This is a genomic window from Pseudoalteromonas lipolytica (genome assembly GCF_003515105.1).
Classification (GTDB): Bacteria; Pseudomonadota; Gammaproteobacteria; order Enterobacterales; family Alteromonadaceae; genus Pseudoalteromonas; species Pseudoalteromonas lipolytica.
In genome coordinates this window covers 634,386-749,728 of record NZ_CP032091.1, presented here as the reverse complement: position 1 = coordinate 749,728, position 115,343 = coordinate 634,386, and the positions used below count along the sequence as shown (strand labels likewise).

Annotated in this window: 96 protein-coding genes and 2 pseudogenes (1 of these 98 only partly in view); 42 read left to right on the top strand and 56 right to left on the bottom strand. The window is 40.7% G+C overall.

Annotation, left to right across the window (positions count from 1 at the left end):
• A protein-coding gene (gtfA, locus tag D0907_RS19510; protein ID WP_074988711.1) for a sucrose phosphorylase crosses the window boundary here: on the bottom strand, positions 1-1,211 show its 5' portion. The gene continues 262 nt to the left of window position 1, outside the view; 1,211 of the gene's 1,473 nt are visible here — the first part of the coding sequence; the start codon lies at positions 1,209-1,211; the stop codon falls past the left edge of the window.
• A 138-nt stretch (positions 1,212-1,349) separates the two neighbouring features.
• Between gtfA and D0907_RS19505 the strand changes: the two genes are divergently transcribed.
• Both D0907_RS19505 and D0907_RS19500 read left to right on the top strand, forming a co-directional pair.
• The gene (locus tag D0907_RS19505; RefSeq protein ID WP_075593199.1) at positions 1,350-2,570 is read left to right on the top strand and encodes an MFS transporter; all 1,221 of its coding nucleotides are present in this window, start codon (positions 1,350-1,352) and stop codon (positions 2,568-2,570) included.
• 152 nt (positions 2,571-2,722) lie between these two features.
• On the top strand, positions 2,723-5,122 hold the full coding sequence (locus D0907_RS19500; RefSeq protein ID WP_118845188.1) for a TonB-dependent receptor: 2,400 nt from the start codon (positions 2,723-2,725) through the stop codon (positions 5,120-5,122).
• Positions 5,123-5,187: 65 nt separating this feature from the next.
• Here D0907_RS19500 and D0907_RS19495 read toward each other — a convergent pair whose 3' ends face one another.
• From D0907_RS19495 to D0907_RS19480, 4 genes are all read right to left on the bottom strand, one after another.
• Positions 5,188-6,393 (bottom strand): sugar efflux transporter, encoded by a 1,206-nt coding sequence (locus D0907_RS19495; protein WP_244223160.1) that lies wholly within the window; start codon positions 6,391-6,393, stop codon positions 5,188-5,190.
• 218 nt (positions 6,394-6,611) lie between these two features.
• Positions 6,612-8,120, bottom strand: a complete 1,509-nt coding sequence (locus D0907_RS19490; protein ID WP_118845186.1) for a trehalase family glycosidase — start codon at positions 8,118-8,120, stop codon at positions 6,612-6,614.
• 9 nt (positions 8,121-8,129) lie between these two features.
• The gene (locus D0907_RS19485) at positions 8,130-9,380 is read right to left on the bottom strand and encodes an MFS transporter (protein WP_118845183.1); all 1,251 of its coding nucleotides are present in this window, start codon (positions 9,378-9,380) and stop codon (positions 8,130-8,132) included.
• A 103-nt stretch (positions 9,381-9,483) separates the two neighbouring features.
• Positions 9,484-10,491: a LacI family DNA-binding transcriptional regulator gene (locus tag D0907_RS19480; protein ID WP_065978945.1), complete on the bottom strand. Its 1,008-nt coding sequence runs from the start codon at positions 10,489-10,491 to the stop codon at positions 9,484-9,486.
• A 260-nt stretch (positions 10,492-10,751) separates the two neighbouring features.
• On the opposite strand from D0907_RS19480, the gene D0907_RS19475 reads away from it, so the two are divergent.
• Positions 10,752-13,010 carry a TonB-dependent receptor gene (locus D0907_RS19475; protein ID WP_118845181.1) on the top strand — a complete coding sequence of 753 codons (2,259 nt, stop codon included), beginning with the start codon at positions 10,752-10,754 and terminating at the stop codon, positions 13,008-13,010.
• A gap of 54 nt (positions 13,011-13,064) precedes the next feature.
• Here D0907_RS19475 and D0907_RS19470 read toward each other — a convergent pair whose 3' ends face one another.
• Genes D0907_RS19470 through D0907_RS19460 form a run of 3 tightly spaced genes read right to left on the bottom strand, consistent with a single transcriptional unit; the run spans position 13,065 to position 14,722 of the window.
• Entirely contained in the window at positions 13,065-13,685 is a 621-nt protein-coding gene (locus D0907_RS19470; RefSeq protein WP_118845179.1) for a GDSL-type esterase/lipase family protein, read from the bottom strand.
• Positions 13,685-14,209 (bottom strand): DsrE family protein, encoded by a 525-nt coding sequence (locus tag D0907_RS19465; protein ID WP_036972326.1) that lies wholly within the window; start codon positions 14,207-14,209, stop codon positions 13,685-13,687. Before D0907_RS19465 ends, D0907_RS19470 begins: the two co-directional genes overlap by 1 nt.
• 48 nt (positions 14,210-14,257) lie before the next feature.
• A complete protein-coding gene (locus D0907_RS19460) occupies positions 14,258-14,722 on the bottom strand; it encodes a flavodoxin family protein (protein ID WP_118845177.1) in 465 nt (154 codons plus the stop codon).
• 77 nt (positions 14,723-14,799) lie between these two features.
• On the opposite strand from D0907_RS19460, the gene soxR reads away from it, so the two are divergent.
• The gene (soxR, locus tag D0907_RS19455) at positions 14,800-15,261 is read left to right on the top strand and encodes a redox-sensitive transcriptional activator SoxR (protein WP_036972328.1); all 462 of its coding nucleotides are present in this window, start codon (positions 14,800-14,802) and stop codon (positions 15,259-15,261) included.
• 38 nt (positions 15,262-15,299) lie between these two features.
• On the opposite strand, the gene D0907_RS19450 is transcribed toward soxR, so the two are convergent.
• Positions 15,300-15,659, bottom strand: coding sequence for a DUF1294 domain-containing protein (locus tag D0907_RS19450; RefSeq protein ID WP_036972329.1), 360 nt, complete (start codon positions 15,657-15,659; stop codon positions 15,300-15,302).
• A 51-nt stretch (positions 15,660-15,710) separates the two neighbouring features.
• On the opposite strand from D0907_RS19450, the gene D0907_RS19445 reads away from it, so the two are divergent.
• A complete protein-coding gene (locus tag D0907_RS19445; protein ID WP_065978941.1) occupies positions 15,711-16,235 on the top strand; it encodes a hypothetical protein in 525 nt (174 codons plus the stop codon).
• 54 nt (positions 16,236-16,289) lie between these two features.
• On the opposite strand, the gene D0907_RS19440 is transcribed toward D0907_RS19445, so the two are convergent.
• The 6 genes from D0907_RS19440 to D0907_RS19415 all read right to left on the bottom strand — a co-directional run bounded on the left by D0907_RS19440 (position 16,290) and on the right by D0907_RS19415 (position 24,062).
• The gene (locus D0907_RS19440; RefSeq protein WP_036972331.1) at positions 16,290-17,807 is read right to left on the bottom strand and encodes a DUF3360 family protein; all 1,518 of its coding nucleotides are present in this window, start codon (positions 17,805-17,807) and stop codon (positions 16,290-16,292) included.
• 351 nt (positions 17,808-18,158) lie between these two features.
• A complete protein-coding gene (locus D0907_RS19435) occupies positions 18,159-20,282 on the bottom strand; it encodes a methyl-accepting chemotaxis protein (protein WP_065978940.1) in 2,124 nt (707 codons plus the stop codon).
• Between the two features lie 89 nt (positions 20,283-20,371).
• Positions 20,372-21,589, bottom strand: a complete 1,218-nt coding sequence (gene arsJ, locus D0907_RS19430) for an organoarsenical effux MFS transporter ArsJ (RefSeq protein ID WP_118845175.1) — start codon at positions 21,587-21,589, stop codon at positions 20,372-20,374.
• Between the two features lie 9 nt (positions 21,590-21,598).
• A complete protein-coding gene (locus D0907_RS19425) occupies positions 21,599-22,600 on the bottom strand; it encodes an ArsJ-associated glyceraldehyde-3-phosphate dehydrogenase (RefSeq protein ID WP_118845173.1) in 1,002 nt (333 codons plus the stop codon).
• Positions 22,601-22,613: 13 nt separating this feature from the next.
• Positions 22,614-22,967, bottom strand: a complete 354-nt coding sequence (locus tag D0907_RS19420) for a metalloregulator ArsR/SmtB family transcription factor (protein ID WP_036972337.1) — start codon at positions 22,965-22,967, stop codon at positions 22,614-22,616.
• Between the two features lie 84 nt (positions 22,968-23,051).
• Entirely contained in the window at positions 23,052-24,062 is a 1,011-nt protein-coding gene (locus tag D0907_RS19415; protein WP_036972338.1) for an AraC family transcriptional regulator, read from the bottom strand.
• Between the two features lie 106 nt (positions 24,063-24,168).
• Here D0907_RS19415 and D0907_RS19410 point away from each other — a divergent pair, with 106 nt between their 5' ends.
• The 3 genes and pseudogenes from D0907_RS19410 to D0907_RS19395 all read left to right on the top strand — a co-directional run bounded on the left by D0907_RS19410 (position 24,169) and on the right by D0907_RS19395 (position 29,342).
• Positions 24,169-25,602, top strand: coding sequence for a coniferyl aldehyde dehydrogenase (locus tag D0907_RS19410; RefSeq protein WP_118845170.1), 1,434 nt, complete (start codon positions 24,169-24,171; stop codon positions 25,600-25,602).
• Between the two features lie 25 nt (positions 25,603-25,627).
• Entirely contained in the window at positions 25,628-27,346 is a 1,719-nt protein-coding gene (locus tag D0907_RS19405; RefSeq protein ID WP_118845168.1) for a GMC family oxidoreductase, read from the top strand.
• Between the two features lie 25 nt (positions 27,347-27,371).
• Positions 27,372-29,342, top strand: a pseudogene (locus D0907_RS19395) (alkyl/aryl-sulfatase).
• A 38-nt stretch (positions 29,343-29,380) separates the two neighbouring features.
• Here the strand turns inward: D0907_RS19395 and D0907_RS19390 are convergent.
• Positions 29,381-29,809 carry an organic hydroperoxide resistance protein gene (locus D0907_RS19390; protein ID WP_118845160.1) on the bottom strand — a complete coding sequence of 143 codons (429 nt, stop codon included), beginning with the start codon at positions 29,807-29,809 and terminating at the stop codon, positions 29,381-29,383.
• 121 nt (positions 29,810-29,930) lie between these two features.
• Between D0907_RS19390 and D0907_RS19385 the strand changes: the two genes are divergently transcribed.
• The 7 genes from D0907_RS19385 to D0907_RS19350 all read left to right on the top strand — a co-directional run bounded on the left by D0907_RS19385 (position 29,931) and on the right by D0907_RS19350 (position 37,063).
• The gene (locus D0907_RS19385; RefSeq protein ID WP_036972343.1) at positions 29,931-30,362 is read left to right on the top strand and encodes a MarR family winged helix-turn-helix transcriptional regulator; all 432 of its coding nucleotides are present in this window, start codon (positions 29,931-29,933) and stop codon (positions 30,360-30,362) included.
• A 93-nt stretch (positions 30,363-30,455) separates the two neighbouring features.
• Entirely contained in the window at positions 30,456-31,466 is a 1,011-nt protein-coding gene (locus D0907_RS19380; protein WP_036972344.1) for a zinc-binding alcohol dehydrogenase family protein, read from the top strand.
• A gap of 401 nt (positions 31,467-31,867) precedes the next feature.
• Complete coding sequence (locus D0907_RS19375) at positions 31,868-32,098, top strand: helix-turn-helix domain-containing protein (protein WP_036972346.1); 231 nt, start codon at positions 31,868-31,870, stop codon at positions 32,096-32,098.
• 49 nt (positions 32,099-32,147) lie between these two features.
• Positions 32,148-33,491 (top strand): N-succinylarginine dihydrolase, encoded by a 1,344-nt coding sequence (astB, locus tag D0907_RS19370; RefSeq protein ID WP_036972347.1) that lies wholly within the window; start codon positions 32,148-32,150, stop codon positions 33,489-33,491.
• 4 nt (positions 33,492-33,495) lie between these two features.
• A complete protein-coding gene (locus D0907_RS19365; protein ID WP_118845158.1) occupies positions 33,496-34,011 on the top strand; it encodes a GNAT family N-acetyltransferase in 516 nt (171 codons plus the stop codon).
• A gap of 281 nt (positions 34,012-34,292) precedes the next feature.
• Positions 34,293-35,288 carry a DUF4382 domain-containing protein gene (locus tag D0907_RS19355; RefSeq protein WP_036972350.1) on the top strand — a complete coding sequence of 332 codons (996 nt, stop codon included), beginning with the start codon at positions 34,293-34,295 and terminating at the stop codon, positions 35,286-35,288.
• A gap of 179 nt (positions 35,289-35,467) precedes the next feature.
• A complete protein-coding gene (locus tag D0907_RS19350; RefSeq protein ID WP_118845153.1) occupies positions 35,468-37,063 on the top strand; it encodes a carboxylesterase/lipase family protein in 1,596 nt (531 codons plus the stop codon).
• 40 nt (positions 37,064-37,103) lie between these two features.
• Here the strand turns inward: D0907_RS19350 and D0907_RS19345 are convergent, their stop codons facing one another.
• The 3 genes from D0907_RS19345 to D0907_RS19335 form a co-directional block, all read right to left on the bottom strand.
• The gene (locus tag D0907_RS19345; RefSeq protein WP_118845151.1) at positions 37,104-37,823 is read right to left on the bottom strand and encodes an SIR2 family NAD-dependent protein deacylase; all 720 of its coding nucleotides are present in this window, start codon (positions 37,821-37,823) and stop codon (positions 37,104-37,106) included.
• Entirely contained in the window at positions 37,820-38,842 is a 1,023-nt protein-coding gene (locus D0907_RS19340) for a Kelch repeat-containing protein (protein ID WP_118845149.1), read from the bottom strand. Before D0907_RS19340 ends, D0907_RS19345 begins: the two co-directional genes overlap by 4 nt.
• 62 nt (positions 38,843-38,904) lie before the next feature.
• Positions 38,905-39,534, bottom strand: a complete 630-nt coding sequence (locus D0907_RS19335; protein WP_118845147.1) for an NAD(P)-dependent oxidoreductase — start codon at positions 39,532-39,534, stop codon at positions 38,905-38,907.
• A 102-nt stretch (positions 39,535-39,636) separates the two neighbouring features.
• On the opposite strand from D0907_RS19335, the gene D0907_RS19330 reads away from it, so the two are divergent.
• Positions 39,637-40,521, top strand: coding sequence for a LysR family transcriptional regulator (locus tag D0907_RS19330; protein WP_118845144.1), 885 nt, complete (start codon positions 39,637-39,639; stop codon positions 40,519-40,521).
• 45 nt (positions 40,522-40,566) lie between these two features.
• Positions 40,567-40,818, top strand: a complete 252-nt coding sequence (locus D0907_RS19325) for a TIGR03643 family protein (RefSeq protein WP_036972356.1) — start codon at positions 40,567-40,569, stop codon at positions 40,816-40,818.
• A 64-nt stretch (positions 40,819-40,882) separates the two neighbouring features.
• Here D0907_RS19325 and D0907_RS19320 read toward each other — a convergent pair whose 3' ends face one another.
• Entirely contained in the window at positions 40,883-41,137 is a 255-nt protein-coding gene (locus D0907_RS19320) for a YfhL family 4Fe-4S dicluster ferredoxin (protein WP_065978819.1), read from the bottom strand.
• A 381-nt stretch (positions 41,138-41,518) separates the two neighbouring features.
• Here D0907_RS19320 and D0907_RS19315 point away from each other — a divergent pair, with 381 nt between their 5' ends.
• A complete protein-coding gene (locus tag D0907_RS19315) occupies positions 41,519-41,881 on the top strand; it encodes a hypothetical protein (RefSeq protein WP_118845142.1) in 363 nt (120 codons plus the stop codon).
• 71 nt (positions 41,882-41,952) lie between these two features.
• On the opposite strand, the gene D0907_RS19310 is transcribed toward D0907_RS19315, so the two are convergent.
• From D0907_RS19310 to D0907_RS19250, 12 genes are all read right to left on the bottom strand, one after another.
• On the bottom strand, positions 41,953-43,053 hold the full coding sequence (locus tag D0907_RS19310) for a cell division protein FtsZ (RefSeq protein ID WP_118845140.1): 1,101 nt from the start codon (positions 43,051-43,053) through the stop codon (positions 41,953-41,955).
• Positions 43,054-43,116: 63 nt separating this feature from the next.
• Positions 43,117-44,091 (bottom strand): helix-turn-helix transcriptional regulator, encoded by a 975-nt coding sequence (locus tag D0907_RS19305; RefSeq protein WP_118845138.1) that lies wholly within the window; start codon positions 44,089-44,091, stop codon positions 43,117-43,119.
• 79 nt (positions 44,092-44,170) lie between these two features.
• Positions 44,171-46,687, bottom strand: coding sequence for a hypothetical protein (locus tag D0907_RS19300; protein ID WP_118845136.1), 2,517 nt, complete (start codon positions 46,685-46,687; stop codon positions 44,171-44,173).
• Positions 46,688-47,219: 532 nt separating this feature from the next.
• Complete coding sequence (locus D0907_RS19290) at positions 47,220-48,518, bottom strand: McrC family protein (RefSeq protein ID WP_118845134.1); 1,299 nt, start codon at positions 48,516-48,518, stop codon at positions 47,220-47,222.
• Complete coding sequence (locus D0907_RS19285; protein WP_118845132.1) at positions 48,518-50,641, bottom strand: AAA family ATPase; 2,124 nt, start codon at positions 50,639-50,641, stop codon at positions 48,518-48,520. The genes D0907_RS19290 and D0907_RS19285 overlap by 1 nt, the downstream gene beginning before the upstream one ends.
• A 193-nt stretch (positions 50,642-50,834) precedes the next feature.
• Entirely contained in the window at positions 50,835-51,110 is a 276-nt protein-coding gene (locus D0907_RS19280; RefSeq protein WP_118845130.1) for a CRISPR-associated ring nuclease, read from the bottom strand.
• A gap of 512 nt (positions 51,111-51,622) precedes the next feature.
• Complete coding sequence (locus tag D0907_RS19275) at positions 51,623-54,568, bottom strand: TonB-dependent receptor (RefSeq protein ID WP_118845128.1); 2,946 nt, start codon at positions 54,566-54,568, stop codon at positions 51,623-51,625.
• Between the two features lie 4 nt (positions 54,569-54,572).
• Complete coding sequence (locus tag D0907_RS19270; protein WP_118845126.1) at positions 54,573-55,520, bottom strand: FecR family protein; 948 nt, start codon at positions 55,518-55,520, stop codon at positions 54,573-54,575.
• Positions 55,521-56,090 (bottom strand): RNA polymerase sigma factor, encoded by a 570-nt coding sequence (locus D0907_RS19265; RefSeq protein WP_118845123.1) that lies wholly within the window; start codon positions 56,088-56,090, stop codon positions 55,521-55,523.
• Positions 56,091-56,093: 3 nt separating this feature from the next.
• The gene (locus D0907_RS19260) at positions 56,094-57,536 is read right to left on the bottom strand and encodes a CehA/McbA family metallohydrolase domain-containing protein (RefSeq protein ID WP_208706594.1); all 1,443 of its coding nucleotides are present in this window, start codon (positions 57,534-57,536) and stop codon (positions 56,094-56,096) included.
• 54 nt (positions 57,537-57,590) lie between these two features.
• The gene (locus D0907_RS19255; protein WP_074988541.1) at positions 57,591-60,269 is read right to left on the bottom strand and encodes a TonB-dependent receptor; all 2,679 of its coding nucleotides are present in this window, start codon (positions 60,267-60,269) and stop codon (positions 57,591-57,593) included.
• A gap of 530 nt (positions 60,270-60,799) precedes the next feature.
• A complete protein-coding gene (locus tag D0907_RS19250; protein WP_118845121.1) occupies positions 60,800-62,098 on the bottom strand; it encodes a methyl-accepting chemotaxis protein in 1,299 nt (432 codons plus the stop codon).
• A gap of 376 nt (positions 62,099-62,474) precedes the next feature.
• On the opposite strand from D0907_RS19250, the gene D0907_RS19245 reads away from it, so the two are divergent.
• The 7 genes and pseudogenes from D0907_RS19245 to D0907_RS19215 all read left to right on the top strand — a co-directional run bounded on the left by D0907_RS19245 (position 62,475) and on the right by D0907_RS19215 (position 68,468).
• On the top strand, positions 62,475-64,718 hold the full coding sequence (locus D0907_RS19245) for a heavy metal translocating P-type ATPase (RefSeq protein WP_118845119.1): 2,244 nt from the start codon (positions 62,475-62,477) through the stop codon (positions 64,716-64,718).
• Between the two features lie 11 nt (positions 64,719-64,729).
• A complete protein-coding gene (locus D0907_RS19240; protein ID WP_118845117.1) occupies positions 64,730-65,086 on the top strand; it encodes a cupredoxin domain-containing protein in 357 nt (118 codons plus the stop codon).
• 39 nt (positions 65,087-65,125) lie between these two features.
• A pseudogene (locus D0907_RS19235) lies at positions 65,126-65,514 on the top strand (cation transporter).
• A 302-nt stretch (positions 65,515-65,816) separates the two neighbouring features.
• Positions 65,817-66,518 carry a helix-turn-helix transcriptional regulator gene (locus D0907_RS19230; RefSeq protein WP_118845115.1) on the top strand — a complete coding sequence of 234 codons (702 nt, stop codon included), beginning with the start codon at positions 65,817-65,819 and terminating at the stop codon, positions 66,516-66,518.
• 63 nt (positions 66,519-66,581) lie between these two features.
• A complete protein-coding gene (locus tag D0907_RS19225) occupies positions 66,582-66,941 on the top strand; it encodes a VOC family protein (protein WP_118845113.1) in 360 nt (119 codons plus the stop codon).
• A gap of 296 nt (positions 66,942-67,237) precedes the next feature.
• Positions 67,238-67,603 carry a hypothetical protein gene (locus D0907_RS19220; protein ID WP_162898076.1) on the top strand — a complete coding sequence of 122 codons (366 nt, stop codon included), beginning with the start codon at positions 67,238-67,240 and terminating at the stop codon, positions 67,601-67,603.
• 127 nt (positions 67,604-67,730) lie between these two features.
• The gene (locus tag D0907_RS19215) at positions 67,731-68,468 is read left to right on the top strand and encodes a hypothetical protein (RefSeq protein ID WP_118845108.1); all 738 of its coding nucleotides are present in this window, start codon (positions 67,731-67,733) and stop codon (positions 68,466-68,468) included.
• Positions 68,469-69,046: 578 nt separating this feature from the next.
• On the opposite strand, the gene D0907_RS19210 is transcribed toward D0907_RS19215, so the two are convergent.
• The 3 genes from D0907_RS19210 to D0907_RS19200 are packed head-to-tail and all read right to left on the bottom strand — an operon-like array spanning position 69,047 to position 70,681.
• Positions 69,047-69,382, bottom strand: coding sequence for a DUF6488 family protein (locus tag D0907_RS19210; protein WP_118845106.1), 336 nt, complete (start codon positions 69,380-69,382; stop codon positions 69,047-69,049).
• A gap of 52 nt (positions 69,383-69,434) precedes the next feature.
• On the bottom strand, positions 69,435-69,965 hold the full coding sequence (locus D0907_RS19205) for a hypothetical protein (RefSeq protein WP_118845104.1): 531 nt from the start codon (positions 69,963-69,965) through the stop codon (positions 69,435-69,437).
• 20 nt (positions 69,966-69,985) lie between these two features.
• Positions 69,986-70,681, bottom strand: coding sequence for a HupE/UreJ family protein (locus tag D0907_RS19200; protein WP_036972393.1), 696 nt, complete (start codon positions 70,679-70,681; stop codon positions 69,986-69,988).
• Positions 70,682-71,045: 364 nt separating this feature from the next.
• Here D0907_RS19200 and D0907_RS19195 point away from each other — a divergent pair, with 364 nt between their 5' ends.
• The 3 genes from D0907_RS19195 to D0907_RS19185 are packed head-to-tail and all read left to right on the top strand — an operon-like array spanning position 71,046 to position 74,737.
• Positions 71,046-72,875 carry a DUF3604 domain-containing protein gene (locus tag D0907_RS19195; protein WP_118845101.1) on the top strand — a complete coding sequence of 610 codons (1,830 nt, stop codon included), beginning with the start codon at positions 71,046-71,048 and terminating at the stop codon, positions 72,873-72,875.
• Between the two features lie 9 nt (positions 72,876-72,884).
• On the top strand, positions 72,885-73,754 hold the full coding sequence (locus D0907_RS19190) for a peptidyl-prolyl cis-trans isomerase (protein ID WP_118845099.1): 870 nt from the start codon (positions 72,885-72,887) through the stop codon (positions 73,752-73,754).
• Entirely contained in the window at positions 73,751-74,737 is a 987-nt protein-coding gene (locus tag D0907_RS19185; RefSeq protein ID WP_244223159.1) for a HupE/UreJ family protein, read from the top strand. Before D0907_RS19190 ends, D0907_RS19185 begins: the two co-directional genes overlap by 4 nt.
• Before the next feature lie 79 nt (positions 74,738-74,816).
• On the opposite strand, the gene D0907_RS19180 is transcribed toward D0907_RS19185, so the two are convergent.
• The 11 genes from D0907_RS19180 to D0907_RS19130 form a co-directional block, all read right to left on the bottom strand.
• Positions 74,817-77,696, bottom strand: a complete 2,880-nt coding sequence (locus D0907_RS19180) for an EAL domain-containing protein (RefSeq protein WP_083422858.1) — start codon at positions 77,694-77,696, stop codon at positions 74,817-74,819.
• Positions 77,697-77,699: 3 nt separating this feature from the next.
• A complete protein-coding gene (locus D0907_RS19175; RefSeq protein ID WP_118845094.1) occupies positions 77,700-77,984 on the bottom strand; it encodes a hypothetical protein in 285 nt (94 codons plus the stop codon).
• A gap of 126 nt (positions 77,985-78,110) precedes the next feature.
• Entirely contained in the window at positions 78,111-79,067 is a 957-nt protein-coding gene (locus D0907_RS19170) for an HD-GYP domain-containing protein (protein WP_118845092.1), read from the bottom strand.
• Positions 79,068-79,399: 332 nt separating this feature from the next.
• On the bottom strand, positions 79,400-82,708 hold the full coding sequence (locus D0907_RS19165; protein ID WP_118845090.1) for a bifunctional diguanylate cyclase/phosphodiesterase: 3,309 nt from the start codon (positions 82,706-82,708) through the stop codon (positions 79,400-79,402).
• Positions 82,709-82,834: 126 nt separating this feature from the next.
• Positions 82,835-84,220: a prephenate-dependent tRNA uridine(34) hydroxylase TrhP gene (gene trhP, locus D0907_RS19160; RefSeq protein ID WP_065979595.1), complete on the bottom strand. Its 1,386-nt coding sequence runs from the start codon at positions 84,218-84,220 to the stop codon at positions 82,835-82,837.
• Between the two features lie 224 nt (positions 84,221-84,444).
• Positions 84,445-85,989, bottom strand: a complete 1,545-nt coding sequence (locus D0907_RS19155; protein ID WP_118845087.1) for a S8 family serine peptidase — start codon at positions 85,987-85,989, stop codon at positions 84,445-84,447.
• A gap of 14 nt (positions 85,990-86,003) precedes the next feature.
• Entirely contained in the window at positions 86,004-86,585 is a 582-nt protein-coding gene (locus D0907_RS19150; protein ID WP_036972400.1) for a hypothetical protein, read from the bottom strand.
• Between the two features lie 488 nt (positions 86,586-87,073).
• Positions 87,074-87,553 carry a hypothetical protein gene (locus D0907_RS19145; RefSeq protein ID WP_118845085.1) on the bottom strand — a complete coding sequence of 160 codons (480 nt, stop codon included), beginning with the start codon at positions 87,551-87,553 and terminating at the stop codon, positions 87,074-87,076.
• Positions 87,554-87,623: 70 nt separating this feature from the next.
• The gene (locus D0907_RS19140) at positions 87,624-90,257 is read right to left on the bottom strand and encodes a WD40 repeat domain-containing protein (RefSeq protein ID WP_036972402.1); all 2,634 of its coding nucleotides are present in this window, start codon (positions 90,255-90,257) and stop codon (positions 87,624-87,626) included.
• Positions 90,257-90,868 carry a hypothetical protein gene (locus tag D0907_RS19135; RefSeq protein WP_036972403.1) on the bottom strand — a complete coding sequence of 204 codons (612 nt, stop codon included), beginning with the start codon at positions 90,866-90,868 and terminating at the stop codon, positions 90,257-90,259. Before D0907_RS19135 ends, D0907_RS19140 begins: the two co-directional genes overlap by 1 nt.
• A 398-nt stretch (positions 90,869-91,266) precedes the next feature.
• Positions 91,267-91,863 (bottom strand): hypothetical protein, encoded by a 597-nt coding sequence (locus tag D0907_RS19130; RefSeq protein WP_118845082.1) that lies wholly within the window; start codon positions 91,861-91,863, stop codon positions 91,267-91,269.
• A gap of 242 nt (positions 91,864-92,105) precedes the next feature.
• On the opposite strand from D0907_RS19130, the gene ndk reads away from it, so the two are divergent.
• The 10 genes from ndk to D0907_RS19080 all read left to right on the top strand — a co-directional run bounded on the left by ndk (position 92,106) and on the right by D0907_RS19080 (position 103,106).
• Positions 92,106-92,537 carry a nucleoside-diphosphate kinase gene (gene ndk, locus D0907_RS19125; RefSeq protein WP_036972405.1) on the top strand — a complete coding sequence of 144 codons (432 nt, stop codon included), beginning with the start codon at positions 92,106-92,108 and terminating at the stop codon, positions 92,535-92,537.
• A gap of 172 nt (positions 92,538-92,709) precedes the next feature.
• Positions 92,710-93,840, top strand: coding sequence for a dual-specificity RNA methyltransferase RlmN (gene rlmN, locus D0907_RS19120; RefSeq protein WP_036972406.1), 1,131 nt, complete (start codon positions 92,710-92,712; stop codon positions 93,838-93,840).
• Between the two features lie 113 nt (positions 93,841-93,953).
• Complete coding sequence (gene pilW / locus D0907_RS19115) at positions 93,954-95,846, top strand: type IV pilus biogenesis/stability protein PilW (protein WP_118845080.1); 1,893 nt, start codon at positions 93,954-93,956, stop codon at positions 95,844-95,846.
• Positions 95,843-96,700 (top strand): RodZ domain-containing protein, encoded by an 858-nt coding sequence (locus D0907_RS19110; RefSeq protein WP_075593185.1) that lies wholly within the window; start codon positions 95,843-95,845, stop codon positions 96,698-96,700. The genes pilW and D0907_RS19110 overlap by 4 nt, the downstream gene beginning before the upstream one ends.
• Positions 96,701-96,705: 5 nt before the next feature.
• Complete coding sequence (gene ispG / locus D0907_RS19105) at positions 96,706-97,824, top strand: flavodoxin-dependent (E)-4-hydroxy-3-methylbut-2-enyl-diphosphate synthase (protein WP_036972409.1); 1,119 nt, start codon at positions 96,706-96,708, stop codon at positions 97,822-97,824.
• Positions 97,825-97,956: 132 nt separating this feature from the next.
• Positions 97,957-99,231, top strand: a complete 1,275-nt coding sequence (hisS, locus tag D0907_RS19100; protein ID WP_036972410.1) for a histidine--tRNA ligase — start codon at positions 97,957-97,959, stop codon at positions 99,229-99,231.
• A gap of 24 nt (positions 99,232-99,255) precedes the next feature.
• On the top strand, positions 99,256-99,876 hold the full coding sequence (locus tag D0907_RS19095; protein WP_036972411.1) for a YfgM family protein: 621 nt from the start codon (positions 99,256-99,258) through the stop codon (positions 99,874-99,876).
• 9 nt (positions 99,877-99,885) lie between these two features.
• Positions 99,886-101,064 (top strand): outer membrane protein assembly factor BamB, encoded by a 1,179-nt coding sequence (gene bamB, locus D0907_RS19090; RefSeq protein WP_036972412.1) that lies wholly within the window; start codon positions 99,886-99,888, stop codon positions 101,062-101,064.
• A 75-nt stretch (positions 101,065-101,139) separates the two neighbouring features.
• Positions 101,140-102,609, top strand: coding sequence for a ribosome biogenesis GTPase Der (gene der, locus D0907_RS19085; protein ID WP_036972413.1), 1,470 nt, complete (start codon positions 101,140-101,142; stop codon positions 102,607-102,609).
• Between the two features lie 116 nt (positions 102,610-102,725).
• Complete coding sequence (locus tag D0907_RS19080) at positions 102,726-103,106, top strand: VOC family protein (protein WP_036972420.1); 381 nt, start codon at positions 102,726-102,728, stop codon at positions 103,104-103,106.
• Here the strand turns inward: D0907_RS19080 and D0907_RS19075 are convergent.
• Positions 103,103-103,528 carry a MarR family winged helix-turn-helix transcriptional regulator gene (locus tag D0907_RS19075; RefSeq protein WP_036972421.1) on the bottom strand — a complete coding sequence of 142 codons (426 nt, stop codon included), beginning with the start codon at positions 103,526-103,528 and terminating at the stop codon, positions 103,103-103,105. The genes D0907_RS19080 and D0907_RS19075 overlap by 4 nt on opposite strands.
• A gap of 195 nt (positions 103,529-103,723) precedes the next feature.
• Between D0907_RS19075 and D0907_RS19070 the strand changes: the two genes are divergently transcribed.
• A complete protein-coding gene (locus D0907_RS19070; RefSeq protein WP_118845078.1) occupies positions 103,724-104,722 on the top strand; it encodes an NADP-dependent oxidoreductase in 999 nt (332 codons plus the stop codon).
• Positions 104,723-104,936: 214 nt separating this feature from the next.
• Here the strand turns inward: D0907_RS19070 and D0907_RS19060 are convergent, their stop codons facing one another.
• Together D0907_RS19060 and D0907_RS19055 are read right to left on the bottom strand one after the other, a co-directional pair.
• Positions 104,937-105,452, bottom strand: a complete 516-nt coding sequence (locus D0907_RS19060; protein ID WP_118845074.1) for a TFIIB-type zinc ribbon-containing protein — start codon at positions 105,450-105,452, stop codon at positions 104,937-104,939.
• 21 nt (positions 105,453-105,473) lie between these two features.
• Positions 105,474-106,061 (bottom strand): DUF4202 domain-containing protein, encoded by a 588-nt coding sequence (locus D0907_RS19055; RefSeq protein ID WP_036972426.1) that lies wholly within the window; start codon positions 106,059-106,061, stop codon positions 105,474-105,476.
• A gap of 174 nt (positions 106,062-106,235) precedes the next feature.
• On the opposite strand from D0907_RS19055, the gene D0907_RS19050 reads away from it, so the two are divergent.
• Positions 106,236-108,746, top strand: coding sequence for a bifunctional diguanylate cyclase/phosphodiesterase (locus D0907_RS19050; protein ID WP_162898075.1), 2,511 nt, complete (start codon positions 106,236-106,238; stop codon positions 108,744-108,746).
• Here the strand turns inward: D0907_RS19050 and D0907_RS19045 are convergent.
• A complete protein-coding gene (locus D0907_RS19045) occupies positions 108,721-109,185 on the bottom strand; it encodes a TlpA family protein disulfide reductase (RefSeq protein WP_036972428.1) in 465 nt (154 codons plus the stop codon). The genes D0907_RS19050 and D0907_RS19045 overlap by 26 nt on opposite strands.
• 227 nt (positions 109,186-109,412) lie before the next feature.
• Between D0907_RS19045 and D0907_RS19040 the strand changes: the two genes are divergently transcribed.
• Both D0907_RS19040 and D0907_RS19035 read left to right on the top strand, forming a co-directional pair.
• Positions 109,413-109,982, top strand: coding sequence for a Tll0287-like domain-containing protein (locus D0907_RS19040; RefSeq protein WP_162898074.1), 570 nt, complete (start codon positions 109,413-109,415; stop codon positions 109,980-109,982).
• A 99-nt stretch (positions 109,983-110,081) separates the two neighbouring features.
• A complete protein-coding gene (locus D0907_RS19035) occupies positions 110,082-110,417 on the top strand; it encodes a zinc ribbon domain-containing protein YjdM (protein WP_118845067.1) in 336 nt (111 codons plus the stop codon).
• Here D0907_RS19035 and D0907_RS19030 read toward each other — a convergent pair.
• From D0907_RS19030 to D0907_RS19005, 6 genes are all read right to left on the bottom strand, one after another.
• The gene (locus D0907_RS19030; RefSeq protein WP_118845065.1) at positions 110,414-111,214 is read right to left on the bottom strand and encodes an alpha/beta hydrolase; all 801 of its coding nucleotides are present in this window, start codon (positions 111,212-111,214) and stop codon (positions 110,414-110,416) included. The genes D0907_RS19035 and D0907_RS19030 overlap by 4 nt on opposite strands.
• A 189-nt stretch (positions 111,215-111,403) precedes the next feature.
• A complete protein-coding gene (locus D0907_RS19025) occupies positions 111,404-112,249 on the bottom strand; it encodes a mechanosensitive ion channel family protein (protein ID WP_036972433.1) in 846 nt (281 codons plus the stop codon).
• Between the two features lie 41 nt (positions 112,250-112,290).
• Positions 112,291-113,262, bottom strand: a complete 972-nt coding sequence (locus D0907_RS19020) for a calcium/sodium antiporter (protein WP_118845063.1) — start codon at positions 113,260-113,262, stop codon at positions 112,291-112,293.
• Between the two features lie 344 nt (positions 113,263-113,606).
• Positions 113,607-114,011, bottom strand: coding sequence for a hypothetical protein (locus tag D0907_RS19015; protein WP_036972435.1), 405 nt, complete (start codon positions 114,009-114,011; stop codon positions 113,607-113,609).
• Between the two features lie 21 nt (positions 114,012-114,032).
• On the bottom strand, positions 114,033-114,260 hold the full coding sequence (locus D0907_RS19010; RefSeq protein ID WP_075593433.1) for a hypothetical protein: 228 nt from the start codon (positions 114,258-114,260) through the stop codon (positions 114,033-114,035).
• 218 nt (positions 114,261-114,478) lie between these two features.
• Entirely contained in the window at positions 114,479-115,288 is an 810-nt protein-coding gene (locus tag D0907_RS19005) for a sulfite exporter TauE/SafE family protein (RefSeq protein WP_036972438.1), read from the bottom strand.
• Positions 115,289-115,343 lie beyond the last annotated feature (55 nt).

Here is a 115,343-nt window from a genome sequence, read left to right as displayed (position 1 = left end):
TATGGGCGATTAATATCACGGCCTACATTGGTGTTAGCCAATAAATCCATGTCATTTTCACACGCAAATAATCCGCCATAGTAAACCTGTGGAATACCCGGCGCAAAAAACTGTATGGCACGTGCGAGTAAATAATCAAAATCGTCTGCGCCAAGTGCGTTGTAATAAGTACAATTCACTTGATACAAGTCAACATTACTTGCAGCCGCACCGGTTGCTAAGCGACTTTGACCCTTGCTTTTTTCATGTATCGTTTCAACAAGATTATCAATTTGTTCAGCATCTAATAGCCCTGGCTTTTCACCCATTGGACCCGCATCAATAATGCCAATACCGTCATGTGTATCAAGCACGGTTAAACAATTACGCGGTGAAATAGCCAACCAGTCTACGAGTGCATCAGCGTTGTTACTGAATAAACTATGTAAAATCAAAGGTGGAAGAGCAAAGTCATATACCATATTGACACGTTTAGCGACTTCAACCTGTGTTTGATAATGGCTGTGGATTTCAGCAATGGTTTCCATGCCTAAATCATTTGCCTGAGCAGACAACTTGTCTAAATAAGCAAACGTTTCATCGAGCATAAAGCAGTTTGTGCCAGCTTGTTTAATTGCATAGCCTGCAGCGTCTAAACGAATGATATTGACGTTGTTTTCTGAAAACTTAGTTAATACATTATTTAAGTATTCAATACCTGCTAATGACTTAACATTTATATCAATTTGGTTATCGGTAAACGTGGTCCAAAAGTCATACGTATTACCGTCACCACACTTAATAGGTGTGAAACAGCTACCAGGGCGTGGACGATAAATGGCTTTTTGTTCTGTTTCAGACATTCCATTTGGGAAAACATCGTCTTTGGTTAAGAACAAATCCCAAAATTCAGACTCTTTGCCTTTCGCTAATACATCTTTAAATTGATATGACTGAGCAGACACATGATTGACGATTAGGTCAGCCATTAAGTCATAATTTGCACCTAATGCTTGAATGTCTTGCCAACTGCCAAGGCGTGAATCCACTTCACTATGATCAATGGGATCAAAACCAGCATCACTGCCGTCAATCGGGTTATAAAATGGCAATAAGTGTACACCTGCAAACACATCTTTAAGTGGGCCATTTAATAAATTACTTAATTCATCAATACCTTGACCAGTAATCCGGTCTGCGTAGGTGATTAATTGCACTTTATTGTTGATCATAATTGTTAATACCAAGTTGAAACTTAATCGATTAAGTTATATCTTTAACCACGACAGCAAATTATTCAAGCAGTTTTTATAACTTTTATACACTAAGATACATAGTAAAGGCGCAAGCCTTCATGTGAGGATACAACCATGAATAGAACACACGATCCTTTGCAAACGATTAGATGGCTGACATATATGATGTTTTTTATGTTTGCTATGACATCAGATGCCGTCGGTATGATCATTCCAGAGCTTATTAAAGAATTTGATCTCAGTATGACGCAAGCCAGTGCTTTTCATTATGCACCGATGGCTTTAATTGCGTTTAGCGGACTGTTTTTAGGTTTTCTTGCCGACAGTTTAGGCCGTAAACAAACAATTATGCTAGGACTGGGTTTGTTTACAATTAGCTGCTTTTTATTTGCAGTGAGCAGTAGTTTCATGGTGTTTGTCCTGTTGTTAAGCTGTATTGGCCTTGCTATAGGCTTATTTAAAACAGGTGCACTGGCTTTATTAGGTGATATTTCTAAAAATAATTTAGAACACACCAAAACAATGAATTTAGTCGAAGGTTTCTTTGGTGTTGGCGCCATTGTCGGCCCTGCGTTAGTTAGCTTTTTAATCACCCAGAAAGTCAGTTGGACCTATCTATACCTTATCGCGGGTATAATGTGCTTAATACTCACTATTACCGCTTGGCGAGCTGACTACCCTAAACCTAAAAAGCAAGACAAGCATGCAAAGCCAGCCTCACTTTCGACAACCATGGAAATGATGAAAAACCCATACGCACTAGGATTTTCGCTAGCGATTGCACTTTATGTTGCAACCGAGGTGGCGATTTACGTTTGGATGCCGACACTTTTAGGTGACTATCAGGGTCCATGGCAATTGTTAGCGACCTATGCACTTACATTGTTCTTTATTTTGCGTGCCGCAGGGCGCTTTATGGCAGTGTGGTTATTAAATCATTTTAGCTGGCAAGCAGTAATGCTGTACTTAAGCTTAGGAATAGCACTGTGTTACATAGGGCTAATTTTAGGCGGCGTTGAGTGGGCTGTGTTTTTATTACCACTATCAGGCCTGTTTATGTCAATGATCTACCCTACTTTAAACTCTAAGGGAATTTCATGTTTTGCAGTGCAGCAGCATGGAGCTGTGGCTGGCGTTATTTTATTCTTTACCGCCCTATCAGCCGCCGCAGCCCCCCTTTTAATGGGCATGATCAGTGATTACTTCGGGCATATCCGCTATGGCTTTTACTTAGCGACAGGGTTCGCATGTTTACTATTTTTAGCCATGCTCTATAACTATTTACGCAACCCTGCAGAGCACGCTTTAACTCAACACAGCGCGTTGAGCCATTAAAAAGTTATTTAAAATCAACGTTTGAATAGAAAACGTGCAACTTTTTGTTTAAAAATACTTGCACTATGTAAATTAATTGCTATCTTAACTTAATCGATTAAGATTAAATTTTAAGACAACAAAGTCACCTTTGGATTGAGATGAGGCACATTATGACAACACACAAACACGCCCTATACACTCTAAGCGCCTTAGCGCTTGCTATCAGCCACAATCTGTATGCTGAAGAGCAACAAGCACCGCAGGAAGCAAAAAAAACAGGCCTTGAAACAATTGTTGTGACGGGTGTACCCCGCCGCACAACCATCATGGCATCTAGCTCTTCGGTCAGCAGTGTTTCATTGGCTGAAATTGAAGTATCAACACCTCGCTCAACAGCAGAAGCATTTAGAACCATTCCGGGTGTGCGCTCTGAATCAACGGGTGGCGAAGGTAATGCAAATATCGCAGTTCGCGGCTTACCTGTCGCATCGGGGGGTGCTAAGTTCTTACAACTACAAGAAGATGGCTTACCCGTTATGCAGTTTGGCGATATTGCCTTTGGTAACGCAGACATTTTCATGCGCTTAGATTCTACCGTACAAAGCGTTGAATCTATCCGTGGTGGCTCAGCCTCTACCGCTGCAAGTGACGCCCCTGGCGGTATTATTAACTTTATTTCTAAAACAGGTGAAAATGAGTCAGGCAGCGTGTCAACGACAGTGGGCCTTGATTACGACTCTATTCGCACAGACTTTGAATACGGTACTTATCTAAGTGACAGTGTTCGCTATCATATTGGTGGTTTTATTCGCCAAGGTGAAGGTCCGCGAGAAACTGGCTACACATCAAACAAAGGCGGTCAAATCAAGGCTAACCTAACCAAAGAGTTTGATACAGGGTACGTGCGTGTATACTTTAAGCACTTAGATGATAAAAGCGTGGGTTACCTGCCAATGCCAATGTATTCAAATGGCGACTCAATTCCAGGCTTTGACGCACAATCAGACACACCACATTCAGCATTATTTACACAAACCTTGCGCCTAAATGGTGATAACCAAATTAGCACCGGTGACATGACAAATGGTATGAACCCTGAAGTAACATCGCTAGGGTTTGAAGCTGCATTCGATTTAGAAAACGATTGGCGTATTGAAAATCGCTTTAGAAAATCATCTGTTAGCGGTAACTTTATTTCTCTTATTCCTGCCGAAGTTGCCAGCGCAAGCTCAATCGCTTCAAGCATTGCAGGCGACGGTGCATCACTGATTTATGCTAATGGTGGCTCAGCTGGTCAAAACTATGGTGATAATCTGGCCATGCGTATCCACACATTTGATGTAACGCTTAACGACATGGGCTCTATCGTTAATGACCTAAAACTAACGAAGTCATTCTCTGATGACACCAGTGTTACTTTTGGTTACTTTGCATCTAGCCAGTCAATTGACATGTCGTGGCTTTGGAACTCATATGTTATGGAGCTTAAAGGCGATAATGCAGCCCTGCTTGATGTGGTAGCAGCCAATGGCGACAATTACTCAGAAAACGGGTTATACGCATACGGGACACCCTATTGGGGAAATTGCTGCCAACGTAATTACGATACCGAGTACGAAACACGTGCTCCTTATATAAACGTTGCTACCAAATTCGGTGATTTAAGTATTGACGCAAGCGCTCGTTATGACAGCGGTGAAGCTCGTGGTAACTATGCCGGCGCTGTAACATCTACTGTCGATATGAATAATGACGGCGTTATTTCGATTCCAGAACAAAATGTAGCGGGTATCGATAACGCAAACCCAGGCATCGTTAACTATGACTGGAATTACAGCTCATATTCTGTCGGTGCGAACTATCAAATTGATCCAAGTTTTGCGACTTTTGCCCGCCTGAGCAAAGGCGGACGTGCGAATGCTGACCGTCTACTATTTGGTAAGGTTCAAGCTGATGGTTCAGTTGCAAAAGAAGACGCGATTGATGAAGTAAACCAGTTCGAAATCGGTGTTAAAAAACGTTTTGATTCACTGTCAATCTTTGCAACTGCTTTCTATGCTGAAACTGAAGAGCAAAACTTTGAAGCAACATCACAAAAGTTCTTTGACCGCGAATACGAGGCTAAAGGGATTGAGATTGAATCGACTTACTTTATCGATGCATGGGATTTCCGTGGTAATTTAACTTGGACTGATGCCGAAATTGCAAAAGACGCGCTTTCGCCAGAACTTGTTGGTAATACACCGCGTCGCCAAGCAGATCTAATTTACTCTTTAATGGCGCGTTATAACTTTGATAAAGGTTCTGCTGGCTTAAGCTTTATCGGCACAACGGATGCGTACGCACAAGATAATAACGACCTGAAGTTTGATGGATACACGCAAGTAAATGGCTTTGTAAGCTATGACTTATCTGAAAACTTAAACTTATCGCTAAATGTAAATAACCTATTTGATACAGTGGGTATTACCGAAGCAGAAGAAGGGTCAGTGCCTGATAACGACATTATTCGTGCTCGTACAATCAATGGCCGTACAACATCACTAACATTAAAATATTTATTTAATTAATAAACACTCCCTTGTTTTAGCCCAGTATTTACTGGGCTTTTTCAGTTTAATACCATGACGCTTAACTAAATTGCTGAGTGTTCAACAAACCGCTTTTCGGTCTGCGCTTCTTTTTGTTTCAGCAACCTAAAAAGCGCTAGGCATAACATAGCAAACAATGCGGTTGTAATGGAGCCAAGTGTTGCAAACCGGAAGCTATAAAACTGTGCAATAATACCTGTAGCACCCGCCCCGCACATTACCCCGAGCTTAATTGCATTGGTATAAAATGCAGATGTAAAGCCAATACGATCTGGTAATTGGTCTTGTAAAACCGTTAAACCAATCCCCGCAAAAATACCGTAAAACACACCATTTAACAGTTGCAAAGCGATTAAGTGCCATACTTCAAAGGCAAAAAATACACCGACATAAAACACGATCGCACAGCAAAAAGCCCCTGCAAGCAATGTTATTTTATTGTGTGTTCTAGCAAGTTTAGCGCTATACAACATAATTGGAATTTCTAAAAAAGCCACCACCCCCATAAATATGCCTGGTGTGTGCTGTGCAAAACCCAGTTCATTAATACTGTAAAGAGGCAGCGCTGAGGAATACATTATGTTGCCTGTAGAACCCAACATAATGGCTAAACCTAAACACCAAAACGAACTGGGGGTCACTGGTGCTTGCTCACCAAGGCCGGTGCGCTTTTTGTTGTTGTAGTCTGGAATAAATAGAAAAGCAAAAATGAGTGCGAGTAATGCACACCCAGCAGCAAAATAAAAAGACAAACTAAATTGCCCACCCGACGCTAACAAATAACCTAGGGGCGGCCCACCGACCCAAGCAAATGAAATGGCAGCACGCAGACGCGAATTAAAGCTTGTTATATCAATGTTATCTTGTCGAGCTGCCCATTGCCTAGCGACTGTCATCATTTGCGGTATTGCAGCATTACCCATTGCTAAAAACAGCACTCCAGCAAGCATTACTTGCCAAAATGCAGTTGCATTGGCAAATGTAATGAGCGCACACACCATTCCTGAAACAGCCACCATAAACAGTGAACGTGCGCTTGTGCCTTTATCAGCCAAACCGCCCAGCCATTGGCTAATCACTATACCCGTTAAGGTAACCGCAACCATGTAAACACCTAAATATATAGGGGGCGAATTAAGGCCTTCAACAATAAACAAACTCATTAATGGGTTTACAAACGCGCCCATTAAGCCTGTTAACATACTGAGAAGAATAAAAATAACACCATGCTGCTTGAGCAACGTTTTCACGAAAAGACCCCATATAATGAAAAACCCACTATGACGTTACACAAGCCAAAGAGGTTATTTAAAGGGCGCAAATTATACATGGCTTTTAGGTGAATTTCATTTTGTATTACAAATAAATTAAGAACCTTATAGCCACATTATTGAATAAAGAACGACTGTTACTAAAGAGCACGCTCACGAAATTACTACATAACCATCGTTTCGTTAAGCCCCTTGTATTACGTATTATTAGCTAACAAAGTGTAAAATCGAGACGTTACTCCATTTGTCCAACCAAAGCCTTGCTGTACGGAGTATTCCCCGCCACCAGCACGGCTTACTAAATCACACACATTGTACTTTTCGAGCAAACATTTATCTTCAGCAAAGCGCATTTCAATCATGTTTAACCACTGTTTCATTATTGTTTGAGCGTCGTTGTGGTAGCCATAATCAATCAGTCCTTTTACTGCAAACCACTGCAACGGTGCCCAGCCATTTGGGCTATCCCACTGCTGTGATGTTGTACATAACGTGGTAACTAAACCACCCGATTTTAAAAACTCATTCATCAATTTTTGCTTTACATGTGCGGCTTGCTGTTTAGATGCAGCACCAACAAATAAAGGCACAGCCATCGCTAAAGAGTCCACTTGGTTTTGGCGTTTTAATCGAATATTAAAATCTCTGTATACGCCTGCTGACTCATTCCAACAATACTCATTTATCGCATTTAAACGTCGCGCTGCAAAATCAATATAATATTCACTCTGTTGATGTTGCCCTAATAAGTCATGATAATGCGCAAGCGTCTTCTCCAAATTATACAGTAAGCTATTCAAATCAACGGGGAGAATATTGCTCGTTTCTATACTTGTTAAATCATCACCGTGTTTAAGCCAACGACTGCTAAAATCCCAGCCCGATTCACAGGCTGCTCGAATATGTTGAAAGTAGTTTCGCTGCTGATTAGAACCAAGCGTTTTAGCGTCATGTAAATCTTCTTTTAATGACTCAGGGCGAGGAGTGGCAGCGCTATCCCAATAGCGATTCAAATAAGCACCATTAGGCATTCGCACCACACGCTTAGAAACCAAATGTTCTGATGAAAGCTTGTCACGATCACGCATCCAAAACTGATACTCTAATTCAAGTGCGGTCACCCCCTTTGCTAACCAAACAAAATCAGCATTTTGTCGGTACTTTGCTTGCCACAGCATATGTATCATTAACGCTAGAACCGGTGGTTGAGAGCGAGAACTGTAGTAACTTCTATTGCCATTGGGAATACAACCAATGCGATTTTGCAAATCAATAAAGTTATTTACCATTGCTTCAATTGTAGCTAAGTCACCAATATCTTCTAAGCCAAGCGCTGTAAAGTAACTATCCCAATAGTAAATTTCCTGAAAACGCCCGCCCGGGACAATGTAGTCATAGTTAAGCGGTAACAATGAACTTGATTCATTAGTATCTGCAGCACGGTGTAAGTGGGGCCAAAGATCTGCAATATACTGCTTCACTGAAAGAGAATCTAACTTAGCAGATGGCAGAGTTTGGTCGGCGAACGTAAAATGTGTCATTACAAACGCATGTAATTCCTCACCTTTTAATGGGCCTATCTGTTGATAACGATCACAAGCAACTTGCCATGATTGATACGGTATAGCATCGGCGAACATCTTTGAATCAGCAAACACTTCTGCCAGCTGAACATCATTAAATAATTGGCTGTTTACAAAGCTCATAATCATCCTTTAGCAGGCGTTAGACGCTGCTAGATACTGCGGTTTTAACGTTAATTTTTTGAAAATTGCGACACTGACTAGTAATAAAGCAATAGGAACAAGAGTTAGGTAGAAGGCGTGCTGGCCGCTAAATTTATCAAACACAAAGCCTGTAATAATCGAGCCAGTTGTCCCCCCAAGTGCTGAGAAAACAACAATTAACCCTGTCATTGCTGCATGCTGGTGTTTAGCTAATGAACTTAACATCACAGAATTAAGTAATGGGTAGATAGGCGCCATAAAAAAGCCAATCAAGGGCAACATATACGCGGCAAAAGGCACATCAAACACACTGCTTATTTTACTGCCATCAACATCGTGTGTTAGCGGTAAAATCAATAACACCAGTACCGCCATAGCAATTAAACAACTCAGTAATAATTTAAACCAACCAATAAAACGCAATAATTGCCCAGCGACTAACCTACCGAGTGCTAAGGCGGCGGCAAATAAACTGGCAAGCTGAATACTGACATCAACAGGGAGTTTTAACACTTGATTATTAAAAGTGGGTAGCCAGGTTCCAACCCCCTGCTCAACTAAAACATATAAAAAAGCACTCACAATGAAAATAAGCACCAAAGGCTGATAAGTGAGCTGTAGCATGTCAATAAATGCGTGCACTTGAGACTGCGATTGATTACGACGTGGCGGCGATTTTATGGGGGCTGTGGCTACGGCTAACACTGCAATAGCAATAATAAGTGCTAGCAGATAATACACATTTAACCAGTGACTACTTTGCGGGTTATTAGCATCAATAAAGAGAGCAAAAATCCAGTAACCCGATAACACCCCCAGCATAAAAATACCTTCGATAGTGTTTAGTAACGCTGAATGTTTATTTGCAGTGTCTGTTACTTGACCAATAACAGAGTAAACAGCAATTTTCATTACTGCAAAACTACACCCAATCGCTGCAAATAGTGCTTTTAAAGCCCAAAACTCTGCAATGCTCGGTACAATTAAACAGAGCATAGCCACTAATATTAACGCACCTAGCATCGCGACTTTGTAGCCTAATCGTGGAATGAATGACGCCACAACAAAAGACACAATCGCGATTGTGAGATCCTTGTATCCTTCTAAAACTGATGCGTTTGTTTTACTGACATCTAAACTGTTTATTGCCTGTAAAATAACAGTGCCGACACTATTGAGCATAATAGCAAACACAAAATAGCTGCATGCCAATGCAATCGTTATTCTTATTGGGGTCATTCGCTCTAGCCTGTGATTATTTTTATTCAGTCTAGTTTAGTGCAAAATAAAATGCAAACGTTTGCAAAATCAAAATAAAGCGATATATAAGTATAAAAGTTGGCTAACGTTGGCTTGATTGCCTATTAATTAATTCAATTTCAATAACTTGAGATTCTACTTTTTGACCAGCGAGCTGTGCTAATAATTTTTCAACCAAGATAACAGAGGCTCGTTGCGTGTTTTGTTTAACACTAGAAAGCGAAGGGTGGCTAATATCTGCCATTGCAATATCGTCAAAACCAACGAGGGCAACATCGGTAGGAATACTAATATAACGCTCTTTTAGTGCTTTCATTGCACCTAATGCCACCATATCACTACACGCCATAATGCCATCAAAGCATAGCCCTTTTTCAACCAATAATTGGTTTATCCCTTTGTAAGCTGCACTACTCGTAATATCAATAGAAACCACGTGCGGTATTGCTTTAGCAGCATTAAGTGCATCCATATAACCCCGATATCGCTCACCTATTTCGGCATGATCAGGATCCCCTAAGAATAAGATGTTCTTAGCCCCCTTTTCGAGCAAGTGTTCCGTAGCAAGACGCCCGCCCAAGTAGTTATCGCTGCCCACTATAGGGTAATTACTGGGTGTTTTTGGGTCACCCCAAACAACTAGAGGCACACCAGCTCGTGCTGCAGCTTCAATGTTTACTTGGCTTTTACCTTGTCCTACAACAATAATTCCATCAGCACGACGACTATTAATGAAATAATTAGCCCAATCATCATTAGCCATAAATGAATTTGATAGCAACAATTCTAAGCCGTGATTATTAAGTGCAAGATTAATCTCGCCGACAACTTTTAGTAAAAAAGGGTCATTGATAGATTGTTCGGTATCGCCATCAAGGTTGATTATGACTGCAACAACATTCGTTTTTTGCGTACGTAAACGACTAGCGGCAGTATTTAAACTAAAGTTATGCTTTTTAGCTAGTTGCTGAAGCTTGTCACGAGTTTCCTTTTTAATCAAAGGGTTATCATTTAACGCACGGGATACTGTCGACGTAGATACACCCGCTAACTTAGCAAGATCAGCTAACTTTAATTTTCTATCGTTCATGATGTTAAAACACTGCCTTCCTTATTACTTGAGTGTTCAATATATCATTATTTAGCATAAATCGCTGCGCGGCTATAGATAATATTTTTTCAATAGATACATCAACAAACAGACTCTGTGTTCAAAAATAAAGCAAAACTTGCAAAAAATAATTGCAAACGTTTGCATAACATTCTAAGGTTTAAAAAAGCATCGCATTAACATTTCCATAAATACTGTTAGTGCTGTGGATTCAACAATACAAAAAATGGGAACACACAATGACAACAACACACACTCGCAGTGCAGTTGCCTGCGCTATACTGTTTGCAATTAGTGGCCAAACTGCAATGGCTGCGGAACAAACTGAAAAACAAACAAAAGAAAAAGTAGAACGCATTGTTGTATCAGGCACACCTGCGGGTGTAGGCGTACGTAAAATTGATGCTGGCTATGCAGTTACAAATATTGATGCAGAGCAAATAATTAAACTATCACCAAAAAGCACGGCAGATTTATTTAAAGCAGTACCTGGTGTGTGGGTAGAAAGCTCGGGTGGTGAGTCTGGTGCAAACGTATTTGTGCGTGGTTTTCCTGGAGGGGGTGATGCGCCATTTTTAACCTTAAGCCTTGGTGGTTCACCTATTTACCCAGCTCCAACCTTGTCATTCCTTGAGAACTCGTCGTTATTTCGTATCGACGAAACCATTGAAACAATGGAGGCATTGCGTGGCGGTCCAAACCCTGTTGTATCGAATGGACAGCCTGGCCTAACCACTAACTTTCGTCTTAAGCGAGGTCATGAAGATACCGAAGGTATGTTCAAATACACAACATCAGACTACGATTTACAAAGAGTTGATGCAGTCATAAGTGGTGAAATTTCTGATGATTTATATTTCATGGTGGGTGGTTATGTAAAAAGCTCGCCAGGTATTCGTGACGCAGGTTTTACTTCAGAAAAAGGTAACCAATTCACTATTAACATCACAAAAGTGCTGGAAAAAGGCGAAATCAATGTATATACACGCCAAACTGATGACCACGGTGCATGGTACTTACCAACACCTCTTAATGTTGATGGCATTGACGCCAAATACACGCAGCTAGGCACTCTTAATCGCCAAGCGATTATATACACAGGACCCAATAACGAAGCACATCAAGTAGATATTGGTGATGGTCGGGGTTGGAAAGGTCATGTATCGGGCGGTAGCATCAAACTTGAATTTGACAACGGCTGGAACTTCACAGATCGCTTTAATATCACCAAAGGTGATGCAAACACCTACGGTTTAGTACCGAGTGGCTCGGCAACAACTGTTGCTGACGTTGCCGATAATGGTGAATTTGCAACGGGAGCGGCAACAGGCACGGTGTATGACGCAGACACCCCTATACAACAACTCGGTCGCTGGGTCGTTTTAAAAGAGATTAGCTCATTTACTAATGACTTAGCTTTTTCTAAAAAGTTTGGTGATCTTTCTACTGCATTTGGCTACTACACAGCAAATACTTCAGCCAATGATTGGTGGAGCTTGGGTAATACTGCTTATCATGTGCTTGAAGCTGGCGGCGAAATGCTAGATGGAATAGCGTGTAATGCAAGTGTTGAAGGTTGTGATTTTAATTACGACATAAACTCAACAGGTGATGCACGCACCAATGCTTTCTACACCACTGCTCAGTTTACACTTAATGAAGCATTTACACTTGATGCGGGTATTCGCTTTGAAAACCATGAAGTTGAATACAGTGTTGATGAGGGGCTAGATGGTGTGATCAACAAAACCGTGCAATATGACGAAAGCAAAACGTCATGGACAACTGGCATAAATTACTCAATTAACGACGATATGGGTGTATTTGCGCGCGTGAACCGTGGTTACAAAATGCCTTACTTCGATGATTTTCGTGATAACTTTGGAGCTTACGAGGGAGGAGAAAAGTTAATAAAAGAGGTAACCCAAGCAGAGTTCGGTTATAAGTTACTGACTGATAGCACTGATTTCTATGCAACTCTTTTCACCAATGAAGTAAAAGGTGACACGTTTGTTCGTCGCCCAGGTGTTCCCGCTGAAATCTTAACGAACGAAGCATACGGTATTGAGCTTGATTACAACTATAACCACGAGTCTGGTTTCTCAGTCAACTTAAACTCTACTCTTCAAGAAACTGAGATCACTGAAAGCCCCAGCAATGAAGGTAACGAGAGCCAGCGTCAGCCCAAATGGCAAGTGCGTGTAACACCAAGCTATGACTTTGAAGTAAGTGGCATGTATGCAACGCTATACGGCACAATATCAGCAGTTGATGACCGCTTCGGCAACAACGAAAATACCGTTGTGTTAGAAGGCTACGAAAAAGTTGACCTAGGTTTAATTGTAGAGCCGATGGAAGGTATAAAAATACAATTAGCCGTAGATAATTTAACAGATGAACAAGGCATCACTGAGGGGGATCCCCGCAATGCTGATGCACCAAATGGTCGTTACATTATGCCTCGCACTACACGTTTAAGCGTAAGTTACGCATTTTAAAATAACCTCCCAAACCCTTGATTAAAAGGTTAAAGCCCAAGCCACAGTGTTTCATTACCTGTGGCTTTTTTGCTCACAAAGCAAATAATGTAATTTATGTGCCAATTGTTTATGAGACTCATCGGTTAAATGTAACCCCTCTTTCTTACATGGCGCTATATTCTCAGTAATATCTAAAAACACACAACCGTGATGCCCACATACTTTAGAAAAAGCATCTAACAATACGGGTATTTTAGCACTCGCCCCTGCATAAATAGACTGATAAGCCCCTACCTCGTAAATCTTTGGCGGACTCAACACCATAATTTTTGGCAATTCACGGTGCAGATAGTGATTTTTTATTTCGATAATTAGCGTGTCGAGTGCGTTTGCAATATCAGCAACCGACAATGCAAATCGGCGCTTTAAATCGTTCGTACCTAGTTGAATAATAAGCGTATCAACATGATAGGCTCGTAGGTAAGGTTCTAAATATTTCACACCTAATTTATCACCACTAAACGGGGGCTCATTGGTCAGTGTACGGTTAGGTTGTCCGGCTTCGATAACCTGATACCCCGCCCCTAATTTAATGCCCAGCAAACTTGGCCAGCGCTCATTATCGTTGAAACGCTTGCCATCTACAGGCGAGATCCCATACGTATTTGAGTCACCAAAACAGAGAATATTCATTAGAATGGATTCAGGGTATAACCCTGTTGCTGTAAGAGTGCATGCGCTGTCATGGCTGATAGTGCCATTTGTACACCGGGGATCAGCTGCTCTTGTTTAACTTTCATATGGGTTGCCGACTGGCCGCATACATAGACAACCGTATTATGCGCTAATAATTGTGAAATCAATTGCTGGTTTTTGTTGTCGCTATTAAAACGCTGCTTGTAAAAACTGTTCTCGAGTAAATCGACACTTGCCCCGCCATGTACAACTAAAGCCAGTTGAATATTTTCAGGTTTTACACCATGGGCAATATGCATATTAATAAAGCGTGCTAACGAGTTAATACTATTATTTTGCTTACCCTTTTGTGCAGCATCAGCCACATCAAACACGACTTTGAAGGTCGCTTGCTCTGCGATAGGCGCATGATTTGGTACATCATAATAAAAACCAAAACCTTCAATTGCAGGCTTAGTTTGCTCGGCATGGCTAAACGTGGTTAACAAGGTAAGCGATAAGCCTAATAGCGTTGATTTCATAAAGAATCCTGTTACTTTTTTACTCTAGCCTACCCTGTTTATCTGCGTTTAACTAGCCTCAATATGTTGATGTGCTTTAAAGCTCATGCCTAAATAATTAAAGGTGTTTTTAAACATGTCAATAAACGCATTCGGCGCTTTGGCAGAGCCTGCATTTGATAACAGTGAAAACTGTTTTTCACGCAGTGTTCTTAGTTTTGGTCTGAGTGTTTCGTCATCCATATAATCGGTTATGCGGTCTAAAAATGCTTTGAACTGGGGTGTCGTGTTATACCAGTAAACAGGCGATGCAAGTACCCAATGCTCGTACCCTAATAACGCCTCGAACACCGCATAAAAATCATCATTTTTGTACTGCTTGTCATAGCGATATGGCGAGATACTATAATCATCAAGGCAAACCACATCGCCACCATATTGTGTTTTATAATCATTTACTTGCAAACTTGTATTACCTTGTTTTCGGGCACTTGAATAGATAATTACCGTGTTTGTAGTCGGTTTTTGTTGCATTACTGTCACTCCTTTTTTTATGATGGGCGCAGCGTAAAACCTCAAGCTAACTTTAGGTCAATACTTAGGAGTAAAATATGTCAGGGTGTGAGAAAAAACTTGTTGAAGCGAACCTATCCGTTGGCTTTGTAGCAAAACGCAGCGGTGTAAAAGTATCGACTTTGCATTTTTATGAATCAAAAGGACTTATTCGCAGCTGGCGAAATAATGGAAATCAACGCCGCTATAAGCCCGATGTACTGCGCCGAATTGCGGTTATTAAAGCAGCGCAAACCATGGGGATTACTCTTGAAGACATCAAGCAAACATTAAGCACTCTACCTGAACAACGCACGCCAACGAAGCAAGATTGGGCAGCACTTTCTAAAGTCTGGCAAACTCAATTAGATGAAAAAATTCAATACATGCAGCGATTACGCGAACGCGTTAATGGCTGCATCGGCTGTGGCTGTTTATCAATGGCCAAATGCCCTATCTACAACAAAGACGATTATTTAGGCGAAGAGCACAGCGGCGCTGTGCTGTTAGAAAGAGATTAAAGTTTTTAACGCCAATGGTCTTTCTCTACGCTGACTATTTAAATTAACTGTAAATAATACAGTGAAAACAGCGCACTACAGTTAACGATAATAGTTAACCACAGTACGGCGATAAAGCTGCGCTTTTTTGATTTATGCCTGAACCATTGTTGCGCAATTAATGATCCAGGCCAGCCGCCAAACACACCTAAGAGGTGTAATGTGCGTTCAGGTACACGGATCACATCTTCACCATGTTGCACTGCTAATCGTTTATCCCAGCCATACACTAAAAAGCTAATTAAGCTTATACCGCTGTAAATCCCAGCGATAAGGTATGGCATATTTAACAGCCAACAGGCGAGCCATAACAAAGCTAAAAACAACAATGAAAATGTAATTAATGTTTTCTTAATCAATGAACTATCGCCTATACTCAGCTAAACGAACGAAATTTATTAGGCTGTATTATGGCATATATAAAATCATTTTTACTATCACTGTGCTTTTGCTCTTTAACAGCACTTGCAACAGAGCAACCTCTCGATGAAAAACTAAAAGTATTTGAGCCTTACTTAGGCACTTGGCAATCAGACTTCAACGTAACAGCTGGCAAACCAGCAGTACAAGATGTAAGTACGTGGCAACGTGCACTAAATGGCACCGCCATTAAAACACTTCACTCAATTAACGAAGGTGAATACGGTGGCGAATCGATGATTTTCTGGGATAGCAAGAAACAATCGCTGGTTTTTTATTACTTCACCACCGCAGGTTTTTACACGCAAGGTACGATGAATGTTTTGAGCCCGACACAGTTTGTTGCCTACGAGAATGTGACAGGCAATAAAGAGGGAATTACAAAAGTTAAATCAACCAGCGAATTTAAAGATAACCAGTTTGTGGTGTCGACATCGTATCTTAAGAAAGGGCAATGGACTAAACCTGAAACACGCACTTATACCCGTAGCAATAAACAGGTGGTATTTAAGTAACGCGTATTTAAAAGAAACTAGGGTAAGGCGACTTAGCCTTACCCCGTAAATCAGTTAGTGTCTAAAATCAGCCATTAATGCAGGGATCCCAGGCAACATTCCTACAAGAGCCATAACCCCCGTTAAAATAATAAACATCACTAATGGAATAATCCAACGACTCATTTGGCTTAATTCAGCGCTTCGTTCTTTACAACCAATTAAACCTAAATTATCGAGCAACATCGTTAATGACCAGCCAAATGCTGGATTAACCAAGGTTGATGAAAACACCACTATGGCTGCTGATTGCGTGGTTTTACCTTCTCGGGTCATTTCCATGCCTGCTTCAAGTAAGGGAATAAATACCCCAACAATCAAGGCTACACACAATACGGGTTGCCAAATAGCTAAATCCATTGGGTAACCCCAAATACTGGCAATAATACAAAATAATGCAGTTAAAACTGCACCCGCTGGGATTGGGCGTTTCGCAATGGCTGCTGGCACAATATAGGTGCCCCATGAGGAGGTAAAGTTTGAACCACCGAGAAGTGAGCCAAACGTTTGACGAATTGACGCACTGAACATTGTGTCGTCAATGTTCATTTGTACTTTTTCAGTACGTTCTGGGTAACTAATTTTTTGGAACACTTGATGACCTAAAAAGTCGGGAGACCACATCGCCACAGCCAGTACAGCAAATGGCAATACCACCACAAAACTTTCGAGTGTGGGTAGGCCTAACATCCAGCCTGTATTTTCACCCCACCAATACATTGGGTTCATATTCGGCAAGCCCGGCGCTGTTTTAAATTCAAAAGGTGCGCCAAGTGAAAAGGCAAGTAACCCCCCTAATAAACAGCTTAATGGCACAGCAAGCCAACGCTTTTTATAATGCTCAAGTAATGCATAAAGCACAATGGTTGATAAGATCACGATAAATGCGATATGAGTCATATCAATGCCTTCGGCCCACGCAAACAGCTTTTTAACCTGTGAAATAGTGCCAATAAAACCAAGGTAAAGAAGCAAACCACCACACACACCGCGACTGGTTAACCCAGCAAGTAAACTCCCCCCTTTACTGAGCGCTAATAGCAAGCCAAACGCCCCAATTAGTAAACCAAATGCCATGGGATGACCTCCCGCAGCAACAACAATTGGAATTAAAGGAATAAGTGGTCCATGCGTTCCAGCTAAGTTTGCCGTTGGTAAAAAGAATCCTGAAAACAATAAAATAAAGATGGATACAATTAATAGCTCGTAGCGCACATTTTCTAATATAAAACCTTCGCCAAGACCAAGTGGTGCTGCAAACGTAGCTGCAATGGCTCCAACCATCACTACTTTACCGATTGTACCGGCCATTGCTGGAATTGAATCTTCGAGCTCAAAGCGATAATCCCTAAAGGGTAAGTTAGGACGCCAACGCTTTGGCTGCATAATTTGTAGTTCGTGTTCTAGGTATTCATCGCGACTTGAAAATTCACTGCTGGGTTTATGAAGTGCTTGATAGCTTTTTTGTCCACTAAGCGTCTCTGATTCCTGATCAGCAGGCGTTTTTGACGCTTCATGCTGCCTCATATTCATGACTTCTCCTACTACTTATCTTGAAAAATTGTGTGAGTATTTATTTTGTACTTAGGGTAAAGCAGCAAGACACAAAACACGATTAGGCAAAAGGTAGGGTATGAATTTTGAAAAACACCTTTCAAGCAAAAAGCGCAGCAGTCACATACATTTTAAATAATTGATTTTAAATGAATTAAATTAATATGGGACAGTGTTTTTTAATTTTAATACCCAGTAAAAAAGTCAGAATTGAACGCATTAACTATTAGTCTAATAAATTGCCTAAATAGTAAACGCTAAAGTACGGTATAAAAACAAAAGCCGTCAGTTACTCAGTAATCTGACGGCTTGAAGTGTGCGACTCAACCGCTATTTGGTTTTAAGTTTATTAAGCTCATCATCCTGCTGTGCCACGAGCGCATTGAGCGTTTGACTACCGTCGCCGGCTTGAGTCGAGAGCTCGGCTAGTTGCGATGCAGCATCTGAGATTAGGGTTAGATTACGGTTAATCTCCTCGGTTACTGAGCTTTGCTCTTCAGCTGCTGTCGCAATGTGGGTGATCTGTTGCGTAATTTCATCCACTTTAACAACCACTTCATGCAGCGCATCAAATGCAACAGACGTTTCGTCTACCGCAGTTTGAGCACGCACAACCCCTTGCTCAATGACTTTTGACGCATTGCCGACCTCTAGCTGTAAGCTGTCGATTAAACCACTGATATCGTCAGTTGATGCGCGTGTTTTTGACGCAAGTGCACGCACTTCATCCGCAACAACAGCAAAGCCTCGACCTTGCTCACCCGCTCTAGCAGCCTCAATTGCGGCATTGAGCGCTAATAAGTTGGTTTGCTCTGCAATGGTTCTGATCACATCAAGTATTTGTGTAATGTCATTACTTCGCGCAGCCACTTTTTCAACGGCTTGGTTCGCTTGTTTAATCTCACTCGACATCGTTTTAACTTGAGTCACCGCCGACGATAAGCTCGACTCACTGTTTACAACAAGGCTATTAATTTCGTCTGCTTGCAGTGCCGATTGCTCAGAAGCTCGTGCCACTTCAAGGGCAGTCGCACTCATTTCGTTCATGGCTGTAACCACGCTTTCAATCTCTTGGAACTGTGATTGAACATTGTGTTTTGTATCTACCGACACATGCGTCGCTAATTCAGCTTGTTGTTTTGTCTGCGCAGAAACATTTTTCAGTTCACAGATAAGATCTCTTAATTTAGCTAAGAAAGCATTAAACCCTGTTGCCAACGCAATCAACTCTTCATGGGTATCAACATGCAATGTTTGTGTTAAATCGCCCTCTGAACTTGCCAAATTATCAACCCGTTGCTGTATCTGCTGAAGAGGAGCGACGATCGTACGGATCACCAGCAACATGATCACAAAAGCAGCGCCTGCGATAATAATTCCGGTGACTAAAATCAATCCTCCAAGCGTATTAGCATTTTCGCTCATGCTGTCAGCTAATGCTTGCGGCCCTTCAAGAGCAAGTTCAGTCGGCACTTCGATTAATAAATTCCACTGCTTTTTAGCAAGCTTAATGGTGATGGGGTAGTTAACTAAATACTCGTCCTCGACCTTAAAAATTCCGTTTTGTTTTTTTAATCTGTTGTAGTTATCAAGCATATTCTTAGGCACGACTTCTTTAAGTGGTCGGCCTAATTTATCTTTGTAATGACTGCTCCCTACAACCAAATCAAGCGAGCTTAATAAGGTTACGCGCGCTTTTCCGTTATACAGCTCTTTTGACAGTTTTTCTGTCATTGTTTGGAACACGGGTAACGTTAAATCAACCCCTGCAACACCAATGAACTCACTGTTTCTAATAATAGGCACCGTAAGTGAGGTCATCATTTCTGAATAACCTGGCGAAATTTCGTATAGATACGGCTCCATAATGCACGGGACTTTCGTGTCTTTTGCACAAAGGTACCATTCGGCTTCTCGTTGACCGAATTCGCTCAGTTTATCTACATATTTTTCTTCTACGTCTTCAACCACTTGCTGCTCAATAGCACCATCACGATTACGCGTAAAATAAATTTCTAGGGTACCTGCCCCTGCAACTGAATGATCATAACCACTTATAAAATTCGCATCACGGCCATCAAAACCATTGCGTTCGAATTGGGTATAGATAGATGAAAGGAGTGTATTTTTTTCTAATAATGCGCGGTTTAATTCAACCACAGCATCACGCGTAATGGCATTTGCAGCTTGTTCATCACCGAGGATAGCTGCAAATGAATAAGGCACACGGTAAGCTTCATTTATAAAGCCAGCGACTTGTTCGCCATATGCTGCCGCATTGGAAGAAAGTTTATCTTCAACCTCGGCAACAATTAATTTTTCAGACTGCCCAGCAAGTTGCTCATTACTTTGTGAAAGCTGCCACCAGAGCACACTAGAAAGTACAAACACTGTAATAAAAATGCTTCCTACGGTAAGCCATAAAAGCTTTTTTGCTAATGCTAACTGCCGCATTGAATATTCCCGTTTTTATTGTTTATTTGATAATAGTTTAGACTATCTTGCTAAACTAACAGCAACAAACATAAAAAAAGTATGAGTTTTTACTTTTTATTCAACGACCAGGTCGTAACAGATGCCATTGCTAATAAAGCCACACTCACCCATAAACACGCAACCAGCCCGAACACCTGAAACACCCAGCCAGAGAGCACCGTTCCCACTAGTCGTCCTAACGCATTTGCCATGTAATAAAAGCCCACGTCGAGCGACACGCCATCGTTGTCTGCGAAACTAACAATTAAGTAGCTATGCAACGATGAATTGACCGCAAAAATGAAGCCAAAAATCAATAAACCAATCAATAAGCTTAGTTGCATAAACACGTTTAATGTCAGTGCTGTAGCCAACAAACAAGTGAATAGTGTTAATGCCGTTACCCACATTGCAGCTTGGCGTGTTGGCAAAAAACCTACTTTTTTATGGCCTGTGATACGCGGTGCCTGAGTTTGCACTAAACCGTAGCCAATTACCCAACACGCTAAAAAGCCACTCACCCACCAGTGTTGCCAACCAAACTGCGTTGCCAAATACACAGGCAGTGCCACTACAAACCACACATCTCGCGAAGCAAATAAGCACATTCGGGCAAAGCTGAGTAAATTAATTGCCCGCGATTTTGAGAATAATGTTTTGAATTTTGGCTTATTCTTAGCTTTTCCGATGTCAGCATTAAGCGTAAGCAGGCTTAAAATCCAAACCACTCCCAGCATCACTAACATGGCAAAAATAGCGCCTGTGAAACCAAATAATGTGAGTAACACGCCGCCTAAAAAGAAGCCGAGCCCTTTCAACGCATTTTTAGATCCAGTTAGAATAGCAACCCATTTATACAGGGTTGACTCTCCCTCATGGCCTTTAGGTACCAAATACTTTATCGCACTTTTAGCACTCATTTTATTCAAGTCTTTAGCAATACCACTCAGCGCTTGTGCAGTCATGACAAATCCGACCGTTAACCAGTGACTGGGCGCACACAACATGGCGAGCGCAACAAGTTGCAACAATAATCCCAAATTCATGGTTTTATTGAGTCCCAAACGTGCCCCGAGCCAGCCACCGACTAAGTTGGTAATTACACCAAATACTTCATAAAACAAAAACAGCATGGCAATTGCTAATGCTTCATACCCAAGCTGATGAAAATACAGCACTACCAGCATTCTGAGCGCCCCATCGGTGAGGGTAAACGCCCAGTAGTTACCGGTTATTATTAGGTATTGTTTTAATTCGTTTGGCAAAGCAGCCAATTGTTCACGCATCAAAATACCTTAAGACAATGCCACTTTACGAACCAGCTCAGCAGTGCGATTTGCATAACCCCACTCGTTGTCGTACCAAACGTAAAGCTTTAATTGGGTATCGTTAACAACCATTGTTGAGAGCGCATCGATAATGCCACTGCGAGGATCGGTTTTATAATCAATAGACACTAATGGCTTTTCTTCGTAACCTAAAATGCCTTTTAACTCACCGTCAGCGGCTTCTTTAAACCACGCATTGACTTGTTTTTCAGTCACGCTTTCTTTTAATTCAAACACACAGTCGGTGATTGACGCATTGGTCAGTGGCACTCGCACTGCATGACCATTTAATTTTCCTTTTAATTCAGGGAAAATATGGGTGATTGCAGTAGCGCTGCCTGTTGTGGTGGGGATCAAACTTGTGCCGCAAGAACGCGCACGACGCAAGTCTTTATGAGGCGCATCAATAATGGTTTGCGTGTTGGTTATGTCATGAATGGTGGTCATTGAGCCGTGCTTAATACCAACCTTTTCCTGTAGTACTTTTACAACAGGCGCTAAACAGTTAGTAGTACACGACGCCGCTGTAACAAGTTGATGCTGTTGTGGGTTATAAAGATGATCGTTCACCCCCATCACAATATTTAACACGCCGTCTTCTTTAACCGGCGCAGTGACAACCACTCGCTTTACACCTTGCACTAAGTATTCATCGAGTAAGGCTTTGGTTTTCATTTTACCGCTGGCTTCAATCACGATATCGCAGTTTGACCAGTCAGTTTCTGCGATGGTTTTGTTGTTAGACACAGCAATTGTATGATGAGCAACACGAATGGTATCGTGCTCCACCGTGACAGGCGTCTGTAATCGGCCGTGCACCGAATCAAACTCAAATAAATGAGCATGGGTAATTGCATCACCGGCAGGGTCGTTAATTTGAACGCATTCAAGTTCAGGCCAATTCAGTGCTGCTCTAAGTGTTAAGCGTCCCATGCGGCCAAAACCATTAATACCTATTTTAATTGTCATTGTGCTGTCCTCTTTAACAACAGTGCGCTTGACGTTCGGGGCGATTCCCCATCGTTTCAAGTCGGGTTAAGTCAGTGTCGATTAGCTGAAAATTTGAGTCTAACGTCGCTTTTAGAATTTGCTGCGTCCAGTTAGGTAAATCTGAGTTTAGTTGGTAGTAAACCCACTGGCTTTGTTTTCTATCTGATAATAGCCCTGACTTTCGAAGTAGTGCCAAATGGCGAGAGATCTTCGGTTGGCTCAATGCCAAAGCCGCCACTAATTCACACACACACAATTCTTGCTGATGCATGATCAGCAACAACGTTTTTAAGCGTGTTTCATCTGCTAAGCATTTAAAAAAAGCCGTAGGTTCTAAGTTATTCATAGCATCACCTTCGTTAGATAACGCTACTATATATGGAAAAACGAATATAAAAAACTCATATATGAAAAAACATATATTAAAGTTTTATGACACCCCGTGCTGTGTTTGCCACTGTGTTGGTGATACCCCAAACCAGGCCTTAAAACGACGACTAAAAATAGACAATTCTGCATAACCTAACCGCAAGGCTAAATCGGTCATACTTACATTACCGTGTTGAAGTAGTCGAACGGCTTCTGACTTTCTAACATCATCAAGCAGTTGTCGATAAGTCGTTTCATGCATAGTTAAAATACGCTGTAACTTTTTAGGGTGAACACCCATACTTAATGCTGTGTTTTCTTTACTACAGTCCCCTGTTGCCAATAGCATTTTCATGGCGCTTTCAATATGCAGCATTTCATCTGGGAGCTTATTTATACGCTGCATCTCAAGCTGATCTGCAATGAGGGTATCGAGAATGGCATCATTGAGTTTTGGTTTATACGTTAAAAACGCACTCGAAAAATAAATAGCATCAGTATCAGCATTAAATTCAACCTCACAGCCAAGCACCTTGGCAAACAAGGCCGTGTGTTCACTCACTGGCGACTGCCGAAGGCATACTTTATCGGCTCGCCACTTGGGACCCACCAGCTCTTTCATTACTTTATTGACTAAACACACAGCCAGTTGCGCTTTTTGAACAAATTCCTGCTTTTCATCAGACAAACGGACAAATCGTACTTCGCAGCTATTTTGCCCATATAAAGCAAGGTTAAGCACAATGCCCTCTGCATGTAGATAAATATATTTTTGAGCTACGTTTAACGCATCAAGAATCGTTGGCTGGCGCGACATATACGCCCCAATAAGGCCCACGGTGCTCATACTTTGTTGACTCCCTAATTTTAAGCCAAAGCATGGTTCGTCGCAGGCTGCTGCAGCGAGTTCTAAAAGCTGTAAATAGTGGCTATAAACAACAAAGCTGTCGGGGTCACGTAATTGTGCAGGTAAAATGCCCGCGTGTTCCAATAGCGTATTCGGGTTTACCCCGTAACGCCTGACTAAACCTTCAAAGCCCGCCAAGCTTGATGAGCGTATTAAACTTTCCACAAAAATACCATATGTCCCAAAGAGTCATTTCAGTGTCCTAAAAAGTCAAATTAACTGCAAGTATTTTATTTAAGCTATCAGTTACCTTTGCTATTAGAGCACCGACATGAACATTGCAAAACATCCAGTCATCATCAACGACATTCTGCACACCACACTTGCAAAGCAACGCGCATTTGCAAAAGCCCAAGGGATAGAAAGCTATGAACAACGTCGTGAACACTTACTTGCTTTAAAAGCCTTAATTACCAATAACCAAGAACGTATTATTAAGGCTATTAATCTCGACTATGGTAATCGTTCACGCCACGAAACGCTGCTTGCAGAGATCATCAATGCCTGTGCCGATATTAACAGTACACTCAAGCAACTAAATAAGTGGATGAAAGTACAAAAACGTCATGTAGATCATCGCATGTACTTTGGAGCTAAAAACCGAGTGATACCACAGCCACTAGGGGTGGTTGGGTTGATCATTCCGTGGAACTTCCCAATAAATTTGGCATTTAGTCAGTTGGCAGCTGCCTTTGCCGCGGGTAATAAAGCCATGGTTAAAATGTCAGAGAATTCCCGTCATTTAAGTGCCCTACTCGCTGAGCTTGTTGGTCATTATTTCAAACCTGAAAAATTAGCCTTTTTTTGTGAAACAGGTGAAGTAGGGATTGCCTTTTCAAAGTTGCCATTTGATCACTTAATGTTTACCGGTTCCGGCGAAACGGGTAAAAAAGTAATGGCAGCGGCGGCAAAGAACTTGACCCCAGTTACCTTAGAGTTAGGTGGTAAGTCGCCTGCTGTCATCGCAAAAGATTACCCAATGCAAAAGGCTGTAGAACGAATAATGTATGTTAAACAGCTTAATGCAGGGCAAATTTGCACTAATGTTGATTATGTATTCGTGCATCAATCGCAATGTGAGCACTTTATAGAAACAGCGACCCATTGGGCAAAAAAACACCTACCCGATATTCACAGTGAAGACTACACAGCCATTATTGATGACCGCGCATTTAAGCGTTTAGTTGATTGCGTTGCTGACGCTCAGCAACTCGGTGCCAAAGTAATCACACTGGGTAAACAAGCTGCCGATGCAAAAACACGAAAGTTCCCGCTCACGATCATTATGCATAGTAATGACAATATGCACATTGATACTCGCGAAACTTTCGGCCCTATTTTAATGCTCAAAACTTACCACTCTCCCCAACAGGTGGTTGATTACGTCAGCGAACGAGATAGACCGCTGGCCTTTTACCCGTTTAGCTACGACAAGTCATTAATCAACTACTATATTGATAACATTATGTCTGGTGGTGTTAGCGTCAACGACGCGTTATTTCATGTTGGGCAACATGACTTACCTTTTGGGGGAGTCGGTGCCAGTGGTATGGGGCATTATCATGGCTACGAAGGGTTTTTAACGTTCTCAAAATTACGCCCGGTGTTTTATCAAGCCAGATTTACTAGCATTAAGTTTTTAGCACCTCCGTACGGTAAATTTGCTGACCGGCTATTAGCCTTTTTAACCCGAATAAACTCATAACAATAAACCCCAACAGGTGACAACAATGCAGCAAGATAATTTTGATTTTGACCAAATAGTTATTGGTTCAGGCTTTGGTGGCTCTGTGAGTGCCTTGCGTTTAAGTGAAAAAGGCAATCGGGTTTTAGTACTCGAAAAAGGCCTACGCCGAGATGATAAAGCGTTCCCAAAAACCAATTTAGATATTAAAAACTACATGTGGCAACCCGAAATTGGTTTAAAAGGCTGTATTCAATTTTCGTTTACCAATAAAGTCACTGTGTTACACGGTGTGGGTGTCGGGGGAGGTTCGCAAATTTATGCTAATGTGCATTTAATACCGGATGACGAAGTATTTCAATCTCCCGCATGGACACGTATAAAGCCAGACTGGAAAGAAAGCTTAATGCCCTATTATGGGCTTGCTCAGCGCATGCTTGGCAGTGCCAAAAACACCTACACCAATGTCGCCGATGACACACTCAAACATGTGGCAGAAGAAATGGGCCAAGGCAGCTCATTTAAAACCGTCAATACGGGAGTGCTATTTGCCAAGCCCGGTGAAGCGTACAATAAAGAAGTACCCGATCCTTACTTTAATGGCGATGGCCCACGTCGTCACACCTGCAACTACTGTGGCAGTTGTATGATTGGCTGTCGTAACAATGCCAAAAATACGCTAATGAAAAACTACCTCTTTTTTGCACAGCGAAACGGGGTTGAAATTAGACCTAGCTCCGAAGTCATTAAAATCACGCCTCTTAATGACGATGGCAGTGCAGGCTATAAAATTAAAATAAAAGATACGAGCCATAAAAACAGCCATATCTACACCCTAAAAACCCGCGGAGTAGTGCTAAGTGCAGGTGTAATGGGCACAGTACCGTTGCTATTGAAAATGCGCGACCAAGATAAAACACTTCCCCATATTTCGCCATGGCTAGGGCAACAAATTCGCACTAACTCAGAAACGCTCACAACCGCAAACAATACAACTAAAAAAGTGGATGACGGCGTTGCAATCAGTTCATTTATTTCTGTAGATAAAGACACCAATATTGAGATTTGTCGTTTTCGAGAAGGCTCAGATGGTACCTGGCTCTATTTGCCTTACGTGCCAATGGTGACAGGCACAGGAGTTAAACGTATTGCAAAATTTTTACTAAACACAGTACGCCATCCAATTAAAACCGCCAAAGTACTCAGGCCGAAGGGAAAAGCTCGCAGCTCTATTTTGTTCTTAGTGATGCAAAAATCAGAAGCTTTTATCCACCTTGAGTGGCGTCGAAAATGGTATCGATTATTTAAAAAGGGTATCACCGCAGTACAAAAAGCCGAAGATACCCCACTGACAGTCTCATTTCCAAAAGCAGAAGAAGCCACCAAACGCTATGCGGAGAAACTGGGCGGCGTACCCGGTTCAGCATTAACCGAAGTGTTATTTGGAGCCCCCATGACGGCACATATCATGAGCGGCGTAGCTATGGGTGCCGATGCGCAAACAGGCGTGGTCGACACCTCTGGTGAAGTTTTCGGTTACAAAAACCTACGCGTTATCGACGGTTCAATTATTCCGGGTAACTTAGGTGTTAACCCTTCTTTAACCATTACTGCCCTCTCTGAGTTTGCGATGAGCCAAATACCTGTTTTTGATGAGCAACGCGCAAAAACAATCAAGCCCATTTTGTTCAGCGAACCTTTAGCCGGTCAAACATCATCTCTCACAGGCTCTGGTGATTTATTGGCACAAATAAAAAACGTATAAAAAGAACAACACCAAGGACACAAAAATGATAACAAAATTAATAAATCTCAGCCTATTAGCGTGTGTAGTGTGTACTCATTACACACAAGCAGAAAGTGACCTAACGAGTAAACCTGCGAGTAAATTCACCGTTCAAAAAAACCAACAGTTGTTACAAACACTCCCTTTTAATGATAAAACTGACTTTGCACTTGCCAGTAAAGGACTCATTGCTAAACCCCAAAATAAGCACATATTAAATGCAAATGGTGAGGTTATTTGGGACTTCAATCAATTTGACTTTTTAAAAGAACACGACTTTATCCCCTCCATAAACCCAAGCCTTCATCGCCAGGCTTTACTTAATCTAAATTACGGGCTTTTTAAAGTTTCTGAGCATATATATCAGGTAAGAGGCTTTGATTTAGCGAATGTCACTTATGTCAAAGGCGATACCGGATAGATTATATTTGATCCCCTTACCGTTCCTGAAACAGCCAAAGCAGCACACGATTTAATAACAAAGCACCTAGGTGATAGACCCATTAAAGCCATTGTTTAAAGCCATGCACATGCCGATCACTTTGGCGGGGTAAAAGGCATTATTAGTCAACAACAAGTCGATAATAACGACGTACAGATAATTGCCCCCGCGCACTTTATGGAACACGTTGTAAAAGAGTCTGTTTTGGCTGGCAATGCAATGCAGCGTCGCGCTGGGTATCAATATGGAAGTATTATTGGTAAAAATGAACTATCTACAGTTGATAGTGCGCTAGGTAAAGGGATTGCGTTTGGCTATGTTAGCTTAATCGCGCCTACCCGTATTATTGAACAGCCTCAAGAAACCATAGTTGTCGACGGCATTGAAATGGTAATGAAAAACACACCGCACACCGAATCGCCTTCAGAAATGAATACTTGGTTTCCTCAATTTAAAACTTTATGGATGGCCGAAAACACGGTCGCAGGCATGCACAACATCTATACAATACGCGGGGCAGAAACGAGGGATGCATCACAATGGAGCAAAAAAATAAACCAAACTTTACAACAGTTTGCTCAGCAAGCCGACATACTAATTGCTTCACACCATTGGCCTCGATGGGGTAATAAGAATATTGTTCATTACCTTGAAAAACAACGTGATATGTACGGATACATGCATGATCAGGCTCTCAATTTAGCCAATCAAGGGGTTACGATAAACGAAATCCATAACCAATTTACAGTACCGGAAAGTTTATCGAACGAATGGTTTAACCGCGGCTATCATGGCTCTGTTAGCCACAACGTAAGAGGCATTATTAATAAGTATCTTGGCTTTTTTGATATGAACCCTGCCACACTTAATAAACTCAGCCCTGCCGATTCCGCAAAACGATACGTAAAACTCGCAGGCGGTAGCAAGGCAATGCTAAACGTGGCACAAACGGCATTTAATAATGGTGAATATAGATGGGTAGCAGAACTGCTAAATCACTTAGTTTATGCGGAACCTGAGAATCAAGCAGCCATTGCATTACAAGCTGATACATTAGAACAATTAGGCTACCAAGCTGAAAATGCAGGTTGGAGAAATGCATACTTATCTGCAGCTTATGAGCTTAGAAATGGCATGCCAAGCAGTGTAAATAAAACAGAAATTGGGCCAGACATCATCAAAGCAATGAGTACTGAACTCGTCTTTGACTATTTAGGTGTGCGATTAAATGCCGAAAAAGCGGCTCAACATCAGTTTATTATCAATATTCAGCTGCCCGATACCCAAGAACAGTTCGTTATTGAGTTAAACAACGCCCACTTAAACAACTTAGCAAACACACAAAGTGAGCATGCTGATTTAACGCTAACGCTTAATCGTGCAGATTTAGATTTACTTTTAATGAAACAGGTCGACTTTAAGCGCTTACTTGAAAGCAATAAAACCAGTTTCAAAGGTGATATCCAAAAATTTGCCTTATTGATTAGCTTAATTGACAACTTTGACTATTGGTTTGAAATAGTAAAGCCTTAACGAAGGAGGTGGGCTATTTAAGCCCACCTATCAGCATACTAAATCACTGATAATTCAACAGCAATGTTGCCGCGCGTTGCATTTGAGTAAGGGCACACTTCGTGTGCTTTATTGACTAATGTTTGCGCAGTTTCTTTGTCTAAATCGCCCACTGACACCGCCAATTTAACAGCAATACCAAACCCGCCCTCGATTGGACCAATTGATACTTCAGAGTTGATATGTGTATCACTCGGTAGTTTAACTTTAGTTTGGCCTGCCACTAATTTTAGTGCACCAATAAAGCATGCAGCATAGCCCGCTGCGAATAATTGCTCTGGGTTTGTGCCTTGACCGTCATCACCACCTAACCCTTTAGGTGTTGATAATGCGACATCTAAACGACCGTCATCTGATTTTGCAGTACCTTCACGGCCACCTGTTGCTGTGGCTTTTGCAGTATAGGCAACGCTTTGTAGTTCTTTCATGATTACTCTCCTTTGTGAGTGAATATATTTTGTATGCAAAATATATTAGAACAGCTTTTTGAATATTGCAAATATTTTGTATGCAAATTAAAATACACTCACTGATCATAAGGAATCCACTATGAAGTACCCGCAATTAAAACTCGATAACCAACTTTGCCATCGCTTATATATGGCATCGAATAGCATTGCTCGCGCGTACCGTGATTCACTCAACCAGTTAAATTTGACCTACCCACAGTACGTCGTGATGATGGCATTATGGGAAAAAGACAAGATCAGCATAGCTGAATTACTCGAAAAAACAGCCATTGATGGCGGTGCTATGACGCAAATTTTAAAAAAGATGAGCGAAAAGTCGTTATTGAGTATTTACCAAGACAGCCAAGATAAACGTAAACGCCTAGTCCAACTCGAAGCCAAGGGTAAGGCCTTACAAGATGACGCTGCCAGTATTCCTGAACAAATTCGTTGTCGCTTTCCTAGCATCAATGAGCAACAGGCTTTGCAACTTATTCAGCTTCTCGATTTGGTAAATAGCGATCTTGATTAACAAAAATTATTTGAAAGTGAATTTCGATTACACCGCTTTTTAATAGATTTAAATGCGTTATAGTGGGTAAAACCCACTAAAACGGACACGATTATGAAAGCATTTGGTTATAGCAAAGCCACCCCAACGCTTGGTGAACATTCCTTACAAGCAATTGAATTACCAGATCCAGTTGCAACGGGCAGCGATATTTTAGTTGCTGTTGAGGCTATTTCAGTCAACCCTGTTGACACTAAAATCCGCGCAAACGTTTCTCCCCAAAGCGGCTATAAAGTCATTGGCTGGGATGCAGTAGGCACAGTAAAAGCCGTTGGTGAAAACGTGTCATTATTTAACGTTGGCGACCGAGTCTATTATGCTGGCGATTTAACTCGCCAAGGCAGTAATGCGCAGTTGCAACTAGTTGACGAACGCATTGTTGGTAAAGCACCCGCAAGCTTAACCAATGCAGAAGCCGCCGCCCTCCCTCTAACCAGTATTACAGCATGGGAATTGTTATTTGACCGTCTGCAAATTACGCAATCAAAAGACAGCAAACCCGCCTCAGTATTGGTAATTGGTGCAGCGGGTGGGGTTGGCTCAATTTTAGTGCAGCTTGCTAAACAGCTAACAAACTTAACAGTTGTTGGCACAGCGGCACGTCAGCAAAGTGTACAATGGCTAACCGACTTAGGCGTAGATTATGTGCTAGATCACAGCCAAGATCTCAATCAACAACGTATTGACGCAGAACTTGATGAATTTGATTATGTAATCAGTTTAACGCATACCGATAAGCACCTTGACAGTATTGTAGAGGTAATTAAACCACAGGGTAAATTAGCACTGATTGATGACCCCGCAAGCTTCGATATTTTAAAGCTTAAGCGCAAAAGTATTTCGCTTCATTGGGAGTTTATGTATACCCGCTCAATGTTTCAAACCGACGATATGATTGCTCAACACCAACTACTAACAACACTTTCAGAGCTTGTTGATAAAGGCATCATTAAAACCACCTTGGGTGAGCATTTAGGAAAAATAAATGTCGAGAACATACTCAAAGCCCATGCTATTTTAGAATCGCATCAAGCACGCGGTAAGTTAGTGCTTGAAGGATTTTAGCGTTACCAGCTTTCGTTAACATAGCCATTAATTAGCGCTAACGAGTTAGCGCTAATTATGTTCTTCTCATTTTTTATTTTGTCGATATTCATAACGCACTGCCTTAATAAAACCCACCGCATCATAAAAGTGCAGTTTTTAAGACTTGCTTCACTATTTTAGTGCTTAGAGATTGCTACAAATATTCCCACAAAAAATAAGTCACTGATTTTAAATAATTTAAAATAAAAATAAAGAGTGGCACAGTTCTTCCAATAGTGAAAAAGGAACTTGCACCTAAAAGGAGACGAACGTGACTAACTTTTATCACACTCTTTACTTACTTTGGCGTTTAGATATTAGCACATGGCATGTGCATGAACCGAACGATCCTCATACCACTGCAGATAGGGAGCGTCGCTATGTTAAATAACGATCCTGAATTTATAGAAGCACTGCAAAAGGTATCTGTTCATCATCTTACAATTACCGAAGCCGCTGAACAGTATGACATTCCCAAAAGAACGCTTTATAACGCTGTAAGGCAACAGCACGCAAAATTAAATAAGCAAAAAGCTTATTTAATTGCGACACAAAAACGGCTTAAACAACACCTTCGTAATGTTGAAATGGAGTTGGCTCGCTTCGTTTAAAAAAAATCTGTATGGTTTAAAAACACGCATTTAACAAATTGGAATGAGTATGCACGCAGTAGAAGTAAACTTTGATGGCTTAGTGGGGCCAACACACAATTACGCGGGATTATCGTATGGCAATGTTGCCTCATTAAGTCATGCCTCATCACATTCAAACCCTAGAGAAGCCGTATTGCAAGGGTTAGAAAAAATGAAGGCAATGCATGAGCTCGGCTTAGAACAAGGTATTTTTGCACCCCATGCTCGTCCTGATATCAACGTATTAAAACGTTTGGGATTTACTGGCAGCGACAGGCAAATTATTGAAAAAGCATTTAAAGCCGATCCCATTTTACTGCGAGCCTGTTACAGTGCGTCTGCTATGTGGACTGCAAACGCAGCAACCGTGTCTCCCTCTGCTGATACGCTTGATGGCAAAGTGCATTTTACAGCTGCAAACTTAAACAACAAATTTCACCGCTCATTAGAACCGACAACGACAACAGCGTTGTTGAAAGCCATGTTTAACAACGACCACTATTTTAGCCATCACTGTCACTTGCCTGACCAAGGTTTTTTCGGTGATGAAGGTGCTGCCAATCATAATCGTTTATGCGATAGCCATGCAGATACAGGGTTAGAGGTATTTGTATTTGGTGCGAGTAGCTTTAATAATGCACTCCCCAAACCAAGTAAATTTCCTGCACGGCAAACACTCGAGGCATCACAGGCTGTTGCTCGTTTGCACCAATTAAAACCCCACAGCCAGCTATTTATTCAACAAAACCCTGTTGTGATTGACCAAGGTGTGTTTCATAACGATGTAATTGCAGTCGCAAATGGCAATGTTTTACTGTGCCATGAGCAAGCTTTTTTAAACCAAGCACATGCCTTAGATGAAATAAAAAAAGCCTATACCGGTGAAAAAACCCTGCATATTATTGAAGTACCGACCCAAAAAGTAAGTATTACCGATGCTGTAAGCAGCTACTTATTTAATAGCCAACTTATTACACTTGCCGATGGCAGCATGCTGTTAGTCGCTCCACAAGAATGCCAACGTAACTTAGCTGTGCATCAATATATTCAAGAATTAATTTTGTCGGATAATCCGATACAACATGTCCGTTTTTTTGATTTACGGCAGAGCATGCAAAATGGCGGAGGCCCTGCGTGCTTACGCTTGCGTGTTGCATTAAACGCCAACGAGCTTAACGCGGTAAACCCTGCCGTGCGCTTTAGTCACGACAAATATGACCAACTAGTCAATTGGGCTAACACACATTATCGCGATTCATTAACGAGCAATGACTTTGCTGATCCTCAGCTTTTAACTGAGAGCTATCAGGCACTTGATGAGCTTACCTCGTTACTTAATTTAGGTTCTGTTTATCCATTTCAACAACAATAACGCCATGAAAATTAAAGCAGTACATTCAATAAAAGGGGTCGCCAGTTCGTTAAATACCCTGCTCATTAATAGTGTAGAAAGTGGTGCATCCATCGGTTTTATTGCACCGTTATCATTACACGCAGCTCATGACTATTGGCAGGGCGTTAATACTGACTTAGCCACGCCATATCGACGCCTTTATTTAGCTATGGAGGATGAGCAAGTGATTGGCTCTGTTCAATTATCTTTGTGTTCAAAAGCAAACGGAATGCACCGAGGTGAAGTAGAAAAACTGATGGTGCACACCGACTATCAAGGCCAAGGCATTGCAAAACAATTAATGAACACCCTAGAAACCGACGCTAACGCAATGGGGATTAGTTTATTAGTACTTGATACCCGTATGGGGGATATCGCATCCACTCTATATCGTAAGCTTAACTACATTGAAGCGGGCTCAATCCCAGGTTTTTCAAAAAGTTCCGCGGGTACGTTTGATGCAACAGTGTATTTCTATAAGCAAATCGGCTCTCGTTGATGGGGCCGAATTCAATCACTGATGACATAATTTTTCATTATTGTCCTGGGTGAAAATATTCAGCTTTTTTCAATAATAGTAAAAAAACCGCACACTCTAAATTCAGCAAAAGCAGAAAAGTCATTATACGTTGTTAAATTAATATACTTTAAATGTAAGATAGCTGCATATTTCATTCTGCTTTTTTGATAAACGCAACGAGTTAATAACAATTCAAGTTCTATTAAGTTTTCGTTACTTATACTTCCTAGCATACACATAACACACTAAAGGAATGAATCATGAACTTTAAATCAACAATGCTTAGCAGCGCTATCTTACTTGCACTCGTTGGTTGTGGCTCAGACAACGACAAAAATGACAACATAGCTCAGCCGCAAATGGCTAAATTCACTCTGGGTGTATCTGATGCGCCAGTAACAGGCTTAAAAGCTGTCAATGTCGTATTTGATTCAATCACACTGAGAACGCAAGGCGGTGAAGATATCACTTTTGAAACGCGTGAAGACGATGATGAAACAAAACCTGAAATGGTCAACTTACTTGACTACACAGGCGACGATGTTTTCGCTCTTTTAGAAGATGAAGAAGTGCCTGCAGGCGAGTATCAGTGGATCCGTGCTGATGTTATCAATGGTGATACAAACGACTTAACAATGACATCACATGTTGTGTATGAAGATGACAGCATTGAACCATTAATCGTTAAACGTAAAGGCAACGACGGTGTGGGTGAAATTCAACTTGATGGCTTCACACTTAATCAAGCTGGTAACGAATTTGTTATTGAATTTGACCTTAAAAAATCATTAGTTGACCCGCAAAATAGTTCTGAAATTGTGCTTAAGCCTCGTGGTGTTCGTTTAGAGAACTTGGCTGAATCGCAAGATATTGAAGGCACAGTAAGCGACGTATTAATTGCTAACTGCGAAACCGATAATATTGCTATTGCTGCTGAAGATGGCTCGTTTGGCCACGCTGTTTACCTGTATAGCAGTGACGTAGAAACACCAATGGACAACTACGAAGTAAATGAGAACGAAACACCGGCAGATGCACCACTTGCAACGGCTAATGTGGTTTTTGATAGTGAAGATAATCAATACGAGTTCGAACTTGCATTCATTCAACCTGGTGATTACCAACTTGCTTACACATGCGCTGCACACATTGATGATGCAGAGGCAGAAGACCAAGAGTTTACGCTTCATCAAATTAAACCTGTCACCGTTACATCGGGTGAAGACCTAACAGTGTCATTCACATTACCTGAGTAATAAAGGTTAATACCCCACTTAAAAGCCCGCTTTGCGCGGGCTTTTCTATTCTTTATCATATGAAACAGCCAAAGACTAAACCAACAGAGTCTTTCCCTTGTTGCTGTGCTGGTTTTCTCGTTGTGGCTATTTGAATATGTTAATATTATAAGCCTAACCAAAACAGTCTGGGCTATGTTATGACATCGCGTATTTTAAAATCGATTTTCTATTCCTCTCTTATGTTAGGCTCAGCCCTGTTTCTACAAGGCTGCCAAGACCAACCACAATCCGACCATGTAGCAGTAAGTGGCGGCCTTATTCAAGGACAACAGCAAGGGCGAGTTATTGCCTATAAAGGCATTCCCTATGCAGCGCCCCCTGTGGGAAACTTACGCTGGCGAGCCCCTCAACCGGTTACTAAATGGCAAGGTGTCAAGGTATTGGAAAATTATGCCCCTGATTGCATGCAAAAACCATTTGCTGGCGATGCTGCGCCATTAGCAACCACGCCTTCAGAAGACTGTTTGTATTTGAATGTGTTTAAACCCGCCAAGCACAGTGATAGCCCTTACCCTGTTGTAGTTTGGATCCATGGTGGCGGCTTTGTAAACGGTGGGGCTTCACCAGCAGTATACTCTGGCGAAAGCTTTGCTAAACAAGGTGTTATTTTTGTTAGCTTTAATTATCGTTTAGGTCGATTCGGCTTTTTTGCGCACCCTGCCCTCACACGATTTGAAAATGATGCACTGGGTAACTACGCATTAATGGACCAAATTGCAGCGCTTGAATGGGTGAAAAAAAACATCGCTCAATTTGGTGGCGATGCATCAAAGGTGACATTAATGGGTGAATCTGCAGGTGGTGCATCAGTGCATGCGATGATGCAAACGCCGGCTGCTAATAATTTATTTCAGCAAGCAATTATTATGTCTGCTGGTGGCCGAGACCTATTTAAACAACGGCCTTTACACAGTAATGACGACACGGTGTTAAGCGCAGAACAAATCGGTGAAAACTTTGCTAAGCAGCATACAATTTTAGGCAGCGATGAAAACGCGCTGGCTGCGCTTCGTGAGTTATCTGCCGAAGATATTATCGATGACCTCAACTTAAGCACGCTACACCAACAAAATACCGACGTACCAAACTATGTTGGTGGCCCCATTATTGATGGCACCATTATTAGTGCATCAACCGAAACGCGTTTAAGAAAAGGGACATTTAGCCACATACCAGCCATGGTTGGCACTACAGACAGGGATTTAGGGTTTGCAGGATTTGCTTCAAAAGACGCTTTATTCGACAGCTTTGCTGGGCACAGCACACAGGCAAGAATGACATACGATGCCAATGGCGACACTCCACTGCCCATGCTTAACTATCAGATTGGTCAAGATGCACAAATGCAAGAACCTGCTCGATTTGTTGCTAAACGCATTTCAGATATGGGCAAGCAGGCTTATTTATACCGCTTTGGCTATGTGGCGCAAACTTTAGATAAACCAGGAGCTGAGCATGCCAGCGAGATTCCGTATTTCTTTAATACGGTGCAAGCAAAATACGGTCATGTTACCACCGAACAAGACAAGCAAGCGGCTAAAATTATGCACCGTTATGTTACTAACTTTATTAAATTAGGCACGCCAAATGGCCCGGGACTCCCGAAGTGGTCTGCGTTTAAACATGATGAGCCATTTTTACTGCAAATGAATAAAACAGGTACCGCAGAGTTTTTACCTGACCCATTGCAAGCTCGGTTAAACATCACCGAAGCAAAAGCAGAGCAACAATAATCAATAGACGAGGCGCGTAATATAAGCGCCTTGTTAGCTTTTAACCTTGCTGCTGTACGTACTCAAGTGCCGTCATTTTTTTGTAAGTCACATTAGGATGAAACACATGCGTGGGTTCTGGGTCTACCACTTCGATAGGCGTTCCCTGACTTCGTGCAATATCAAGTGCCATTTGCGTAATATTGACAGTAAACGAGGTGCCTATAAATACAATTTTATTAGCATCGAGCATACGTTGCTGCGCCTCAGAAATACGATAAAGTTCGGTGTAATACTCATCGAATAACAACACATATGGCTTAAACGATTGATTAACAATAGGACTTTCATTACTAATGTTGAACACCTCAAGTAATGAATGGTGTAAGTTATCTTCGTTTACTTTATCCCATGGAGCGTTGAAGGCCATCACTTCATCACCTTGATTGTGAAAGACCGTCATTTGATCTAAACGACCGTGAATCGCAATGTAATCGGTGTTACCCGCCTTTCCATCAAGGCCATCAATGTTTTGTGTTATAAGATTTTTATCGCTCAACCAATGATGAACTTCGTTCGGACCATGATGTCGGTACGTTGCAAAGCGATGGTAATACCACGCTAAAAATTCGCGTGGGTTGTTTTGATACATCGCACGTGTTGCCATTTCCATCGGCGTGTAGTTTTTGCTGCCAATGGTCCAAAATCCATCTTCGCCACGAAAAGTTGGGATCCCGCTTGCGGCACTCACCCCTGCGCCTGTGATATAGAGTGTATTCATAATGATAACTGTACCTTGTAGCCAAGCGCATCGGGTGTTACTTGCTGGTTATTGTTCATGCCCCCAATGCGATACAAACTGCCTTGATGTTCTAATAATCCGCGGTGATCCATACTGGCGGTATTTGCCTTTGGCATCGCGTGCCAATCATTGCTGTCGACATTAAAACGCCACACATGATTGCTTGCAGGGGCTGGTTTACCATCGTAACCCATGCCATTGTAATTATAGGGATTCGCTGAACCACCCATCATATATATATCGCCATTAAAGCTGGTTGCTGCCATGCGATAATGTGCCACGCCAGTGGGATGAGGAATCGTTCGCCAATCAATTTTTAAAGGGTTATTAGCATCAATGGTTCCTTTTAGGCACTGTGGAACCGCAGCAAACGAGCGACGTTTATCAGCATTCGCTTTGGTTTCTACGCCATCACAAACCAACATAGTATTGCCGCTAATGGCAGCCGCTTGACCAAACACCGGTTTCCCTAAAAATGGTGAAGCCTGTTGCCATGTATCCGTTTTAATATCGTAAACTTGCACTAAGTTTACGTTACCATCGTTATGCCAACCACTGACTAAATAAATATAACGTTGTTTATATGCCAAAGCGACACTGTCATCTACCGGCACTGGCATGCTGGTAAGTGGGGTGTATGAATTAGTAATCACATCATAACGATACACATCTGGGGTCGATACCTCTTGATGATCATGGCTTACCGTATAGCCACCAAACACATAAGCATACTCACCAACCCCCACTGCGGTACTGGCTAAACGCCCCACTAAAGGTTGAGTACTCGGTACCTCTTTAGCTGCGTGCCAAGAATCATCACCAACTTTGAGTACCCATACTTTATTGTGAATATCATGATGTGCTTTACCCTTACCTAGTCCCATAAAACTTAAAAAGTAAGCTTGTTCATGAATAACTACTTTAGCAACCGCATTATTGGCTACCGGTTCTGGTAAGGCTGGAATTGTTGCAAGTGCAATAGAAAATAGCAGGCTCATAAGATGAATAAACGACTAAAAACAGACGTTAAGAATACCATTTTATGAGCCCGAGGAAAGGCCTAGTAAGCAATACTAATACGTTGATTTAAATGTGCTGCAGATTGCGCTTCATCAAGCATGGCTTTAGCGTAATCGGTTACTGATATTTTGCTTTCGCCGTTTGAGTCAGTAAAGAAGCTATCGCCTCCTACACGATAAGGGCCCTCTGAATCACCAGGATAAATTACCGCAGCAGGGGATACAAAGGTCCAAGGTGTATCTGCGGTTGATGCTCTAAACACCTCAAGCGCTTCACCTTGTGCACGTGCTTCATCTTTATATTCAGCTGGAAAATCAGGGCTAGAAATCAACGTGACACCCGGTGCAACCTCTAAACTACCGGCGCCCCCTACCCATAAAATACGTATGCCAGTGCCAGCCAATGCACTCAGTAATTGTTGAGCACTGTTAGCCACAATCTCATGATTACCAAGAGCACGACCACCAATAGCCACAATTACTGCATCGCTGCCTGCTGCGGCGTTTGCTATATCGTCTTTTGTTAAATCAAATTCAGTTATCGTGACATTATCTTGGGTTACTTTACCTGCGTCTCTTACTAACACATTAACTTGGTGACCGCGTGTTAATGCTTCTGAAGTAATGTGGCTACCAATCCAACCTGATGCGCCTAATACTGCTAATTTCATGAGGAATACTCCGTTGTTTGTTTCATTAACAGCAGTTTACTTGTTCATCATTTACTGATAAATACACTACATAGATACACATTGTTTCATATTAAGATACCAATGGATAAACTCAATTCAATTACAAGCTTTGTCGAAGTGGCGCGCACAGGGAGTTTTACACAGGCCGCTGAACACTTAGGTTTAAGCCGACTACAAGTATCAAGACATATTCAAGATATTGAAAAGTGGCTTAATTTAAGATTGTTTCATCGAACAACGCGCAAAGTCAGTTTAACTATTCAAGGCGAAGAAGCGCTAAGCTATTGTCAGCAAATATTAAATCAAGTGTCTGACTTACAAAGCCGTGCTCACAGTCATAACAATGAATTAGTCGGTACAATTCGACTCGCATCTCCCATTGGTCTTGGGCAACATAAACTGTTTGATGCCATTGAAGCATTTACCAAGCGCCATCCACAAACTCGGTTTGAGTTATTACTGTCCGATAGTCTATCGCAGCTTGTTGATGACCGCGTAGATATTGCCCTGCGCTATATCCACCAGCCTGATGAAGGGTTAATTGCTCGCAAGCTTATGTATATAGCAACAGCGGTATGTGCATCGAAGGCGTATTTAACACAGCACGATACAATAAGCGACCCCAATGACTTAGCCACACATAATTGCCTTGTCCATAAAAAACACAACGTGTGGCAGTTTCAACGTAACGGTAATACACAAAAGGTCACCGTTAAGGGCAACATAGTCGCCAATGATATGGGCGTATTACTCAAAGCAGCTAAACAAGGAATGGGGATTGCTCACTTACCCTGCGATTTAGCGAATGATCATTTGTTATCCGGTGAACTTATAAAAGTGCTGCCAGAGTATACAACCGTCGGTTCACATATATGGGCAGTGTATTTATCGCGAAATTTTCAACAAAATGTAGTGCGAGCCTTTATCGACTTTTTAGCAGAGCAGTGGCATCACGATATTTTGTAATCTAAATGCGCTGCAGGCACGTACAACTAGCAAAAAGGAGTCGTAATGCAGCACTTAGACCACGAAATATCACGCATCATTGAAATGGCGTGGGAAGACAGAACCCCGTTCGAAGCAATAAAGCAACAATTTGGCTTAAATGAAAAAAGCGTGATCGCTTTAATGCGCCAGCAGCTAACAAACTCAAGCTTTAGACTCTGGCGAAAACGCGCAACAGGCAGGCAAACCAAACATTTAAAACTTCGCCACCCCGATATCTCAAGAGGTTACTGTAAGACCCAATATAAGCACAGGTAAACCTGTAGACATATCGGTTTAGTACAAAGGCGATTCGTTGTTAAAAAACGCCAAACAGACTTAGCTATGTTGCCTCAGTTGTTAGCTGTACATATTTTTCAGCAAGCTCATCGAGTGACTCGCGATGATTTGGATCAGGCTTAATACAATCAATAGGACACACACTAACACAGGTCGGGTTATCATAATGCCCGACACACTCAGTGCATTTATTAGGATCAATTTGATAAATCTTTGCGCCCATGTAAATAGCTTCGTTCGGACATTCTGGATCACACATATCACAGTTAATACATTTGTTATTGATGAGTAATGCCATGACAAACCTTACAGGAAGATAAAGAAGTTACGCTTTTAAAACCTTCACCGAAAATTTCAAAACATAACAAAAATTGCAGCCGCGTAATATAGTTTGCAATGAGCAAACATTCTTTGATCTAGATCAAGCTCTACACCCGCATCACTCTCTAATCATTCAAGATTGAATGATTAACTGTAGTTAGCAACTATCTACTGAGCACAAATTGTGTAAGGAGATTAGTGAGCTGTTTTATAACATTTAGAATTGGTTTATCCCTACCAGCGTTGTTAGCAAAATCCACATAAAAAACAAATTTTTCGCAGAAATGGGGCTATGAGGAAGGGTTCTAAATTGGACTTAACCGAGTAATGTCGGGAGATATAAATTTAGGAGTCCTATATGAATAGCAAAGTTGGTATTTTTTGGTTCGTTGAAAACACATTAGTCTATAAAGCACAAAATGCTATCGACTTAAAGGCAGATCAACTTGGTTTTATCGATAGCCCACTGCAACACCAAGTCGAATGGGAGGAGAATAATATTTACCAATTGTTTGGGTTAACACTATTCAACAGTGACTACTACAACTTTCCCAGAGGCCGAGTTATTTTTAATACAAAGCTCAATACATCGTATGTCTATTTAGACAAAAGCTTGTTTAAAAAGTATATAGTTAAAGAGATAAAAGCTAATTTTTATTTGTTGGATAGAAAGGTCAAATTCTTTACAGATCCTCATTACCATTGCTTTGCTAGCATTTAGTAAAAGTTAAATACTACCTATACCTGAGCGCTGATACACAGTGTATAAGCGCTTAAAATTTACAAAGCTATTTATTTACCTGAAGGTGCGGGGGATTGGCTACGTATAAATGCTGGAATATCAAAAATATCATTTTTAGTAGATACAACACGTTTAGGTGCTTTTTCTGGTTCGGCTTGAGGTGGTGTTTCTTCCCATAAATTAGATTTAATAAGCTTACTTTTTGCACCTGTAGCAATCACTAATATTTCAAAATTATTAGCAAGACTAGTTATTTTGGAAGCACCGCAAATAACCACCGCATTCGGGCTCACTTGTTGGCGTACTGTATCCATAATGGTGTTGTAACTGCCTAATGAAATCTCATCGACACAATTAATTTGTACAATAACACCTGTGCTTGTACTCATATCAACACTACTAACCAGAGGGTTGCTCAGAGCTTGCGTAAGAGCTGTTTGTAAATCGCTTTCATCGGCGCATTTACCTACCCCCAAGACGGCATCGCCTTGTGCATCCATTACTCTTTGAAAGTCGCGAAGATCTACGTTAATTAATCCCTGATAACACAACATATCAATAAGAGACGTAATTAAAGAATGTAAAATTTGATTGCTGTGTTTAAAGGCATCAAATAAGCCTATGTCATTGCCTAGCACTTCAATAAGTTGATCATTTGGCAAAGTAACTACAGCATTAGCATATTGCTTTAATTCATCAAGCCCTTGCTCGGCTACTTTTCGCCTAAAGTCCCCCTCACTGGTAAAGGGTAAAGTGGCAATACAGATTACGGGCTTATTTAGATCTTTGGCTAACTTAGCTATGTATGGGCTTGCGCCTGTACCTGTGCCTCCGCCTAAGCCAGTTGCGCATAAAAGAATATCGCAGCTTTTAATAAGCGTTAATAATTGCTCTTCACTTTCTTGTGCGGCGAGTAGCCCTATTGCTGGGTCTGCACCAGCACCATAGCCGTTTGTAAGCTCTGCACCTATCAACACAAAGTCATCACTTTGAGAGTGTTCTAATACAACCTTATCGGTATTAACGTTATAAAACTTCGTTTGTGGATTTTGAACCTCATTAAAAATGGTATTAACTGTGTTACAGCCACAGCCGCCAATACCAAACACGCCAATAGACAAGCCATCTAACTTTTCAACTAATTCAAACATTGCAGCTCCTTATTTTTTAAAGAGCATAGCAACAAGGTGCGTCAATATTTGACGCACCTAAACTTACTGATTATAAATATTAGCGGCAGCCTTTATTTTTTTAATGACTCTGTTACGAATAACCACAGGCTCGATGACCTCTAACCAATGAGCTAATTTAAACAATTCATCAATTAATTGTTGAGTATCATCTACTTTAAAAGTGAGTAAGGAGGTTTGTGCGTCTAATTGCTGCTTTTCGATTAGCTCTCCAAGCTCTATAAACCCTTGATTAATTGCCGATTGAGTAGGCACTTTGATGACCAAGTTAATTGGCTCTTGGCGTTTACCTTTATTAATTGCCAATCGTAATGAGCTTAACTGCTCAAGATTTGGTTCACGCCGTGTTTTTTGGAGTACCTTAACATTACGAATCCGATATACTGGCATTTGATAGCATTTATCGTGAAGCTCACCCACCATAAACTGCGCCATTAAAATACCATTGTCTTCCTCAAGCCCATAAAAACTGAGTTCAGAAAAGGCCAACCAGTGCGCTTGGTCATATAAAACGCGATAAATCTCAGCACTAGCTGAACGATTATGTTTTATTGCATGCTCGATTTGTTCAACAACCTTGCTGTCAAGATTCACCTCAATCGAGCTATTACTTTTTAGCTTTAACCACTCAGGTTTGATGCCATTTAGTCGCTGTAACGCAATATCAGCTTTAGCATGAATTGCTTGTTTAATATCTACAGGAATATTTTGCGGCAGTAACTGCTCAAGCATTAAGTAATGCTGAGCAAGCTCTGTGCTCATCACTGTCGAATTTCCACGCCATTCCTTACTAATAGACCAACCATAAGGCTTTGTTCGCGTGTCTTTTTCAAGGCCAAAACAGCCTTGCTCGTATAAAGATTGCAGGTCGCGTTGTAGCATGCGAGTAGAGAGCTTAATGCCACTATCAAAGAGTTTATTTTTAAGCTGGTTAATAGAGATAGAGCTTGGCTGTGAAGGCAAAAGCTCTAGAATTGCTAAATGGCGTTGTGAGCTCATGGTAAAACACTAATTATGTAATTATATTTCATCATCTTCGGAGTTTTTATAAAAATATCTCAACCTAGTTTTAAAAATATTATTCATTAAATACTAAATCAAAGTGCTCTTCTAATGGTTCAATACGGCTTTCAAACCAACTTAAAAGCTCTTTAATAGCCTGCTGATTTTTAGTAAACAAATCTATGTTGTGGTAGTTCACATTAAATTGCCCATCTTTATAGAATAAGCTTTGCTCTTCATCAAATAATCTATTCGATATACCGTTTTGATTGATTATCCACCCCTCTGGTGGGGTATCATCTTCATTAAGGTCCTCAAGGAAAAACTCGTTTGTTATTGAGCAAAGCATAATGCCAAAAAACACTAAAATTTCGTATGTGCTCAAGCTACAATGAGAAAAAATTAATGGCTTTAAATTTAAGGTAAATAATAAAGCCTGCCTCATATCATCATATTGCTCTTTCGAAGCAATACTTCCGAAAACAGAAATTTCATCAGTATCAATAACAACTTGGCAAACATCGTCGTCTTCACTTTGGTAGTTTATTTCTAGCGTGTCATCAAATCTAACAATTTCTATTGTATTACTTTCGTATCTAATGGTTTGAATTAATTCATCTACATTATTTTTAATTCCCAACACTCTTAATTCTTTAATACTGTCTGCTAATTGATAATGAAGAACTTCAATAATTTTAAAAAAGTCTTTGGCTAATTTTTTGCTCTTTCTTAATTCGTAAACGTGAGTAATAACGTCACCCTTCAATAAAAAAACTAATTGAAGAAGGTTGTTTTCATCAAAAATTAAAGCTTTATTTTTGTAAGCCTTATATTTATATGGAGTTCCTAAAACATTTTCATCAGGAATAATTCCATTACCGTTTTTATTTAAAAAACTATCATTAACGTGATTGTCTTTATGTCGAATGCTATGCTCTGAGTACTCATCAGAATAGCTATTCCAAGGGATGTTTTGCATCATAAATTCGTATGCTTCAGGGCTATTACCTGGCGCTTGAATTTTAACGTCATGCTTTCTTGCTGATAGCTGCCTTACTAAGCAGCCAGCTTTGAGTTTACTGTTATATGAGCAAATTACTTGTTTAGTCTGTAATGTCTCAAAGTAATCATCTACGACCCTTTCGTATACTTTAATTCGTTGATCTTCTGATTCATCAATTAGTTTCCACCCTTGCTTTGGTTTTAGAACTTTCCCGTTAGAGATAGTAGGGGTAAGGTGTACATTTCCGGTTTGACTGTGCATGAGATCAGGAAACGCATCAATATGTTTGCAAATAAATTTAAGTTCTCTATTTCGTTGTTCTTTACTTGCAAATCTTTGAGCAAATCTATTTCTATTATCGACAACGTGTGAGCCATCTAGGTCATGACTGATTAATTTTTTTACCCCCCATTTAGAGTACTGATACCATAGCTCACCGTCTAACTCAGAAAATACAAAGTTACAATCTGTAGAAAATTTATTTGCTGTTGGGTCTTTCCAATATAAACCACTGCTTGAAAACTCTTGTAATTGGCTAAGATCAAACCACTCTGGCGTGATTTTGTTATCGTAAGCTTGAATTAACGCTACGCAAATTTCATCTATTACCTCAGGGGAAACATCTCTATTTAGTTCATATTCAATATCAAACTGAAGTGAAGGTGATGTTTGCTCACAAATAGAGCCTAACTGAAAGGGGATGATACATTTAAGTAATTTAGAATATATTAACAGTGTCTGTTCTTTTTCATCGAACATGGCATAAGCCGGACTATCGTCGTTATATATTTTTATATCTGTTTGGCCGTGTATTTCCAAAACCTCGGTAGCATCTTCGGATGTGGCGCTGTAATTATTGAACTTAATAAGCTCAAGTAACTGTTCTCTATATTGAGCTGCATTTTCTAATCGTTCATCGCCATCTTTACCTCTGCTCTCAAAATCCGCTAACTGATTATCCATAAAAGCAGCTACAGCTAGTAAATTTTCAGAACGAGAAAACAGCCCCCAAATTTCAACTTCACCATTTTCAAGCTCATCATGGTAATGGCCATCTGCTAAGCAATTCCCTCCCAATCGCTGGCCCCAACGCTCTATTTCTGAAGTTTGGCTTGCAGGTGACCAGAAGTAATCCCCTAGGTCCAAGTCTTTCTTTGCTTCGTTTGTATTTTCTAAAAACACCTTGCGGTCAATATTTCTAAACCAATCTTCAGCAAGATTTAATAAGCCTTTAAAATGGGAGTGTTCAATGGAACGCATGTTTTTTAGTGCTTTTGCATGTAAATCGCCCTTAGTTTTCTTTTTACTAATTTCAACGAGTTCATTGATAAACTTTGTAATTTTATGTAGGTCTTTTTCTAGTTGCTCATTTGGTTTAAAGCGATGGACCTCTTCACCTTTACTCAATAGTGAATTCGCCCAGTCTGGTAAATGATCTTTACTTATTTGGGACTGGATAGCAAAAGAGTCATTTGCTTTTGCATATTTAACTGTTTTAGAAACGATTAAGTCTCGGTAGTCCGCTGGTAGCTTTTTAAACTTAGATGCTGCATAAGCTTCAATTGCTTCTGGGTAAATGTAATTAGGCATGAGTTTATTCCATCCTTGTTAAAAAATTTATATTTATAACCTTTCAAAGTAACAGCCAAAAATTATCAGTTATTAACTTAGCCTTTACGCACCAAAAAAGGTATATCGCTTAATAGTGTTTCGAAAATATTCTTGAAAACTAACCAACAAACCAACAAACCAACAAACCAAATCCTACATATCATATTAAAACTCAAAAGATAATTCCCTTTTTAAGTTCTGAGGAAATTCCATTACTATTACATAGTACTCATTTATTTCTTCAATCAAATACCTAAACTCATGCGAGTTTAGAGCAGGCCTTTCTTTCCCACACTTGACCATAAACAAATTGCCGTATAACTCTTCAAACTTCCCTAAAGTGTCTAATGCACTTAACGTAAGAACGGCTAGATGCACTAAGCCCTAGCTTTAATCAATTCCTGACTTTTTATATTCTTCAACAACTCCGTTTTTAATTCTATTTTTATCAATCAACATAATACTTAACCTTAAATTTTTACACGTAAAATGACTGTATACTTTTTAACGCTCAAAACGGTAACTCTATACGGTTTTCACTTTTGGGATTAATATCAAAAGGAACAACCCAGAGCTTTAACGTGTCACCTTCATAATTAAAACTGTGCGGGAACGCGCTAGTAAACACTTCCGTTTTTGGGTAAATAAGCACTAGAAAGCCTTTACCCTTTAAGTAAGTATGGCCATAGCCAAGCATCTGGTAAAAGTCAGCTTGAGAGAGACCAAACTTGTCTCTTCGCGCTGAATTTTTCTCGTTTATTACCTTCCATTTAGTATCCAAAACAATGTCACTATCCACTTTACGTGATATGTATAAATCAGGCTTTAGTAAAAAGTAAGGTATACTATCGTAATCAACTAACGATTTAGAGCCAACCTGCGCAGACAACTCGCCAATACCGGTTATATGCTTTTTTAAATACTGAGCAACAAAGCTTTCAAACACTGCTTCCATTGGAAACAACAACGAAAATGCATTACTTTTGCCCTGCAAAGTTAACGGGGAAAACCCATCAATAATTAGCTTTGTCCACGCCAGTGGGGCTTCGTAATACTTCATTCCTCTATCTAGCTTAACGCTGGCAAAGTCATTTTTTACATTATTACTTAGTGGTATGTCTGCAAAAGCAAATAATAACTCTTGCAGTAATTTTTGGTTATTAGCACAGCGGCTATAACCTTTCACCTTCACAAGTGCGGTGTGTATTAATCGATTAACCGGCCTGTCTTGTAAATACTCTTCGTACTCAACATAAAACTTATGTTTATCAATAAAGTTATGCTTAACTTGTTTACCTACCAAAAGCTTACCTTTTAAAAAGGCAACGTTATCTTCCTTTAGTACATAGTCACTTTTAAGCCCGCGCTTTATTAAGGTATTTACAGAGGCTAAAAACTGGCTAATAAAAACCTCTAGTAAAGGTATTTTATTTTCAGCTAAATTAGCATTATTAGTTTGTAAGTGCCTAAACTGCTTAAGTGATTTAAGCATCATTAATAATGACGCGCGCGAGGTGCTTTCATCACTATTTTTAGCTACTTTAGGCAATACCTCTATTTGAGTTCCATCGGGTGTGAAAATCACACCAGCATAGTTTTTAACTTGTAATACTTCACAGTTATCAACTTGCCCCAAGCGCATAAATCGACTTTCTGAGTCATCACATAAACATAACTTTCTTAAATATCTATATGCATTTCCAGAAATAGGTTGTATTTTAGGTGATGCTTGCGCTTTGACACTTATCTCATCATCATTACCTAAATAGCCAAACTCAAAAACTGTAGTTTGCTTTTTAACTTCCGACATTACTGAGCACTCAAAGGTATAACTTCACCTGCATCATCACTAATATTCGCAGGCCTTTTAAGCAATGTATCATCATAAATAGCCTGATAAGCTTTCGGGCTATTCCATACTGAACCTTCAGCGTTAAAATCAGCTAAGGTGTATGTGGTTTTAGTGTCTTCGTAGGTTTCTAAGCCATGATTTTCACCAAAAATATGGTTATATTCTTCGCTTTTAGATTCCACAAAAATATATTGTTTTAATTCACTTTTTTCTTTTCTGTTGTCACCTAAAACTAAGCGAATTTTATTCCAATCTTCAAAAAAGTACTCTTCAAGTAGCGGGATGATTTTATTTTTAAACGTGTTTTTAAGTTCACCAAAGGCTTTTTCTTCAGAACTATCTTCACTATTTAAAGCGTCTAAAACAGGAATTAAAAAAGCATGCCCTAATGTATGCTCTCGATCGTAAAGCACCTCAATACGCTTATTCATTGTTTTAAGTAACTGTTCTAAATTAATCCCCTTAACCACTTTATCTTTGAACAACTCAGGTTGTGGCATCATTTCAACAAAATCAAAACGGCGGCGCAGTGCCGTGTCCATCATGGCTAATGAACGGTCAGCTGTGTTCATAGTGCCAATGATATAAAGGTTTTCTGGTACTGAAAATTTATCACCAGAGTATGGCAACCTCACTTCAAGGGCTTCATGCTTTCCTGAACGTTTAGATGGTTCGATTAAAGTGATCAACTCACCGAAGATCTTTGAAATATTTCCTCGGTTAATTTCATCAATGATTAAAACGTAGTTGTCGGCTTGTTTTACTCTATGTGCAGTTTCTACATTGATACCCTGCTCAAGTAAATATGATAATGTGTTATTTACATTAAACCTGGAAAGTAAACAAAAAGTTGGGATGTGGAAGTTCTTACTATCATTTAAGCTTTTTAAATCAATTGAAAGATCTTTAGCTAACCATTTCACCGGAATTTGGTGGCAAAAATCAGGCCTTGTTGGCACTCCTCTTTCATTAAAAAAGTAATCTCCAGTTATAACACCAATCGCTTCAATTGAAGATTTACTATTTATACAAAGAATTAAATCGCCAACATCAGCTTCTTGAGTAAATGAAGTCAATGAGTTCTGATTGTTAGAACCAAGTCCATTAAAATAATCATTACGTTCCCCCGTACTTAAGTCACCAGTATCACTCCAGCCTATGACTGCGATATCGTTTTCATAACTATAAGTTTTTGCAGGGTTTTTGTTTGTACTTTCTATTGATATTTTCCAAACATTTCCTTTTGGATTAATTAAACTATCGGTGTCTAAATCAACTTGTTTAGTGGCAACATTACATATCTCTTTAAATATGCCGTCTTTTTTATAATAACTTAACTGCTCATTTTCAGTTTTAGCGCTAAGCCCCTCAACAAACTCTTCATACCCATAGCTTTGGTGAAATGTCACAAAACGAATACGATCATCATCTACCAAAGATTTGTAGAGTTTTGTAATCTCTTCTCTTTGTGTTTTTGCTGTACTCATAGCAGGGTTTCTTTTTAGCGCTTTGTATTTCTCTGGCTCAGCGGCTCTTACTGCGGCTTCAATTGTATGATAAGTTTTACCTGTTCCTGGAGGGCCATATAAAATTTGGTTTAAAGGACATAAAGAATCGTCATACTCACAGCTATCATTAATGAACTGTTGCTCTGTAGTATCTTGCTCTGTGGCTTCCTCATCCCCAGAATAATCTTTAGGGTTTCTTTGGGCCCCATCCATTTCACCATTTAATTGATCCTTTATATTTTCTAAAAATGGCGATAGCTCTTCAATTGAGCTTGGTTCTATAATTTTTCTTTCTTTAAAAAAATGTCTATTAACAGATACTCTTAATGTATCTGCAAAAAAACTTACTGAAATTCGTGGCTTTCCCTTTCCGTTTCTATCTTTTACACCAAACTTAAAGAAACGTTTTTTTTCTTTGGCGTTGTGTGTTGTGTAGCAATCACACTGTGGGAAATACTGACGAATCAAACCATAAACTTCAGTAAACAGTGCTTGCTGATCACTACTTCTAGACTTTAAGAACTCAGAATTAATTTCACTCATATAAGTACTTAAAAACTCTTCAAACTCCATTGTCACTCCTTTAATATTTTTTTGCTACACAATAATGCTAGCTTCAATAACTGTAGCGATGCATCTAATACATCGCTATTTATATGGCTTTGCATTCCGTAAATACATTTAGATTATTAATTATAACGTTTAAATCCTTGCTTAATTTTTTCACCTGTCATGCGCCAGTGTGGAAGTTGTCACATGGCATATCCTAAGTACTGGCATCAAAAACAGGTTGACCGTTTTGATCTTCAATAAGCCAAATATTTTTCTCAGAAAACTCAATCTCTGGCAATTTGTAGTCTGTTAATAACTGTTGAAAATGACCTTGGTTGAATAGCCCATCTACCAGCAAAGGTTTGGCACTTTGCGTTGTGATGACATAGATTTCGTTTGGCAGACTTTTGCCTTGCTTATGGATAGCAAACAAGGTTTCTGTAAGTACTTGAGGGCTAGCCCCTGTGATGATGAGTAATATGTGTTTCATTCAATTTCCTTTTGACGAAACTGAATGATATCTGAATATTAAATAAAATCAAAAAGTATGAGACGAATGCTATTTTTATGACTTATTGACGATAAATGTTTTGCGAACTTTCTCTAATACCTAAATTTAAAAAAAGAGTAGCACGCTACTCCTTCATTGCCCTCAAGCCACGCCTTACATTATCGTTGGCAATACGCTTTGCATTACCAAAATAGAAAAGTATATTTGCATACAATTCCCTCACTCGTATTATCAGAGTGAACTCAGATCTAGATCAAACAACACACCCGCATCACTCTCTAATCATTCAAGATTGAATGATTAACTGTAGTCAGGAAATACCAACCTAATTAGACAGTGAGACTAGTAAAGCACTTGAAGGTTAAAAATTAGGTTTTTAAATACACAGAAGTATTAAAAGTAGGCTTTGTAGATGTTTAAGAGAACTAAATACACAAAAGGGAGTTAATAAATTAATTGGGTCTTTTATTAAGCACTTATATCTTGCAAAGTTAGTCTAACTTCAACGTAAATCCTAAAAAGAAGCTACGACCGCTTTTAGTTGTATTATAAGCACGATCATTAGAATCACTATACAGCTCTTGCCTTTCATCTGTCAGATTCAAACCTTCAAATGTGAGCTCAAGTTGATCAGAAAGCTTATACTTCGCCGAGAAGTCAATATAGTTTGTAGCATGATAACCAGACTCATCTTGGTCTGTATTACCAGACTCTACTGAAAGTATGTAGTTGCTCCTATAGGCCGATGAAATTCTCGCTTCCCAATCATCGGATTCATAATAAAAAGTTAGGTTATAACTTTGGTTTGATAAGCCCGCGAATGTTTTGAACTGGTTCTTACCGGAGCCTTGTACGTTGCGATAAAGGGTTTTTCCATCTGCCCAAGTAAAGTTTGCATTGATACCAAAATTACTAAATGGGGAAGGTAAGAAATCGAAGTCTTTTATTAATGAAACTTCGAAGCCTTTTATGGTGGATGAGTCTGAGTTAACTGGTTTTGAAACCATAAATAAGTCATCAATTGAGTCCCCACTTTGTAATAATGAGGGTGGTAACCCCAATTCACTGTATTTGATCAAATCGACTTGTTCAATGACAAAGTTATTTATGTTTTTATAAAATAATGAAAATGATAAAAGGCCTTGATCATTAAAATACCATTCGTAGGACGAGTCAATATTCACAGACTCGAACGGGCTTAGTTCAGGGTTTCCAATTGAAATATTCCCAATTTCACCTTCCGCTCTCGATGCTTGAGAAACATTCGCAGAATAAGACAAATCAGATAACGAAGGGCGTGTAATATTTTTACTCGTTCCAAATCTCAGCAACATCTCATCTGCAAAGTCCCAAACCACGTTGAAGCTTGGCAGCCATTTTGCGTAACTTCTATCACGTTGAGTTAGATTACCTTTTGAAAGCCCAATAGAGCTTAAATCTGTTTGAAACCAACGCAGGCCTATTTGGTAGTTTATAGGGTAAGTATCAGTGTTATTTTCTGATTTTAATACTGCATAGAAAGCGTTTGTTTTCTCTTCCACATTAAAATTTGTTGAGGGTATAACATACTCAGAACTTAATGAAAGATCGTTTAGGCCATAATAAGATTGAATTTCATCGATATCGGCTTCCACCCATTCCAAATCTGGATGTTGGCTAAACACCTGTGTGTTTTTCGATGACAATAACCCACTCTCACCATGTTCTGCTGATTCAGCAGTCGGATAATAAGAAAATACTCGGTCATGCCCTGAATTTTTTAAAGTACTATGAGTTAAGCCTAATTGCAGCTCTACCTCATGATTTACATCGTAAATAAGCTCTATTTTTGAGTTAAATACATTTGTATCGACATAATTTTCCTGAAAATAGAGATCTTTTACTTTAAATTTTGAAGGATTAGTTGTATCAAAATTAGGTGAGTAACTAGTACCATAAAAAGGATCTTGCCTAAAGTCAGTTATGATATGTAGATCATCCGCAATAATATTAACTTTATTTAATTTAGGCTGTTGATAGTCTGAGTCATTTGCCCCGATAACAAGGTTTAAACTCAAATCATTCTTTACAGTGTAATGTGTATCAATTGAAATTTGCTTGAAAACTGACTCATTAAAATCTTTACGGTTTTCAATTCTCCATGATGCATCTGGATACTCTGCATAAATTACTTCATTTTCAGTATTGTTTTCTTCCCAGATTACATTTGCTACGCGGTTGTTATTTTTAACCGCAAGATGATGTTCATCTAAGTCATTTTTTAGCGAGTTATACAGTAGGTGTATTGCAGTCTCGAATTTACTGTTAGGCTTAAATTGAAATGCAGCTGTAACTCCCAACCTTTTTTGATTGTTATTCCATAAGGAGTATCGATGTCCCCTCGGATACCATAAACCTAATCTATCGAGGTACTCTTGCTGGTGGGCTAGTTTACCAACATACTGTTTATTTTCTTGCCTCCAACGAGTTGTATTTGTTCCATATTCTGTAGCGTTCCTTTCAGAGTATGTCGTTAAAATTAATCCACCCCAGTTATTCCATAAACCAGAATACATCATAGATACTCGGGGATCTGATTGCGGATTATTTGAATTGATACCATGTCGATATGAAAAAATACTAACGGGCTTTTTTAAATCGAAAGGTAAGGGGGTGCTTAACGTTACATTACCGCCTATTCCGCCTTCAAGCATGGAAGCGACGTACGATTTTTGTATATCAACTTGGCTAAACAATTCAGCTGAAAATAAGTTAAAGTCAAATGCCCTAGTACGTGATACAGCTCCTCTAGCATCCATTGGCGATGAGGTCATGCCCAGAGCTTCAATGCCATTGATTGTTACTTTTGTAAAATCAGGTCCAAGTCCTCTTAATGATATTTGCCTTCCTTCTCCTGCCTCCCGCGTGATAGAAACACCTGACACTCGCTGTAAAGAATCAGCCAAGTTTAAATCCGGAAAATCAGCAATATCTTCTGCTAAAATTGAATCCTGAGAGATTAATGCCAGTCGCTTGAGCTCACTCGCCTTTTTTAATGAATCGCGAAATCCCATAACAACGATTTCTTCGGGAATAGGCGAGCTTTGAGAAACGAAAGTGTTTTTTAACACAGGTACGGAAGAAGGTTGTGATTTTTTTTGTTTAGGACAAATTGACAATACCCAACCAGAATTAATTTCACTCGCGCACAGTGGCGTCTCTTTAAGTAATCTAGAAATTAGCTGTCGCGCTGTAAAAGTTCCACTAACTGGGCCTGATTTATAACCTTGAATAAGGTTAGGATCATATAAAATTGTCTGTTCAACAGTCCGAGAAAACAAGTTTACAGCTTCCTCTAAAGACTGCTGTTCAAATCTAACCTGATATTGACTCAGCTGTGACGCCCATGCCCCACTCGACAGCAATAATAATCCCAATACCCAATATTTTATTAGCATAATCTCATGGCGTTAATATGAGGTAGTCATTGTTTTCTGAGATATTTAGTGAGTACATTTGACTCAACATATCTACAACTTGGTCTGTATCATCTAGACGAAAGCGACCTGCTACTTTCTGGTTCATTAGCTGCGTTGTTTTTAGAATTATTTTCTTTTTACTATATCTATTTAAATGCTCAATCAAATATGCCAAGTTTTGATCTGATATTTCAATCCACCCTGAACGCCAATCAACGATGTTTGCTAGATCAACTTTACTTATCTCACTCGTTAATTCAGCTTCAATACGAACCCTCTCACCTGCTTTTACGAGCGTGTGACGACCATTTACTCTGTTCTTCACTTCAACGATGCCTTCGTACACCGTTAATTCAGCAAAAGACGGGTGTGTATCGACATTAAATTGGGTTCCTACAGCTTTTATCTCACCAAAATCAGTCGACACAATAAAGGGCCGGTTTTTATCTTTTGCAACAGAAAAATAGGCTTGCCCGTCTTGGAGTAGAAGCTCTCTAGTTGATGACGAGTACGCAACTTTAATTGCGCCCGATGTTTGCAATTCTAATTGGCTTCCATCTGAAAGTTTATATGTTACAGACTGATTTTTAGCCGTTAATAAATAAGCTTCTGGCGTTTGCTGACTGGGGTAAAAAAATACGGCAAAGCACAATACAATAGCACTACAAAATGAGGCGACTAGCATACCAAATTGATATTTAGGTTTTGCTTTTATTGCCTTCAACTGTTTAAAAGCAATTTCAATATCAGGGTCTTGCCATGTTGCTAACATAGATTCAAAAATCTGCCTATTCTGTGGTGTTAAATCAAGCCACTTTATAAACCGGCGTTTTTGTAAATCATCGAGTTTTCCATCTGCGAGCGTATCAATCCACAATGCGGCTTCTTGGTACACATGCTCATTCATTTTTTGAGTGTCTTTTATTGGCATTTACTTTATCTTTTCATCTAGGTAGCGCTGAATATCAACCATTGCTCTTGATATATGACGTGTCACGGTTTCTGATGAGATATTCAGTTGATTCGCGATAGACTCTCTACTTTCTCCGTGTAACCTTCTTAATTCAAAAACACGCCGGCGCTGCTCTGGCATTCTCTCTAATGCTTGATAAATTAACTCTAGCTTTTGTGTTCTTTGTAAATTTAGCTCTGGATTTGTTTGAGTTGTTGAAAGTTCTTCAATTCCATCATCATTATGTGGTGTTCGTTGAGACAAAAGATTTTTAGCAATGCTGATAGCATAAGCAATAGGATTAGAGATAGGGCTTTTTTTAGCCTGCTCTAGCACACGAACAACTGATTCTTGATAAATATCCGCCGCTTCATCTGAGCATTGTGCTCTTCGAGATAAGTACCTTCGTAATTGACTACTTTCTGAAAGAGACTGCTGCTCACGTGGCTCTTCAACTTCAGGCATTTTGATTACACTTTTGGGATTTGTTTGCGACAATACAACAGCATTATTACAATTGTATTGTCGATTATAGTTCTGCATTTTCATAAGTTACTTTATGTACACAGGGTTGCTATAAAACCATAAGTCATCCCAAGGATTTTCACCTTTTAGATCAACTTCTGGTTCTAATTCGTTGAGAAGATTAGTTCCTCTAACCCTGATATAACCTTTTTTCGTTCCCATGGGTAAAGTAAAAGACATCACCTGATAATCGCCTTGCTCTTTCCAGTCTTTAGGATAAAAGCGCTTCACTACTTTTGTAGTTGGATTAATGTTCTGCTTAATAAACTTTTTATCCTTTAATACCTCACCATAAATTAGATCTACTCTTGCTACAGAGGGGGAGTCACCATTAAAGTTTTTTTGTTTTGGAGTTTTAAATGCAATGTTTACGACAAGAGGAGCTGAGTTATTATTCGTTAGTGACTCTCCAATTTGTGCCTTTTGTTCACCTTGTGAAACAGAGACAAATAAGCTATCGATGAGATCACCTGTAGTTATAAACACATTTCCTGCTCTAAATGCCTCTAATACGCTAGCGTAATCTTTTTTAGCATACACATAGGTTTTCGCATATTCTCCTGGCCAAAAGTCTGTGCGCCCTTCAGTGTAATGTGCATGGCTATCAGAAACAGCTGTGACACTCCACTTGCGCCCCTCACCCAATAAACTATCCCAAACACCCCCTACAATCGCCGACATTTGATCTGTTCCACCATGGGTTGGGTAGCCATAATATTCAGCACGTTCGGCTGTGGGATCATTTGAACCATCAGGGTTAATACTTGCAGCCTGATGACCTGGAATTGCAGTCATACCGGTAATAACATCCGGTGCAGCATCTTGCCATTGACGCATCTTTTCAGGTGTTACTTTAGTAAACACATTTAGTTTTGGTGCTTGTCGTGAGGGGTGATTAACTGCCAATATGGGCTTGGGTGACATTGTTTGCATATACTCAAGCGCTTTGAGCATAAACGCTTGCGTACCTCTTAAATACTCATGAGGTGATACTTCTCGACGATTAAATTTACTTTCAATTTCGAAAAGTTGTTCAGCCTCTTTTTCACTCTTTGGAATAATTAAACTGCCATGACGAGCAGATGGCATGTCAAACTCCATACCATAAAACTGTAATACCTGCGGAACAGCCTTTCTTGAATCTAGCAATTCTGGGTAAGCCTGCTCTAAATTCAGTTTACTGTGCCCGGGGCCACCATGGTCTGTCGTCACCATCCAATCTAAACCATGCATTTTCGCCATCGTCGCATTGAGCGCAGTAAAATAATGTGCGTCGCCAAAGAGAATTGGAGTCGGAGGGCTTGTTTCTAAGTTCCACTTTGCACTGTACTTACCGTGGATGTGATGATCACCGGCTAGCCAAGTCCTGTCTCCTTCAGGGATGATAAATTCTTCATTCTGGCTTTGAGGAGAATGAGTTGAACAGCCAGAAATAAAAGTTACAAAAAAAAGCGTATATCGATTAATCATTATAAAAATCTCAGCAAAGCCACAAAACAGGTGTTTTGTGGCTTTTAAATAAAGTTAAAATTCAGCTGTTAAGCCGAGCATATAAGTACGTCCACTTGTCGTCGTGTTATACGCTCTGTCATGTGAGTCGCTATAAAACTCTTCGCGCTCATCAGTTAAATTAATACCTTCAAGGCTTAACTTTACACTGTCTGTTAACTGATAAAATGCTGAAAAATCAATATATGTTGTACTATGGAAGCCACTTTCATCTTGATCACCACTTGATGACGCTCCTGCAATATAAGGACTACGATAAGCAGCTGAAACGCGCGCTCCCCATGAGTCAACTTCGTAATAAAGAGTAAAGTTATAACTATTTTTTGAGAGGCCTGTGAATGGCTTAGTTTGGTTATTACCTTCAACCCCGTAAATGTCACGATACATAGCTTCACCATCGGCATAGGTATAATTTGCGACGATACCCAAGTTGTTAAATGGTGCACTTAAAAAATCAAAGTCTCTAGAGAATGCAATTTCAGCGCCTTTGATTTTTGATGAATCCATATTTTCAGGCCGTTGTAAGTAAAATATACTGTCCATCGACTTATCCGCAGGTAGCAGTTCTGCGGGTAAACCTAAAGATGAATACACAACTTCCGTTGTTGTACTTACAATAAAGTTATCAATGTCTTTGTAGTAAAAAGCAGCTGATGCGTAGCCAACATCTTCGAAGTACCATTCAAACGAGGTATCAAAGCTCACTGACTCGAACGGCTCTAGTTCAGGATTACCCATATTCACGCTAGTAATCGCCTCACCGGAGGTTTGAGACACTGTCGCGTTATAACTTAACGAGCCCAGTGAAGGACGAGTGATATTCTTACTGGCAGAAAAGCGCCATAAAATATCTTCATCTAGCTCATAAACCATGTTTAAGGTAGGTAATATATCTGAGTAGTTTCGCGTTGACTCAATATCGATACCATTTGAGATACCCGACGCTTTAATTTCTGTATCAAAGTAACGCAGGCCAGCACTAACATGTAAAGGCTTACCTGCTATAGAACTTTCAAATTGATACTCAGCATAAGCAGCCTGGGTTGTTTCACTTACTGGAGATTTGTCATTTTCAGTTAGCATTGAGGCGTCGATTCGATAGTTAGATAAACCATAAAAATCTAGTAATGCACTTAAATCGCCTTGTACCCATTGATGATCAGGATGCTGAGTAAATACGTTTACAAGGTTATCGTCTAAAGTAAGAATACCTGTATTTTGATTCGCAATATTTTGCGCGTTACTTTGCGTAAGTTGGTAGGCACTGTTTTCAAACTTTTTATAATTTAACCCGAACTTCACTGTGCCGGAGTCACCTACTAAATAAGTGAAATCAACTTTAGCTGTATCAAAATCATTTGTTATGTAGTCTTCTTGAAGGTAAATATCTTTTATCTCGAACTGATCACGGCTTGTCGTATTAAAATCCGGCGAGTAGCTAAGGCCATAAAATCTGTCTTGGGTAAAATCAGTAATAATGTCAACTTTACCTTTTGCATGAATATTAGACTTTTGAACTCGTGGTTGATCAAAATCTGAAGAACTCGTTCCAACGAGTGCCATCATGCTTAGGTCATCATTTAAGGACCAATCCAAAGTTAGCGTATATTGATCAAATACAGATTCGTTATATCGTGCTGAATTTTCATTACGCCACGTTGCATCTGCGTAACTCGCATAGATGACTTCCTTTTGCCCATCATTATCAATCCACTCTAAATCTTTAACTGTTTTATTATCTTTTACCGCAGAGTGATGCTCATTTTGCTCGTTTTCTAATTTCGCATGTAATACATCAAGCGTTAAACTTACGTCATCACTTGGCTTAAATTGAAGTGCGGCCGTAACACCTAATCTTTTTTGATTATTGTTCCATAAAGAGTATCTATGACCTCTTGGGAACCAAAGCTCTGTAGAATCCAATTCAGCTTGAAGTTCAGTGTTACTTTCATCTGCCGTTATTTTTCCACCTTCTTTACGCCAACGAGTTGTATTTGTACCGAACTCAGTTGTTGAGCGCTCGCTGTAAGCAACAGAAGCTAATGCACCGAAATTCCCCCAAGTATTAGAAAGCAAGCCTGCAAAACGCGGGTCAGTTTCTTCGCTATTATCGTTATAACCGCCTTTAACTGAAATTGCCCCCTTGGCACCGTCATAATCAAATGGTTTGGCTGAATACAAACCAACAGTTCCGCCGATCCCCCCTTCTTCTTGATCAGCAGAAAATGTTTTATTCACGTCGATACGGTTGAACAGTTCTGCTGCGAATACATTAAAGTCAAAACCACGTGTTCGACTTACTCCGCCTTTAGCATCCATAGGAGATGATGATGTTCCCATTGCCTCCATGCCATTGACTTGTACGCGAGTGAAATCTGGGCCGAGACCACGCAAAGAAATTTGTCTTCCCTCACCGGCTTCACGTGTAATAGTCACACCTGGTACACGTTGCAGCGCATCTGCTAAATTCAAATCTGGAAAATCTGCGATATCCTCAGCCAAAATAGAATCTCGAGCAATCATTGCCTCTCTTTTCATATCTTTTGCTTTGATAAGAGAGCGTCTGAAAGAGGAAACTTCAATCACTTCCATATCTTTTATTTGCTCATCAGCTTGTGCAGCTACTTGGGGAGTAATACTTAACGCCGATAAAATAGCGCTTGAAATAATGCTTTTCTTTAATAGAGTGTCCATAAAAATTCCGTGTTACTGGTTAAATAGTTAAATGGCAGAACACTCTTAAAGAGCTTTTTTTTTCAAAAAGCAGACAATTTTTATGATGAAGAATTTATTACAGAGGCTGTTTTCTATGAAGATTACATATAGCGAAAACACATACCCTCCTAAAGTGAGCTTTAAGAAGGCGAACTTACAAAGGGATTAATTAATATTTATTTCTTTTATATCAGTTAGTTGATATTTAAAATAATACTATCACGTAGTATAAATTCCAAAAAGATTATAGTTTCATTGCCAATGACATAAGAAAGCATATTTATTTTACTCTATTCCAAAATAGAGCTTACAAGAGTAATGTCGAGAGAGATAACTGTAGGCTCCCCTACATGAACCAGGAAGTTGGTATATTTATAGCTTTAAAGCGCTAATCTATCTATTTTTAAAACAACGGCTTCGTTCATGCATATTCAGTGCTTAGCTACTACAGCAGCAGGAGTGAAAATTTATCATTTTCTGGCCTACACAGTTTTTAGGCACATTGGTGCCTAAAGACTGGTTCTAAACTGCCCGACGGCCTCAACAACTTCCTTAGCCCCTTTTTGAATATCATTAATAACAGAGCCTGATTGATTTGATAACTCCAAGGCATCTTTGGCCTCAGCTAAACTCGACTCAATTTCGGTTACTGCATCTTGAGTAAGCGCTTTATTCTCAGACACGACGTTGATTATTTGCTCTGTGGCCAAACTCGTTCTTGATGCCAGTTGCCTAACTTCATCTGCAACAACGGAGAAACCTCGTCCTTGGTCACCCGCCCTCGCGGCTTCGATAGCAGCGTTTAATGCCAGCAAATTAGTTTGATCAGCAATACCTTTAATACTTTCGACTAATTGAGCAATCTTAGACGACTGTACGTCGAGGTTATTAACACTTTCGCTGGCTACTTCGAGTTTCTTTGATAAGTTATTCACTGTAACAATTGTTTGCTTTACGACACCTAACCCTATTTCAGCGTCGGCATCTGTTCGTTTAGAAATGTCATAAGCAATACCAGCCGTTTCAGATATTGCAAATTCTCTTTGCATCTGGTCGGTTATTACTGTTGCAAACTTTACGACTTTATAGAGTTCTCCATCATCGTTATGAATTGGATTATACGAGGCTTCTAACCATACTTCGTTACCGTAACTATCTATTCTTTTAAAACGATCAGAAATAAACCGTCCGTGTTTTAATTCAGACCAAAACTGTTTATAAGCGTTTGATTTAGCTTCTTCAGGGTCGCAAAACATACTGTGGTGTTTACCCAATATTTGGCTTTTGGAGTAACCCATAGAGGTCAGAAAGTTATCATTGGCGTTTAAAATAATACCGTCTAAGCTGAATTCGATAACCGCAGATGAACGACTCAAAGCCGCAAGCATATCTTCTTTTTCTCTTGATTGAGAAATAGTGCGCGTAAGCTCCGCTGAGTAAACAGCTAACTCATTATTAATTGGTTGTACAATACTTCTAAGCCATAACTCACGCCCAGACTGCGTTACGAGGTGCAAAGCGCCATGCCAATGGCTCACTTTTTTTATGGCTGAAAGCATTCTTTGCGAGTGAGGTTTTTTGAGCGACTTTTTAACAATCAGGTCATTGAAATTTAAACCAACAAGCTCACTTTCTTTGTATTCTATCGCGGTTGCAAATTGTTGATTAACTTCGAGAATACGGCCATCTTTGCTTAGCAAAAAGTACAGCATTTCCTCTTTCAATTCTTGCTTTATATTTTCAAACTCAACTGTTTGCTTTTTTAATTCAGCAATTTCAGACAGCAACTTGCGATTAGTGAACCACATAAACTGGTTTCCTTTAGGTTACATACGCTAAAAGTAGAGCACTCAAAATCAAGTGTCTAGGAAGATTACGTTTTTTGCCAATAACTGTATTTAATAAAGGTAAGGCATGACTACATAAATGGTCGGGTGAAATGAGGTTATACGTGTAAAACACGACCCCATGTGATTAACGCTGTTTTATACATTGAGAGATTAATTAACTTTAACGATTAATAAAAGTGCTATACGAAGAACTGGAGTGTTTTGATCACTACTGATTAAAACTGTCTAAAATATAACTGTTCACAGTAACAAGCTGGGTTTTTGAGACTATTTCAAAACGAATATCCGCTTACCATCTCACTAAGCTAAGGGCTTTAATAAAAAGGAACACCGCATGAGTAAAGCCGGAACAGAGCAGCAGCTAATCATTGAGGGCGCAGGCTGCGCCAGTTGCGTAGGGAAAATTGAAGCAGCACTGCAAAATACACCTGGCGTGAACAGCGCAGAGATGAATTTTGCAGACCGAACCGTACTCGTCAGTGGGACAGCCAATACCCAAGACCTAGTTAAAGCCATTGAATCTGCTGGATACAATGCCAAACCGTTCAATGACAGTTCGCACGCAGACTCCCTTGATGAAAAAGAAGCAGCCGATTGGGCATATTATAAAAAGCTGATGCGCGACACCATTATCGCACTCTCATTGGGTGTGCCTCTTATGATCTATGGTATTGCTATTGGCGAGATGACCGTAGCAACCAATACTGAGCGGCTCGCGTGGTTAATTGTTGGTCTTTTAACGCTTGCGGTTATGTTTTTCTCTGGTAAACATTTTTATATTGGCGCATGGAAAAGCTTTAAAAATCATTCTGCCAATATGGATACCCTCATTGCACTGGGCACTGGTACCGCATGTGTCTACTCAATGCTGGTTGTCTTTATTCCCGATGCTATTCCGCTAATGGCAAGGCATGTATATTTTGAAGCCACCGCCATGATTATTGGCTTAATCAATCTTGGTTTAGCGTTAGAGCTAAAAGCACGAGGAAAAACCTCAGAAGCAATCAAACGCTTAATCGGCTTACAGGCCAAAACCGCCACTGTTGTTAGGGATAACAAAGACGTTCAAATAAATATCGACCAAGTGTTGCTCAATGACATTATCAAAGTCAGACCGGGTGAGAAAATCCCCGTTGATGGTGAAGTAATCGAAGGCCACACCAGCATTGATGAATCAATGCTAACAGGCGAACCCATGCCTGTTGAAAAATCAGAAAAAGACGACGTCACCGCGGGTACGCTCAATAAATCTGGCATGATCCTATTTAAAGCAACACGGGTAGGAAAAGACACCGCGCTTGCACAAATTATTGCGATGGTAAAACGTGCCCAAAACTCAAAACCCCCAATAGGGCGACTAGCCGATGTTATATCTGCGTATTTTGTGCCGGTTGTCATGATTATATCTATCGTCAGTGCACTAGCATGGTTAAACTTTGGCCCTGAGCCCACTCTTGCCTTTGCAATTGTGTCTGCGACAACGGTGCTTATCATCGCGTGTCCGTGTGCGTTAGGACTTGCTACGCCAATGTCGGTTATGGTCGGTGTGGGCAAAGCAGCTGAGGCTGGTGTTCTTATTCGAAATGGTGAAGCACTGCAAACAGCTTCCAAAATTACAGCCATGATTTTAGATAAAACGGGCACCATTACCGAAGGCTCCCCCAAAGTCACTGACGTTATTTTAGCAAATGAGAGTGATGAAAAAACCATATTACAGCTAGCAGCCAGTTTAGAAAGTGGCTCAGAGCACCCTCTTGCGCAAGCAATTGTCGAAAGTGCCATGGAGCAAGAAATCGAGCTGCTGAAAATAGACGCCTTTAACGCAATTACTGGCTATGGTGTCGAAGCCACGTGTAATGGTAAGTCGCTGCTATTTGGCAATAGTAAATTAATGAAAATGAAAGAAATTGAACTCTCTGACTTCACAACGAAAGCACAGGCCTTAGCGAAAGAAGCAAAAACGCCAATGTATTTTGCTGTTGATGGGCAGCTAGCCGCAATTATCGCGGTAGCGGACCCGATGAAGTCTGATTCACTTTCTGCAATCAAGCGTCTTCAAGCCAATGGTATCCGCGTTATTATGCTTACTGGCGATAATAAAGAAACTGCCTCGGCGATAGCAAAAAAAGCACAAATTACTGAATTCTTTGCTGACGTTCTACCTGAAGACAAAGCCAATAAAGTGCGCGAACTCCAACAACAAGGCAAAATTGTCGGTATGACAGGCGATGGGATCAATGATGCCCCCGCGCTTGCCCTCGCCGATGTTGGTTTTGCGATTGGAACAGGCACTGATGTTGCCATTGAAAGTGCCGACATCACACTCATGCGAGGCTCTCTTCATGGCTTAGCTGATGCCATTGCAGTGAGCAAAGCCACGTTACGCAATATAAAGCAAAACCTATTTGGTGCATTTATCTATAACGTGGCAGGTATTCCAGTGGCGGCAGGTATTCTGTATCCATTTTTTGGTCTACTGCTGAGCCCTGTTATCGCGGGTGCTGCGATGGCTTTTTCTTCGCTTACCGTGGTGACGAATGCAAACAGGCTTCGTTTATTTAAAGCACAAGATCACTAAGGAGCCACATTATGATGATTATTAACTTTATAGGTCTTTCACTCATCGCGCTGATCATTTGGTGGTTTTGGCTTTATAAACCAAACAACGTTGTTGCAACTAGTACCGACGTACTCATTGAGGTAAAAGAAGGGGTTTATTCGCCTGCTTCTCTACAAGTTACAGCTAACCACGCAATAACCTTATCTTTTTTGCGAAAAGATCCGTCACCTTGCTCCGAAACACTGCTCATTCCCTCCTTAGATATAAGTGAGCAACTGACCCTAAACAAAGTGACAAAAATACACCTGCAAAATATCCCACCGGGAGAACATGTTTTTCACTGCCAAATGCAAATGTACAAAGGTGTTATCACTGCAGTCGAATGAGATTGTGAAGTGAAAATAAAACAGCTTGGAGAGATTATTATGAGTGATTTAGAACATAGAGTCGGCGTAAAAGAAGCAAACTTAGTCGTTCGCAATCTGCGGCTGTGTAAAGTGACAGATGAAAATTGTGATGCACTCATTGAAGAGATTGATAGGCTCTTTGGCATCGATGAAGTGAGCTACAATATTCGTGAAAACGTAATACACTTGGCCTATGACGCAACCCACCTAAACTTAGAAGGGATCGAAACCGTTATTCGCAAACGCGGTGCCGATCTTCACAATGACTGGTGGACACACACCAAAGAAAGTTACTACAAAAAAGTTACTACCAATTTGTCGATCAAAATATAAAAGATAACGTCACTCACAAACCCTGGAGTTGCCATGCAACCCCACCAAATAGGCACAATAAACATAAAGAGTAAGGTTTCCCCATGACAGGAAACCTGTGAGTACTTTACATGTTGTTAAATGAGTAACCGTTACTAATTAAGTAAGCCTTAATCTGGTCTGTCAAATTCGAAAACGGGGTTTAATCACATCTGACCGTCGCAAATGTGCAAAAAGCGAACCTTCAGTCATAACTCGTTTCTGCCCCGAAATGAGTTTCGAGAGTCAAGACGGTAGATTATTTAATTATTAAGCCGTTCACACATCTTTTAATTGAATGATCAGTTGATTCTCTTTTAGTACATTAGGCATATTCTTTATTTTATGAGTTTTTGCAATGTCCCGAAGTCAACGCCTTCTAGATCTTCTTCAACTACTACGACGCTATAAATACCCAATCTCAGCTGAGAAACTGGCTAGTCAGCTTAATGTAAGTGTTAGGACTATCTATCGTGATATTGTCACTTTACAAGCTCAAGGAGCAGATCTCGAAGGAGAAGCTGGTCTGGGTTATATCTTAAAGCCGAGCTTTGATTTACCACCTATGATGTTTAGCTTTGAAGAGCTTGAAGCCCTCAGATTAGGGGCAGAATGGGTGGCGAAGCAAGCTAACGGAGAATTTAGCGAGGCTGCCATTGATGCGCTTGCTAAAATCTCAGCAGTGTTACCTTCTGAGCACAGAGCTAAGCGTACTGAGAGTGTCGTTAGAGTTGCTTCAGCTCTCAAAGTTCGGAAGCTAATGATCTCGCTAACAGAGTTGAAAGCAACAATTCAAAAAGCGCATAAAGCTGAAATTGTTTATGAAGATGCCAAAGGGGTTATCAGAAAAAGGGTTGTGTGGCCAATACTTATAGGTATGTTTGAGCAATACAACATTTTGGTTGCATGGTGCGAAACACGAAGCGATTACCGTAACTTCCGGCTGGATAAAATTAACTCTTTTTCTCAACTTAATTCTCGATACGAACGTTCTCGCAATGAATTGCTAACTGAATGGGAGGCTTTAGAGGGAATCGAACATAAGCATTTTTTCTACTGACAAAAACTGTCAGTGCTTTTGTTTATACTTAATTTAGTATTCAACAAATGAAGGTCTATTAATATGTTCGCTATTGACTCTATAGTTCTTTACGTAGAAAACATCAAACTTAGCATGGCTTTTTATGAGGAAGTATTTGAATGTCAGCCAAAGCTCTTATCGCCAACTTTTGCAGTATTAGAGTTTGCTGAAAATTTGAAGATTACTCTAAAACAAGTTAATGCACTTACACCAAGTAGCTCAGTTAGAGGCGGTGGTACCGAACTTTCAATCCCTGCAACGAGCCGCGCCGATCTAAATAACTTGTTCAAGCAGTGGAAGCAACTAGGTGTGGAATTTGCTCAGGAACGCGAAGAGTCTGTATATGGCGTTAACTTTGTTGCATTAGACCCAGATAGACACCGCTTAAGAGTGTTTGCGTAACGGCACCTTATTTTTTAAGCCGCATCTTTGCTGGCACACTTTTGTCCATCGAAGAGTTATGAATATAACTCGCCTTTGCCCCAAGACGTGTTTAGGCCAATTTCTCAAAAAAGCGAACTTCGGTCGTTCACAATTGCTTCTCAATTTCGTCAAAGTATATTGCTTGTGTAGTCAGGAAAACGACCCAATCGCTCGTTTTTGTAATGAAACAGAAGCTAGAACCACTGCATTTTAGTAGTATTGGCAATTAGTCAAGAAGTTTGTTGCAAATGAGTTATTCAGAAAAATGAGCGACGTTGTGGCAGAAAAATGTGCGATTAGCTCGCTATAAAACGTTATTTTTCAAAAGTTTAGCTATGTGGAATCAAACTGATAATGGAGAAACCATCGGAACAATAGGTTCTGAAAGTGGTGAGGTAATTAAGGATATGGAGCATTCCAAAGGTGCTCGCCTAACTTTGGAAAAAGGCGGTGATATTGCACCATACTCCATAACAAGTGGAGTGTACGGTTACTTCTTCCATACAACTTACTTATCAACTCTAGAAGAGGGTATAAGCGAATTAGAATCAATGAAAGCTGAAATATCTGAGTTCTTTGATACTAAAACAACAAGTGATGAAGAGCATGATTGGATTAGGGAGTTTGTTGGTAGGCATTGAAAACTAACAAGTTTCTCAAAAGGACGTAAAACGCTTGGCTTGTGCTCCTTCGTCGCTAATTTTAGCCAAGCATTTTACGCCCATTAGCAAGGCGTTGGTATCTTCGCTTTTGTGAGATATTACGATTATGAATAAATTAGAAACTATAGCGAAATTACTAGAGAAGCATGGCCTTTCACACATATTAGGCAGTCCTTTTGATAACGCTTTTGACGTCTTTGATAACAAAAAAGAAGATATCAATCTCATCTTGTTGGGCACTAATGGGAACATGACCGATGCGATAAAAACCAATGTAGAGTGGGTGAAAGAGAGAGCTAGAAATCCACAATACAGTCACCTTTTATCTGGTGATTGGGGAGTATCGCCTTTGCGAAAAGAGCTAATCAAGCTCCCTGATGTCCTTAATGAGTGCTTTGGAAATTCTAAGTTTTCAGTGTCAAATATGATTTTAACTAATGGGCTTTTGTTGGCATCCAACGGTGTTGGTGATATCAAAAATCAATTTGAGATATTAAGAAGTGAAACGGACACGTTTACTAATTTGAAAGGCTTACTTAATGCATCAATGGGTTTTTTTGATGACTTCGTAGTGAAAAATTCTAGCCCTAAAGTAATTTTCGCCTATGGTAATGCCGACCAGGGGCATTCAGCGTGGAAGTATTTGCGAGATTATTATCCGAGGTTGAAAGAAACTGTGATTGTTCCTATCAATTCGACTAGCTATAAATTTTGTTCACTAGATATGCATGGAGACGAGGTGTTTGTTATTGGCTCTCCGCATCCTTGTTTTCATTACAACAAACTAAGCAAAGATTTAATCAAAGAGGGACTTGAGCAGATTGGTGCTATACCACACGTATAACAATGCGTTTAAGACAGATTCGCAACGCTCGGCATTTTCGGTTTGCTTTGAATTTAGTGATTACGGCACAATGGGCTAAGTCTGGTGGTAAGCGTTGCTCACTACTTAACGCGGCGTTACCAAGGCCTTTCTTTTATACAAAGCCGTCCTTAGGCTCTGACTAATGTATGTCCAAAAGTGAGTTATTGTCTCTTGAACGCTCACTTGAGACTTTTGTACTCTAAAGTTCAGTCACTTACTTTTTAATAGGTCACATACTTGCAATATGCCTCACTGCCTTCATCTTCCTATATTTGATATTACAGTAGCAGTTCAATCCCAGTATAAATAAGAACCAAATTGAGGATACGTTTTCTGTCACTTTTTGGCTTATTTATTTTCTATGCATGAAGTGAAAACAAGGTAAAAACATCATTTTCAATAAAAAATATTGAAATGTATTGCTCCCCACCTCTCCACTGTATACCTGAAAGTAGCCCCACAACACTTATCTAAATTAAGGTCATGTTTATTGATAGATGAATTGCACAGCAAGTTATCAGAGTGGCTCATTTATATTACACGCTGATGGCTTTCAGCTATTCAAAATCATGATTGGACTTCACATCTAACAATTCGCCAGTCTTAGCTATCTTAAAGAAGATATTTTTCTCATTTTGGTTATTTGCTGCTTTGACAACATAATAGCCCTCTTCAACATGGACTATTGAGAGCTTATCGTTTGCTACCTCTTTCCATGAAGCATCGAGTTTACCAACTTCAAACCCATAATCCTTAAAAGTCATTTTCTTGATTGACTTGGCAGCAATATTCATTGCTTTTTGGTCATTAATAAGGTCATGGCCACTGTGCGCCAACGCCCCAAAACTCACTAATGCAATGCAGATTAACGCTGTTGTAATTAATCGATTCATTACTTTTCTCTCCTGGTTCTTACTTTTACCATGTGTTTAATTATGCCGTTTATTATTTTAAGCCAATCACTTCATATTCACCCTTAACAAGGAGCTGTACGGCAATTGGGTTATCTGTTTTATTTTTCCAGTACCAACCGTGTGAACCGGCAAAGGGAGCGGTGAAGCTTCCTTTCATTTCATTACTAGTGGCAATCGTATAGCTTTCAAAATACCCCGTTGTGTCACCTTCTGGTTCACCATGCAAATCGAAATACAATGACTCACCCTCTGTTAACCATTCATAGGTCATTTTGGCATGTTGGGGCATTGCAAACTTATATTCAACTCCTCTACCTGCAGGAACGATTACTTCAATGATCTGAAATTCATCGGTGCCTTTATTCCCTGTCGGTGATTGATTTGGTTGTGCATCTGTCTCTGCAGCAATCGCAATGCTGGTTAGGCCAAGCTTATGGCCAATACCCGTTGGGTCAATGTTATATTCGGCCGGAAGAATTAAAGTCACCAGAGCAATGGCCGCAACAACCGTTGACGATACGCTCGCTATAATTAAAGTCTTTAAACTCACTGTGTGTTGCATACTCATCTCTTTTTTATGTGTTAACTAACGAAATAACCCGTTAATTGAAAACCAACTAACATCACACCAGCACTCATGAGTGCTGTATTTGTTAAGGTCGAAAAACGTTGGAATGATGGAAAATGTCGCCAAGCATTTATGGCAATTAAAATAAAGATAAGCGCTGCAAATTGCCCCAATTCAACACCAATATTAAACGCGATTAAATTAACTAATAAACCATCCTCTGGTAATTGAAACTCTTGTAACTTCGTCGCTAGTCCAAAACCATGAAACAAGCCAAAAATCAGCACCGCTGCTTTTGTATTGGGTTGCCAGTTAAAGCAGCGTTTAAACCCACCTAGGTTATCAAACCCTTTGTAAATAACAGAAAAACCGATAATCGCATCAATTAAGTAAGCATTAACGTTAATATCACCCAGTACACCGAGCAAAAGCGTAGTACTGTGACCAAGAGTGAACATCGTCACATAGAGCAACACATCTTTACTGCGATATAAAAAGAAAATCACACCGACTAAAAATAATAAATGGTCATAGCCTGTGATCATATGTTTTGCACCAATATACAAAAACGGGACAAATTGTATTCCCTGATTTTGCTCTAAAAATGCACGGGTGTTGTCATCTACACCATGTGCTAACACATCAATACTGACGAGCCCAAGCACCGCAATCAAAAAGAGTAAGCTCATTTTTAATAGCTTATTTTGCATTCCAACTTCCTGTACATCTAATTCTTTCAAGTAATACGCCTTTCAATTTTTATCACATGTTATAAAACGCAGATAAACCTGCTTGGCCAACTAAACTGTTATCTATACTTAAGTGGTTTTACATTAATTGCAACGTTTGATTTACGTTTTCTCCTTTATAACGTTATCTTCATCATTTGCAGTAATGACTGTTAATTCAACCGACTTAGAAATAATTTCCTTCATCAAACAAAAGTTCAGCACTCCTTAATCGTGCAAAAAAAAAGTCGCTTTTGATGGTTCTTCTACACAAAGCCTGCTATTTTTTAATCAGTTAGTATCTAAAAAATATACATCACCACATTTACTGCGAGGAGTGCTCAAAATGTGTGCACGGATTTCACTTATATCTACAACTATTTCAATCGCTTTAGCCTGCTCTTTGCCGTTAGCTTTTTCTGCAAAAGCCGAACAAAAACCTAACAATGCCAAGGTCTACCCATTAAAAGAAGCGTTCTTCGGTGAGCAGCATGTCCATACAGGTGTGTCGATGGATGCGTTTATTGCGGGTAATAGACTAACGCCTGATGACGCCTATCGCTTTGCTAAAGGCGAAGAAATGATGGTGAATGGCAGTCTCCACAAAATAAAACGACCACTTGATTTTGTTGCTGTTACAGATCACTCAGAGTTTATGGGAGAAGCCTTTAGCCTAATGAATGAAGGGGCACCTGGTTACGACCACGAAATAGCCGTTGCTTTTCGTGAAGCTCCAGATTTAGAAACGGCATTAAAACTTTATAATAAGTACGTATTAGCCCCATTAGCAGGCGGTGGAGAACCTCACTCTGCATTTTTTCAAGGCCAAGAAGCCATTAAATCTACATGGCAAAAAAATATAGAAGCCACTGAAAAGCATTATCAACCAGGTAAATTCACTACCATACATGCCTACGAGTGGACATCTGCTCCTGGGGGGGCTAACCAACATCGCAATGTTTTCTTTAGAGATAACAATGTCCCTGATATGCCTTTTTCATCAAACGAAGGGGCCGATCCTGAGCAGCTATGGGCATGGATGCAAACACAACGCGACAGTGGCAAAAAAGTGTTCGCAATACCACATAACTCAAATGAATCGAAAGGCTTATTATTTGCTGAAGCAAGTCTTTCAGGCGTACCCGTAAACAAAGAATATGCTGAAAAACGGGCCAGTATGGAGCCACTCATTGAAATGATGCAAGTTAAGGGTAATTCAGAAGTTATACCCAACTTTTGGCCCAATGACGAATTTGCAGACTTTGAAAATGCAGTGTCAATTCAAAAGTTTAATGGTCGTGCGTTCATAAAAGAAAACTATGTGCGTTATGGACTAGGACGCGGCATTAAATACCATGCAGAGCTTGGAGTTAACCCTTTTAAATATGGGTTTGTTGGCGGAACAGACAGCCATAATGGCACACCAAGTAACGTTGAAGAAGACAATTACGCTGTCGGTAGTCATGGCTATGCCGACCAAACAGCCGATGTACGTTCTAAGGCAATGCTTGAAGGCGAAATGCTGATTGCAGACTCCAGTCCTGGCGCGTTGACTGCTGTGTGGGCTAATTCAAATACGCGCAGTGCGATTTGGGATTCAATGCAAGCAAAAGAAACCTTTGCCACCAGCGGCCCACGTATGAAAGTCCGTTTTTTTGCAGGCCAAGGGTTCAATAAAAGTTACAAAAATTACACCGACCTTGTAAAAGATGGTTATGAAAAGGGCGTGCCGATGGGCGGCGACTACAAAGGTAAAAAAGCCCCTGAGTTTTTAGTATGGGCAATCAAAGATCCTATTGGCCCAAACTTAGATCGTATCCAGATTATTAAAGGGTGGTACGAAAACGGTGAAATGAAAGACCACGTTTATGACGTTGTAGCCTCGGGAGATCGCCTAAAAGCAGATGGAAGTGTTACCCCTATTGATGCCCCTATAAATCTTAAAACGGGTGAATTCAATCAAGTAAAAGGGGCTGTTGAACTTATGTCAGTATGGACAGACCCTAACTGGGACCCAAATCAAGAAGCATTTTATTATGTGCGTGTTTTGCAACTGCCAACAGCACGTTGGACGTTATATGACGAAATAAATGCCGGTGTTAAATACCCAGATGATGTAAAACGTCAAATTGTAGAACGCGCATGGGCCTCACCTATTTGGTACGAAGTAGAGTAAGTATAATTAATGATTAAACGTATTTTAAAAGAGCCTATTACTCATTTTCTGGTATTAGGCTCACTCTTATTTGCAGCATGGAATTACCTTGCACCTTCGCAAGAATCAGAAAACAATGAGTATGTAATAGTGGTCGATCAAGCTAAGTTTGATCACCTAAAAACCCTTTGGAAAGCGCAGTGGAAACATGAACCTTCGAATGAGGATATTGCTGCCATTCTTGAGCGACATATTCGCAAAGAGGTATTTTACCGTGAAGCGTTAACCATGGGTCTTGATCAAAGTGATGAAATAATTCGTACGCGACTTGCACAGAAAATGGAAGCAGTTGCCAGCGATCTCAGCAATTTAATGCAGCTCCCTTCTGAGCAACAGCTTAAAGAGTTTCATCAAGCTCGCCCAGAACTGTTTACCATTGCGCAATCATTCGCGTTTGAGCAAGTTATATTAATGCCACAAGAGGCTCAAGAGCCAAAACTGAGTGAAATTCGCGCCCAGCTAATAGCAAATCCAAATACACTAAACAGTTTTGAGAATCGCCGTTCAGTGCCTAACAACTGGCCACTCATGCCTGAAAACACCCTCAAGAATGCATTTGGAGGCACCTTTGTTGAGCAACTCGCTAAGCAGCCAGCAGAGCAATGGGTTGGGCCCATTGAGTCTGGTTTTGGTTTGCACCTCGTTAAAATTGCCAATAATACCCCCGAACATTTAGCCCCTTTCAGTGATATTAAAGACTATGTTTTAGAGCAGTATAAATACTATGCAGTCATCGACTCACAGCAAAAAATGTTCGAAACGTTGCTTAAAAAGTATCGCGTTCGATTGGAAGCTGACACCATTCCGACGGAAATAGAGCAAGAGTTTGCCGCATTATGAGAATGAAAGTATTTTGTTTTGCCTTGCTATTAATATGGGGAAGTTCAGGGTTTGCACATGAAATTCGCCCCGCGTATTTACAAATTAATCAAGTGACTGAACACGAGTATAATTTACTTTGGAAAGTACCCACTAACAATAACTTAGTGCAGAATATACGCCCTGTTTTCGAGCCTCAGTTTTCACTTTCTCCATTACCGAATCACATGGTAATAAATGGATTTGTATTGTTTCAATATCGGTTAACTGCCGATACAGAACTTGCAGGAACAACACTGACAATTGAAAACCTAAACCGCACCACTATCGATACTTTAATCAACATAAAATTGTTGAACGGGAGTCAATATAGTTTATTAATGAAGCCGAATGAAAATACGCTTTCGATTCCAAGCGAAGGCAGTATTTGGCAAATCATCATCTCTTATACAAAACTCGGAATTGAGCATATTTTAGAGGGCTGGGATCACCTGGCATTTGTTGCAGCACTGATGTTAATTGTTAGAGGCTGGGTCACGTTATTTAAAACAATCACCGCGTTTACATTAGCACATTCAATCACGCTCGGTTTAGCAACATTTGGTTATGTATCACTGCCACCTCCTCCCGTTGAGGCACTCATAGCATTGAGTATTTTACTGATTGCAGCTGAATCAATACGTATTAGACACAATCAACACAGCCTAACAACAAAATGGCCTTGGTTAGTCGCATTTATATTTGGTTTATTGCATGGCTTTGGTTTTGCGGGAGCACTAAAAGATATTGGCTTACCACAAGTCGATGTGCCTGCAGCTCTCTTGTTTTTTAACTTAGGGGTTGAGCTTGGCCAATTGTTTTTCATTACCGCTATTTTAGGCACCGTTGCCATTACTAAGCACCTTATTAAAGTGCCAAAACCCGCGGCTACGTTTGCGGCATACGGTATTGGTAGCCTTGCCTGTTTTTGGCTTATTGAGCGTATTGAAGGTATGTTTTTTTAATCGTGTTTAACGTAAGGCATGTTATTTGCCACTCTCTCAGCGAGAATAAATAAAATGCCTTACAAGCACCCATCAATCATTATTCACGGTGGTTAAAACTTTGTGGCTTACCTAATAGATAACCTTGGAAAAACTGACACCCTAAACGTTTTAAGTATTGAAATTGCTCTTCTGATTCAACCCCCTCGGCTATCACATTTTTTCCTAAGCTTGTCGCTAAGGTGAGAATCGCTTTCACAACCGACTCGTCTTCGGAGCTAATCAGCATTTTATCGATGAATGACTTATCGATTTTTAACGTATCAATCGGAAACCGCGTTAAGTAGCTAAGCGAAGAATAACCGGTTCCAAAATCATCTAAAGAGAGGTTGATACCCAAGTTTTTTAGATCCTTCATTCGCTTTATGAGCATCTCGGTGCCCATTAAAATAACCCCTTCGGTTAACTCTAGTTTTAACCGTGAAGGTTGTATTGAAAATCGATTAATTGTCTCAAGCACTTGCGGAACAAAGTTAGGGTCTTGAAATTGCAGCGCGCTGACGTTAACAGCCACACTTAAATTAGGGTTTGAATACGCATCATTTTTGCTCATTTCTTCACACACTTGCTCAAGAACCCACTGCCCTATTTGATTAATTTGTTTTGTTTCTTCTGCTATAGGTATAAAAACATCTGGTGAAACGCTCCCTAATTTAGGGCTATCCCATCGCAGTAATGCTTCATAACCAATGAGTTCTTTGCTGGTGTTATGAATAGGTTGATACACAACGTTTAACTCTTTTTTGGCAATGGCATTGATCAACCCTTGGTTTATTTCATTTCGCTCTAAAATAGATGCTTGTAATTTCGGGTCATAAAAACTAATCATATTTCGCCCTCGCTCCTTAGAGTGATACATCGCAATATCAGCCTGCTTCAGTGCCTCTGACAATTCAAAGTCGCATGCATTAATGATTGTGAGGCCAATGCTAGGTGTTGTATGAACTTCATACCCATCAAGGTAAAAAACGCGCGAAATCGTTTCACGTATGTTTTGCGCAAAGCTATCCACAGAATGAAAGTCACCATCTTTTATGCACGTAGGATCATCCAGTAAAATAACGAATTCATCGCCCCCTAATCTGGCAATTAAATTAGGCGATAAAACAATACTTTCTAAACGGCGCGAGACTTCTTTTAACAGTAAGTCACCAATACTGTGCCCTAAAGTGTCATTGATCATTTTAAAGTTATCTAAATCAATCAGCAGTAAGGCGTAACTGTGGCCTTGGGTATGATGCTTTGATTTAGCCAATGACTTTGCTTTGTCGATAAGATGACGTCGGTTAGGTAAATTAGTTAACTCGTCATACATTGCTAAGCGATGAACATTTTGTTCTGCAAGTTTACGATCGGTAATATCAGCTCTAATAGCAATGTACTTATACGGCTTGTTATTTTCATCAATAAAAGGAACGACGGTTGAGTTAACCCAATATAAGCTGCCATCTTTGGCACGGTTACAGACTTCTCCTGACCACACTTGACCACTGCGAATTGTTTGCCACATAGTTTTAAAAAAGCGCGGGGGATGCGTCCCAGAATTGACTAACGCATGGGTTTTTCCGATAAGCTCTGCAGCAGAAAATTGCGATATGTTGCAAAACTTTTCATTCACACTCGTGATTACTCCCTTGCTATTGGTGGTCGCGACAATCGCATGCTGATCAAGGGCCTTTTTTAGTTCTGCTCGACTTCTATTGAGCTCTTCATTTTCTTTTTCGGCGAGCTTCATTTCGGTCATGTTTTCAATCAAACATAACAGGCTAATTACTTTTTCTGACTTATCATTTTCTGGGATCACATTAACATCAAGAAACAACGTTTCCTCATCGAGCCCTTTGAGGTTTATCGAAAACTTAACTTGTTCTCCCTTTAATGCCGTCCTTAAAAAAGGCAATACTTTATCGATAACATCGGGAGGGAAAACATCATGAATATACTTACCCTGAGTCGGTGTACGTAAATAAAAGTAGGTTTTTAGCGCATTCTGATTGTAATAACTCAACTTAAAATCAGCGCTCAATCTGAGCACACCTATGTTCATATTATCTAAGATTGTTTTCAGCTCATTTTTCTTTTTAGATGCATACAGCTCAGCCTTGTTCACCATTGAATAAGGATATAAAACCCCCTCAATAAATACGCTTTTATAGATAAATAACGCACCACATAACTTCACCAAATGCGCAATGACAAGGTAGGTATCAGACAGGGTTTGATACTGGGTAACCAACAATGAAAACAACGCCATACAAACTGATGATAATGCAAAATGAAGGTACCTTTTTTCACCATCTACGTTATGTTTCTTGTAAAACAAATAAGCCACGACGACATAACCAATTAATAGAACATTTTCTAAGGTTATTTTTACAATGGACACACCTTCGCCATAAATAAAGAGAGACGGTAGGTTATAAGCAAACAAGGTGCCGAACGCGATTAAAATAACTGAAACAATTAACCCACAGCTTAGCCATACCATTTTCCTGCCATGAAAAGTCAGTGAGGCCGCAATGGCTGCAAACGTCAGTAATTCAAACATTCGCGCAGCTAAAGAAAAGAAAATCGACTTTTGACTTGAGCTGGGTGTAATAAACGCTGGCATACCAGCAAACGAAATCGCGTTCATGTAGTCCATCATTAGGACAATACTAAATCCGAATATGATGATATTCGTTTGTTCTGCATAGCGGCCATCAAGACGCTGAAATTCAAGCAGTACCACTGATGAGAAAACAAAAACTGACAATAGCTCCGTTGTTAAATGCAGTATTTCTGTATTTTTTTGTGAAAATATATCGATACTTTCAAGCACAAAAAAGCATATTAAAGCCCCAATAATTAAGCTCGAAAACAAAACAAAATAATGGTTATTTACACCCTGACACTTAAAACCCGCTTTAGAGATGTACATTGTCTATTCTCCTTGCCAAATTACAGCAAATATAGGCGTAGCTAAAGCGTCTTCATCATGCTTACTTTGAGCAACAGCATGACTTTTTAAAACGTTTAAATTCAAGGTTTTTAATTGCTTTTTCATCGTATAAAGCACAGTTTTTGAAAACTCAAAGCAGCATAAAAAATTAAAATCTTTACCAATTAACGGTTCTTCATCAACACCTACTTTTTGTGAAAGAAACAGTGAACTATTTAAAGTCGAGAGTATTTTTTCTAAATTATTTATTGGTAAATCACTTCGCATGATATCTGTTCCATTTACAGTCTTTTAATGGATTTAAAAATTAAATGCACAACATTTACTGGCTCATTTAAAAATGCCAGTTCAATATAAAGGGTTTTATTTAGCTAGATTAAAAATAGAGGCGTGTTATATAAACCACAGACATTTAGCTATATTAACTTTGTCAACAATTGATTTTTCAACTGTGTGGCTATCAGCTAACTCAACGGTGCCATTCGCGAGATCTTTATTAACAATAGCCTGCGACCTATCATTTAATTCAACCTTTGCACCTTTTGGATAAAGACGAATAAAGTTAATAAATTTAGTCGTTAATATATGATCAAACTTACCAATTTGAGCGGCGTGATAAACTTTCTCAATCGCTTCTACACGTGAGAACTTTTCGCGATAATGACGCTGTGAAGTTAAAGCAACGTATGTATCAATAATACGAATTATGCGTGCTTCAAGGGGGATTTCGGGTTTTATTAGGCCATGAGGGTAACCAGAGCCATCACAATTTTCATGGTGGCACTTGATAATCTTGATCACACTGTCTTCAATGCCGCGGCTTTGCAACTCGCGGCAGCCCAACACAACGTGCTCATGAACACTGTCAATTGCTTTCGCGCTTAACTGCTTACTTTGCTTGTAATCAGGCGGGATCAAAGACATGCCAATGTCTTTTAAGAATGCTGACTTTGCAAAAGGGATGAGTTTGTCTTTTCTTAATTTTATTTCTTTTGAGAATAAAGTAATTAACACCAATAACCGCACAGACTCTCGAAATGATTGGGAGTCTTCGCTAATTTTTTCGTATATTAAATCCAGACGACTGGCATCATTAAGCACAAATAAAACAATATTTGTAACGGCTTGAGTTATCGCCTTGTTGTTTAATACATCTGATTGGCCACAGTCTTCAAGTGCCACTTTAAGGATTGATAACCCTTTATTCAGCGCACCAACCGATTTGTCTTCAGAGACATATAACGATCCCTCAAATTGCTTGAGTTTGTGCTTATCGCTTTCAGACTTAATTTTAACTTTATTTGTAAAAAAAGGAGTTTTTAGCCAGTGTTCATTGACCCTAACTAACATACCTTTCTTTAATTGATTGGATTGTATTTTTTTCAATCTAAGTAACCTTGTAATAAAAAAACATTAGTTACTCATCGTCTTCCCATTGACAATTCATCCTTTAGTCGTTCTATTTTACTTAAAAAGTTAAATTACATCAATATAAATCAGAAACAAGCTAAGACTATGAATCAAAAAAGATAATTGCAATTTAATTTAAAAAAACACTTTTTATAATACAATACTATACAGTAAATAATTTGATGAAATACCTAATAAAGGTAATTAAACATTAAATTAAACAACCCAAAATAATACCTAATAAAGGTAATTAGTTACTTAATAAATAATCGTTAATTCTTATCGTGTTCATGAGTAGCGTAAGTATAAAACGCATCAATTGGCATTGGTTTACTGTGGTAATAACCTTGGATCTGAATGCAGCCTAACTCTTTTAGGGTTTGTAATTGTTTTTCTGACTCAACGCCTTCTGCTATCGACTCCATATCAAGTGCTTTCGCCAGATCAATCATGGCTTTTACAATAGCAATATCTGCTTTAGTTGGATGTTCTAAATTATCAATAAATGACTTATCAATTTTTAACTTATCTAGTGCAAATTCCTTAAGGTAACCCATTGATGAGTAACCCGTCCCAAAATCATCAATCGACATTTTAAATCCAGCTTCACGCAGTTTAGTTATCGTGTTTAATGCAAACTGTGGATTACCAATCGCAATCGTCTCAGTCAGCTCAAGTTCAATACAGCTCGGCTCAATGGAATATTTTTGCAGTACCGTGGTCAAACTACGTAACAAGTTCTTTTTAACAAATTTGGTAGCCGATAAATTGATGGCAAAAGTGAGCGCTGGCATCCCATTATCGCGCCATTGACGAATCGTTTTTACGGTATTTTCAAAAACCCAATCATCAATGTCACTAATTCGGCCACAACGTTCTGCAATCGGAATAAACTCAGCGGGTGAAACACAGCCTAACGAAGCTGAATGCCAGCGCAATAAAACCTCAGCGGCTACCATTTTGTTTGTTGCTAGTTCTATTTGAGGATGAAATACGAGTGAAAATTCGTTATTTTTTAGTGCGTAATTGATAGCATTAATGATCTGAGCGTGCCTCACACCTGCTTTATTCATTTCTTCAGCATAAAACAAGACATTATTACGGCCTAGTTTCTTCACCTCAAACATAGCCGACTCAGCCATCTGCAATAAAGATTCAAAGTCACTGGCATCCAGCGGGCACAGGGCAACCCCTATCGAGGCCGTTACAACAATTAACTCGTCGTTAATTGATAAGGGTTCTCTGATCACTTTGAGTAAGTTATGAGCACACTTATCAATCTCTTCTGTCGATGTATAGGGGGTAATAAATGCAAAGCGGTCACCTTGTAAACGCGCAACCATGACTTGTTCACCCATAAAATTACTCATTCTTGCACTCAAGTTCTGCAGTATTAAGTTGCAATTTCCTATTCCCAGAGCCTTATTAAGAATTTTAAAGTTGTCTAAGCCAATTAAGATAAAGGCTGATTTAATACCGACATGCGCTTTTATGACCTGCTCAAATTCCATTTGTAACTTCACTTGATTGGCAAGCCCTGTTTGCTGATCAAAGTAAGAGAGCTGATGTATTAAGCTTTCACTTTCGACTTGCTTAGTCATATCATGTTGAAAAGAAATGTAATTACTGATTGCTCCTTGCTTATCAAAAATGGGGTATATGGTTGTTTGCTCTACAATAGCATCTCCGTGTTTAGTTTTATTAACCAATGAACCAACCCACGCCTGTTTATTATTGAGCTGTTGCCACATCCCCTGATAAACACCTAAATCCGTTTGACCTGCGCTGATCATGTTCGGACTTTGGCCTATAAGTTCATCGTAACCATACTGACACATGTCTAAGTACGCCCGATTCATATATTCAATTTTGGCATCCGTATTCGTAAACATAATAGGGTGCGGATTTTGCTCTACAGCTTGAGATAAAATATGCATGCGTTTATTCAACGTGATTTTATTAAACCACTGCCACACTGATTCAGCCCACACGGTGAGCATGTTTTTATCATGAACTGAAAATGTTTTTTCTGTGTGTTGCAAAATAATCGCTAACTGACATTTGCCATGACGCACAACCGGCACCACCAGCAAAGAGCTGGCATTACTTGGCAAGCCAAACTCTTTTGCTTGCTTGCGATTAACAATGATTGCTTCTCCAACAGCGACTTTTTCTTGCAACTTACTGGTACATACATCCAGTTTTGAGCCATGCACCGCACGGTAAGCGAGCTGCTTATGTTCATTACAAATATAGAGCGATGCACCATCACAATTTGCAATTTCACGGGCTTGCTCAACGGCATAATTAAGCAAGGTTTCTTGATCTTCCTGAAACGAAATTTCGGTCAATGTAAGCAATCCCTTATTGAACTTGCTTTGTTGAAGCAGTGCTGCCATTTGCCCTATTTTTTCTGTTACGTCACGCGCGACAACTAAGTAAGTTTCATGCTCATTTTCATAAGTAAACAACGTCACAGAGAATTCAAAATGATGCGTACGTCCATTAATTAAGAGAGGTAATGCATCGATAGTAAATAATCCAAATAAATGATTTTGTTGCAGTGAGTGTATAAACTGCGGTGCATGTTGAGGAGCAAAAAGCTGACAAATATTGTGACCTAACACATTGTTCGAAAAGACACGACTCGGCGAATTGTCACTGTAAATAGTTTTAAACGTGCCATCTCGCTCAAGCTCAAAAACAGAATCGGGTAAAGCGGTGAGCGTTGCAGATAACTGCTCTGTTGAATTTTCAAGATCAGCGTAAGGTTTGATGACGGTTTCAACAAACACGATTTTATATAATAAAAAGTAGGTCAAACCTTTATAAATATGACCAAAGAAGTTAAGTGTATCGGTTACATGTGAGGCATCATTATAGAGCGTAAAACACGCCTCACTTAATATCGCCAACAAACAAACAAGCGTTTTCCCGGCGATATTTAGAGTGTTTCTTGGTTTTCTTAATTGCGATGCAAACATACACGCAGCAAGGCTGTAGAGCGTAATCAGTGTTATTTCTATCAGCCACTTTTGTTGACTGCTGCCACCCCCTTCAATGTACAACGTGGGCAACCAATCGGGAAAATAAAATACAACAGCCACAATACACGCGGTCACACTAAGTAAAGTACTCAGCACAACACGCGCATTAAACAGCTTATAATTCACCCAAATAGCGGTTGCAATCACTAAAAATGCAGCGGCATTAAAAAACCGGGCAAACAGCCAAAAAGCAAACACTTGCTCCATGTTTTTCTCGTGATCACTGACACTTGAAAAACTCAAAAAGTGCAGCGCATCAAAAATAGCAACACACAGCATAAGACAAGATAGCAACAATAACTTGCTATTCCGGGTGAAGTGCCATGTATTCCATCCAATAGCAAAAATTAAGAATGAAATAACAACTGAGAAAAGCTCAACACTGGTGTGCATGCCTACATAAAAAGGTTCAGTAGCAATTAAACCGACCTTTTCTAGCAGTAATACGATGGCTAATAGCAACACACCGACACCAATGTAAGGTAAGGTATTTACAAGTTCTTTATGATGAGAAGTATGTACAAACTGTTTCACTAAGCTTTTAACTATTTTTATAAGTATTACTAAAAAGGATAGTAAAAATAACAGTTAAGTGTAGATAAATAATGAAAAAATCTGTCGGCGTTGCGCTAACTATAGCTTAGCGCAACAGAATGAAAACTAACCTTTATTAAAAGGATTCCGTGTATCTTGATTAGCATCGAGGTTACGCATCAAAATTGCGTGGTCTAAATCAATGTCTTCCGGTAGAGGGATTTTTACAATATGGCCTGAGCCTTTTGCATCGCTGATTGACTCGCCCTTTTTGTTTTCCATAAACTCAAGGTTAAAGTTGATATTGCCTTTAGGTGTCATTAACTCAAGCGAGTGACCCGTACAAAATTTATTTTTAACATCAATTTCAACCAACCCATTGCTAGTACGCCCCAGCACTTCACCAACAAACTGTTGTTTATCTGATACCGAGTGACCGTACTCATAGTTTTGATAGTCTTGGTGTGCATGGCGCTTTAAAAAGCCTTCGGTGTAACCACGGTGCGCTAAGTTCTCAAGCGTTTTAAATAAGTTTGCATCAAAAGGACGCCCAGCCACCGCATCATCAATTGCTTTACGGTAAACTTGTGCGGTACGCGCCACATAATAGAAAGACTTTGTGCGCCCTTCAATTTTTAGGCTATGTACGCCCATTTTTGTAAGCTGATCAACATACTGTACGGCGCGTAAGTCTTTTGAATTCATGATGTAAGTGCCATGCTCGTCTTCAAATGCAGGCATGTATTCACCAGGGCGACCTTGCTCTTCCAGCATATAGACTTCATTACTTGGCGCGCCTTCACCGAGTGTGGGGATCACTGATTTAGGATCAATTTTATGAACCATTTCGCCCGTTTCGTTTTCGGTGCCCGGTTTTACATCGTAATTCCAACGGCATGCATTCGTACACGTGCCTTGGTTAGGATCGCGCTTATTAATATAACCCGACAACAAACAGCGTCCAGAGTACGCCATACATAATGCCCCATGAACAAAGACTTCAAGCTCTGTGCTTGGGCATAATTCGCGTATTTCTGCAATTTCTTCAAGTGATAATTCACGCGACAAAATAACACGTTCAATGCCTTGTTTTGCCCAAAAATTTACCGTGGCGTAGTTAACTGCGTTAGCTTGTACAGATAAGTGAATTGGCATGTCTGGCCATTTTTCACGGACCAGCATAATTAAACCCGGATCTGACATAATCAGCGCATCTGGCTGCATTGCGATGACAGGTTCAATATCGCGTAAATACGACTTTACTTTGGCATTGTGGGGAGCAATGTTCGACACAACGTACAACTTTTTATTTTGTGCATGTGCCTCATTAATACCGATTTGCAAGTTATCTAAATCAAACTCGTTGTTACGAACACGAAGGCTATAACGAGGCTGACCTGCATAAACGGCATCTGCGCCATAAGCAAAAGCATAACGCATATTTTTTAAACTACCTGCGGGTGATAACAACTCAGGCGTAAAAGGGCGAGGGGTCAAAATAGGTGACGACATGAATGCTCCACACATCGAACCGAGTACAAATCGGTTGCATGAATTAATATGATTAACGAGCGCGGGAGTATAATAATCTGTGACTATATTTTATTGATCTAGATCATAATTGCAGGTAACTAAACCGCTAATTAACACCAAACATTGCTGCTTACGAAACACAACGAAAAAAAGCGCCTTTTGGCGCTTTGGTATCAATAACAATGTATCTTGTAACTCGTGAATTAATGAGCCGAGCCATCGCCCCCGCGTAACACGCCTTTTGGCGCACTACAGCCATGCTCAGAAATATAATCAACGGCGGCTTTTGCTTGAACAACCCCCCAGCCATAAGCATGATCATACCCAGCCTCGCCCTGATCATCCGCCGACGCACGAAGCGCTAAGCGAATACCATTTGCAGTACATTCAGGAAAATTACTCCACACCACAGCTGCCACGCCAGATACATGAGGTGTGGCCATTGAAGTGCCTGACTTGAAGTCATGATCTGTAAACTCGGCAACACTTATTGTGGTTTCTTGCCCTAGTTGCTCCATTAAATGAAGCCCCTCATTCATCATTACCGCGCCCACAACCAGTGTCGTTGGATTAATATTACCCACAAGCTCACCTTCGATGTTATTACGAATAATAACCCCCACCCCGCCATCGGCTTCGCATTGCTCAACCTTGCTATAAAACGGGCTATCACCACGCTCAACTAAACAAATTTTACCTGTTACATCACCACAGCTTTCGGTGCCGCGTCCACAATCGACAAGCTCACCTGTGACCGAGCCAAAACGTGATCCATCCAATGCATAGTGCTGAAAGTTAACATCATCCTGCATTACATTAAATTTTGAAAAACGTCCTTTACCAACAGGAATTGTTGAGAACACCCCAACCCCTGGCGCTGATAACTCAACCTGTGAACTGCGCTGTGAAAAGCTTGCATGTTGCTTAACACTATCCACCGCGGCAACTGAAACCACACTATCGTAAGACGCAGGATAACTGTGTGATGCATCACCTGAGTTACCTGCAGCTGCAATCATTAAAATATTATTACGCGCCACTTTATTAATTGCTCTTTCTTCAATCGGACTTGAATATTTGCCCCCTAAGCTCATGGAGATCACTGTTGAGCCCGCTTGCTGACACTCATCAATGGCCCCAGCTAAATCAGAGGCATAAGCCCAACTACCGTTGCCTGCAAATACACGCACAATGTGCATATCCAGAGAGTGGTCACCCACAATACCTGCACTGCCTTTGTTGTCATCAATTGCAGCAATCGTGCCCGCAACATGCGTGCCATGACCAAATGGGTCTTCATACCAAACACCCGCGCCACCATCCGCTGAACCGGTCACGCCCGCACTCGGTAAATCAGGGTGACTTAATGCATAACCACTATCAATGACACACACCTTTTGACCGCCTTGATACTGCACTTTATCTGCCTGAACCATCGTATAGCCATAAGGTAAGAACTGCATCGGCTCTTCCGACATCAGTTTACGAGATACATCGGGGTAAAACGCTTTAATATTGGATAAACCCGCTATCTCTGCCAATTGCGCTTTATTAATAGTGACTGCAAAACTCTCGAGTGACTTAATTTCTTTTTCTATTTTGACATTTTTAGCCTGGAGTGCCGATTTCACAATTGACGCTTTATTATTGTTCGCTTCAACCACTATGCGAAACGTCTGTTCTGCAAAACTGGGGAAACTACATGCGAGAGCCACACTTGCAGCAAGTACTGTTTTTTTATTAATCATCGTTGGGCTCCTTGTTATTGTGCAGTATTATCGTTTTTGCTCGCTGGGCAATCATGCAACTGAACGTTACCACTGATTGTTCCTGCATTGCTGTAACCTTGATATGGCCCAGACTCAAGCAACATCACATTTAAGAGCCCGTTTGCACCAATCCCTGTTTTAACGCCTTCTGAAATATCCATCATACAGGCAAAGCCAACGCCCTCTCCCGGCGCTGTTGGGTTGGTTGAGCTATAATTAAACTCCACCTGATACATTCCCTCAGTGCAAATATCTTGCTTACAGTACAAACGCTCATCACCCGACTCTGCGCCCTCAGGATCAACGGGCTCTTCGCTGCATAATCCAGCACCATACACGTTTGCATTAAACGCTACACCGCCCATTTGCTGCCAATCAATTGCTGTTAAATCCTTATAATTAACCTGTCCAGATACATCACCATCGCATCGCGCAGCATGCGCAGTAAAGACAGCTTTGCCCGCTCCGCCTTTTGAATTAAGCGTTCCACCAGCTGACACTCGTGCATCTATTTTTGCACAGCCACTCAATATAGCGGCTGTTGCAATTAACAACCCTAACTGTGTTAGTTTCATATTTTTTTCCTTGTAGTTTGTTTTCATTATCGTTTTATCCACTGTGACGCAAACTAATATTTCGAGTATATACATCTAGTTAAGAGCGACAGCACAGTATTAGAGCAACCAATAAGAGAATTCAATACGCAGAAATAAGCAAAAATGAACAGCACAAATGTAAGCAGAAAAAACGCCTTTATTTACAACCTGTTAAAAATAAATTCACACAGCGTTCATATGTACCAGTTTGTACCAAAGTGTAATCAAGCACCAAATAGCACATTAAAAGATCTTAATTAAACACTGTTGCACTGTGGTTATAGTGCATTGTGATACCCATTCGCTTAATGAGATGAGTGGCTTTGAAACACGAAAAACTAACAGAGAAAAGAAAAAAAGGTGACCAATCCTATGGCCACCTTTTTTAGATCAAACGCAATTAACTATCCAGGATAATTGGTTTTGATTTAGTTATGTTAACAGCAAAGCCATTCTCATAAAAATTTTTACACGCCTGTTAAGCGTTCGCGGCGCTTTTTCCACAACAGAAATTGATAGCCAAGCAAGCCTTCAGCTTGAATGTTAATTCGCCCGCCCGCCGCTTTTTCAACTTTCAAATGACCTTGCTTGTCATCATGCTGAAAGTTAAATAAAAACGTTGTAAGGGTTTGTTTATTTAAGGTAATCGCTATTTTCTGCTTAGTGTCTTCGAGTACACTCACCAGCTCATTTTCATTAAAACGATATTTTATTTGCTTATTCGTCGCTATGAGTTTAGGCAGTAACTTTGCGATATTATCATTCCAGTACACAGAGCGCTTTGCGTACTCAATTGATGCAGCCTCATCAAGTTCCCATGTTGTCTCAAGTTCAGTTGGAAACTCAGCCTCTACAGTGTTCGATTCTTGATTGATTTGTGCATGTAGGTTTTCAGCTGTGCCAATCACAGATAATAAGCACATTATTTTTATTATATTTTTAAACATAAACAATTCTTTGTTGTAACAATAAAATGGCCCACATTTTGAGTGGGCCATCCACTAACCTAGCAAAATACTAGTCATCTATGTGTTCACAGCGACCAAACTCTGCTCCGCCTTTCACCGCTTCAACAACTTGTTTCGGGAAACTTAGTTCTTGGTTTATGCCATGTTTACATACAAAGGCTTTGTTGGCATCGACTTCAATGGTCACTGGTGTGGGAAGTCCGACAATACCAGCCATCATTTCGGAGCCGTTGGCACTGACACCGAAAATGCCATTGGTCATGAAGTTTTTCGCTTCTACGACACCTTGCTTACCAAAGAACTCCTGACCTGTCATCCAACCAATACCTTCCATATAGATGGTCGAACCAGCAGGCATGCCATTGATAAGCAGGCGGCCTGTGATAACAGATAAATCATCATTGGCATCAAGTACCATGTTCAATGGTAAACCAGCAATTTCAGCAATTTCTTCATGGCTCATATTATAAGGTGCCGCACATAGGTTGTAGATGAACTGATAGTATGGAACATCTTCGCACCAACGTAGACCACCGAGATTAGTCACTTCATCTGTTTTAGCATTCCAGACTTTCACCCCCTCACCGAACGCTCGACGGCCAAATCCACGTTGTGCACCAAAGGCGATACGCTCACCATCATAAGAAATTACAGAAGAGTTGAGTGCTCCGAAGTCCTTGTAGAGGTCTCGTAACTTACCATCCACCCACGCAAGCTGAGAGTTATTGTTGTTGCCTGAGCCGGTCACTGTTTTACCGTTACCAGAGATTTTATCTGCACGCACCCATGCTTCGGTTCGCTCACCATTAATACGTACTTCATAGCCATCTCCCCAAGAGCGAGGAATAAACTCTAAGCCATCAGTTAATGGTGTTGCTTTGCCTGTTTTAACATCCCAGACTGTTGGAACGCCATATGAACTTGACGCCTTGTCTGGTGCACACTCTACGCCACCAGTATTGGGGCGGCGAGAATTACCAACAACGGTTTTACCTGCATCATCCATATCCCAAATAGAGTGCGAACTCACACCTGACTGACTTGCCAGCGCACAGGTGTTATTGCTTGGGTCTTCAAGCACAGAGAGGTGGCCTGAACTGATATCCCATACTGCACCTTGACCAATGCCGTTACCGTCAAGATCAGCAATAACTGCCGCCTTTGTGGCTGTTTTACTCATCGCAGCAGAAGTGGCTTTTAAAGGCGCAAAACCTTGCGGCGTCTCCAGTGTTTCAAAAGTATTCTGTGTGCTGTTATAAATAAATGGTGTACCACCCTGAGTAGTACCTAATGCTTTCTTGCCATTTTTTGCATGATCGCTTACCCAGGCTGCCACAAGCGGGGTGTATTGAATACCATCTTGATAGCCATTGAAGTACATTTCAACTTCTTTAGTTTCACCTCCAGCGACAATGATTTCGGTCATGTTACACGCATTGTCAAGCGCTGGCGAAGTGCCTTCATCTTCATTCCAATATTCATTTTCAGAAATGATATCGGTTGGTGTCGTGGGGTAGCCGCCAGCACGAATTGGATCCATATACAGCGCATAGCGGCCACCAGGCGTTAAGCCGTTGATTGTGAATGAGCCATCAGGGCCTATACGCCCTTGGGTCATATTCCCACTTTGTTGGGTGATTACGTCTTGCAATGGATTATCGAGGTTACGGGCAACCATATTCATGCCTGCATACTCAACACCTTCTTTGGTGTAAAGTTTTCCTTTAATGGTTCCGTATTTGGTTTTGTAATCCGCAGTTGGATATAAATCAGAGATATTGACGATATCATCGCGTACATTGACCGTGCCCTGTGCTTCGCCCTCGATACCACGTACATTAATAAATGGAAACATTGTTTCGATACTGTCGACAGGCGCACTATTCCGCCCAGTGTACGAATTCGTACCCGCACAACCAGCAACACCATCATACATAAGGTAGTTTGGGTTAGCTATATAGGTAAAGTGACCATTTGCCTGTGAGTGTGACATATTCATCGCGTGGCCAAACTCATGAGTAAATACGCCTTGTATCATCTTACCCTCGGTGTCGTTGATATCGACATACCATCCATTCATCAGCGCAGTTGCTTCTAGAATTTCACCCGTTTCTTCATCTGCCCATTCAGGAAAAGCAATACCGAGCACAGATGAACGAGGAACTCCAAAGTAATTTTCGAGGATCGCACCGTCAGTATCATAGTTAACCCAAAAACCGTAGCCGTTTTCGGCGCCATATATTTGGTCAACATTAGAAGCGTTAACGTCGCTAATACCGGTTTGACTTTCAATTGTGCCTGCAAGTGCCATGTCTAAGGTTGAGGTTTCAACATTTGACCACTGTGCGACAGCATCTGCTGTGACTGCATTCGCCTGCTCAATCGTTAGAAAAGTGTAATCTCGGTCTAAAGGAACGTATTTTGGTAACACAGTGCCATCTGGTAAAGTTATATCGACATTGAATGTCGTGCCTTGCTCTAATATGGTAAAAGCCTGAACGTCGTTACCGTCTTTGTCTTTAATAACTTGACCACCATCCGTCCATACAGGAATAGTGCCTTTGGAGGTGTCCCATTTATACGGTGCCATGGTTTTATCATGAATATATAAAGGGCCGCCAGCGAGTGAACTGGCTGAAAGAGTGGCTAAGGCAAGGGCTGCTGTAATTTTTGAAAATTTCATTATTGTTGTACTCCAGTCAGTTTACCCACCAAATTTATAAATACATCGGCCTTAACTGCTCCCGGACTGGTGAGCATATTGCGTTCTTCATTTGAAAAATTAGATGTATCCATGTCTTCAAATAGACCGGCATTTGCAAATTCGTTTACGACTTTGCCATCGCGTACAACAAACTTACCTTGTGCCATGCCCGCAGTTGTTTGAAAACCGGTAATAGAAGCTGGTTTGTACATAAAAGCAATGACGTTTTCACCTTCATGCCACTTTGCGAAACCATCTGGAGTAACCCCTAAATACACTTTGCCATTGCCCATTGAGCGAGGCTTAATTAAACCAAATTGACGAAAAGTGTAGGTCGAGTTTTCTTTTAATTTGCCTTTTGCATCAGACCCAACTTGAATAGTGACTTCAGTGTAAGGACGCTTGTTGTCAAACCCATCGGTTACTTTAATAACCTCGCCAGTAATAATACTTTGAGATGCTTGCGTTAGTTCTTGTAAGTTTTGTTGCTTTAATTTCATTGCATTGGCAGCTGGCGACAATGCCATCGCAGTGCCTAGTGCAAAAATAGATGCACATGACAGCTTGGTTAATGACCTGCGTAGTTTCATTCATATCTCCTATCATTCTTTAATTCGTGTATTTATTGTTTTAAATCAGGATTTATAACTACAAAAAACCTAATCACTAATTATTTATGGTTGAATAAAGACAAGAGTTCACGCAAAAAAATGTAGCCTTTTGTACACTCAAATTTAACATTTCGGTTACAATTTAAAAGGTGCTTATTTTTTATTTTAAGGTAGGGTAAAAAGAAGAAAAGTGAATTTAAAACCTATATATTCAGAAAGTTAAATTTATAGCAGCATAACACATTGGTATACGCTAACAGCGCAAAAGTGAATGAAAGGTTAACAAAAATAAGGTTGTAAAAAGGAATGTTCCACCTAGATAAGTAAAGTAGCGATATGCAAAGTAACTTCACTTATCTAGTGCCTTTTATGATTGCCTAAAAAAGCGCAACTTCTTCTGTTTCGAGTGTGAACGTTTTACCATTTGCAAAATAAATATCTATATAAAAAATATGACTGCTTTGCAGTTCAGGCGCTTGATTTGGTTTTAGTTCAATAAACACAGGTGCTGTAGTAGGTAATATGTCAGCAAAATCAGCGACACTGGCATAGCCTCCCTCATTAAAGTAGTCAAAGTCATTCACATACATCTCTGTGACATTGAAGATACTATTCAAGCTCATACCAGCCGTTAGTTCGCTGCTATAATCGGCGCTTGAATAAACATTAATTGCAGTAATGCTATTAATACTGCCAAGCACCACAGCCGCCACTGGGCAATCAGCGTATTCTTTATTAGGATCTGGTTCGTTACCGTCTTGATAAACACCGTCACCCATTCCGCTTAGCTTGATTTTATAGGTGTCAAAGGCAATGGGTGTAAGTGTATTTGCGCTATCCTGTTCAGCTACCACAGCGTAGTTAGCAATATCGATGGCTACAGGTGAAGACGGACATGTTAATTCATCATTTGAATCTGAATTACAGCCAGCTAAAACACTAGCAAGTAAACCTATTAAAAGAAGTTTTTTCATTGTTTTTCCTTATTTTAGTACTCTATTTTCCTTGCTGAAAATGATAGCTCAAAATCCCTATGCAGTAACAACTTTGCAGTCATAATTGAATTAAAGGCAGCCTTTTAGGGCAATCGCCAAAAGGATCATAAAAATGCCATCTATGCTCTATTTAATAAAATTAGGAATTTTAGCGTAAAGCGCGTATAATTCGCGCCCGTTAATATTTAACCTTTTATATATAAAATTATTGGAGCACAAAGATGGCTTTAGAGCGTACTTTTTCAATCGTAAAACCTGATGCAGTTGCTAAAAACCACATCGGCGCTATCTACAACCGTTTCGAAACTGCAGGTCTTAAGATCGTTGCAGCTAAAATGGTTCACCTTTCAAAAGAAAAAGCTGAAGGCTTCTACGCTGAGCACAGCGAGCGTCCTTTCTTCGGTGCTTTAGTTGAGTTCATGACATCTGGTCCAGTAATGGTTACTGTTCTTGAAGGTGAGAACGCTGTACTTAAAAACCGTGAAATCATGGGTGCTACTAACCCAGCTGAAGCGCTAGCAGGTACATTACGTGCTGACTACGCTGACAGCATCGACGAAAATGCTGTTCACGGTTCAGACGCTGTTGAATCAGCTGCACGTGAAATCGCATACTTCTTCGCTGACGAAGAAATCTGCCCACGTACTCGTTAATATCGAGTTCACAGCTAAGTCTGTGATGCAGAAGAAAAAGGGCTTTCGAGCCCTTTTTTAGTCATTAGCTAAGCTTATTATTCGTCTGTTTAGCTAATGACTAAGTCGATTAAATAATATACAATCGCGCACCCTAAATACTTATACCACCGTCACTGATTGAGGTTGTTTCATGACCACAGAAAAAAAGATTAATTTATTAGATTTAAACCGAGATGCAATGCGTGAGCTTTTTGTATCCTTCGGCGAAAAGCCGTTCCGTGGCGATCAGGTGATGAAATGGATTTATCATTTTGGTGTAGATAATTTTGACGACATGAGCAACGTCAATAAAAAGTTAAAAGAAAAGCTTAAAGCTGAATGTGAAATTGTTGCACCCGAGATCTCAGTAAAACAAGTAGCAAGTGATGGCACAATTAAATATGCCTTATTGCTACAAGGTGGCCAAGAAGTTGAAGCTGTGTGGATCCCTGAAAAAGACCGTGCAACCTTATGTGTATCGTCACAAGTAGGCTGTGCGCTAGAATGTACTTTCTGCTCAACAGCGCAGCAAGGCTTTAACCGTAACCTAACGGTATCTGAAATTATTGGCCAAGTATGGCGTGTTGCTAAAGATATTGGCCTTGATGGCGATAGCACCAAACGCCCTGTTACTAATGTTGTAATGATGGGTATGGGTGAGCCACTTTTAAACCTTAAGAATGTTGTGCCAGCAATGGAACTGATGATGGATGACTGGGGTTTTGGTCTATCAAAGCGTCGCGTTACACTGAGCACATCTGGTGTTGTTCCTGCTCTTGATTTACTAAAAGAAAAAATCGACGTTGCGTTGGCCATCTCTCTTCACGCGCCAAACAACGAGCTGCGTGACGTGCTAGTGCCTATCAATAAAAAGTACCCAATTGAAGAGTTTTTAGCGGCGTGTCGTCGTTACATCGATGGCTCAAAAGCGAATAAAGATGTCACTATTGAGTACGTCATGTTGCAAGGCATTAACGACAGCACCGACCAAGCCCATGAACTGGTTAAAACATTAAAAGGGACACCGTCTAAAGTAAACCTTATTCCGTTTAACCCATTCCCTGGCAACGAATATGGTCGCTCAAGTAATAGCCGTATTGACCGTTTTTCTAAAGTACTACAAGCGGCAGGCATTACCTGTATTGTTCGACGTACTCGTGGTGACGATATTGATGCAGCCTGCGGTCAATTAGTGGGCGATGTGGTTGACAGAACAAAGCGTTTAGCGAAAAAGAAAATGCGCGATGACAACGCAATTGCTGTTAATATTCATCAAGCATAATCGTTAAATCCAAGACAAGCCTTTGTGTTAAGCAGCTTATTTTTAAAATAATAGATGCAAGACAAAGGCTTTTCGGTAAGATAGGCATACGGAATCAAACAAGAGATTAGGTAATGCGATCTTTACTTGCCATAACTGTTAGTGCTTTAGCATTAGCTGGGTGTGTCACAGAAAACAGCTACAACGGAAGTAACAAACCTGTTGTTGAAAATAAAATCAATAATACTGGTGCCGCGCGTACTCGTATAGCCCTTGCTTTACAGTACTTAAAAACAGGCAATAACTCGCAAGCAAAGTATAATTTGGAGCGTGCAGCTGACTTCGCACCGCAACTACCTGAAGTACACTATTCTCTGGCATATTATTATCAGCAAGTTGATGAAAATGAGTTGGCCGACAGGGCCTATCAACAAGCATTAAAACTTGATCCCGACGATCCTAATACTTTAAATAACTATGGGGTCTTTTTATGTGGTATCGGTGAATATGACCGCGCCGCAGAAGAACTCCTTAAAGCCATTGCGATTCCAAGCTATATTCGTGTAGCCGAAAGTTACGAAAACTTAGCGTTATGTGCCGTTGAGTTTAATGATTTTGAAAATGCTGAAAAATATTTTAAATCAGCATTAAGTCACAGCTCACAACGCCCATCATCATTAATAAACCTTGCAGGTTTATATTATGCTAAAAGCGACTTACATAAAGCACAGGAAGTCGTGGAGCAATTTGAATCTACAGGCCGTGTCACTCCTCGCGCTTTAATGCTAAGTTACCTTATTCAACAACGCATGGGCCACATTGAAAAAGCAGAAACCACGGCGGCCATTATTTTACAAACTTACCCCGGCTCAAGTGAAGCTAAAGCCATCTCCTCTCAGCAGTTAAAGAACACTGAATTTGAGATTTTACGAGAAAAATACCGCCTTTCTCAGTTAGAAGAACTGCTCATTTCAAGCGATTACTCGTCGGTAAGTAAAGATCAGCCAAAAATCCGTATCGTAAAGAAAAAGGCACCGCCTAAGCCACAACAACCAAGTTCGGCGAGCACAACAGTAGCTGCAAACACAACAATAGAGCCTGTCGCGACAATTAAACCTGTCGCAACTGAAGAATCAGCAGCGGTGTCTGTCGCTGCAGAACCAACAGACACACAACCTGTGGCAACCATGCCAACGCCCGCAGACTCATTACCAGAAGTAAAATCTGTTGAAGTTGCGCAAGCTGATATTGAGCACGTTGACGCAGTCGAAGAAGAGGACGCAGTCACGGCACCTAAACAACAGCCAGTGGCAGCCGTACAGAAAACGCAGCCTAAAATAGGCGGTTTTACCACCGTGTCATCACGCCCAGTAGTAAAAAGCGCGGTGGCTAACGATACCTCAGCAGTCGTGAATGCACTTGGTTCATCACAAACCACAACGCCAGCAGTTGAGCCCACACAAACAAACAGTGATGACGTAAAAATTGTTTCATTTGGTGCTCCACAAACACCTGAAATAAAACAGCAAATTGAGCCATCTACAAACGCTGTGAAAAAAGACACTGGCACCGTGGTTTTTTACGAAGCAGAAAAAGATGCCGATGTATTTAACACCCGTTCTTCTCGTTCTGCGCAAACAAGTAACACGCGCTACAGCGTCAGCACAGAGCAATTACAACTGCCCATGCTGAACCCCAGTGTCGCCGCATTAAATATTCCTTACCATGTTATTCAAAATGGTGAAAACCTATTTAGCATTTCGGTGCGATACAATGTTAAACTACAGAAGATTTTGCAATGGAATGGCTTAAAAGAATCGGATCGTGTGCAAAACGGCACAAAAATCTATTTAAATGATCCGCACATTTACCATGACATTAACGCTGGCGATACTCTTTATGGCATAGCCACCCAGCATAGCGTATTGATCGATCAATTAATGCGCTGGAACAAATTGAGCCCAGATGTAGCCCTAAAACCTGGGCATAGACTCTTATTGGTAGACCCAGACTCATACGCATTATGAATGAAGAAAACACGTTAGAACAACCGCAAGAAACGCTCGGCCAAGCGCTAAAAAAGCACCGCGAAAATGCGGGAGTGAGCCTTGAGCAACTTGCCGGAGCATTAAAATTATCTGTTTTACAATTACAGAGACTAGAAAACGACGAACACGAGTTACTTGGCCCTGCCACGTTTGTTAAAGGCTATATTAAAAGTTATTGCCGAGAGCTTAAAATTGACAGTCAAGCCATGCTTGCATTACTGCCTGAGCAGATAGAACCTGCGAAAAAGTCAAAAATGCAAAGTTTCTCTCGTCGTACTGAAAAAGAAGCACATGACAGCCGCTTAATGTTGTTCAGCTACTTTATTTTAGCTGTAATCATTGGCTCGTCTGTTTTTTGGTGGTGGCAAAATAGCGCACCAGCGATTGAAGAGCCGATTAAGACAATTCAGCCAAATCAACTTGAAACAAGTGAACTTTCGTCCCCTGTTCAAGAGCCTCCCGTTGGCCAAGAACACACTGAAAGTGCAGCGCCAATCAGTACTGATTTAGCTGTTGCAGAGTCTGAACCAGCCTCTGCGACAACACCGCCTGTGACACCAGAGCAAGCAAGCTCAAGCGATCCTGAACAAAGCACCATTGTCATGCACTTTAATGAAGACAGCTGGGTTGAAATTCACGATGGCAACGGTGACCGCGTAGCATTTGGCGTAAAAAAAGCCGGCTACGTCATGACTGTCACAGGTCCACAGCCATTTAATGTCGTGCTAGGCAAACACCAAATGGTTGATATTACGTTTGAAGGTCAACCTGTCGACACCTCACATTTTGCCAAAAACCGATTAGCTAAATTTACTTTACCGTTATCAGAGTAACCGCAATGTTTTCAGAATCTCCTATTAAACGCAGAAAATCGACACGCATTAACGTAGGCAATGTCCCCATTGGTGATGGTGCACCGATTGCTGTTCAGTCGATGACTAACACCAACACATTAGATGTCGATGCAACGGTTGCACAAATTCAAGCCATTCAAGACGCTGGAGCCGATATCGTTCGTGTTTCAGTGCCTACCATGGAAGCGGCTGAAGCATTTAAAAGCATAAAAGAACAGGTCACTATTCCACTGGTGACTGATATTCACTTTGACTACCGCATTGCACTAAAAGTAGCGCAGTATGGCGCAGATTGTTTACGTATAAACCCTGGTAATATTGGCAGTGAAGAACGTATTCGTGCAGTGGTAGACTCTGCACGCGAGCACAATATTCCCATTCGTATTGGTGTAAATGGCGGCTCATTAGAGCGCGATTTACAAGAGAAATACGGCGAGCCAACGCCCGAAGCATTACTAGAATCAGCAATGCGCCATGTTGAGATTTTGCAACGTTTAGACTTTGATCAATTTAAAGTCTCGGTTAAAGCATCAGACGTATTCTTAGCAGTCGGTGCGTACCGACTCCTTGCTAAAGAAATTGATCAGCCTCTGCATTTAGGTATTACGGAAGCTGGCGGTATGCGTTCTGGCTCAGTCAAGTCAGCGGTGGGTTTAGGTATGCTGCTTGCCGAAGGTATTGGCGACACATTACGTGTGTCACTTGCGGCTGATCCAGTGCAAGAGATCAAAGTTGGCTTCGATATCTTAAAATCGTTGCGTATTCGCTCGCGTGGTATCAACTTTATTGCGTGTCCAAGCTGTTCGCGTCAAGAGTTTGATGTTGTTAGCACGATGAACCAACTCGAAGAACGCCTTGAAGACGTTGTTGAACCCATGTCAGTGTCTGTCATTGGGTGTGTGGTTAATGGTCCGGGTGAAGCCCTCGTGAGTGATATTGGCCTTGCGGGTGCAAACCGTCGTTCAGGCCTTTACATTAATGGCGAGCGTCAAAAAGCACGTATCGATAACGACAACATTGTTGACCAGCTCGAAGGCTATGTGCGCGACTTTATCGCTAAAAAAGAGAAAGAAACGCCAATCGACATCAAAATAGTTGAATAATACGAATATAGTCGGCAAACCCACCGGTTTGCCGTTTACCTTTACCGCTCAGACGTTATAATAGCGGGTCAATTTTTAGTTTTCTTGATGCGTAATGATTATTTACGCAAGTACAGTATTTAGGATTTATCAGTGGCAAAACAAATTCAGGCAGTTCGTGGTATGAACGATTGTCTGCCAGGCGACACGCAGATTTGGCAGAAAGTAGAAAATATCTTACGTGATACCGTTTCATCGTTTGGTTATCAAGAAATTCGTTTTCCAATTGTTGAGTCAACCGATCTTTTTAAACGCTCTATTGGTGAAGTTACTGATATCGTTGAAAAAGAAATGTACACATTTGCTGACCGTAATGGCGATAACCTAACACTTCGCCCTGAAGGAACCGCGGTGTGTGTACGTGCAGGTAACCAAAATGGCTTACTGTACAATCAAGAGCAACGTTTATGGTACATGGGACCGATGTTCCGCCATGAACGTCCACAAAAAGGCCGTTATCGCCAATTCCACCAATTTGGTTTAGAAACATTCGGCATTGCCACTGCCGATATTGATGCAGAAGTTATTTTGCTTACAGCCCAATTATGGAAAGAATTTGGTATTAGCGAACACGTTCGTCTAGAGCTTAACTCATTAGGCTCTAATGAAGCACGCGCTGACTATCGCGATGCCCTTGTTGCCTACTTAGAGCAACATGTTGATGTGCTAGATGAAGACTCAAAACGTCGCATGTATTCTAACCCATTACGTGTTTTAGACAGTAAAAATCCAGATGTACAAGCAATCTTAACTGATGCACCAAAACTGTCTGAGCATTTAGATGCTGAATCAAAAGAACATTTTGAAAATTTATGTGAACGTTTAGACGCAGCTGGCGTCGAATACACGGTAAACGAAAAGCTTGTACGTGGCCTTGACTATTACAACCGCACAGTTTTTGAGTGGGTGACAGATAGTCTGGGCGCACAAGGAACCGTATGTGCCGGTGGTCGCTACGACGGCCTAGTTGAGCAACTAGGTGGTAAAGCAACCCCAGCCGTTGGTTTTGCAATGGGTCTTGAACGTTTAGTTCTGCTACTACAAGCATTAGAATGTGTAGGTGACATTCGTCGCAGTGCTGATGTATATTTGGCAGCCATGGGCGACAAAGCCAGTATTCAAGCGCCTATCATCGCAGCTCAACTTCGCAAAGATGTGGCGGGTCTTCGAGTGATGGTTCACGCTGGCGGCGGCAATTTTAAAAAGCAATTAAAACGCGCTGATAAAAGCGATGCATTAGTTGCGCTCATTATCGGCGAAGATGAATTAGAACAAGGCGTTGTGACTGTAAAATATTTACGTGAGCGTAAAGAACAAGTCACCTTAAAACTAGAAGAAGCGAAAACGCTACTAGCTGAACTTATTTAAGTTCAGTTAGCAACAGAGGTAAGCATGGAAATTTATTCAACAGAAGAACAACAAGCAGAAGCGATTAAACGCTTTTTTCGTGAAAACGGTGTCGCACTGGCAGTGGGTATTATCGCAGGCCTAGGTGGTTTGTATGGCTGGAAAGCATATAATCAACACCAAATCACCAGTGCTGAAAATGCATCAGACTCATTCACTCAACTTGTTGATAGCGGTGCCGTGCTAGACAAAGCAGAAACGTTTATCAAAGATAATAATGAATCAAGCTACAGTACCTTAGTTGCTTTCGTTGCAGCTAAAGAAGCTGTAGAAAAAAATGATCTTGATGCGGCAAGTGAAAAACTTAATTGGATTATCACGCACGAGAAAAACACCGAGTTAAAAGCCACAGCTGCAACGCGTCTTGCTCGTGTTCATCTTGCACAAAAGCAGTATGAGCAAGCATTAGCAACATTAAACTCAACGTTACCAGAATCATTTGCTGCAACGGTTGCGGAATTAAAAGGCGATGTGTTTGCTGCACAAGGTGACAAAGACCAAGCGCGCAGCCAATATCAAGCTGCGGCTGATAAAGGTGGCCTTGAAAATAACCCGTTATTACAAATTAAACTTGATGACTTAGCACAAACTAGCCCAGCGGCATAAGGGGTTAAGATGAAGAAGTTAACAGCGGCAACACTTGCTCTGTGTATTGCGACCCTAACGGGGTGTTCATCAAGTGATGACGAAGATGAATTAGTATTACCAGAAATTGTTAATCAGTTTGAAACAAAGGTTGTTTGGCAAGAGTCGATTGGTGATGGTGTTCAGCACTATTTTTCTCGCCTCACTCCAGCGGTATATAACGACGTTGTGTATGTTGCCAACCGTGAAGGTGAAGTAGAAGCCTTATCGCTTGAAAATGGCGATACTCTTTGGCATACCGATGTACGTGAAAACCCCGCTTTTTGGCCTTGGGAAACATCTGAGAGCGCTAAATTATCAGGCGGTATTTTACAAGCTTATGGTAAAATATTCGTTGGCTCTGAGCACGGCTACTTAACTGCTCTTGACCGCGAAACGGGTGAAATTATTTGGCGCAAAACAGTGCCGGGCGAAGTACTTTCAAAACCAGCTGCGGGCGATGGCCTAATATTCGTTAATTTGGGTTCTGGTAAATTACTGGCCATTCACCCTGACACAGGTGAAGAACGCTGGCGTTATGAGCAAGAAGTACCGCCACTAACACTGCGTGGCCAAAGCTCACCAACGGTTGCGAATGGTGGGGTATTAATAGGCCTTGAAACAGGCAAGCTCAACGTATTAATTTCAGAAAACGGTTACTCTGCTTGGAGCGCTGAAATTGCGTCACCAAAAGGGGCTTCTGAGTTTGAGCGTTTAGTTGATGTCGATACACAAGCTTTAATTAGCGGCCCATATGCTTATGCTATCGCCTATAATGGTAACTTAGCAGCCGTCGATATTCGTTCTGGTAATGTTGTATGGAAACGTGAGTACAGCAGCTACCGTGATTTATCGATGGACAGCCAATATATCTATATTGTTGACAGCAACGGTGTGGTATACGGCTTAGATAAAGTGTCTGGTATTGAACGTTGGAGCCAACCTGCTCTACGTGGCTGGTACTTAACAGGCCCAACAGTTGCTGGAAAATATTTAGCATTGGGTGACCAAGAAGGTAACCTACACTGGTTAGATAAAGAGTCGGGCGAGCTTGTATCGCGTGAAGACTTTGACAGCTCAGGTTTCTTTATTGAGCCTGTTGTTGCCGGTGACAAGTTAATTTTATACACCCGAGATGGTGAAGTTAGCGCGGTTAAAATTCCAGACTAACTTACTAATAGTAAACGTTATTTTTCTAAGGCTTCGCTTGGCGAAGCCTTTTGTTGTTTTTTAAAGAGGTAGTTTATGCTTCCCGTGATCGCTCTTGTTGGGCGACCCAATGTGGGCAAATCCACATTATTTAACCGTTTAACACGTACTCGTGACGCCCTCGTTGCCGATTTTCCAGGCTTAACACGAGATAGAAAATATGGCCAAGCTGACTATGATGGCTATGAATTTATCGTGGTAGACACGGGCGGTATTGACGGCTCTGAGCAAGGTATCGAAACTGAAATGGCCGAGCAATCGTTACTCGCGATTGAAGAAGCCGATATCGTATTATTTTTAGTTGATGCGCGCGCAGGCATGACAGCCGCAGACCAAGCAATTGCTAATCACCTACGTAAACAGCAAAAGAAATGCTTTGTTGTCGCAAACAAAGTAGATGGTATTGATGCTGACTCATACTGTGCAGAGTTTTTTCAATTAAGCTTGGGTGATATTCACCACATTGCCGCGGCTCACGGTCGTGGTATTACGCAGTTACTTGAAACAACACTTCAACCAGTTATCGCTGAAATGGCTGCACAAAACGATGACGTTGAAGAAAGTGATGACGAATTAATTGATCTTTACAGTGAAGACGACGACAGCGAAGAGAACCAACAAGCATTTGCAGATAAACCTGTAAAACTCGCAATCATTGGTCGCCCAAATGTGGGTAAGTCTACGCTGACTAACCGTATTTTAGGTGAAGAACGCGTTATCGTTTACGATATGCCAGGTACTACACGCGACTCTATCTACATTCCGATGACGCGTAATGACAAAGAGTACATCCTTATTGATACCGCTGGTGTTCGTAAGCGTAAAAAAGTAAGCGACGTTGTTGAGAAATTTTCTGTTATCAAAACGCTGCAAGCTATTGAAGATGCAAACGTTGTATTACTGGTTGTTGATGCTCGCGAAGGCATTTCAGATCAAGACTTAAGCTTATTAGGGTTTGCCTTAAATGCAGGTCGTTCGCTCGTTGTAGCCGTAAACAAATGGGACGGCTTAGACGATTACGTTAAAGAGCGAATCAAATCTGAGCTTGACCGTCGTTTAGGCTTTATTGACTTTGCACGTTTACACTTTATCTCTGCGTTACACGGCACCGGTGTGGGTCACTTATTTGAATCAGTTGATGAAGCATATGAGTCTGCGACTAAGCGTATTAGTACTGCAATGCTACGTCGTATCATGGACATGGCTCAAGCGGATCATCAGCCACCTCTCGTTCGTGGCCGTCGTGTTAAGCTTAAATATGCGCATGCCGGTGGTTATAACCCACCACGTATCGTTATTCACGGTAACCAAGTTCATGACTTACCTGATAGCTATAAACGCTACCTAATGAACTACTATCGTAAAGCATTGAATATCATGGGCACACCTATCAAAATTGAATTTAGAGAAGGTGATAACCCATACGCAGGCCGCACCAATAAAGTGACCTTATCGCAAAAACGTAAAATACGTGCATTTGCGAAAGAAAACCGCAATAAGTCATAAACTTTATTCGGTCATGAAAAAACCTTGTACGCATTGCCTACAAGGTTTTTTTATCCCTGCAAAACAGCAAAAACTGTGCTTTATTTATAGGACGAATAAAAACAAGAGCACAATGAATGGAGTTTATAAGTCAGGTTATTTACGTCGATAACGTAGAAGAAGTACTCGACTTTTATTATCAAGCATTTGGTTTTAATACCAATCATATAAGTGACGATGCAGAATACGGTGAGCTCGTAACGGGCACGGTGAAATTAGCGTTTGCCACTCACCCACACGCGCAATCTTATTTTAAGCAAGGCTACATTCGCGCACACCCGAAGCAACCCGCATTGGGATTTGAATTAAGATTTAGTTGTGAAAACCTAGCACAAAGCTACGATAAAGCCGTACTTGCAGGTGCTGAACCTTTATGCCCACCGACAAAAAAAGACGCCCAACATTATGCCTATGTAAGGGCCATTGAAGGTACATTGGTGTGCCTCATTGAGATTTAACTTTTTGTCAGCTCGGTATGCAGCTCTAGTGTCAGCACGCGAAGTTCCTCAAGGCGATCTAAGCTCATATTAGAGCGTGCCATTAACTTAGCCGTTAATTCTTCCGCGTCTGTTTTAAGCTGTATGCCCTGCTCTGTTAACGAGATCACTTTTTTGCGTTCATCTTCACTAGAGACTTGGCGAGTTAACAAGCCTTTTGCTTCTAACCGTTTCACAATAGGGGTCAGTGTGCCTGAGTCTAAATGCGTATCAAAAGAAAGCTCTTTTAAGCTTACTTGATTTCTGTACCACAAAGAATGCATCACGATGTATTGCGGATAGGTTAAGTCATACGCTTCGAGTAAAGGGCGAAACGCTCTTATTAGCGCATTAGTCGCACTGTAAAGCGTAAAACACACATTGTCTGATAAGTTTTGAGTCATTGCAGTGCCTTAAAGATAATTACTGCGGCTATTATTACGTTAATTTACTTTGCGCGCAAATTATTTTCGAATAACACTTGCCATTTGCCTAAAAGATCATTAAATTGATCGCAAATAGTTTGCGCGCAAATGTTTTGCGTGGATATTAGTTTGTTATTTCACTAGCATTGCTAGATTAAAAAATACGAGGTTTTTATGGCTACAAGTCAACAGATTCATTTAGTATCACGCCCTACAGGCATGCCGACCCACAATAACTTCAAGCAAGTAGAAATAACATTGCCTGAACTACAAGATGGCGAAGTCTTAATTAAAAACACCTGGATGTCAGTCGACCCTTACATGCGCCCACGTATGATAGATCGTGAATCTTACATCGAACCCTTTAAATTAAACGACGTTATGGATGGCGGTGCCATTGGCGAAGTAATTGAATCACGTAACAACCAATTTCCTGTTGGCAGTAAAGTAACTCACCTTAGTGGCTGGCGCACTGCACACATTAGCGATGGCAGCGACTTAACCTTATTACCTGATGTACCACTGCCTGATCAATTATTTTTAAGCACCATGGGTATGACAGGTTTAACTGCATGGGCAGGCCTTACAAAAGTTATCACTCTAAAAGAAACAGACACTGTGTTTGTGTCTGCTGCATCTGGCGCAGTCGGCAGTGTTGTGTGCCAAATTGCTAAGCTAAAAGGCTGTAAAGTTATCGCCTCGGTGGGGTCAGATGAAAAAGCTCGCATGGTAAAAGACTTAGGGGTTGATGCTGTAATCAACTACAAAACCGTTGAAAACCTTACTCAAGCACTTCAGCAAGCCGCTCCACAAGGGATTGATGTTTACTTTGAAAATGTCGGTGGCGACCACCTTGAAGCAGCATTAAATGTGATGAACGATTACGGCCGCATTCCTGTTTGTGGCATGATCTCAGGTTACAACAACGACACGGCGCAACCTGGGCCAAATAACTTATTCTTCATTAACTCTAAAAAGTTAACCGTACAGGGCTTTATTGTTATTGATTATTTTGACCAATTCCCTGAATTTATCGAGCAAATGGGCGCATGGCTCAGTGAAGGTAAAGTTAAGTCTGAAGAAACAGTATACGAAGGCATAGAAAATGCCGTAAATGCTTTTCTTGGTTTATTCGAAGGTAAGAATAAGGGCAAAATGCTGGTTAAGCTATAACACGCTAAACGTGTAATAAACAGCCTGTGTCTTCGCTGACACAGGCTTTTTAAAAGTGAACAAATTTAAAAAATACCATCGTCGAAACCAGAACTGTTTACGATTTAAACGCCCTTGAAAAGAAAACAGTACGTCACAAATAGCTAAATCTCGAGGTTTCGAGAGGTACATAGCTTTGCGAGTTAGCTCAGCCTCAGGGGCTTTATATAGGTTATCAGCCATTCAAAAGCGATAAGTATGCCAGCTGTGCCAGTTTTTCTAATGATGAGCTTGTCTTAGATTCTGGTTTTTCAGCATCAACAGAATAACGCCTTTTTGGGATCTTAACTTGAATAAAGCCATGGTTGTTTGCCATATCGAGACGTAATAGTTCACGTTCTTTTGGGGTTAGGTGATTTTCATGAATTTTTTCAAGTTCACCATTATCAAGCCAAATCGCGGCACAGTTGGGGCACTCATCTAACTCAACTACTTTAAGCGGGGTAAAAAAACGCCGCATCATCACGATATCAGGGCACTTAGGGCAATTAATCCGCTTGGTAAGATCAATGCATTCTGTCGGTAATGTTTGTAAGTGTGCGACCAACACCTGTGCTGTTTTTAAATTGGGATCGCTGAAGTGAAATATTTGCCGATTATCAAAAAACACGCCACCCGTTGATGAAAAATACACCTTAGTATCGCCAATACTCACCTCATTAAGGGGTGTATTTGTGCGTGGACAATCCATAACACATCCTTGTTTTTAATATTAGTTAAGCGCTTTTAAAATAAGCGGTTTTAATGGTTCTGGCAATGCGATTTGCCCAGCTAAAACAAACTCATGTGCTTCACTCGACATTTTTTGCCATGTTTTACGAATGATCCCCAGCCATTTCGCCTCGTCGTAATCAGGTTTACTCATTGCAAAATCAAGCATGTAATGCTCAATAAATACCAAACTTGCAATATCTTCTATCAGCTGGCTGTCAGGGTTATGTTTAATGTTCTTTTTAGCAACCGCAGCATACACACGCTCACAATCAGCTATTGAATAGCCCGCAGTTTTCATTAGCGCAGTCACTCGCTCAGCATGAAAATCGTATAACGCGCCTCGCCACTGATAATAACCCTGCTTACCTAAAGGGAAATCACTGCGAGGTGAGCGCCAACGTTCAATATGCTGACCTCGTGCAGCAATGTGCATTAACTCATCAGCGTCAGGTTTAAAACGCGTTAGCATGTCTGTCATACGCATCGCATAAAGGAATTCTTTTGCATATGACTGCCCCTCGAACTTCACACTATTTGGATCAGCATTATTTGCATTATCTATTGCTTTTATTACAGCTTGGTACATAGGAGTTCTTTCTTAAGTATTTGCAAGTTATTGTAATCTGGTCTGTTACATTTTGCTATTTTGTTGAAATTGATGAGTAATTATTGAGCTTTGCTAGACAATAAAGCAACCCTAAACTAGTATTTTTCAGTAAGTAATTTCATACTTTAATTGCCTAAGAGTTTAGGGATGCCCTTGCTGAAGAAAAATAAAATCTCTCAATCGTTACTTTCCTTTATCATTAGTTTCGGCTTATTTTCAACGATTGCATTCAAGGTGTATTTTGATAGGCAAGAAATGCATGAGCTGGAACAAAAAACGATTCTGAATAGTTACAGTAGCGATGTTGAAAAGGCCATTCTCAATGCCCTTCAAGGCCCTTATTTAGTGCGCGCAGCAATGCGTGACTATTCATACACACAAGAGCAGTTCGAAACACTCGCCAAACAAATCCTAAATCACAGCGATGGCAGCCAAACGATCCAGTTGGCGCCAAACGGAATTATTGCCTACAGCTATCCATTACTAAGCCATGAAAGTGTCATCAATGCAGACTTATTCAAAAACAAAACCATTCAAGATTCTTTGCAAAAAACGATACAAACCAAACAAATGCAACTTGATGGGCCTAAAGAGCTCTCACAAGGTGGACAAGGGTTAGTCGCACGCCTACCTATTTTTAAACAAGACACCCTTTGGGGCTTTAGTATTGCTGTGCTGCGCTTTCCTGAATTTATAAGCAATATTAAACCTAAACTTGCCTCTGCATCTCATCGTTTTGAAGTCTGGCAAAAACAAGACACCAATTACCGGCCTTTACTCGCTAATCAGACGTTTGATGAAAGTGAATGGCTAACTCAGCCGATCATGATAAAAAATCAGCAATGGGTAATCGGCATTAAAGACCAATTTATATTGCGTAGTCACACCGAAATTGCTGTTTTACTGCTGTTCTCACTGCTGTTGTCATCTATCAGCTGTTATTTGTTTTTTATCACGGCGCGTCTTCGCGAGCACGAGCATAATTTAGAAGAATTAGTACAAAAGCAAACAGTCGAACTTTCAGAACAAGCGTTAGCACTCAAACAAGCACAATCATTGAGTGGTGTGGGGAGCTGGCACTTATCACCCGATACGGGAACGCGTCATTTATCAGCCCAAGCCAAAGTGCTTTTTAACTCAGATTCGGCAGAACAAACGATCAACGCTATCTGTAACAGCATCGACAGTTTTTATAAAAATGCCTTTTTAAATTTTATCAATTCACGCCCAAATACGCCTATAGAGCTTGAGTACACCATAAAAATTAATGGCGAAAAGCGCTGGTTTCACGAACTTGCAGAGTGGAACTTTAAAACCAACACTTTAGTGGGGACTGTCGAAGACGTCAGTGACGAAAAACACCAGCAACATGAACTCTATCGGCAGGCTAATTTTGATCCAATGACCGGACTGGCTAATCGCCATTACACTGAAAAATACATCACCAGCTTATGTCCTCAAAATCAATATAACTCAGGACTTACCTTGTTATGCGTTGAAATAAAAGGCTTTCGACAACTCGAAGATATCTATGGTCATAATTTCATAAACGAATTACAAATAATCATTGCCAATCGTTTAATAGAGTTTGCAGAGCACTACCACGCATTTTGCGCCCATATTAAACCCGGGTGTTTTCTACTGCTGTTAAAAGAAGCTATTTTTGATGAAAAGCTTGCAACCTTTGTTGATAAACTTCAACACCAAGTTGCTGGTTTAATTGAAACCGCAGGCACGGCCCACTTTTATCATTTTTATATTGGTGTGGGTTATCCTCATTTACAAAGTCTCGATGCAAGAGAGCAAATTAATACGGCACTTATTGCAATGAATGAGTGCCATAGCTTAGAAAAAACATTCACTATTTACAGCCAGTCTCTAAAAGATAAGCTGATAGCAAAGAGCGACTTAGAAAGTGATTTGCGTCACGCCCTCTCTACCGGTAAGCAATTGAGTATGGTTTACCAACCCATTCTTAATACCAAAACAGGGGCGTTGGTTGCATGCGAGGCATTAGTTAGGTGGCAGCATCCTGTTAGGGGCTATGTGTCACCAAACGAATTTATCGCCATTGCAGAGCAGTCTGCGTTGATCAACTTATTATCGCGGTGGATCATTGCCAAAGTCGCTGAAGACTGTCACCGATTAGTGGAAAATAACATTCATATAAGAATGTCGATAAACCTGTCTCGTAAACAGTTTTCAGATGCGCATCTCGTAAAACGTTTAAGCCAAGAAAAAATGACCTTGTTCCCGGCAGATCAAGAAATAAACCTTGAGATCACTGAGTCTGCTCTTTTTCAAAACACACAATATGCCATTAGCTTAATGCACAAACTAAAAACAGCGGGCTTTGATTTATCGCTTGATGACTTTGGAACGGGTTATTCATCGCTTGCGTCCATACAGCAATTCCCCCTTGATAACGTGAAAATAGACCGCGCGTTTATTTGTAATTGCGTCGAAAACCCGCGTGACGGTCTTTTTTTACAAACCATGAGTGACTTGGCGCATCATTTAAACTTAACCATCACTGCCGAGGGGGTCGAAAGCTCAGAACAATGGCAACTGGTCAGTGATAAAGGCATTGATTACATTCAAGGGTATTTAATTTCAATGCCATTACCAATCGAAAAGTTTATTGAATTTGATCCTGCCCCGTAAGATCGCGGGCAATACTTTGCTGAGGCTTTTCAATCATTCGGGTAAGTTCTGTGCCATCATCACTGATAATGATGGTAGGGGTGTAACGTAAGTCATGCTTCTTTGCGAGGCCGTTAGGGTCGAGCTTGTCGTAGCCAACCGCAACTAAACGCAATGAACCAAGTTGCACTTTAGCCATATCAAGCAATTTTAAAAAGCGCGGTACTTCGCGTTTTGAATCATGGCACCACGTGCCTAAAAAAACTAAAGCTTGCTTGCCTTGCAGTGCTTTTATTGTGTTTAGGTCATTTTCGCTTGGCGAATAGTCTTCATATTCTTCGCTAAATTCAGCGTAGTTTTTAAGTAAGTCTGCAACCGTTATATCGCCAGCATAGGGCGCTTCAGCGGCAAACAGCGTCGTTGACAAAAGCACCACAAAGGCACTCAATACATATTTCATAATTATTATTCTCTACGCTATTAAAGTCCCACAATAACCAATTGCGCTTATTTACACCAGTTTTAGGTGCGTTCAAAACAACATAAAACGTTCTTAAATAAACCTCTACGATGAATAGGGTTAAATCAACATCCCTACTTTCAATTCGGCCTATGAACACACGCTATTCGCAAAATCTTAAAATCTACCCTATTATATTAGTTATAACTAATATAATGAGAATCACCATGGTCACAGCAAAAAGAGTCAGCGGTCTTTTAGTACTTTTCAGCTCAATGAGCTATGCACAAACAACACCGCCTAATATCGCGAGTTTGGAGAGCGAAGCCGTTGAGCGCATTGCATTATTTGCAAACACACTCAAATCTGAACTTAGTGAGGCAATACAGCAAGGTGGGCTTGTTGCAGGGATTGATGTGTGCCAAATGAAGGCGCCCGCTATCGCTGAAAGTTTGTCAATCAATGGCTGGAAAGTCGCTCGTAAAAGCAGCAAAAACCGAAACCCTAACAATAAACCTGATGGTTGGGAGGCCGAGAAAATAGCCGAACTTCTGGACATGCTACGAAACAGCGAAAGCATCGAGAATGTCACATTTTCAACTACCCGCGATGGTCAGTTTCGCTTTGCCAAAGCCATAAAAGTTGCCCCGATGTGTTTAGCCTGTCACGGTGAAAAAATATCACCAGAGGTAAAACAAGCGCTCAATAATCATTACCCTAACGACTTAGCAACTGGGTATAAACTAGGCGATTTAAGAGGCATTTTTTCTGTGAGCAAAACACTGGAAACCCCCTAATACAATGCCATGATGGTGTATTTGTAAGTAACTTAGGCTCGCATAGTGCACCATTAGCCATTAATATAAGCGCAAATAAAATTAACCTAGGTGTAGTTTATGTCGACCCCTCCTTGCCCAAAGTGTCAATCGGAATACGTATACCCAGATCAAAATAACCTCATATGCCCTGAATGTGGGCATGAATGGAATCCAACAGCTCTAAATAGCGATGACGTGATCACAGTAAAAGATGCCAACGGCACTTTATTGGTAGATGGCGATAAAGTGACAGTTGCTAAAGATTTAAAAATCAAAGGCAGCTCACAAGTCATTAAAATTGGCACCAAAGCTGTTATTCGCCGAGTGCTCGATAAAAAAGACCACGAGCTCGACTGTAAAGTAGACGGTATCGGCGAAATGATGGTCACCGCAAAATTTGTAAAGAAAGCTTAAGCTTGCGCGTCCTCAGCCAGCCATGACAACATGGCGCTGCGGACAACTTCAACATGCTCGCCGCCCACAGTCCAGTGACAAACACCTTCAAGCTCAATAAACTGAGCCTTATTTCGGGCATATTTTTTTGCCATTGCTCGCTGTGCTTTGATGGGGGTCACCCTGTCTTTATTGCCCGCAATGATAAGTATTGGGCAGCGAATTGATGCACTATTAACGCGTGAATAACCCGTTGGAAAAAAGCCACTTACCCCCATTTGAAATGTAGCCCGCCCCGACTCATAAGTCGCATGCTGATATATTAGCTGCTGAACCGGCTCAGGTTGCGTATTCGCAATACCATAACGAATCTGCGCAAGCGTGATGTGTGTTACCCGCCGCCATAGCGGAAATAAAAATAAATTACGTCCAAATGTGCGAAAAACAGACCAACTCCATGCATTGATCCCCCCCGGTGCCGCTGATGAAAGTAAAATAAGCTTGGCAACATGCGTCCTTGCAGCGACCAATTGAGCCAGTAACCCACCCATCGAATGACCAACAATAATGGCAGGCCTATCAAGCTTGGCTATTTCTGCCATAATAAACGCAACATAATCTTGTAAGCGCAGCTTCGCTAATGTCTGTTTATCTGCCGTTGTATAACTTGATTTGTCAAAATGCATCGGCAACGTTAATGCATGAACTTCAAAACCCTGTTGCGTAAATACTGCCGCCACGTCTTGCATAGCCACTGCGGTGCTCCACATACCATGAATAAGGACAACGGGTGGTTTATTTTTAAACTGTGTATTCATGCCGTTCATACCATTTATTAACCCATCGAAATGACAGCTTATGTGTGCTGATGTCGATGTTTGTCGTTTTTAAATTGTAAAACATCATTGGCAATTGGGTCCTGAGTGAGCGTTTGTTTATCTTTACCATAATGCATTGTTACCACCCACGGTGGTTAAACAATAAAAGCCACAATTGTGGCTTTTATTTCACACAGGCTCGCTTTTAGTAACAAGCCGTTCGGGTATGTGTAAGGTACGCTGCGGAAATGGAATCGTTAAGCCTGCGTCTTCGATAGACTCTTTAACGCGCTTATTTAAATCCCAATACGTTTGCCAATAATCGTCATTTTTAGCCCACGCTCTAAGCTGTATATTAACTGCACTTTCGGCCATAGCCGATACCATAACGTGTGGTGCAGGCTCTAAAAGTAAGCGAGGTTCGCTGGCAGCAATACGTTTTAAAACATCGAACCCTTCATCAATCGAATCGGCATACGAAATACCCACAACAATATCCATGCGGCGTTTACCATTTCGAGTAAAGTTTTTAATATTATTGCCCCACACAATCCCGTTCGGTGATGCGATATATAAGCCATCGATGGTTTGAAAAATAGTGGTGAACAAATTAACTTCAGAAACTGTTCCTTGCATTGAACCTATTTCAACAAAGTCACCCACTTTAAACGGCCTTAAAATAAGTAACATCATGCCAGCAGCAATATTACTTAAAGTATCTTTAAGCGCTAAACCAATCGCGAGGCCTGCGGCCCCCACTAACGCAATCAAACTTGCGGTATTTACGCCAAAAATATCTAAAATAAACACACCGCCAATCACATATACCGTATAGCCTGCAACCGATGACAAAATAGGCAAGAGTGTGTCGTCTACTTTATTCAGTTTTGAATGAGAGTTTTTAATCGCCTTTTTCACAGACTTGGCGATAAGCGCACTAGCAATCAAAATTACAATCGCCAGCACCAATTTGTAGCCCAGCGCAATAATAGTCTGTGAGTGATTAAGCCAAAAATCGCTAACCGTTTGTTTCATACTATGTCCTGTATAATATATTTATATTTCAATTCGTTAACTTAATTGCTTACTGAAAACAGTAACCACGCATTATAGGCACAGTACACAAGCAGTAGCCCAACTCCTTCAACTCTGTTTATTCTGCCAGTCCTGCGATAACCATAAGCAAACACTAATAAACATAGCGTTAAAGAGAACATCGCTAACCAATCACGCATTAATAAATCACTTGAAAGATTAACGGCAGGCGCAATAACACCAGCAATGCCTGTCACCGCTAAAATATTAAACATGTTAGAGCCAATCACGTTACCAATGGCAATATCGTGTTCACCTTTTCGCGCTGCGACAACTGAGGCGGCAAGTTCAGGTAACGACGTACCCAGTGCCACAATAGTTAAGCCAATAATTAAATCGCTTATTCCCATAAGTTCAGCAATATTTACCGCCCCCCACACAAGTAAACGAGAGCTGGCAATGAGTACAATAAGCCCGATGACTAACCAAGTAATAGCCGCCTTAAGCGACATAGGTTGGGCACTCAGTTCCTGCTCAACATCGTTTTGTAAGGTATCGTTTTTGCTTTTTAGCGCAGCAAAAATACTCCAGCCAATAAAGGCTAGAAACCCAAGTAATAATACAATGGCATCAAAACGCGTTAGGCTGTTGTCCCATATCAACACAGCAAGCAAAATACTAACAAGCAGTAATAGTGGCAGCTCTTTTTTAACAATCGTTGAATGAACAACAATCGGCGAGATAATAGCTGTAAGGCCCAATATCAGCCCTATATTTACGATATTTGACCCAACGGCATTCCCTAAGGCAAGCTCGGGGCTGCCGTCTGCCGCCGCCATAGCTGACACCAACATTTCTGGCGCAGACGTGCCAAAGCCAACAACGACCATACCAATTAAAAGAGTTGGCATACCCGCATATTTAGCACTGACAGCGGCACCATCAACAAATCGATCGGCACTCCAAATCAGCAATGCAAAACCGCATAAAATAGCGAGGACAAAAGTAATCATATGAACTCCCGGCGCATCAGTGGTAACAAAATGACCGACTTGAATATTGCGTAGTCACCCAGACCACACGCTAGAAAAGTAATAAACACGAGCAGGCTCCTTAGGGCGGAATACAATAAGGCATGCACTATGCCCGCCCGGAACACAGTAGATGCCTTAAGTCTTGTCAATCCATACTACGGACATGAACGCCACGAACGAATGTTCGGAGACTGTTGACGTTCATCTTAGTAACTAAGCGACTACTCCCCTAAGGTTAGGCGTAGACTATATAACCAAAAGTCACAAGTACAAAGTAAAATCTACACCTTTTTTACTTGTTTTTTTTACCACGATTCGACTTCTTAAACAGAGTAACGTTCGACGACAATACCCGCCACATCACATGCTTTACAGTGCAATTCCCAACCACCAGCCCAAGTTCGAGCATGAAGACTTGCATGGCAAAGTGGACACACTTCATCAGCAAATGTACTCGGAGTTAGCGCTTTTGCACGCTTAGAAAAAAACCTTAAAAACCACAAAATGTTATCATCGATGTTTATCGCAAGATCGCGACGTAAGGTATCGCAAAATGCGTTAAAGACTGCCTGCTTGTATTCCCGTTCATGTTCAGGCGATTTTGCAGCATACAGACCAAGATAGTGATCGATTTCTTTAACACGTTCAGGCCATGCGTGTGCGTCTATATGATGTTGGCAATCAATCAGTTCTGCCAATGTATAATTTGCGTAATCTGGTTTTATCATCGTAAATTTCCTCCTTAAAACTCACTCACTCGGATAAAGAGAGCCATTTTTATTTATCTCTGCTAACCACTGCTCAAACAAGGTATTAGCATCAGCCAGCTCATTCTGTGACAAGCGTGGGGAGTGCTTTTGCTCAAACCAAGCATAGCGATTATATAAATCATTATTTTGCGTCATTTCCATAAGCAAACGATTAATCGCATAAGCTTTAGCCGCACTGTTTACGCCCACTTGCTCATCGACAAACATATACGTGCTTTTTCATTTCCCTGCATCGCTGCGCGCTCTATGAATTCTGCCCTTGCAAGTTTAGTAGGAAATTGCGAACGCACATAAAATTCAGGTGTTAAACGTAGACATAGCATCCCACGATAAAATGCAAATTGCTAGATTACGCTAGCCCAAAAAACTTGAATGCAAGACATAGCTGCCCAACAGGTGCCTTACATTCAAGCATTAAAAATATGCTAGCGAGTCAGCATATTAACGGCCATTATAATGAGCAAAGTAGCAAATATTTTTTTGATCAATGACACTGGCCATGTCTGCGTTGCTAGGGCCCCCCAAGGCGCAGTAAACCATGACGTACAAACAATACCCAACAGAGCCGGTAAATAAACAAACCCTGCAAAACCGTCTTGCAATGCAAAGTACTGACTACCCGCACTGATGTAACCTACCGAACCAAAGAGCGCAATAACAATGCCACAAGCCGATGCACAACCAATGGCTTTTTTCATATCGACTGAAAAAAACGTTAATAATGGCACAAGCACCGCACCGCCCCCAATACCTATCATGGCCGATAAGCCACCGGTGATTGTGGTTAAAAATGTAAGCAGGCCTTTATTAGGTAATTGACGCGCAGTGGATGTATCTCCCCTGCCCCCAAAAATCATTTTAAGCGCAATGAGCACAACGCAAATAGCGAATACTAACCTCACCACATTTTCTGGTAATAACGCCGCAATAAACCCACTGATGAGCGCACCAAGTGCCACACCAACCATCACCCAAGGCGCAATTTCCCATGGCACATTGCCATTTTTATGATGCGCGATTGCTGACGACGTTGAAGTAAAAAGTATGGATGCCAATGAGGTTGCAATAGCCACCACCACGACCTGCTCTGCGGGTAAGACATTAAAGTGCAGTAATATAATGCTAAGTATTGGCACAATCACTAAACCGCCACCAATCCCTAATAAACCGGCTAAAAACCCAACGCCACTGCCAAGTAAAGCGCAGTAAAGCACCAACACGATTAATTCACTCATTCCCTTTATCTCTGTTATTTGTTTAGATTTCGAGTATATCAATTAAAGGAACAAT

Excerpts from the sequence above, each read along its gene's own strand:
- D0907_RS19505 (WP_075593199.1), top strand. The coding sequence starts at position 1,350 with ATGAATAGAACACACGATCCTTTGCAAACGATTAGATGGCTGACATAT.
- D0907_RS19500 (WP_118845188.1), top strand. The coding sequence starts at position 2,723 with ATGACAACACACAAACACGCCCTATACACTCTAAGCGCCTTAGCGCTT.
- D0907_RS19490 (WP_118845186.1), bottom strand. The coding sequence starts at position 8,120 with ATGAGCTTTGTAAACAGCCAATTATTTAATGATGTTCAGCTGGCAGAA.
- D0907_RS19485 (WP_118845183.1), bottom strand. The coding sequence starts at position 9,380 with ATGACCCCAATAAGAATAACGATTGCATTGGCATGCAGCTATTTTGTG.
- D0907_RS19480 (WP_065978945.1), bottom strand. The coding sequence starts at position 10,491 with ATGAACGATAGAAAATTAAAGTTAGCTGATCTTGCTAAGTTAGCGGGT.
- D0907_RS19475 (WP_118845181.1), top strand. The coding sequence starts at position 10,752 with ATGACAACAACACACACTCGCAGTGCAGTTGCCTGCGCTATACTGTTT.
- D0907_RS19470 (WP_118845179.1), bottom strand. The coding sequence starts at position 13,685 with ATGAATATTCTCTGTTTTGGTGACTCAAATACGTATGGGATCTCGCCT.
- D0907_RS19465 (WP_036972326.1), bottom strand. The coding sequence starts at position 14,209 with ATGAAATCAACGCTATTAGGCTTATCGCTTACCTTGTTAACCACGTTT.
- D0907_RS19460 (WP_118845177.1), bottom strand. The coding sequence starts at position 14,722 with ATGCAACAAAAACCGACTACAAACACGGTAATTATCTATTCAAGTGCC.
- soxR (WP_036972328.1), top strand. The coding sequence starts at position 14,800 with ATGTCAGGGTGTGAGAAAAAACTTGTTGAAGCGAACCTATCCGTTGGC.
- D0907_RS19445 (WP_065978941.1), top strand. The coding sequence starts at position 15,711 with ATGGCATATATAAAATCATTTTTACTATCACTGTGCTTTTGCTCTTTA.
- D0907_RS19440 (WP_036972331.1), bottom strand. The coding sequence starts at position 17,807 with ATGAATATGAGGCAGCATGAAGCGTCAAAAACGCCTGCTGATCAGGAA.
- D0907_RS19435 (WP_065978940.1), bottom strand. The coding sequence starts at position 20,282 with ATGCGGCAGTTAGCATTAGCAAAAAAGCTTTTATGGCTTACCGTAGGA.
- arsJ (WP_118845175.1), bottom strand. The coding sequence starts at position 21,589 with ATGCGTGAACAATTGGCTGCTTTGCCAAACGAATTAAAACAATACCTA.
- D0907_RS19425 (WP_118845173.1), bottom strand. The coding sequence starts at position 22,600 with ATGACAATTAAAATAGGTATTAATGGTTTTGGCCGCATGGGACGCTTA.
- D0907_RS19420 (WP_036972337.1), bottom strand. The coding sequence starts at position 22,967 with ATGAATAACTTAGAACCTACGGCTTTTTTTAAATGCTTAGCAGATGAA.
- D0907_RS19410 (WP_118845170.1), top strand. The coding sequence starts at position 24,169 with ATGAACATTGCAAAACATCCAGTCATCATCAACGACATTCTGCACACC.
- D0907_RS19405 (WP_118845168.1), top strand. The coding sequence starts at position 25,628 with ATGCAGCAAGATAATTTTGATTTTGACCAAATAGTTATTGGTTCAGGC.
- D0907_RS19390 (WP_118845160.1), bottom strand. The coding sequence starts at position 29,809 with ATGAAAGAACTACAAAGCGTTGCCTATACTGCAAAAGCCACAGCAACA.
- D0907_RS19385 (WP_036972343.1), top strand. The coding sequence starts at position 29,931 with ATGAAGTACCCGCAATTAAAACTCGATAACCAACTTTGCCATCGCTTA.
- D0907_RS19380 (WP_036972344.1), top strand. The coding sequence starts at position 30,456 with ATGAAAGCATTTGGTTATAGCAAAGCCACCCCAACGCTTGGTGAACAT.
- D0907_RS19375 (WP_036972346.1), top strand. The coding sequence starts at position 31,868 with ATGTTAAATAACGATCCTGAATTTATAGAAGCACTGCAAAAGGTATCT.
- astB (WP_036972347.1), top strand. The coding sequence starts at position 32,148 with ATGCACGCAGTAGAAGTAAACTTTGATGGCTTAGTGGGGCCAACACAC.
- D0907_RS19365 (WP_118845158.1), top strand. The coding sequence starts at position 33,496 with ATGAAAATTAAAGCAGTACATTCAATAAAAGGGGTCGCCAGTTCGTTA.
- D0907_RS19355 (WP_036972350.1), top strand. The coding sequence starts at position 34,293 with ATGAACTTTAAATCAACAATGCTTAGCAGCGCTATCTTACTTGCACTC.
- D0907_RS19350 (WP_118845153.1), top strand. The coding sequence starts at position 35,468 with ATGACATCGCGTATTTTAAAATCGATTTTCTATTCCTCTCTTATGTTA.
- D0907_RS19345 (WP_118845151.1), bottom strand. The coding sequence starts at position 37,823 with ATGAATACACTCTATATCACAGGCGCAGGGGTGAGTGCCGCAAGCGGG.
- D0907_RS19340 (WP_118845149.1), bottom strand. The coding sequence starts at position 38,842 with ATGAGCCTGCTATTTTCTATTGCACTTGCAACAATTCCAGCCTTACCA.
- D0907_RS19335 (WP_118845147.1), bottom strand. The coding sequence starts at position 39,534 with ATGAAATTAGCAGTATTAGGCGCATCAGGTTGGATTGGTAGCCACATT.
- D0907_RS19330 (WP_118845144.1), top strand. The coding sequence starts at position 39,637 with ATGGATAAACTCAATTCAATTACAAGCTTTGTCGAAGTGGCGCGCACA.
- D0907_RS19325 (WP_036972356.1), top strand. The coding sequence starts at position 40,567 with ATGCAGCACTTAGACCACGAAATATCACGCATCATTGAAATGGCGTGG.
- D0907_RS19320 (WP_065978819.1), bottom strand. The coding sequence starts at position 41,137 with ATGGCATTACTCATCAATAACAAATGTATTAACTGTGATATGTGTGAT.
- D0907_RS19315 (WP_118845142.1), top strand. The coding sequence starts at position 41,519 with ATGAATAGCAAAGTTGGTATTTTTTGGTTCGTTGAAAACACATTAGTC.
- D0907_RS19310 (WP_118845140.1), bottom strand. The coding sequence starts at position 43,053 with ATGTTTGAATTAGTTGAAAAGTTAGATGGCTTGTCTATTGGCGTGTTT.
- D0907_RS19305 (WP_118845138.1), bottom strand. The coding sequence starts at position 44,091 with ATGAGCTCACAACGCCATTTAGCAATTCTAGAGCTTTTGCCTTCACAG.
- D0907_RS19300 (WP_118845136.1), bottom strand. The coding sequence starts at position 46,687 with ATGCCTAATTACATTTACCCAGAAGCAATTGAAGCTTATGCAGCATCT.
- D0907_RS19290 (WP_118845134.1), bottom strand. The coding sequence starts at position 48,518 with ATGTCGGAAGTTAAAAAGCAAACTACAGTTTTTGAGTTTGGCTATTTA.
- D0907_RS19285 (WP_118845132.1), bottom strand. The coding sequence starts at position 50,641 with ATGGAGTTTGAAGAGTTTTTAAGTACTTATATGAGTGAAATTAATTCT.
- D0907_RS19280 (WP_118845130.1), bottom strand. The coding sequence starts at position 51,110 with ATGAAACACATATTACTCATCATCACAGGGGCTAGCCCTCAAGTACTT.
- D0907_RS19275 (WP_118845128.1), bottom strand. The coding sequence starts at position 54,568 with ATGCTAATAAAATATTGGGTATTGGGATTATTATTGCTGTCGAGTGGG.
- D0907_RS19270 (WP_118845126.1), bottom strand. The coding sequence starts at position 55,520 with ATGCCAATAAAAGACACTCAAAAAATGAATGAGCATGTGTACCAAGAA.
- D0907_RS19265 (WP_118845123.1), bottom strand. The coding sequence starts at position 56,090 with ATGAAAATGCAGAACTATAATCGACAATACAATTGTAATAATGCTGTT.
- D0907_RS19260 (WP_208706594.1), bottom strand. The coding sequence starts at position 57,536 with ATGATTAATCGATATACGCTTTTTTTTGTAACTTTTATTTCTGGCTGT.
- D0907_RS19255 (WP_074988541.1), bottom strand. The coding sequence starts at position 60,269 with ATGGACACTCTATTAAAGAAAAGCATTATTTCAAGCGCTATTTTATCG.
- D0907_RS19250 (WP_118845121.1), bottom strand. The coding sequence starts at position 62,098 with ATGTGGTTCACTAATCGCAAGTTGCTGTCTGAAATTGCTGAATTAAAA.
- D0907_RS19245 (WP_118845119.1), top strand. The coding sequence starts at position 62,475 with ATGAGTAAAGCCGGAACAGAGCAGCAGCTAATCATTGAGGGCGCAGGC.
- D0907_RS19240 (WP_118845117.1), top strand. The coding sequence starts at position 64,730 with ATGATGATTATTAACTTTATAGGTCTTTCACTCATCGCGCTGATCATT.
- D0907_RS19230 (WP_118845115.1), top strand. The coding sequence starts at position 65,817 with ATGTCCCGAAGTCAACGCCTTCTAGATCTTCTTCAACTACTACGACGC.
- D0907_RS19225 (WP_118845113.1), top strand. The coding sequence starts at position 66,582 with ATGTTCGCTATTGACTCTATAGTTCTTTACGTAGAAAACATCAAACTT.
- D0907_RS19215 (WP_118845108.1), top strand. The coding sequence starts at position 67,731 with ATGAATAAATTAGAAACTATAGCGAAATTACTAGAGAAGCATGGCCTT.
- D0907_RS19210 (WP_118845106.1), bottom strand. The coding sequence starts at position 69,382 with ATGAATCGATTAATTACAACAGCGTTAATCTGCATTGCATTAGTGAGT.
- D0907_RS19205 (WP_118845104.1), bottom strand. The coding sequence starts at position 69,965 with ATGCAACACACAGTGAGTTTAAAGACTTTAATTATAGCGAGCGTATCG.
- D0907_RS19200 (WP_036972393.1), bottom strand. The coding sequence starts at position 70,681 with ATGCAAAATAAGCTATTAAAAATGAGCTTACTCTTTTTGATTGCGGTG.
- D0907_RS19195 (WP_118845101.1), top strand. The coding sequence starts at position 71,046 with ATGTGTGCACGGATTTCACTTATATCTACAACTATTTCAATCGCTTTA.
- D0907_RS19190 (WP_118845099.1), top strand. The coding sequence starts at position 72,885 with ATGATTAAACGTATTTTAAAAGAGCCTATTACTCATTTTCTGGTATTA.
- D0907_RS19185 (WP_244223159.1), top strand. The coding sequence starts at position 73,751 with ATGAGAATGAAAGTATTTTGTTTTGCCTTGCTATTAATATGGGGAAGT.
- D0907_RS19180 (WP_083422858.1), bottom strand. The coding sequence starts at position 77,696 with ATGTACATCTCTAAAGCGGGTTTTAAGTGTCAGGGTGTAAATAACCAT.
- D0907_RS19175 (WP_118845094.1), bottom strand. The coding sequence starts at position 77,984 with ATGCGAAGTGATTTACCAATAAATAATTTAGAAAAAATACTCTCGACT.
- D0907_RS19170 (WP_118845092.1), bottom strand. The coding sequence starts at position 79,067 with ATGTTAGTTAGGGTCAATGAACACTGGCTAAAAACTCCTTTTTTTACA.
- trhP (WP_065979595.1), bottom strand. The coding sequence starts at position 84,220 with ATGTCGTCACCTATTTTGACCCCTCGCCCTTTTACGCCTGAGTTGTTA.
- D0907_RS19155 (WP_118845087.1), bottom strand. The coding sequence starts at position 85,989 with ATGATTAATAAAAAAACAGTACTTGCTGCAAGTGTGGCTCTCGCATGT.
- D0907_RS19150 (WP_036972400.1), bottom strand. The coding sequence starts at position 86,585 with ATGAAACTAACACAGTTAGGGTTGTTAATTGCAACAGCCGCTATATTG.
- D0907_RS19145 (WP_118845085.1), bottom strand. The coding sequence starts at position 87,553 with ATGTTTAAAAATATAATAAAAATAATGTGCTTATTATCTGTGATTGGC.
- D0907_RS19140 (WP_036972402.1), bottom strand. The coding sequence starts at position 90,257 with ATGAAATTTTCAAAAATTACAGCAGCCCTTGCCTTAGCCACTCTTTCA.
- D0907_RS19135 (WP_036972403.1), bottom strand. The coding sequence starts at position 90,868 with ATGAAACTACGCAGGTCATTAACCAAGCTGTCATGTGCATCTATTTTT.
- D0907_RS19130 (WP_118845082.1), bottom strand. The coding sequence starts at position 91,863 with ATGAAAAAACTTCTTTTAATAGGTTTACTTGCTAGTGTTTTAGCTGGC.
- ndk (WP_036972405.1), top strand. The coding sequence starts at position 92,106 with ATGGCTTTAGAGCGTACTTTTTCAATCGTAAAACCTGATGCAGTTGCT.
- rlmN (WP_036972406.1), top strand. The coding sequence starts at position 92,710 with ATGACCACAGAAAAAAAGATTAATTTATTAGATTTAAACCGAGATGCA.
- pilW (WP_118845080.1), top strand. The coding sequence starts at position 93,954 with ATGCGATCTTTACTTGCCATAACTGTTAGTGCTTTAGCATTAGCTGGG.
- D0907_RS19110 (WP_075593185.1), top strand. The coding sequence starts at position 95,843 with ATGAATGAAGAAAACACGTTAGAACAACCGCAAGAAACGCTCGGCCAA.
- ispG (WP_036972409.1), top strand. The coding sequence starts at position 96,706 with ATGTTTTCAGAATCTCCTATTAAACGCAGAAAATCGACACGCATTAAC.
- D0907_RS19095 (WP_036972411.1), top strand. The coding sequence starts at position 99,256 with ATGGAAATTTATTCAACAGAAGAACAACAAGCAGAAGCGATTAAACGC.
- bamB (WP_036972412.1), top strand. The coding sequence starts at position 99,886 with ATGAAGAAGTTAACAGCGGCAACACTTGCTCTGTGTATTGCGACCCTA.
- der (WP_036972413.1), top strand. The coding sequence starts at position 101,140 with ATGCTTCCCGTGATCGCTCTTGTTGGGCGACCCAATGTGGGCAAATCC.
- D0907_RS19080 (WP_036972420.1), top strand. The coding sequence starts at position 102,726 with ATGGAGTTTATAAGTCAGGTTATTTACGTCGATAACGTAGAAGAAGTA.
- D0907_RS19075 (WP_036972421.1), bottom strand. The coding sequence starts at position 103,528 with ATGACTCAAAACTTATCAGACAATGTGTGTTTTACGCTTTACAGTGCG.
- D0907_RS19070 (WP_118845078.1), top strand. The coding sequence starts at position 103,724 with ATGGCTACAAGTCAACAGATTCATTTAGTATCACGCCCTACAGGCATG.
- D0907_RS19060 (WP_118845074.1), bottom strand. The coding sequence starts at position 105,452 with ATGGATTGTCCACGCACAAATACACCCCTTAATGAGGTGAGTATTGGC.
- D0907_RS19055 (WP_036972426.1), bottom strand. The coding sequence starts at position 106,061 with ATGTACCAAGCTGTAATAAAAGCAATAGATAATGCAAATAATGCTGAT.
- D0907_RS19045 (WP_036972428.1), bottom strand. The coding sequence starts at position 109,185 with ATGAAATATGTATTGAGTGCCTTTGTGGTGCTTTTGTCAACGACGCTG.
- D0907_RS19040 (WP_162898074.1), top strand. The coding sequence starts at position 109,413 with ATGGTCACAGCAAAAAGAGTCAGCGGTCTTTTAGTACTTTTCAGCTCA.
- D0907_RS19035 (WP_118845067.1), top strand. The coding sequence starts at position 110,082 with ATGTCGACCCCTCCTTGCCCAAAGTGTCAATCGGAATACGTATACCCA.
- D0907_RS19030 (WP_118845065.1), bottom strand. The coding sequence starts at position 111,214 with ATGAATACACAGTTTAAAAATAAACCACCCGTTGTCCTTATTCATGGT.
- D0907_RS19025 (WP_036972433.1), bottom strand. The coding sequence starts at position 112,249 with ATGAAACAAACGGTTAGCGATTTTTGGCTTAATCACTCACAGACTATT.
- D0907_RS19020 (WP_118845063.1), bottom strand. The coding sequence starts at position 113,262 with ATGATTACTTTTGTCCTCGCTATTTTATGCGGTTTTGCATTGCTGATT.
- D0907_RS19015 (WP_036972435.1), bottom strand. The coding sequence starts at position 114,011 with ATGATAAAACCAGATTACGCAAATTATACATTGGCAGAACTGATTGAT.
- D0907_RS19010 (WP_075593433.1), bottom strand. The coding sequence starts at position 114,260 with ATGTTTGTCGATGAGCAAGTGGGCGTAAACAGTGCGGCTAAAGCTTAT.
- D0907_RS19005 (WP_036972438.1), bottom strand. The coding sequence starts at position 115,288 with ATGAGTGAATTAATCGTGTTGGTGCTTTACTGCGCTTTACTTGGCAGT.